General features: G+C 68.9%; 69 protein-coding genes and 2 pseudogenes. 42 read left to right on the top strand and 29 right to left on the bottom strand.

Annotation, left to right across the window (positions count from 1 at the left end):
• The first annotated feature begins 302 nt into the window (after positions 1-302).
• The 9 genes from ftsZ (at position 303) to ABD209_RS02890 (ending at position 7,228) form a co-directional block, all read left to right on the top strand.
• On the top strand, positions 303-1,538 hold the full coding sequence (gene ftsZ, locus ABD209_RS02930) for a cell division protein FtsZ (RefSeq protein ID WP_344061857.1): 1,236 nt from the start codon (positions 303-305) through the stop codon (positions 1,536-1,538).
• Positions 1,539-1,545: 7 nt separating this feature from the next.
• Positions 1,546-2,265, top strand: coding sequence for a peptidoglycan editing factor PgeF (gene pgeF / locus ABD209_RS02925; protein ID WP_344061854.1), 720 nt, complete (start codon positions 1,546-1,548; stop codon positions 2,263-2,265).
• Positions 2,262-2,987, top strand: a complete 726-nt coding sequence (locus tag ABD209_RS02920; RefSeq protein WP_344061851.1) for a YggS family pyridoxal phosphate-dependent enzyme — start codon at positions 2,262-2,264, stop codon at positions 2,985-2,987. Before pgeF ends, ABD209_RS02920 begins: the two co-directional genes overlap by 4 nt.
• A 69-nt stretch (positions 2,988-3,056) precedes the next feature.
• The gene (locus ABD209_RS02915) at positions 3,057-3,566 is read left to right on the top strand and encodes a cell division protein SepF (protein WP_324388117.1); all 510 of its coding nucleotides are present in this window, start codon (positions 3,057-3,059) and stop codon (positions 3,564-3,566) included.
• A gap of 80 nt (positions 3,567-3,646) precedes the next feature.
• Positions 3,647-3,922 (top strand): YggT family protein, encoded by a 276-nt coding sequence (locus tag ABD209_RS02910; protein WP_324388115.1) that lies wholly within the window; start codon positions 3,647-3,649, stop codon positions 3,920-3,922.
• A gap of 63 nt (positions 3,923-3,985) precedes the next feature.
• Entirely contained in the window at positions 3,986-5,065 is a 1,080-nt protein-coding gene (locus ABD209_RS02905; protein ID WP_344061848.1) for a DivIVA domain-containing protein, read from the top strand.
• Between the two features lie 110 nt (positions 5,066-5,175).
• Positions 5,176-5,712, top strand: coding sequence for a TraR/DksA family transcriptional regulator (locus ABD209_RS02900; protein ID WP_344061845.1), 537 nt, complete (start codon positions 5,176-5,178; stop codon positions 5,710-5,712).
• Entirely contained in the window at positions 5,685-6,314 is a 630-nt protein-coding gene (lspA, locus tag ABD209_RS02895; protein WP_344061843.1) for a signal peptidase II, read from the top strand. The genes ABD209_RS02900 and lspA overlap by 28 nt, the downstream gene beginning before the upstream one ends.
• Positions 6,311-7,228, top strand: coding sequence for an RluA family pseudouridine synthase (locus ABD209_RS02890; RefSeq protein ID WP_344061841.1), 918 nt, complete (start codon positions 6,311-6,313; stop codon positions 7,226-7,228). The genes lspA and ABD209_RS02890 overlap by 4 nt, the downstream gene beginning before the upstream one ends.
• A gap of 58 nt (positions 7,229-7,286) precedes the next feature.
• Here the strand turns inward: ABD209_RS02890 and ABD209_RS02885 are convergent, their stop codons facing one another.
• Complete coding sequence (locus ABD209_RS02885; RefSeq protein ID WP_344061838.1) at positions 7,287-7,598, bottom strand: Uma2 family endonuclease; 312 nt, start codon at positions 7,596-7,598, stop codon at positions 7,287-7,289.
• 157 nt (positions 7,599-7,755) lie between these two features.
• On the opposite strand from ABD209_RS02885, the gene ABD209_RS02880 reads away from it, so the two are divergent.
• The 4 genes from ABD209_RS02880 (at position 7,756) to ABD209_RS02865 (ending at position 16,111) form a co-directional block, all read left to right on the top strand.
• Positions 7,756-8,304 (top strand): PspC domain-containing protein, encoded by a 549-nt coding sequence (locus tag ABD209_RS02880; protein ID WP_344061835.1) that lies wholly within the window; start codon positions 7,756-7,758, stop codon positions 8,302-8,304.
• Between the two features lie 152 nt (positions 8,305-8,456).
• Positions 8,457-12,032, top strand: coding sequence for a DNA polymerase III subunit alpha (gene dnaE, locus ABD209_RS02875; RefSeq protein WP_344061832.1), 3,576 nt, complete (start codon positions 8,457-8,459; stop codon positions 12,030-12,032).
• Between the two features lie 116 nt (positions 12,033-12,148).
• Positions 12,149-14,275: a S9 family peptidase gene (locus ABD209_RS02870; RefSeq protein WP_344061829.1), complete on the top strand. Its 2,127-nt coding sequence runs from the start codon at positions 12,149-12,151 to the stop codon at positions 14,273-14,275.
• 114 nt (positions 14,276-14,389) lie between these two features.
• Positions 14,390-16,111 carry a bifunctional metallophosphatase/5'-nucleotidase gene (locus ABD209_RS02865; protein WP_344061826.1) on the top strand — a complete coding sequence of 574 codons (1,722 nt, stop codon included), beginning with the start codon at positions 14,390-14,392 and terminating at the stop codon, positions 16,109-16,111.
• Between the two features lie 207 nt (positions 16,112-16,318).
• Here the strand turns inward: ABD209_RS02865 and ABD209_RS02860 are convergent, their stop codons facing one another.
• Positions 16,319-17,047, bottom strand: a complete 729-nt coding sequence (locus ABD209_RS02860; RefSeq protein ID WP_344061823.1) for a 4'-phosphopantetheinyl transferase family protein — start codon at positions 17,045-17,047, stop codon at positions 16,319-16,321.
• 20 nt (positions 17,048-17,067) lie between these two features.
• On the bottom strand, positions 17,068-18,093 hold the full coding sequence (locus ABD209_RS02855) for a zinc-dependent alcohol dehydrogenase family protein (RefSeq protein ID WP_344061820.1): 1,026 nt from the start codon (positions 18,091-18,093) through the stop codon (positions 17,068-17,070).
• Positions 18,094-18,203: 110 nt separating this feature from the next.
• Between ABD209_RS02855 and ABD209_RS02850 the strand changes: the two genes are divergently transcribed.
• Entirely contained in the window at positions 18,204-18,989 is a 786-nt protein-coding gene (locus ABD209_RS02850) for a 4'-phosphopantetheinyl transferase family protein (RefSeq protein WP_344061817.1), read from the top strand.
• 125 nt (positions 18,990-19,114) lie between these two features.
• Here ABD209_RS02850 and ABD209_RS02845 read toward each other — a convergent pair whose 3' ends face one another.
• From ABD209_RS02845 to ABD209_RS19725, 6 genes are all read right to left on the bottom strand, one after another.
• Entirely contained in the window at positions 19,115-24,433 is a 5,319-nt protein-coding gene (locus ABD209_RS02845; RefSeq protein WP_344061813.1) for a carboxyl transferase domain-containing protein, read from the bottom strand.
• 70 nt (positions 24,434-24,503) lie between these two features.
• Positions 24,504-33,890, bottom strand: a complete 9,387-nt coding sequence (locus ABD209_RS02840; protein WP_344061811.1) for an SDR family NAD(P)-dependent oxidoreductase — start codon at positions 33,888-33,890, stop codon at positions 24,504-24,506.
• 38 nt (positions 33,891-33,928) lie between these two features.
• On the bottom strand, positions 33,929-35,635 hold the full coding sequence (locus tag ABD209_RS02835) for an acyl-CoA dehydrogenase family protein (protein WP_344061808.1): 1,707 nt from the start codon (positions 35,633-35,635) through the stop codon (positions 33,929-33,931).
• A gap of 116 nt (positions 35,636-35,751) precedes the next feature.
• Entirely contained in the window at positions 35,752-36,714 is a 963-nt protein-coding gene (locus tag ABD209_RS02830; RefSeq protein WP_344061805.1) for an electron transfer flavoprotein subunit alpha/FixB family protein, read from the bottom strand.
• A gap of 44 nt (positions 36,715-36,758) precedes the next feature.
• Positions 36,759-37,538: an electron transfer flavoprotein subunit beta/FixA family protein gene (locus ABD209_RS02825; protein ID WP_344061802.1), complete on the bottom strand. Its 780-nt coding sequence runs from the start codon at positions 37,536-37,538 to the stop codon at positions 36,759-36,761.
• 237 nt (positions 37,539-37,775) lie between these two features.
• Positions 37,776-38,468 carry a nucleotidyl transferase AbiEii/AbiGii toxin family protein gene (locus ABD209_RS19725; protein ID WP_425564546.1) on the bottom strand — a complete coding sequence of 231 codons (693 nt, stop codon included), beginning with the start codon at positions 38,466-38,468 and terminating at the stop codon, positions 37,776-37,778.
• Positions 38,469-38,514: 46 nt separating this feature from the next.
• Between ABD209_RS19725 and ABD209_RS02820 the strand changes: the two genes are divergently transcribed.
• Positions 38,515-38,697: a hypothetical protein gene (locus ABD209_RS02820; RefSeq protein ID WP_344061799.1), complete on the top strand. Its 183-nt coding sequence runs from the start codon at positions 38,515-38,517 to the stop codon at positions 38,695-38,697.
• Between the two features lie 475 nt (positions 38,698-39,172).
• On the opposite strand, the gene ABD209_RS02815 is transcribed toward ABD209_RS02820, so the two are convergent.
• From ABD209_RS02815 to lipB, 5 genes are all read right to left on the bottom strand, one after another.
• A complete protein-coding gene (locus ABD209_RS02815; RefSeq protein ID WP_344061796.1) occupies positions 39,173-39,445 on the bottom strand; it encodes a hypothetical protein in 273 nt (90 codons plus the stop codon).
• Between the two features lie 104 nt (positions 39,446-39,549).
• Positions 39,550-40,974, bottom strand: coding sequence for a type I glutamate--ammonia ligase (glnA, locus tag ABD209_RS02810; RefSeq protein ID WP_344061793.1), 1,425 nt, complete (start codon positions 40,972-40,974; stop codon positions 39,550-39,552).
• 214 nt (positions 40,975-41,188) lie between these two features.
• Positions 41,189-41,914, bottom strand: coding sequence for a DUF4191 domain-containing protein (locus tag ABD209_RS02805; protein ID WP_344061790.1), 726 nt, complete (start codon positions 41,912-41,914; stop codon positions 41,189-41,191).
• Positions 41,915-41,924: 10 nt separating this feature from the next.
• Complete coding sequence (gene lipA, locus ABD209_RS02800; RefSeq protein WP_344061787.1) at positions 41,925-42,956, bottom strand: lipoyl synthase; 1,032 nt, start codon at positions 42,954-42,956, stop codon at positions 41,925-41,927.
• Between the two features lie 64 nt (positions 42,957-43,020).
• A complete protein-coding gene (lipB, locus tag ABD209_RS02795) occupies positions 43,021-43,761 on the bottom strand; it encodes a lipoyl(octanoyl) transferase LipB (RefSeq protein WP_344061784.1) in 741 nt (246 codons plus the stop codon).
• A 104-nt stretch (positions 43,762-43,865) separates the two neighbouring features.
• Between lipB and ABD209_RS02790 the strand changes: the two genes are divergently transcribed.
• The 5 genes from ABD209_RS02790 (at position 43,866) to ABD209_RS02770 (ending at position 52,113) form a co-directional block, all read left to right on the top strand.
• Complete coding sequence (locus tag ABD209_RS02790; protein WP_344061781.1) at positions 43,866-44,624, top strand: alpha/beta hydrolase; 759 nt, start codon at positions 43,866-43,868, stop codon at positions 44,622-44,624.
• Positions 44,621-46,822 carry an MMPL family transporter gene (locus ABD209_RS02785; protein ID WP_344061778.1) on the top strand — a complete coding sequence of 734 codons (2,202 nt, stop codon included), beginning with the start codon at positions 44,621-44,623 and terminating at the stop codon, positions 46,820-46,822. Before ABD209_RS02790 ends, ABD209_RS02785 begins: the two co-directional genes overlap by 4 nt.
• Positions 46,815-47,693, top strand: coding sequence for an LLM class flavin-dependent oxidoreductase (locus tag ABD209_RS02780; RefSeq protein WP_344061775.1), 879 nt, complete (start codon positions 46,815-46,817; stop codon positions 47,691-47,693). The genes ABD209_RS02785 and ABD209_RS02780 overlap by 8 nt, the downstream gene beginning before the upstream one ends.
• 61 nt (positions 47,694-47,754) lie before the next feature.
• Complete coding sequence (locus ABD209_RS02775) at positions 47,755-49,767, top strand: acyltransferase family protein (RefSeq protein WP_344061772.1); 2,013 nt, start codon at positions 47,755-47,757, stop codon at positions 49,765-49,767.
• A 102-nt stretch (positions 49,768-49,869) separates the two neighbouring features.
• Positions 49,870-52,113, top strand: a complete 2,244-nt coding sequence (locus tag ABD209_RS02770) for a hypothetical protein (protein WP_344061769.1) — start codon at positions 49,870-49,872, stop codon at positions 52,111-52,113.
• A gap of 90 nt (positions 52,114-52,203) precedes the next feature.
• Here the strand turns inward: ABD209_RS02770 and ABD209_RS02765 are convergent, their stop codons facing one another.
• Together ABD209_RS02765 and ABD209_RS02760 are read right to left on the bottom strand one after the other, a co-directional pair.
• Positions 52,204-52,554: a VOC family protein gene (locus ABD209_RS02765; RefSeq protein ID WP_344061766.1), complete on the bottom strand. Its 351-nt coding sequence runs from the start codon at positions 52,552-52,554 to the stop codon at positions 52,204-52,206.
• A 48-nt stretch (positions 52,555-52,602) separates the two neighbouring features.
• A complete protein-coding gene (locus ABD209_RS02760) occupies positions 52,603-53,784 on the bottom strand; it encodes a trans-sulfuration enzyme family protein (RefSeq protein WP_344061866.1) in 1,182 nt (393 codons plus the stop codon).
• Positions 53,785-53,914: 130 nt separating this feature from the next.
• Here ABD209_RS02760 and ABD209_RS02755 point away from each other — a divergent pair, with 130 nt between their 5' ends.
• Positions 53,915-54,379 carry an Lrp/AsnC family transcriptional regulator gene (locus tag ABD209_RS02755; RefSeq protein WP_344061763.1) on the top strand — a complete coding sequence of 155 codons (465 nt, stop codon included), beginning with the start codon at positions 53,915-53,917 and terminating at the stop codon, positions 54,377-54,379.
• Positions 54,380-54,452: 73 nt separating this feature from the next.
• Here the strand turns inward: ABD209_RS02755 and pgm are convergent, their stop codons facing one another.
• From pgm to glgX, 5 genes are all read right to left on the bottom strand, one after another.
• Positions 54,453-56,114 carry a phosphoglucomutase (alpha-D-glucose-1,6-bisphosphate-dependent) gene (pgm, locus tag ABD209_RS02750; RefSeq protein ID WP_344061760.1) on the bottom strand — a complete coding sequence of 554 codons (1,662 nt, stop codon included), beginning with the start codon at positions 56,112-56,114 and terminating at the stop codon, positions 54,453-54,455.
• Positions 56,111-58,330: a 1,4-alpha-glucan branching protein GlgB gene (gene glgB, locus ABD209_RS02745; RefSeq protein WP_344061757.1), complete on the bottom strand. Its 2,220-nt coding sequence runs from the start codon at positions 58,328-58,330 to the stop codon at positions 56,111-56,113. Before glgB ends, pgm begins: the two co-directional genes overlap by 4 nt.
• Positions 58,327-59,790 carry a maltokinase N-terminal cap-like domain-containing protein gene (locus ABD209_RS02740; RefSeq protein WP_344061754.1) on the bottom strand — a complete coding sequence of 488 codons (1,464 nt, stop codon included), beginning with the start codon at positions 59,788-59,790 and terminating at the stop codon, positions 58,327-58,329. The genes glgB and ABD209_RS02740 overlap by 4 nt, the downstream gene beginning before the upstream one ends.
• On the bottom strand, positions 59,790-61,886 hold the full coding sequence (locus ABD209_RS02735; protein WP_425564547.1) for an alpha-1,4-glucan--maltose-1-phosphate maltosyltransferase: 2,097 nt from the start codon (positions 61,884-61,886) through the stop codon (positions 59,790-59,792). The genes ABD209_RS02740 and ABD209_RS02735 overlap by 1 nt, the downstream gene beginning before the upstream one ends.
• A gap of 77 nt (positions 61,887-61,963) precedes the next feature.
• On the bottom strand, positions 61,964-63,961 hold the full coding sequence (gene glgX, locus ABD209_RS02730) for a glycogen debranching protein GlgX (protein WP_344061751.1): 1,998 nt from the start codon (positions 63,959-63,961) through the stop codon (positions 61,964-61,966).
• Between the two features lie 72 nt (positions 63,962-64,033).
• On the opposite strand from glgX, the gene ABD209_RS02725 reads away from it, so the two are divergent.
• The 15 genes and pseudogenes from ABD209_RS02725 (at position 64,034) to ABD209_RS02655 (ending at position 75,760) form a co-directional block, all read left to right on the top strand.
• Positions 64,034-64,609 (top strand): YbjN domain-containing protein, encoded by a 576-nt coding sequence (locus ABD209_RS02725; protein WP_324386242.1) that lies wholly within the window; start codon positions 64,034-64,036, stop codon positions 64,607-64,609.
• 7 nt (positions 64,610-64,616) lie between these two features.
• Positions 64,617-65,396, top strand: coding sequence for an enoyl-CoA hydratase/isomerase family protein (locus ABD209_RS02720; protein WP_324386243.1), 780 nt, complete (start codon positions 64,617-64,619; stop codon positions 65,394-65,396).
• A 200-nt stretch (positions 65,397-65,596) separates the two neighbouring features.
• Positions 65,597-66,379 carry an electron transfer flavoprotein subunit beta/FixA family protein gene (locus ABD209_RS02715; RefSeq protein ID WP_324386244.1) on the top strand — a complete coding sequence of 261 codons (783 nt, stop codon included), beginning with the start codon at positions 65,597-65,599 and terminating at the stop codon, positions 66,377-66,379.
• Positions 66,380-66,413: 34 nt separating this feature from the next.
• Positions 66,414-67,373, top strand: a complete 960-nt coding sequence (locus ABD209_RS02710; protein WP_344061746.1) for an electron transfer flavoprotein subunit alpha/FixB family protein — start codon at positions 66,414-66,416, stop codon at positions 67,371-67,373.
• Positions 67,370-67,555 (top strand): annotated as a pseudogene (locus tag ABD209_RS02705) (PadR family transcriptional regulator); the annotation flags it as partial. The gene ABD209_RS02710 and the pseudogene ABD209_RS02705, both read left to right, overlap by 4 nt.
• A 103-nt stretch (positions 67,556-67,658) precedes the next feature.
• Positions 67,659-67,970, top strand: coding sequence for a hypothetical protein (locus tag ABD209_RS02700; protein ID WP_344061743.1), 312 nt, complete (start codon positions 67,659-67,661; stop codon positions 67,968-67,970).
• Between the two features lie 79 nt (positions 67,971-68,049).
• Positions 68,050-69,234, top strand: coding sequence for a cysteine desulfurase family protein (locus tag ABD209_RS02695; RefSeq protein ID WP_344061740.1), 1,185 nt, complete (start codon positions 68,050-68,052; stop codon positions 69,232-69,234).
• A complete protein-coding gene (mnmA, locus tag ABD209_RS02690; RefSeq protein WP_324386973.1) occupies positions 69,234-70,340 on the top strand; it encodes a tRNA 2-thiouridine(34) synthase MnmA in 1,107 nt (368 codons plus the stop codon). Before ABD209_RS02695 ends, mnmA begins: the two co-directional genes overlap by 1 nt.
• A gap of 69 nt (positions 70,341-70,409) precedes the next feature.
• A pseudogene (locus ABD209_RS02685) lies at positions 70,410-70,565 on the top strand (DUF1272 domain-containing protein); the annotation flags it as partial.
• A gap of 81 nt (positions 70,566-70,646) precedes the next feature.
• Positions 70,647-71,261 carry a pyridoxamine 5'-phosphate oxidase family protein gene (locus ABD209_RS02680; RefSeq protein ID WP_344061861.1) on the top strand — a complete coding sequence of 205 codons (615 nt, stop codon included), beginning with the start codon at positions 70,647-70,649 and terminating at the stop codon, positions 71,259-71,261.
• Positions 71,258-72,271, top strand: coding sequence for a uroporphyrinogen decarboxylase/cobalamine-independent methonine synthase family protein (locus ABD209_RS02675; RefSeq protein ID WP_344061738.1), 1,014 nt, complete (start codon positions 71,258-71,260; stop codon positions 72,269-72,271). The genes ABD209_RS02680 and ABD209_RS02675 overlap by 4 nt, the downstream gene beginning before the upstream one ends.
• Positions 72,268-73,260 carry a DMT family transporter gene (locus tag ABD209_RS02670; protein WP_344061735.1) on the top strand — a complete coding sequence of 331 codons (993 nt, stop codon included), beginning with the start codon at positions 72,268-72,270 and terminating at the stop codon, positions 73,258-73,260. The genes ABD209_RS02675 and ABD209_RS02670 overlap by 4 nt, the downstream gene beginning before the upstream one ends.
• Before the next feature lie 84 nt (positions 73,261-73,344).
• A complete protein-coding gene (locus tag ABD209_RS02665) occupies positions 73,345-73,833 on the top strand; it encodes an SRPBCC family protein (RefSeq protein ID WP_324386968.1) in 489 nt (162 codons plus the stop codon).
• A complete protein-coding gene (locus tag ABD209_RS02660) occupies positions 73,830-75,212 on the top strand; it encodes an MFS transporter (RefSeq protein WP_344061732.1) in 1,383 nt (460 codons plus the stop codon). Before ABD209_RS02665 ends, ABD209_RS02660 begins: the two co-directional genes overlap by 4 nt.
• Before the next feature lie 14 nt (positions 75,213-75,226).
• Entirely contained in the window at positions 75,227-75,760 is a 534-nt protein-coding gene (locus ABD209_RS02655; protein ID WP_324386966.1) for a universal stress protein, read from the top strand.
• A 73-nt stretch (positions 75,761-75,833) separates the two neighbouring features.
• Here ABD209_RS02655 and ABD209_RS02650 read toward each other — a convergent pair whose 3' ends face one another.
• The gene (locus tag ABD209_RS02650) at positions 75,834-77,330 is read right to left on the bottom strand and encodes a long-chain-fatty-acid--CoA ligase (RefSeq protein ID WP_324386965.1); all 1,497 of its coding nucleotides are present in this window, start codon (positions 77,328-77,330) and stop codon (positions 75,834-75,836) included.
• Positions 77,331-77,809: 479 nt separating this feature from the next.
• Between ABD209_RS02650 and ligA the strand changes: the two genes are divergently transcribed.
• Entirely contained in the window at positions 77,810-79,882 is a 2,073-nt protein-coding gene (gene ligA / locus ABD209_RS02645) for an NAD-dependent DNA ligase LigA (protein ID WP_344061859.1), read from the top strand.
• Positions 79,883-80,504: 622 nt separating this feature from the next.
• On the opposite strand, the gene ABD209_RS02640 is transcribed toward ligA, so the two are convergent.
• The 5 genes from ABD209_RS02640 to ABD209_RS02620 form a co-directional block, all read right to left on the bottom strand.
• Positions 80,505-81,563 (bottom strand): glycosyltransferase, encoded by a 1,059-nt coding sequence (locus tag ABD209_RS02640; protein WP_344061727.1) that lies wholly within the window; start codon positions 81,561-81,563, stop codon positions 80,505-80,507.
• A gap of 7 nt (positions 81,564-81,570) precedes the next feature.
• Positions 81,571-82,392: a phosphodiester glycosidase family protein gene (locus tag ABD209_RS02635; protein ID WP_425564542.1), complete on the bottom strand. Its 822-nt coding sequence runs from the start codon at positions 82,390-82,392 to the stop codon at positions 81,571-81,573.
• Between the two features lie 158 nt (positions 82,393-82,550).
• Positions 82,551-84,125: a carbohydrate-binding domain-containing protein gene (locus ABD209_RS02630; RefSeq protein WP_344061721.1), complete on the bottom strand. Its 1,575-nt coding sequence runs from the start codon at positions 84,123-84,125 to the stop codon at positions 82,551-82,553.
• Between the two features lie 111 nt (positions 84,126-84,236).
• On the bottom strand, positions 84,237-85,055 hold the full coding sequence (locus tag ABD209_RS02625) for a polyphosphate polymerase domain-containing protein (protein WP_344061718.1): 819 nt from the start codon (positions 85,053-85,055) through the stop codon (positions 84,237-84,239).
• Positions 85,052-85,627, bottom strand: coding sequence for a DUF4956 domain-containing protein (locus ABD209_RS02620; protein WP_344061715.1), 576 nt, complete (start codon positions 85,625-85,627; stop codon positions 85,052-85,054). Before ABD209_RS02620 ends, ABD209_RS02625 begins: the two co-directional genes overlap by 4 nt.
• A gap of 157 nt (positions 85,628-85,784) precedes the next feature.
• Between ABD209_RS02620 and gatC the strand changes: the two genes are divergently transcribed.
• The 3 genes from gatC to gatB are packed head-to-tail and all read left to right on the top strand — an operon-like array spanning position 85,785 to position 89,145.
• Entirely contained in the window at positions 85,785-86,081 is a 297-nt protein-coding gene (gatC, locus tag ABD209_RS02615) for an Asp-tRNA(Asn)/Glu-tRNA(Gln) amidotransferase subunit GatC (RefSeq protein ID WP_344061712.1), read from the top strand.
• 10 nt (positions 86,082-86,091) lie between these two features.
• Positions 86,092-87,618, top strand: a complete 1,527-nt coding sequence (gene gatA, locus ABD209_RS02610) for an Asp-tRNA(Asn)/Glu-tRNA(Gln) amidotransferase subunit GatA (protein ID WP_344061709.1) — start codon at positions 86,092-86,094, stop codon at positions 87,616-87,618.
• Positions 87,619-87,621: 3 nt separating this feature from the next.
• Positions 87,622-89,145 (top strand): Asp-tRNA(Asn)/Glu-tRNA(Gln) amidotransferase subunit GatB, encoded by a 1,524-nt coding sequence (gene gatB / locus ABD209_RS02605; protein WP_344061706.1) that lies wholly within the window; start codon positions 87,622-87,624, stop codon positions 89,143-89,145.
• Between the two features lie 22 nt (positions 89,146-89,167).
• Here gatB and ABD209_RS02600 read toward each other — a convergent pair whose 3' ends face one another.
• Both ABD209_RS02600 and ABD209_RS02595 read right to left on the bottom strand, forming a co-directional pair.
• Positions 89,168-91,669 carry a hypothetical protein gene (locus tag ABD209_RS02600; RefSeq protein WP_344061703.1) on the bottom strand — a complete coding sequence of 834 codons (2,502 nt, stop codon included), beginning with the start codon at positions 91,667-91,669 and terminating at the stop codon, positions 89,168-89,170.
• Positions 91,670-91,823: 154 nt separating this feature from the next.
• Entirely contained in the window at positions 91,824-92,552 is a 729-nt protein-coding gene (locus ABD209_RS02595) for a DUF937 domain-containing protein (RefSeq protein WP_344061701.1), read from the bottom strand.
• 164 nt (positions 92,553-92,716) lie between these two features.
• Here ABD209_RS02595 and ABD209_RS02590 point away from each other — a divergent pair, with 164 nt between their 5' ends.
• Entirely contained in the window at positions 92,717-93,241 is a 525-nt protein-coding gene (locus tag ABD209_RS02590; protein WP_344061698.1) for a SixA phosphatase family protein, read from the top strand.
• A 209-nt stretch (positions 93,242-93,450) separates the two neighbouring features.
• Positions 93,451-96,363 (top strand): S8 family peptidase, encoded by a 2,913-nt coding sequence (locus tag ABD209_RS02585; protein ID WP_344061696.1) that lies wholly within the window; start codon positions 93,451-93,453, stop codon positions 96,361-96,363.
• The last annotated feature ends 130 nt before the right edge of the window (positions 96,364-96,493 follow it).

The following is a 96,493-nucleotide window of genomic DNA, read 5'->3' as shown; positions in this document are numbered from 1 at the left end:
CGATTGGCTTTGACACCTCCTCTCCTACTCGCGTCCGTGCCTGCACCCCTTCAGCAACACGCACCCCAAACGCAACATCCGCACCTATCCGTGCAACCTCTAAGTGAATTCCTGCGCGACACGCCCGCGCGGTCATTTGCATGGGCTGGCGCCGCAGCATAGTTTCGACATCGAGCAGGTCACTCGGAATGTCTTAACCTCACCTTTACGGTGAAACTTTCCGCCAGGGCCACCCGGAAGTACCGGACTTCACGGGGCGATCGGATATCCGTCACATACGCAAGTCAAGGAAGGCCCGCACAGTGGCTGCACCCCAGAATTACCTGGCCGTCATCAAGGTCGTCGGCATCGGTGGCGGTGGCGTCAATGCCATCAACCGGATGATCGAGGCCGGCCTCAAGGGCGTCGAGTTCATCGCCATCAACACCGACGCGCAAGCGCTGCTGATGAGCGACGCCGACGTCAAGCTCGACGTGGGCCGGGAGTTGACGCGCGGCCTCGGTGCCGGCGCTGACCCGGAGGTCGGGCGCCGTGCGGCTGAGGACCACGCCGAGGAGATCGAAGAAGTCCTCAAGGGTGCCGACATGGTCTTCGTGACCGCCGGTGAAGGCGGCGGCACCGGCACGGGCGGTGCGCCGGTCGTCGCCAAGATCGCCAAGGGCCTCGGCGCCTTGACCATCGGTGTCGTGACGCGTCCGTTCACCTTCGAGGGCCGCCGTCGTGCGAACCAGGCCGAGACGGGCATCGGATCGCTGCGCGAAGAAGTCGACACGGTGATCGTCATCCCCAACGATCGGCTGCTGTCGATCAGCGGCCGGTCGGTCTCGATGCTCGATGCCTTCCGCAGCGCCGACCAGGTGCTCCTCTCCGGTGTCCAGGGCATCACCGACCTCATCACCACCCCCGGTCTGATCAACCTCGACTTCGCCGACGTCAAGTCCGTGATGTCCGGCGCGGGATCGGCGCTCATGGGCATCGGTTCCTCGCGCGGCGAGGAGCGCGCGGTCCAGGCCGCCGAGTCCGCGATCTCCTCGCCCTTGCTCGAGGCGAGCATCGACGGTGCGCACGGCGTGCTGCTCTCCATTCAAGGTGGCAGCGACCTGGGCCTCTTCGAGATCAACGAGGCCGCGCGCCTGGTCCAGGAGGCCGCACACCCCGACGCCAACATCATCTTCGGTGCGGTCATCGACGACGCGCTCGGCGACGAGGTGCGGGTGACCGTCATCGCCGCCGGCTTCGACGGGGGCGTGCCCAACAAGCGCACCGACGAGCGTGCCCTGGGCACGATCGTTTCTCGCAGCACCGCTCCGGCGGCCGCCCGGCCCGCTACCACGGCGACTGCCGCGCCTGCGGCGCGCGTGAGTCCAGCTCCGGTAAACACTCCGCCCGTTGTCATCCCCGCACCCGCCGCCACGCCGGCCCCGGCCGCCGAGCCCGCGGCAGCGACGCCGAGCGTGCCCGTCGGGCCGGTGCGCCCGCCCAAGCAGGTCGTTTTCGACGAGAGTGACGACCTCGACGTCCCGGAGTGGCTGAAGTAGTCGGATCGTGTTCGGCTGGCAGTCCACTCGTGACGGGATCACCCGGGCACTCACCGACCGCCACGGCGGCTACAGCACCGGCGACTTCGACGCACTCAACCTCGGCAGCCGGGTCGGCGACGACCCGGCTGCCGTTGTCGTCAACCGGGCCACGCTGGCCGCGGCCGTGGGGGTCGAGACAGACCGGCTGATCTTCCTGCATCAGGTGCACGGTGCCGAGGTGGTCACGGTTACCGCTCCCCTCGAGGCGGAGCCGCAGGCCGATGGCATCGTGACCGCGGAGCCGGACTTGGCGCTCGCGGTGCTGGCCGCGGACTGCGTCCCCGTGCTCCTCGCCGATGCGCAGGCCGCCCTGATCGGCGCCGCACACGTGGGCCGTCCAGGGCTGACTGCCGGAACCGTCGCCGCCGTCGTGGAGCGCCTGCGCGCCCTCGGCGCCGAACGACTCGACGCGGTCGTCGGCCCCGCGGTCTGTGGCGCGTGCTACGAAGTGCCGGCCGATCTGGCGGCGGAAGTGACGGCATACGTCCCGCAAGCGGCAGCGGTCAGTCGAGACGGGACACCCGCCCTCGACATCGCCGCTGGGGTGCTCGCCCAGCTGGCGGCACTGGGCATACCGGCCCTGCGGGCCGGTGGATGTACCCGCGAATCGGCGGACCACTATTCCTATCGCCGCGACGGCCGCACCGGCCGCCATGCGGGCGTCATCGTCCGGAGGACGGTATGACCGATCGGGCCGACCGGCGGACGGCACTCGCGGCGGGGCTGGCCGAGGTCGAGGCCCGGATCGACGCAGCGTGCGCGAGCGCCGGGCGCGCCCGGCAGGACGTTGCCCTCGTCGTCGTGACCAAGACTTTCCCCGCATCGGACGTGATCCTCCTGCGCGACCTCGGCGTCACCGATGTCGGCGAGAACAAGGTTCAGGAGGCCGCCGCAAAATCGGGTGCCGAGGCCTTCGCCGGCCTGCGCCTGCATCTGATCGGCCGCCTTCAATCCAACAAGGCCCTCGCCGCGGGAGCACTCGCCGACGTCGTGCACTCGCTGGATCGCGAGCGCTTGATCGGCCCGCTCGCACGGGGCCGGGCGGGCCGTGCGGTGCAGCTCGGCGCGACCGAGGCAGGCACGCTACCGGTGCTCCTGCAGATCAGCCTGGACGGTGATCCGAGCCGGGGCGGCGTGACAGCCGAGAACCTCGAACGGCTGGCCGAGGCAGTACTGGCCTCGCCCTTGCGGCTTGCCGGGGTGATGGCGGTCCCGCCGCCCGGAGCGGAGGCGGGGGCGGCTTTCGCCACCTTGGCCGAGCTCGCCGGCCGCGTCCGTCGGCTGGCGCCCGAGGCGACGTGGATCTCGGCGGGGATGAGTGGTGATCTGGAGACCGCTGTGGCCAATGGGGCGACACACCTGCGTGTCGGGTCCGCAATCCTGGGTTCTCGCAGTCCCTTTCGTTAACTTGCTTCAAGACAACCGAAACGCGCACCGCCTCCGCGGGTCGGGACGCAATCAGGAGTGAGGGTAGGCATGGCCGGAGCGCTGAAAAAAACCATGGTCTACCTCGGGTTCGCCGAGGACGACCGCTACGACGACTACTACGACTCCGAGTCGTATGACGATGCCGAGGCCACCCCGGCGCCGGTCGCGGCCCGCGCCGTCCCCGAGCCGCGCGTCGAGCAGCGCACCAGCGCCGAAGTCACCCCGATGCCGCGGCGCGCGGCCCTGACCCGAGTCGTGCGTGAGGAGACCCCGTCCACCTTGAGCCGGATCACCACCATCCACCCGCGCACCTACAACGAAGCCAAGAACATCGGCGAGGCCTTCCGCGACGGTGTTCCCGTCATCATGAATCTCACCGACATGGGTGACGCCGACGCCAAGCGGCTGGTCGACTTCGCCGCCGGCCTCGTCTTCGGCCTGCACGGCTCCATCGAGCGGGTGACGGCCAAGGTCTTTTTGCTCTCGCCCGAGCATGTGGAGGTCGCGACCGAGGAGCCCGGTGTCGAGGCTCCGCGCGGATTGTTCAACCAGAGTTGAGCTGGGCGGAACAGCAGGCCCGGGCGGCACGTTGACCCCTCGACCGCTCCCGAGAGAAATGTGAAGCCCTAGGTTCCCGCGTGGCCATCATCACCGACGTCCTCCGCACCCTGCTGTTCCTCTATTTCGTCCTGCTGATCGGGCGCCTGATCTTCGACTGGGTGCAGGTTTTTGCCCGCGATTGGCGACCCCGGGGGGTGGTCTTGATCCTCGCGGAGGCGATCTACACCGCCACCGATCCACCGCTGAAGGCCCTGCGCAAAGTGCTCCCGGTGATCCGCATTGGTGGGGTCGGTCTGGACCTGTCATTTCTTGTGCTGATGATTGTTATTTCCATGGCGATGTCCATCCTCTAAACTGCTATCCGGTACCCCGCGTCTGAGGTAACTCATGCGCACGCAGAAGTATCAGGAGCAGACATGGCGCTCACCCCCGAGGATGTCCTCAACAAGACGTTCGGGACGACACAGTTTCGCCGCGGGTACGACGAGCGCGAGGTCGACGACTTCCTCGACGAGATCGTGGCGACGCTGCGCCGGCTGAACAAAGAGCTCGAGGACTGCCGCGCCGGATCGAGCGTGGCGACTTCCGCTCCCAAGGATGCCGCGGCCGCCGTGCCGATGCTCGACACCAACCTCCAGGGGCGCTTTGACCGCGAGATCGCCCAGCGTCAGGAGGCAGAGCGCGCCCTCGCCGAGTTGCAGGAGCGCGTCCGCCGCGAAGACGAGGAGCGGATCGCCGCGGCCGCCGCGTCGGGCGATGAGGACCAGGCCCGCGCCGCCAACCTGATCGCCGACGTCAACGCCCGCGCGGACGAGGCCGAGCAGGCTGCGCGCACCCGCATCGACACCGCGAACTCCCGCGCGGATGAGGCCGAGCAGTTGGCCAACGAGCGGATCACCCGGATCAACCAGGAGGCCGACCGGGTCGAGGCCGCGGCCCAGGAGCGCATCGCCACCGTCAACTCCCGGGCCAACGAGGCCGAGGCCGCCCCCGCGCCCGCCCGCTCTGGCGATGCCTCCGGGCTGATCGCCTTGGCCCAGCGCGTTCACGATGAGCACGTTGCCGAGGGTGAAAGCACCCGGTCCCGGCTGATCAGCGAGGGGCAGTCGCGGCACGACGAGTTGCTGCGCGTCGCCCAGGTCCACCACGACGAGGTCGTAGGCAGCGCGCAGTCCCGCCATGACGAACTGCTCTCCAGCGCCCAGGAGCAGCACGATGTCCTGCTCGCCGAGGCTGTCGAGCAGCGCGACTCGATGCTCATCGATGCCCGGGAGCGGGCCGCCGGGATGGTCTCGGATGCCAACGATCGCCGCGCCGACATCCTGACCGACCTGGAGAGCAAGCGCGCCGACCTCGAGGGCCTGATCGGTGAGCTGCAGAGCTACGAGCAGACCTACCGCAACCGGCTGCGTGCCTACCTGCAGGACCAGCTCGCCGGCCTGGTGGCCGAGACACCGATCTCGCAGTCACTGACCGAGCCTGCCGCCTTGTCCTGACGGGCATTTCGCGCCGGTCCACCAAGGTCGGACCGGCGCGCATGCCCTATCCTCATCCGCGTGCCCCCGTCGCCGACGGGGGCACGACGACGGGTCGAAGGAGGCTGGCAATGACGTCCAGCAGGAGCACGACCGGCAGCAGTTCACCGGCGAAGAAGGCGACCGCACGGGCGGCCTCACCCACCTCTGCGCCGCGCTCGCTGGCGCGCAAGGCGAGCGTCGCCGAGGTCGGCGACGCACCCGGGGCGGCCACGCCTGCCTACGTCGTCAAGGAGGGCGAGGACCCCTGGACGACGGCGGAGATCGACGCGATCCGCACCCGCATCGAGTCGGATATGGCGAGCCTGCGCGCCGAGGTGAGCGACGCCGAGCGCGAGGTGGCCGCGCTGATGCGCCAGTCCGGTGACGGGGCCGGCGACGACCAGGCCGACGCGGGCAGTATGACGCTCGAGCGCGAGCAGGAGATGAGCCTGGCCAACAATGCGCGCGAGATGCTCGATCAGGGGCAGCACGCCCTGGACCGGCTGGCGAATGGCAGCTACGGAACCTGCGAATCGTGTGGGCAGGCGATCGGCAAACTTCGCCTCGAGGCTGCTCCCCGTGCGACCCTATGCGTGCCATGCAAGAGCAAACAGGAACGCCGCTGACCGCTGACCCGATCGGCCACGCCCAGCGCCTCGTCGAGATCACCCGCTTCTGGTGCCTGGCGCTGGGGGTCGTGGTGATCGACCAGGTGTCCAAATGGGTCGCGCTGCGCGAACTGACCCCGGGGGTCGAGCACCCCCTGATCGGCGACCTGCTCTCCTTCCGGTTGACCCGCAACTCCGGTGCCGCGTTCTCGGCCTTCGACGGCATGACCTATGTGGTGACGGCGCTGGCGGTCGTCATCGTTCTCGGGATCGTGCACCGTATCCACACCAAGCCGGTCACCCGCTGGCTCGCCGTCGTGCTCGGCTTCATCGTCGGTGGGGCGCTGGGCAATCTGATCGACCGCTTCGTGCGTGAGCCGGGGATCGGACGGGGTCACGTCATCGACTTCATCGACTACGGCGGCCTGTTCGTCGGCAATGTCGCGGACATCGCCATCGTGCTCGCGGCGATCGCCTATGTGGTGCACAGCTTCGTGCGCCCCGGGACGCCCGGCTCCGTCGCCGACGTCGCGGACCGGGACGCGCCAGGGCTTCGTGACACCACGGGCGCGAGCGACGCTGACGGGGCGAGCCGCCACGAAGGGCAGGGGCGCGCGTGACCCAGTCGCGGACGGTCCTGGTGCCCGAGGGGCTCGCCGGGGAGCGGGTGGACGCGGCCCTCGCGCGACTGCTGGGCTTGAGCCGGACGGCAGCGGCCGACCTCGCGGCTGCCGGCGAGGTGTCGGTCAATGGCACGGTGGTCGGCAAGTCCGCCCGCGTCGCCGACGGCGACCTGCTCGATGTGACCATCCCGGCGCCGGCGGTGGGCCCGAGCATTGAGCCGACCCCCATACCGGACCTGCAGATCGTCCACGACGACGACGACATCGTCGTGGTCGACAAGCCACCGGGGGTGGCCGCGCACCCGAGCGTCGGCTGGTCGGGCCCGGATGTGTTGGGGGGGCTGCTGGCAGCGGGCTACCAGATCACCACGTCCGGGGCGAGCGAGCGGCAAGGAATCGTCTCCCGGCTGGACGTCGGGACCTCGGGGCTGATGGTGGTTGCCAAGAGCGAGTATGGCTACAGCCGCCTCAAGCAGGCTTTCCGGTCGCGCTCGGTCGACAAGACCTACCACACGCTCGTGCAGGGCCTGCCTGATCCCCTCTCGGGCACCATCGACGCGCCCATCGGGCGGCACCCCGGCCACGACTACAAGTTCGCGGTCATGGACTCCGGTCGGCACAGCGTGACCCACTACGAGTTGGTCGAGGCCTTCCGCGCGGCGTCCCTGCTAGAGATCAAACTGGAGACCGGCCGGACGCATCAGATCCGCGTTCACTTCAGCGCCCTGCGCCACCCGTGCGTCGGCGACCTGACGTATGGCGCGGACCCCGTTCTTGCGCGCCGGCTGCGGTTGGAACGGCAATGGCTCCACGCCGTCGGGCTCGGATTCGAACACCCCGGCACCGGGGAGTGGGTCACCTTCGCCAGCGACTACAGCGCCGATCTTGGGCGGGCGCTCGACCTGCTGTGAGGCCCCGCCGGCCTCTGGGTAAGCGGCTCAGGTGTGGACTGTCCCGCCAGTGGGCCGGCTAGTCGAGGAGCCGGGCCGGGACGATCGTGACGGCGAAGGGTAGCACAGCCGCCCACGGCTGCTCGCCGGTGACGTGCGCGATCTGGCAGTAGGTGTCGCCGTCCAGCGCGTATGCCGTGACCGCCAGCATCTCGAGGTCGACCAGCCAGAAGCTCGGGCAGCCGGCGCGGGCGAAGCGAGGCATCGTGAGAAAGATATCGACCAGACGGGTACTGGGCGACAGGGTCTCAATGACCAACTCCGGCACGCCGTCGGCAACCATGCCGAGCGTCCACTCGCGTTGGTCCAGCACCAGCGTCCTAGCGGTCATGGTGCTCCTGTCGGGTCATGGACTCCGCGCCGACCCGTGGACTACGCCCCTGAGGCGGTCACCAGGGTCGGTCCCGGAGGTGATCGGGGTGGGTAGGGGGTCGGGTCAGGGCGGCACCGCGATGTGCGCGGGCCTAGGCCGGCGCACAGTTGAGGACATGACCACCACAGCCAGCACCCACACCGGACTCGACCGCTTCTTCGAGGTTCTCCACCGCAGCCCGATCGTCCGCAGCGACGACCGCGTCATCGCCGGCGTCTGTGGCAGCGTCGCTGCCCGCCTCGGCGTCTCCGCCAAGGCCGTCCGGATCGCCGCCGTCGTCCTCGCCTTCTTCGGACCCGCCTTCGGTCTCTATCTGGCCGCCTGGCTGCTCATCCCAGACACCCGCGGCCGAGTCACCTTCGAGCGTGCGGTGCGCGGCGGGGAGGGCAAGGCCATCGCCCTGACCGTCGTCGCCGGCCTGGTCCTGCTCAGCGACATCGGCGTGCATCACCCCTTCGGCTGGTTCGCGCTCGCGGTTACCGCGATCGTCCTCGGATCCTTCGTCGTCGGTCGTGGCCCCGCAGGGGGGCGCCGCGGCCGGCGGCCGGTGACCGAGCCGTATGCCGGTGCCACGGCATACGTCCCGCCCACCTATGCGCCGACCTACCCGGACGCGCCGGCCCCGCAGGGCCACGTGCCCCCGCAGGACGCGCCGCGCTATTGATCGTCAGCGGCTCAACCCCACCCGCGCCCGCCGTCACCCCCGACGGCGGGCGCGGTCCCTTTGCGCCACGCGCCGTGTCGCGTGAGCGAAACGCCGAGCGGCATGCGGACACGCCGAGGGCTGTCGGTGGGGCGTCTTAGACTCCAAGTCCCATGTCTGATTCCCCGCTCTCGCCCACCGCGCCGGACAACTTCGTCCATCTGCATGTCCACACCGAGTACTCCATGCTCGACGGGGCCGCGCGGATCGACGAGCTGCTCAAGGCGGCGGCCGATCAGGGGATGCCGGCGATCGCAACGACCGACCACGGCTACATCTACGGTGCCTACGAGTTCTGGTCCAAGGCCCGCAAGTACGACATCAAGCCGATCATCGGGGTCGAGGCCTATGTCACGCCCGGCACCGCGCGCCGCGACAAAACGCGCGTCAAATGGGGTGACGGCGGGCGCGACGACATCGGCGGCAATGGCGCCTACACCCACATGACCTTGCTCTCGCGCACCACCGAGGGCATGCACAACCTTTTCCGGATGAGCTCGCTGGCCTCGCTCGAGGGGCACTATTACAAGCCCCGCATGGACCGCGATCTCCTCAGCCGCTATGCCGGCGGCCTGATCGGCACGACCGGCTGTGTCGGCGGCGAAATCCAGACGCGCCTGCGTTTCGGGCAGTATGCCGAGGCGCGCCAGACGGCGAGCGAACTGCAGGACATCTTCGGCAAGGAGCACTTCTACGCCGAGATCATGGATCACGGGCTCGGCATCGAGCGCCAGACCCGAGCGGAGTTGCTGCGGCTGGCCAAGGAGTTGCAGTTGCCGCTGCTGGCGACCAACGACCTGCACTACACCAATGCCGAGGACGCGAAGGCGCATGCGGCCCTGCTGTGCGTGCAGTCCGCGTCGACGTTGATGGACCCGGGCCGGTTCAAGTTCGATGCGGACTCCTTCTATCTGCGCAGCGCCGCCGAGATGCGGGCGCTGTTCCGAGAGTTGCCGCAGGCGTGCGACAACACCTTGCGCATCGCCGAGCAGTGCGAGGTCTCCTTCGTGGAGAAGGAGGGGCAGTACATGCCCCGTTTTCCCTGCCCGCCGGGGGAGGACGAGACGTCGTGGTTCATCAAGGAGGTCGAGACCGGCCTGCAGGCGCGCTATCCGGGCGGGGTGCCCGACGCCTCCCGCACGCAGGCGGCATACGAGATCGACATCATCGTCGGCAAGGGCTACGCCGGCTACTTCCTCGTCGTCGCCGACTTCATCAACTGGGCCAAGGACCATGGCATCCGGGTCGGCCCCGGCCGCGGGTCGGGTGCCGGGTCCATGTGCGCGTATGCCATGCGGATCACCGATCTCGACCCGCTGCGGCACGGTCTGATCTTCGAACGCTTCCTCAACCCCGAGCGCCCCTCGATGCCCGACTTCGACGTCGACTTCGACGAGCGGCGCCGCGGTGAAGTCATCCGTTATGTGACCGAGAAGTACGGCGACGACCGGGTCGCGCAGATCGTCACCTACGGCACGATCAAGGCCAAGCAGGCGGTCAAGGATGCCGCGCGGGTGCTCGGGCACCCGTTCGCCATGGGGGATCGGCTGACCAAGGCGATGCCGGCCGATGTGATGGGCAAGGGCGTGCCCTTGAAGGGCATCTTCGATGCCGAGCACCCGCGGTATGCCGATGGCGCCGATTTCCGCGCCATCCACGCCGAGGAGCAGCCGGTCCAGGAGATCGTCGCGACCGCGATTGGCCTCGAGGGCCTCAAGCGGCAGGCCGGAGTGCACGCCGCGGGCGTCATCATGTCCAGCGAGCCGCTGACCGACTTAATCCCGATCATGAAGCGGGAGCAAGACGGGCAGATCATCACCCAGTTCGACTATCCGAGTTGCGAGCAACTCGGGCTGGTCAAGATGGACTTCCTGGGTCTGCGCAACCTGACGGTCCTCGATGACGCGATCGACAATATCCGCGACAATCGCGGCGAGGAGATCGATCTGGACGCCCTCTCGGAAACTCTCGACGATCCGGCCACCTATCAGCTATTGGCCCGCGGCGACACGCTGGGCGTCTTCCAGCTCGACGGCGGCGGCATGCGCACCCTGCTCAAGTTGATGCAGCCGGACAATTTCGAGGATATTTCCGCGGCGCTCGCGCTGTATCGCCCAGGCCCGATGGGCGTGGACGCGCACACCAACTTTGCCTTGCGCAAGAACGGCAAGCAGGAGGTCGTCCCGCTCGACCCCAAGCTGGCCGGGAAGCTCGAACCAGCGATGGTCGCGGCCCTTGAGCCCATCTTGGGAAATACGCATATGTTGTGCATTTATCAAGAGCAAGTAATGGAATTGGCGCAGAAATTGGCCGGCTACTCGCTCGGCACGGCCGATCTATTGCGGCGGGCAATGGGTAAGAAGAAGAAGGAGGTCATCGACGCCGAGTTCGAGAACTTCTCGGCGGGAATGCAGGCCAACGGCTTTTCGCTCGCCTCGGTCACGGCGCTGTGGGATGTGCTGGTGCCCTTCTCGGACTATGCGTTCAACAAGGCGCACACTGCGGCATACGGGCTGGTCTCCTATTGGACCGGCTATCTCAAGGCGAACTATCCCGCCGAATATATGGCGGCCCTGCTGACCAGCGTCCGCGACGACAAGGACAAGTCGGCGCTCTATCTGAATGAGTCGCGGCGCATGCACATCACCGTGCTTCCGCCGTCGGTCAATGAGTCGCGGGCGAGCTTCGCGGCGGTGGGCGGCGACATCCGCTTCGGGCTGGAGGCCATCCGCAATGTCGGGCGCAATGTGGTCGATGCGATCGTGGCGGCCCGGGAGGCCAAGGGCAAGTTCACCTCCTTCGGTGACTTCCTGGACAAGGTGCCGGTGGCGGTCTGCAACAAGCGAACCATCGAGTCGCTGATCAAGGCCGGTGCCTTCGACGATCTCAGTCATCCACGAGCCGGCCTGGTGCGCGTGCACGAGGACTATGTCGATGCCTATGTCGAGGCCAAACGTGCCGAGGCGATGGGGCAGGACAGCCTCTTCGGCAGTTTCGAGGACGAGGTCAGCATGGACTTCTCGGGGCTGCCGCCGATCCCGGCAGCGCAATGGGACAAGCGCACTCAGCTCGCGCACGAGCGCGACATGCTCGGGCTCTATGTCAGCGATCACCCGCTCTTTGGCATCGAGCATGTGCTGGCGCGCAATAGCGACACCGGCATCGCCGCTCTGCTGGAAGAGGATTCGTCCTATGAGGACAATGCGCAGGTCACCATCTCGGGCTTGGTCACCTCGATGGCGGTCAAGCGCAACAAGCGCGGCGACCCGTATGCCCAGGTGACGATCGAGGACCTCGGCGGCGCGGTCGAGGTCATGTTCTTCACCAAGACCTACCTCGCCTGCCAGCATCTGCTCGCGATGGATGCTGTCTGCTCGGTCAAGGGCCGGGTGCGTCGGCGCGAGGACGGCGTGCAGTTGACCGCCGCCGATTTTTCCCTGCCCGATGTCACCGAGGGCCCGCGGGGGCCGGTGGTCATCTCGATGGACGCGACCCGCGCAACCACCCCGGCCGTGGAGAAGCTGAAGACCGTGCTGGTCTCCTATCCGGGCGCGACCGAGGTCCACCTGAAGCTCGTCCAACCGGGCCGGACGGTCCTGCTGCGCTTGGACGACCAGTTCCGCGTGAACGCCACCGAAGCCCTGATCGGGGACCTCAAGGTCCTCCTCGGCGCCCGCTCGGTGAGTTGACGGGCTCGCGTTCCTATTCCTACTCCGGGTAGAGGTGTCAAAGCGGGCGCTCTGCCGCCCGCCTTGACACACCTACCCGCGGGTAGCACAGGAGGGTGGGCGCGTAGGGTGCCCTGGTGAGCCACGCCGACCTCCCGCAGCCCCCCGTCGCGCCGCAACGGCCGAGCACGCGGACGCACCACGGGCATACGGTCGAGGACCCGTATGCCTGGATGGCCGATCGCGAGGACCCCGAGTTCATCGCCTATCTGACCGCCGAGAACGCCTACGCCGACGCGCGCACCGCGCACCTGGACCCCTTGCGGGAGAGCATCTTTCGCGAAATCAAGTCGCGTGTGCAGGAGAGCGACCTCAGCGTCCCGGTCGGTGACGGCAACTGGTGGTACTACACGCGAACCATCGAGGGCGAGCAGTATGCCGTGCACGCCCGCTGCCCGCGCCCCACACGGGACGCATCGCGTCCGGAGTTGGTGGCGGGCGGCATACCGGCAGGGGAGCAGGTGCTGCTGGACGGCAATGCGGCGGCGAGCGGGCACGACTTCTTCGCCGTGGGCGCATTGAGCGTCAGTCATGACGAGCGACTGGTGGTCGCCGGTGTCGACCTCGAAGGCGACGAGCGGTTTGCGCTCACGGTGCGCGAGATCGCCACCGGCGAGGTGATCGACGACGCGATCACCGGGGCGGGCTATGGCGCGGAGTTCGACCGCTCGGGGCGTTACCTCTTCTATGTCGTTGTCGACGAGGCGTGGCGGCCCTTTCAGGTGTGGCGGCACGAGATCGGTACCCCGCGCGCGCAGGACGTCTTGATCCGGCAGGAGGACGACGAGCGCTTCTGGATGGGCCTGGGCAGCTCGCGCGAGGACCGCTTCCTGATGATCGGCCTCGGCACCAAGACCACGAGCGAGACCTGGCTGCTGCCGGCCGACGACCCGACCGGTGAGTGGCGGTGCGTGCGCGAGCGGGTCGAGGGCCTCGACTATGACGTCGAGGTCGACGGCGACCGACTGCTGATCGTCCACAACGAACGCAGCCGCGAGAGCGACTTGGCGTGGGCGAGCCTGGACGAGCCGGGCGTCTGGCACCCGATTCTCGAACACGGCGCGGGCGAGCGCTTCCTCGGGGTCGATGCCTTCGCGGATTTCGTGGTGCTGAGCCTGCGCGCCGGCGGGCTGCCGGCGCTTCGGGTTCTCCCGCGCGACCCGAGCGGTCCGTCGCGTCTGGGTGCCGCGCGACCGTGGCCGGTCGATGGCGAGTTGACCGCGCTCTCCTTGGGCGACAACCCCGAGTTCGCCTCGACGGCGCTCTTGGTGACCCAGGAGAGTTTTGTCCAGCCCCGCGCCACGTATGCCGTTGACCCCCTCTCGGGCGCGCGCACCCTCCTCAAGCGCCAGCCGGTGCTCGGCGATTTCGACCCCGACCGGTATCGCGAGTCGCGCGAATGGGTGGGCGCCGCAGACGGAACCCAGGTGCCCATCTCGATTGTCCGCCGGGCCGGCGTGGCCCCGGACGGCACGGCCCCCGGCTTCCTGACGGGCTACGGCGCCTACGAGATCCCCAACGACCCCTACTTCTCGGTCGCCCGCCTCAGCCTCCTCGACCGGGGGCTGGTCTATGTCGTCGCGCATGTCCGTGGGGGCGGCGAGATGGGCCGGGGCTGGTATGAGGACGGCAAGTTTGCGGCCAAGACCAACACCTTCGACGACTTCGTCGCGGTCGCCGACCACCTGCGCGGGGGCTGGGTCGACCCCACCCGCCTGGCCTGCGAGGGGGGCTCGGCGGGTGGGCTGCTCATCGGCGCGGTCCTGAACCGGGCGCCGGACCGCTTCCGGGTCGCGCACGCCGCCGTCCCCTTCGTCGACGCCCTGACCTCGATGCTCGACCCCGACCTCCCGCTCACCGCGGGGGAGTGGGAGGAGTGGGGCAACCCGCTGGCGGAGGCCGCGGCATACGGCTGGATGGCGGGATACGCGCCGTATGACAATGTGCGCGAGCAGGCCTACCCGGCGATCCTGGCGACGACGTCGCTGCACGACACGCGTGTCCTGGTCACCGAGCCGGCGAAGTGGGTAGCGCGACTGCGCGAGCGCGCGACCAATGATCCGGCGACGGCGCCGATCCTGCTGCACACGCAGATGTCGGCCGGCCATGGTGGGCGCAGCGGCCGGTATGACGCGTGGCGCGAGGTCGCGTGCGAGTGGGCCTTCGTGCTCGACCAGCTCGGCGCCATGCAGGTGGTCACCTGATCGTTCACCGTGGATTCGGCCAATTGGCTCCGGCCTATGGGTAGCCGTTGTCAGTGGTGCGCGGTAGCGTCCCTCCCGTGCGGCCGGGGTGGTCGCGCCCTAGGGAGGTTTTGAATGCGTAAGAGCACGACCCTGCTGGCTGCGGGCGCGGCCGCGGCATTGGCTTCGGCGATGGCCGGGGCGAGCGGCGCCAGCGCCGCCGACTCCAGCGCGCGGGCGATCCCCGTGCAGCTGCTGTCCTTCAACGACTACCACGGCCACCTCGAGGCCACCGATCGGCCGTTGGCGAGCGACCCGGCCGCGACGCCCGCGGGAGGCGTGGAGTACCTGTCCGCAAAGCTGACCCAGTTGCGGGCCAAGGTCGGCGACAAGAACTCGCTGACCGTCGCTGCCGGCGACACCATCGGCGGCTCGACCTTCCTCTCGGGAATGTTCCACGACGAGCCGAGCGTCGAATCGCTCAACACCCTCGGTCTCGATGTCACCAGTGTCGGCAACCACGAGTTCGACGAGGGCACCGCCGAGCTGTTGCGCATGCAGAATGGTGGCTGTCACCCGGTCGACGGCTGCTACTTCCCGTCCGAGCCGTATGCCGGGGCCAAGTACCCCTATCTCGCGGCGAATGTCGTCAAGAAGTCGGATAACAAGCTGCTCCTGCCCGGCACCACGATCCGCTATGTCGGTGGCGTCCCGGTCGGTTTCATCGGCCTGACGCTCAAGGGCACGCCGAGCCTCGTCGACCCCGCTGGTGTCGCCAGCGTGCGTTTCACGGACGAGATCCAGACGGTCAACCAGCAGGCGGGCGCCTTGAACCGCAAGGGGGTCAAGGCGATCGTCGTGCTGATCCACCAGGGCGGCCAGCAGGATCCCACCACCTCGAACTATGACGGGTGCGTCGGCTTCAACGGCCCGATCGCCGATATGGCGCCGAAGTTCAGCGCCCTGGTCGACGTCGTGGTCTCCGGCCACACCCACCAGCCGTATGTCTGCACCCAGAGCGACCCGCAGGGCCGGCCGCGCCTGGTCACCAGCGCCGCGTCCTATGGCCAGATGGTCACCGAGACCTACTTCACGATCAACTCAGTCAGCAAGGACGTCAACCGCAACTCCTTCGTCTCGCACAATGTCATCGTCGACCGGGCCAACACGCCGGACCCGGCGGAGACCGCGGTCATCGGCAAGTGGCAGTCGCTCGCCGGCCCGATCGCGGGCAAGGTCGTCGGCACCGTCGCGCAGGATGTCACGGGCGACTCCAGCGGCAACCGAGGCATCGAGACCCCGATGGGTGACCTGATCGCCGACGCCATCCTCTGGGGCACCCAGTCCGGCAACACCCAGTTGGCGTTCATGAACATCGGTGGGGTCCGGGCCAGTTTCCTGACCAACCAGATCAGCAATGGCGAGCAGCCGGGGGAGATCACCTACACCGAGGCCTACAACGTCGCACCCTTCGGCAACCTGCTGGTCTCGCTGGACATGACCGGTCAGCAGATCAAGGACACCCTGGAGCAGCAGTACGTCGCCGGTCGCCCGGGCGGTCGCGATGCGCTCGGACTCGGGGTCTCCGAGGGCTTCTCCTACACCTGGGACGCCACCCAGCCGCAGGGCAGCCGGGTCGTCCCGGGGACGATGGCCCTGAACGGCGTGCCGATGGACATGGCGGCGACCTACCGGGTCGGCACGATCAACTTCCTGGCTAATGGCGGCGACTCCTTCACCGGCTTCATGGCCGGGACCAACCTGCTCGGCGGCAAGGAAGACCTGGCCAACCTGGTCGACTACCTGGGCACCCACCCCGGCATCACTCCGCCGCCGGACCGGGTCGCCGGCCTCTGATCCGAGCCTCCGGCCACGCAACGCAAGCGCGGACTGCGGCCGGCGCGTACGCGCCGGCCCCAGTCCGCGCTTGTGTTGCGCTCCCGCTCCAGCGCGTGACGGTTCCTGCAGCCGTCGCCGGTTCGCGCGGGGATCGGCGGCTCCGAACCGCCGACGCGTGCCCGGACCGTCGACCTCTGCACGAGGCCGAGCTCGGACACCTAGCGATCAATGCGGCAGCGCCGACGCCCCGTCCTGGTGGTCCAGGAGCACCACCTCAGCGCCCAGCGCGGCCACCGAGCCGACGAGTTGGGCAGGCGTCAGCATCGACGCGGGGATCGCAGCGAGCGACATCGGCTCCACGCCCAGCCCGTCGGGGTAGCCCGCCAACCGCCACCTGCCCGGATCCGTCGCGCTGAAGATGACCTCGGGCAGCGCCGCGCGTAGTCCGTCGCCGGTCGCCTTGACGGCCGCCTCCTTCAGCGTCCACAGCCTGGTGAAGCGTTGCTCGGGGCTGCTATCGCCATCGACTCCGCCGGCTGCGACCCACTGCTGCTCGCCCAGATCGAGAGCCAGATCGATCACCCCTGCCTCGATGCGCGCCGGGACCTGCTCGATATCGACGCCGACAGCCACCGCGTCGGTGCTCGCGGCCACCACGACCATCGCACCAGCGTGGGAAACGGACAGCGCCAGGCCGGAGGCCGTCGCGGTCGGTCGCCCATATGGGCGGCCGCACTCGAGACAGGTGCGGTCGATGACCGCCCCACGCGGATCACCACCGGTATGCCGGGCCACCGCCAGCCGCAACAACGCGGCCCCGACGATGAACCGGTCGCAATCGACCGCCCGCCGATAGCTCGCGGCCCGGGCGCGTTCGGACTCGGACAACCACGGCGTCGCCGACCCGGCCACCGCGGTCGATGCCGTCCAGAGGGTGACGTGGGCGGGCGGCATACGGCAATCCTCTCGTGGTCCTAGGGGACGAGCATCACCTTGTGCGCCGTGGGGTCGGTGCGCACCGCGTCGAGGGCCTCGCCATAGCGCTCGAGCGGGAAGCGGTGGGTGATCAGGCCGTCGGTGCGAATGCGGCCCGCCCGCAGCATCGCCAGCGCCGCGGGCACGGTGTCGATCTCGGAGAACGACCCAGTGATGGTCAGCTCGCGGCGGAAGACGTCATAGGGCGAGACCGAGACGCGGTCGCGCTCGTTGGCAACGCCGTACCAGAGAATCGTCGCTCCCGGTTGCGCCAAGGCGATGGTCGCCTCCTGCACGCGGGCCACCCCCGTGGCATCGACGACATAGTCGAATCCGTTGCCGGACAACGCCTTCAGCGCAGTGATGTCATCGGCCAGGCGATCGCGATCCATCAGGTAGGTGGCATCGAGCCCAAGCGCAGTGGCGGTCGCCAACTGGTCGGCAGCGATCGACGCCACCGTGACGCGGGCCGCCCCCGCGTGGGCGATCAGTTGCGCGAGGAGCAGGCCAGTGGCGCCGGTGCCGACGACAAGCGCGCTGGTGCCGGGGCGCGGCTTCAACACCTCGATGCCATGCACGGCGCACGCGGCCGGTTCGGCGAAGACGGCGACATCGGGCGAGAGTCCCTCGGCGGAGAAGACCTGCGCCTGGGGCGCGACCAGGTATTCCGCGAAGCCACCCGGCAATAGCGTGCCGAGCCCGCCGAAGGACGGGCAGAAGCGGGGCTGCCCGGCGCGGCAGTGCTCGCAGCGGCCGCAGGTCAAGTTGGGGTTGATGACCACGTGCTCACCGACCGACAACCCATCGATAGCGGCACCCACCGCGTCGACGATGCCGACGGTTTCGTGCCCAGGAGTCAGGGGATAGTCGGCGATGAAGCCGCCCTCGTGGATGTGCAGATCGGTGCCGCAGACGCCGCTCTGCAACACCCTGATCCGCACCTCGCCGGCACCGGGATCGCGCACGGGCACCTCACGAATGGCGAACTCCTGCGGCCGGTCGTAGACGACAGCACGCATGGACATCTGAATCCTTCCGTCGATGACGACTGTGGCTCGTCCAAGCATGCCGCCTCGCGAGGGCACGTGTGACGCGGGGACATAACCTGGAGGCAGAAGCGCGATCGGAGGTGCTCATGTCAGGTCCCGGCCTGCAGTGGTACGCCTGCGGCGAGGACGCCATCCCGGGCGAAACCGATTGGCTCGTGCCCCGCGAACGCGAGCGGCTAGCTGGGATGCGGTTCACCAAACGCCGCACCGAGTACCTCCTGCGCAGGTGCGCGGGCAAGCGGGCGGTAGCCACGGCATACGGGCTGGGGGAGGCGCCGGCGACCTTGGCGCGGATCGCGATGCTCAACGCGCCCGGCGGTGCGCCCTATGTCGAGATCGATGGTGTGCGAACGGATTTCGACATTTCGTTGACCGATCGCGCCGGTCACGCGGTGGCGCTTCTCGGGCCACCGGGATCGATGGCCGCGGGAACGCTGGGGATCGATCTGGAGATCGTCGAGCCGCGGTCCGAGGGTTTCGTCGCCGACTTCCTCACACCGCCGGAGCAGGACTGGGTCGGCAGCGAGCGGGATCGAGGGGCCGCCGACGGCTGGGATGCCGCGGCAAACCTGATCTGGTCGGCCAAGGAGGCGGCCCTGAAGGTTCAGCGCGTCGGGCTGCGTGCAGACACCCGCAGTGTCCTCGTCACGGTGCACCCGCTGACGCGGTCGGATGGCTGGGGTGAACTGGCTATCGCGAGCACCTCGGGGGATCGGTTCGTCGGCTGGTGGCGCCGCGACGGGGCTTTCGTGCTGACCCTCGCCACCCGCGCGGCGGGCGAGCCGCCTTCGCGCCTGCCCGGCGGCGCGGATTTAGCCGCGTCGACCCCGGTGCACAGCTGGCTTGCGAACCCGCTTGCGCCGCAGGCGTGACGCGTGCGGCGCCAACGCGTGCTCCGGATGCCGCAATCGTCCGGGTGCGGACGTCGACAGGGGGAGAGACGTCCCGTTGTGCGGCATCCGGAGCAAGAGGTGGGGTGACGGCTGGTGCGCTCGTTTCAGGTGAAGCGGCGCATGCCGCGGGCGAGGGCATCGATGACATAGGGCCGTAGGTCGGCGGCCCGGATGATCCGGTCCACCGAGCCGACCCGCTGAGCGCGTTCGATCGTGTGAATGCCGTCGAACTCGTCCGCGACCTCGCGCAGCTTCTCGGAACGCACCTGGGCGCTGACCCTGGCCAACTCCGCTCGCGCGACGGCGGCATCGGCGCCAGACGCGCTCGCCGCGGCCCCGCGCGCCGTCTTGACCCGCTCGTCGCTCTCGGTGCGGACCTTGACCTCGCGTGCGAAAACCGTTGCGGCAGCGGGTGCACCGCCGATGACCGAGGCGAAGGAGCCCTCGACGGCCGCGATCTCCATGCTCTCGGTGAGCGCCTTGGAGAAGACCACGAAGGCGCCACCGTGATAGCGCGACACGACGACGAAGACGATCGGGCCGTCGAAGTTCGTGACCGCGCGGCCGATCTCGGCGCCATACTCCAACTGCCAGTTGCGCATCGACTCCGGTGAACCGTCGAAGCCGGAGAGGTTCGCCAGGACGACCAGTGGCCGGTTGCCGCTCGCGGCGTTGACCGCGCGTGCCGTCTTGCGCGAGCTCTGCGGGAACAGCGTTCCCGAGGTCCACGCCGGCGGACCGTAGGACGGCACGAAGCCCCGCCGAGGCACCGTGTGCGATTCGAGGCCCAGCAGGCAGACCGGCACGCCGCCGATCGTCGCGTCCCAGACGATCGAGGTGTCCGCGTCCTGCCACGCCTGCCAGCGCTCCAATGGTTCGCAGTCCGCGTCGGCCACCGCCCGCATCACCGAGCGCATGTCGAAGGGCAGCTTGCGCTCGGGATTGCTCGCGGCATCGAAGACGTCACCGACCACCGTGAAACTCGATCCCGTCAGGGCCGCGTGCGGTGCCGAACGGACATCGCGATCGACCGGGTCGGACGACGCGTGGCGACGTGGGAAGCGTTCTCCCGGAACGACATACGTGAAGCTGTAGTGCTGCAACAGCAAAGCGCACGCTTCCGGGAAGCTCGGGGCCCAATATTGCGCCTGCCCGTTGGGGCCCATCACCCGGTCGAAGCCGCCGATCCCGGAGTTGTCGTCCGCCGACACCGCGCCGGAGAAGTCGAGCGCCTGTTTGCCGGTCAGCACCATCGCCGATGCCGGGGTCATCACCAGGATCCCCTTGGTATGCATGAGCATCGTCGCCTCGGCATTCCAGTAGGGCTGGCCGCCGACATTGATGCCGGTCACGATGATGTTGACCTCGCCGCCGGCCTGCGTGAACTCGATCAGCCGGCGCAGGGTCAGCGCGATCCAGTCCATATTCTCGGTGCCCGAGTCCATGGCGATGAGCGCGCCGGAAGACACGGCATACCACTCGACCGGAATCTGGTGTTCGAGTGCATAGGCGAGCGCGGCATTGATCCGCCGGCACTCCGGCTCCGCGAGGTTGCCGAGGCCCTGCGTGGGGTCGGACAACAAGGCGATGCGCGTCATGCCCTCGGGGTGCACGCTCGTGTAGCTGGTCAGCAGCCCCACGACCAGGTGCGCGGTGTTGTTTCCCGGCTCGCGATCAACCGGCACAAGCGCGTCGTCCGCACCGAGGTCGAGCTCGACGAAGCTTCCCGGCGGGAACATCGACGCGTCCCCGGGATTCGGGGTGAGCATCCGCACGACCTCGTACGGATAGGGCGACTTGAACCGTGCCGCGGTGAGCACCTTCTGCGCGTATTTCGTCAGCGGCCGAACGGGATTCGGCCCCGGCTCGTCCATCCGGATGGTCAAGCCGCCCGCGCCTAGGCCATCGAGCAGCAGGATCCGGTCGTGGAGGAGCCGCTTACCGACGGCGTCGGTCTCGGGCACCGAGATGTGCAGGACGATCTTCTCCAGACCCGCCCCGCGGGCCAGGCCTTCGTAGGTCCGTGCCAGCGGATACCAGTCTTTGGCGGGGATGGTCCACGTCGGCCGGATCGAGAGCACGAGCCGGTTGGCGACCGGCCGCTCACGCACCGGATACGTCGAGAGCGCGGAGCGCATCGCGGCGAGCGCTGCTAAGCCCATCCGGCCCAGCAGGGGATAACCGACCTCACCGGTTTCCTCGTCGGTCACCTCGGTCAGGTCGCGGACCTCGGCGAGGGCGAAGAGCCGGTGGTCCTTGGGGTTGTCCTTGGCGATGCCGTCGAAAAGATAGACGTCCTCGGGCGACGGCAGTCGGGTCAGGGTGAAGTTCGATAGGCGCCACAGGTCGAGACGCTTGCCGAGCATCGGGTGCAGGTTGCGATAGATCGGCTCCTCGACAAAACCGCCCTCGTCGGTCTGCCGGAAGGTCAGGTGCTGGGTGCGGGAGCGGCTGGCCCGTTCGCCGCCCAGCGTCGTGACCGTCAGGTCGAGCCGGTGCAAGGGCCGTCCGAAGTCGCAATCGACCAGGTCGTCGGCGACCTGCTCGGCGAGCGCACCGATCTCCTGCCAGGCGCTGTCGCGCCAGGTCACCAGGTCGACGACTGCCTCGCGCTGGAAGGCGTGCGTGGCAAGGTGGGTGGCCACGGCACGCGATGCGCGAACGAGATCGGCATACGGGAGGTAGCCGGCGACCACGTGCAGATCGCGGCCGTCGTGCACATAGTGGGCGTATGCCAGCTCGATCCCGTCGACGACGTCGACATCGAGCCCGCGCAGGTCCCGGATGCGATAGAAGCGCCGGACATAGATCTCCAGCACCGCGGCCCGAAAGTCGCGTCCCGTAGCTGAGTCGGGCTCCTCGGTCACGCTGGCCCGCCACGCGTCGAGCAGCACCGAGCGCAGCGGTTGCGGCGACCAGACGAGCCGATTGATCCGGTCCGAGCGATCGGCCGTGTGGGGATCGCGCGCGAGGACGGCCAGGTGCGCTGCCATCTCCTCGGCGTTGACAGCGACGATCTGCTCGATCGCGGGTTGTTCGAAGGCCCGGAAGTGCACATCCCGAGCCAGATCGGTGACCTGCGGGTGGCGGCCTTCGGTTGCCGCGACGAGGCGCTCCAGCCGCTCGCGCCAGGACTTGTCGGCCCCAGGGCGGCCCATCCGGCGCTCAAGGATCGCGACGACAACGGGCACCAGTTCCGGCACCCGGCTAAAGGATCGGAACATCCACAAGGTGGCAGCGACCAGGCCGTCGTGATCGTGCAGTGAGGTCACGCCATAGCGCGCGAGGGCGTGCTCCAGGCGGGCGCGGTAGCCGGCGGGCAGGCCCGCCCGGTCCGGATCGAGCCACTGGAGGAAGGCGAGGAAGAACTCTTGGGTGTTGTCACTAGCCACATCGTCGTCGGCGCCGGAGTCCGCCTCGACCCGGGGCCGCGAGAGCGACCCGATCTCAGCGAACAGATCGAGGAAGGCGTCCTCGTGCCCAGCCAGGCCCGGCGCATCGCTTACCGCGAGCTTGCCGTATGCCGTGGTGAACGCGCGCACGGCCGCGGGGTCGAGGTCATAGCCGAGGAGGTAGTTCGTCAGTTCGGAGAAGACCGCCGCCGCGGTCGACGAGGCCGAATTGTCCGGTGCCGCCGCGAGATGGGCGAGTGATACCGCCCCTCCACCCGAGGACGACGACGCGGGATCGGAGGTGCGGATCCGCAGCAGCGGCTCGCCCTTTTCGACCTGGGCGTTGGGTAGCACGCATACGGCGGTGACCTGTCCCGAGAGCGGCGCGGTCACGGTCGTGACCATTTTCATCGACTCGAGCACGGCGATCGGCTGACCGGCGACGACCTGATCGCCCTCGGCAACGAGCAGCGAGCCGATCAGTGCCGGCCACCCCGTGCGGACCACCACGCCGTCGTCGCGACGCACGACATGAGCGACACCGTCGATTTCGAGGTGCACCGACTCGGGCTGCGGCATCGCGATGACCCGGGCCTTGCGCTCGCCGGCGACCACACGCCGCTCGTTGGCGCTCAGCCGGTCGACGTGGACGTCCACGCCGACTCCGTCGTGCACGCGATAGCGGTCGGCGGCCACCTTGTCGACCCGATAGCGATGTGCCCCACCGAGATACGAGAGCATGACTGTTCCGCCAACGGCTTCGATGTGTTCCGGGCGGCCACGCGCCGCGCTGGCCCGGAAGCGGTCTTGGGCCATCGCCAGATCCGCCTCGTAGAACTCGATGGCGCCGACGAGCAGGGCCAGCGGGTCGGGTGCGCCGCCACTGGACCCGTCCGCTACGCGTTCCGCGAGCCAGCGGGCGGGCACCGGGCCGGCCTGCAGATCGGGCGACCCCAGCGCATTGATGAGCAAGGACCTGTTGGTCGGACCACCGTCGAGGACGACCGCCGTCCGGTCGAGGGCACGCCGGAGCCGGGCAAGGGCGTGACCCCGGTCACGGCCCCAGGCCGTGATCGTCGCCAGCACCGGATCCAGTTCCGCCGCAACGACATCGCCGGTCCGCAAACTGGCATCGACGCGCACACCGGTGCCGATCGGCAGATCGAGCAGGGCGATGCGGCCACCCGTCAGGGCGTCGCCGGCTAAGGGGTCGCGCGCGAGAATGCGGGCTTCGAGCGTGACCCCGTCCCCCTCGGGCGGGGTCGCCTCCAACGGCTCTCCGCGCGCGATGCGCCATTGCAGCCCGACGAAGCTGCTGCCGGTGGTCTCCTCGACGCCGGCATGCTCCGGCCGGCCGGAGGGCGACGCGCCCCGCACCGTGAAGGTTCCGGAGCCGCTGATCGCGACGGTAAAGGTGACGGCGCCCTGCACACCACTGGCGGCCACCAGGGCGCGCACACCGGCGGTGATTGATTCGGCGAGGTCGGCAGGCACGTCCGACGCCGGGAACTCGGCGATCAGCGGCTCTCCGTCCAGGGCGAGCGAGACATCGCGAATCGGCAGCACCCAAATGGTGCCGCCCGCATCGCGCAAGGTGTCCACCTCGAGCAGGCGGTCGGCCAGGGCACTCTCGTCGACCGGCACGCCGGTCGATGCGCCGAGCCCCGAGAGTCCGCCCGGTCCGGTGAGCCGGCGGATGGCATCGGCGTCCGGGCCGATCACGGCCAGGCCAGCCGCCGAGGCCGCTGCGACCACCTCCAGAAGCGTGCCGTATGGAGCCGGGTCACCCGGCCAGATCGCGGCGACATCGTTCTCGCGCAGCGCGATCGCCAAACCTTCGGGGCCGGCCTCAGCGGGCACCGCGAGCGCGGCGTCGGCCTCGCGGGCATACCACGGTGCGGTGTCACCGGGGTGGACGACGACGGCCGTGATAGCAGCCCCCGCGTCGCGGTTGAGGTTGCCGATCGCCGCCAGCAGGCGGACGACGGATTCGCCGTGGTCGATGATGGCCAGCCGGGTTGACGTTGTCACGAAGTGCCCCTTGTCAAAGTGTGTGGTCGAGACCGGCCGGGCCCCGCGGGGAGCGGGCCCGGCCGGCAGATCAGGCAAAGACCCGGCTCAGCGCCGCGGCGACATCCTCGCTGAGGTCGCCAGGCAACTGCACCGTCTGGTAGCCGTCGAGCCGCACGACCACCGAACCGGTGGCGTCCGTGACGAGCACATCGAAGCCGCCCGCGCGCGGGGTGGCGCGGGCATACAGCGGGCCGTCGACGGTCGACGGGTCCCGCAGCACGCTGGTGCGGCCGACGCGCATCGGCAGCGCGAGCCGGCCGGCGGTCCCGGCCTCCCACAGGCCCGCGGTCTGGAAGGACAACTCGACCAGCCGCGGCGCCGTGATGAGCGGTGCGTCCGCGGGGGCGTGGTTGTCCGGCAGGTGTGCCGACATCCGCGCGGTCGCCCCGTCGCCGTCCCGCCACGCCTCGTCCACGACCTGGTAGGCCGGGCCGTGGAAGTAGAAGGTGTAGACGAGCCCCTGGTCGAGCGCGCCGCCCGCGGTTGCCTCCGTCGTCACCTCGGCCTGCCCCGGCTCGGGATCGGCCTGCGTGAGCCGGACCGTCCCCGTGAAGTGCGTCGAGATCGTCGGTGCGGCCTGTCCGGGCAACTGGCGGCTGGCGGTCAGGGTGCACCGGGCGAGCAGATCGCCTCCCTCCGGCGTCGGCGAAACGACGGCGCTGATCGTCAGCGTGCGCGGCTCGTCGCGGAAGAACTTCACGGGCGCAGCGAACGAGACGTCCTCGACGCCCGCCACCCGATAGCCCTGCGGCGTAACCAGACTCGCCACCTCCGCGAAAGACTCCATGCCCATGACCCCGGGCAGGACGGGCGTGCCGTCGATGCGGTGGTCATTGAGGAAGGCCTGCTGGGCAGGATCGAGGGTGGTCGTCGACGTGATGCCCGTATGCACGCTGGCCGCCACCTCGCCGACCATCGGACCACACGCGCCGAGTCGATCCGTCGCCAGCCCACCGGTCGGGTGGTACTCGGCCGCCATCGCTCCGAGCACGCCGGCGACGATGACCTCACCGCTGAAGGTCGAGGACTCCAGCTCACGGCGCACCCAGGCGACGCCTGCCTCGGGCGGGAGCATCTGGACACCGGCCATCTCCATGATCTTGGGGATGGATCCGCGCGTCGCCATGCCGATGCCGCCCCAGGCCGTCCAATCCGTCGCCAGCCCGCGGGTCTGCGGGCGGGTGCGGCGCAGGTTGGAGACGACCTTGCAGAGCAGGTCGTTCGCCGCGGAGTAGTCGGTCTGGCCCTGGTTGCCGAAGCGCCCGGCGACCGAGGAGAAGACGACCACCGCACCGACTTCGAGGTCTTTGGCGGCGTGCCAGATGTTGAACCAGCCCGTGGTCTTGACGTCGAAGACGAGGTTGTATTCGCGCGGCTCCTTCTCGGGCAGGTTGCGGCTGATCTCCAGCCCGGCGGCGTGAAGCAGGACGTCGATTTTGCCCGAGCGCTCGCGCACCTCCTCCATGACCACGGCCACGGCGTCGGGATCGGTCAGATCGACGCTGTAGTAGTGCGCCGTGCCGCCGGCATCCTGGACCGTCTCGATCGCGGTGAGGGCGGCCTCCAGACGTTCGAGGCGCGCGATCTCGCGGTCGATGGCGACCGGGGTGGCCTTCTGGCCGGCCTCCTTCAAGCGGGTGGCGATCGTGGCCTTGAGCGCATTGCGGTCGGCGCGGAAGGTCGCCAGATCGGCATCTTCGGGGTCGGGCGTCGGCGTCAGGTCGAGCAGATGGAAGGTCCCGCCGCTCGCCTGGGCCAGGTCGGCCGTGATCGCCGAGACGATGCTGCCCGCGGCGCCCGTGACGACGAAGACGGAGTCGGAGGTCAACGGCATACCGCCGTCGTGCAGCGGGGAACCGTCGTCGTGCAGCGCGGGGAAGGGCTGCTCGACGAAGGCGACGCCGAAGCGCTGTCCCTCCACTCGGCCGACCTCGACGCAGCCGGGGTCACGCAGCGTCTCCTCGATCAGTTGCTCGGCGATCGCGGCGGTCTTGCGGCTCGGCGGGATGTCGACCGCCTTGACGAGGGCGTCGGGGCGTTCCTTCTTGTAGGACTTGGTGAACCCGGTCACCGCGCCGCCCAGCACGCTCGCCGCGCCCGCGGCGTCATAGCCGTGGTAGCCGCCCAGTCGCGTGGCGGTCACGAGGAAGGGGCTGGCATCCCACAGAGCGCGCATCGTGGCGTAGAGGCCCTTGACGCGGCGCTGGAGCGCGCCTTGCCATTCACCGAGCCCGTATGCCGTGACGTCACCTTCGTCGTCGAGTGCCGGCAGCCAGTAGACGCCTGCGATCGGGCCTTCCTCCTGCCACTCGGCGAGGCGGCCGGCGAACTCGTTATCGCTGACTTCCGCGGGTCCGAACAGGACTGTGGCACCGGCCTTTTCGAGGCGCTTGACGAGGGCGTCCGCAACACCCGCGCCATCACCGCGGACGATGACGCGGGCGCCGTCGAGGACGACGCCGGTGTCGACGCAGTTGTCCAAGGCCGGGCGCAGGGACGGGACCGGGATGCGGCGAGGGAGGGCATCGATCGCGCGCAGATCGCCCGAGATGGTCTGGCCGTGCGGATGGACCGCGACCGGGCTTGCAGCCGCGGCCGGGGCAGCGGCCGCTGTTGCGCCGGGGGCCGCGCCACCGAGGCGTTCGCGGACCCAGCCGGCGACGTGGTTCATCGTCGGGAAGTCGCGCAACTTCAGGTTCTCGTCGCGTTCGAGGTCCCAGGCGCCGCGGACGGCGGCGAAGACTTCGGCTTGCTTGACGGTGTCGACGCCGAGGTCGGCTTCGAGGTCGAGGTAGGGGTCGAGCAGGTCGGCGGGGTAGCCGGTCATGTCGGCGACGATCTGGGTGACCTTCGCCAGGACCGAATCCGTCACCCCACGAAGTTCTCCGCTCGTCCCTCGCTCCGATACTTCGCGGGGACCCCGGCCCGTGGCGTCGGGTGCTGCACCCTCCGCCGCACCCGTTGCGGCGGGTGCCGGGCTCTTGGCAGCGGCCGCCGAAGGCTCGGGGATGCCGAGCTTGCCGCGGACCCAGCCGGCGACGTGGTTCATCGTCGGGAAGTCGCGCAGCTTCAGGTTCTCGTCGCGTTCGAGGTCCCAGGCGCCGCGGACGGCGGCGAAGACTTCGGCTTGCTTGACGGTGTCGACGCCGAGGTCGGCTTCGAGGTCGAGGTCGGGGTCGAGCAGGTCGGCCGGGTAGCCGGTTATGTCGGCGACGATCTCGGTGACCTTCGCGAGAACTTCGTCGCCGATCGGTGCCGTTGTGGCGGCGGACGGGGTCTCCGGTGCCGCGGGGCGGGCGGCCGAGGTTACGGGTGTCGTTCCCGCAGAACCCGCCTCGGGCAGGCCGAGCTTGGTGCGGACCCAGCCGGCGACGTGGTTCATCGTCGGGAAGTCGCGCAACTTCAGGTTCTCGTCGCGTTCGAGGTCCCAGGCGCCGCGGACGGCGGCGAAGACTTCGGCTTGCTTGACGGTGTCGACGCCGAGGTCGGCTTCGAGGTCGAGGTCGGGGTCGAGCAGGTCGGCCGGGTAGCCGGTCATGTCGGCGACGATCTCGGTGACCTTCGCGAGGATCTGGTCATCGGCCGCACCCGCCGGAGTTGCGATTGGGGGAGCAGCGACGGGCGATGGTCCAGAGGCGGGTGCGACCGCTGCCGGAGCGTCCGCGGACGGCTCTTGCAGACCGAGCTTGCCGCGGACCCAGCCAGCGACATGGCGCAGGGTGGGGAAGTCGCGCAGCTTGAGGTCCTCGTCGCGTTCGAGATCCCACGAGGAGCGGACCGCGGCGAAGACTTCGGCTTGCTTGACGGTGTCGACGCCGAGGTCGGCTTCGAGGTCGAGGTCGGGGTCGAGCAGGTCGGCCGGGTAGCCGGTCATCTCGGCGACGATTCCCGTGACCCGGTCCAGGATTTCGTCGGTGACCGCGTGGGTGCCCACGAGCCCACCGGTGGACACCATGGCCGCACCCGCCGCGACATCGACGGTCCCGCCCGTGGACAGGGCGCTGCCGGATGCGGCCACGCCTGCCTCGGGCAAGCCCAGCTTGCCGCGGACCCAGCCGGCGACATGGCGCAGGGTGGGGAAGTCGCGCAGCTTAAGGTTCTCGTCGCGCTCCAACTCCCATGCCGAACGGACCGCGGCGAAAACTTCGGCCTGCTTGACGGTGTCGACGCCGAGGTCGGCTTCGAGGTCGAGGTCGGGGTCGAGCAGATCGGCCGGGTAGCCGGTCATCTCGGCGACGATCCCCGTGACCCGGTCCAGGATCGGATCGCCCGCCGGGGCCGCTGGCTCGGGCGGAGTTGCGGGGGCGGCCGGGGCCGCGAGGGCAGATGGCGGCACCGGTGCCGACGGGGTGAGCGGTGCGACCGAAGTGGGTGCACCCGCTGCAGCCGGCTGCGCGACCGGCGACGGCGGGGCCGCCACCGAGGACGCGAACGGCGTTGTCGCGGAAGCGTTTGCGGTGCCAGCGGCGGGTGAGCCGGCAGCGGCGCGCAGGGCCGCGGCATACGGGACGGGGACGTGCGTGGTGAGCGCCACCGGCGTCTTCGGCGCGCCGAGGTCGACGACGCGCAGGCGCCGGTGGTCAACCTCGAGCGTGCTGCCGCTGTGCCCGGAGAGGGTGTCGAGCCAGCGCTGCCAGGCGGCGTTGTCGGCGACCCGGTAGGCATACCCGAGCTCCTGTGGTCCGCGACGCCGGCCGTCGGGTGCCGGGATGCGGCGGGTCAGCGACATCGAGACCTGCGAGCCGAAGCCGGCGGCGAGCCGGAGCGCGTACTCCACTGGGTAGCTCCCGCCACGCGACAAGGTGAGATTGCCGAGGTCGGGGTCGGGCTCCTTGTAGTTCGGGACGGGCGGCACGATGCCGGTCTCCAGGGCCTTGATCGCGACGACATCCTCGATGCCGGCACCCATGGCGTGCCCGGTGAAGCCCTTGGTGTTGGTGATGACGACCTTGTCCGCATCAGGGCCGAAAACCCTTCGCAGAGCGTTGATCTCGGCCGCGGCGGAGCCACCACGGGCCGGCGTGTAGGTCTCGTGCGAGACGAACATCGTCGCGGGCGCGATGAGGTGCCGGTCGTAGCCGCGAGCCTCGGCCTCGGCCACGAGCGACTCCATGACGCCGCCGATGTGCTCGACGTCGAGGCGGGTGCCGTGGAAGGCGCTGTTCGCCGTGATGGTGGCAAGAACCTCGGCAATGGGTGCCAGGCCGCGCTCGCGGGCGGACACCGACGACTCGACGACCAAGGCCGCCGCACCGGTGCCGACGATCATGCCGTGGCGGCGCCGGTCGAAGGGCGTGGCCGCGTCCTCGACCCGCTCGTCGGTGGCAGCGGCGCCGGTTGCGAGGAAGCCGGTCGTGACCCAGGGAAGCAGGTGCTCGCCGGAGGCGTCGTCGGCGGAGACAACGATGACGCGGGCGCAGCGGCCGGCGCGGATCCAGTCCTCGGCCAGCGAGATCGCTTGGGTGGTGCTGGCGCACGCGGAGTTGACCTGCGTGTTCGGGCCGCGGGCGCCGATGATCTCGGCGAACTGCGAGTGGCCCATCGAGAGCACGCGGAAGAGGAAGCGCCGGTCGAAGGCATAGGGCTCCTTCTCCATGGCCGCCCGCAGCTCGGCGATCAGCCGGTCGACCTCGGCGCGCGCCGGGTCATCGGCGGCCATGAGCGCCCGAACTCCTTCCAGCGCAAGGAGGTTGTCGCGCTGGCCGCGGAAGACGACGTACTTCTCGATCTCGTCGGCGAAGCGGTCGTAGCCGGGGAATGCGGACGCGAAGATCACGCCGGTGTCGTCGCGCAGGGCCTCCGGGAGCAGCCACTTGTCGGGCAACTGAGTGCCCAGCGTTGTGGTCTTGTAGCGCATCACCAGCGGTATGCCGGCGTCGCGCATCGCATCGAAGCCCGCCCCGAGCGCGAGCCGGGTCGTGATGTCGAGGGCCTCATCGCGGGCCTTGTCGATGCCGAACTCGGCGACGACATCGAGGGGGGCGTGCACGCCGGCGAGCTTGATGACGTCGGCGGCATTGTCGATGGTCTGGAAGCTACCGCTGCCAGACGCGTCCTTGACGATACGGGTGACGCGCTTGTCGACCATCATCTGGCGCAACTGCGGCGAGAGCACGCTGATGAAGTTCTGGCCGGCGAGGATCCGCGCGATATTGGCATCGTCGAAGACCCGGTCGACACCCGGCAGGCCGAGGGCCGCACCGGTGACGACGACCGGCTCGGTGGCGCCAGGCACGGCTGCCGGAGCCACGGGTGCGGGCAGGCCGGCGAGCGCGGCCGCGCCCGCGCTGTATCCCAGGTCCGCGGCATACAAGCGCAAGCCCTCGTCGAGGACGGAGGCGAAGAGTTTGCCGAGCTCGGCGATGGTCTGATCGGACACAGCGGATCCTTGGCTGGCGGGGCGGATGGCGGCGGGGGCCGCCGGGACCGGCGTGGGCGCCGGGGAGGTCGTCGCGAGGGGGGCCGCGACCGGAACGGTCGAGACGGCCGCCGGTGCAGCGGCGGGTGACGGGGCGGCGTCGGTGAAACCCAGCCCGGCGGCATACAGCCCGCAGAGGGCCTGGTTCACGGCGACCTCGTCGGCGACCTTCGGGTGGTTGGTGTAGAGCGCGACGACATCGTCATGTTGGGAGCCGAGGACGTCCTCGACGAAACCGTGCAGGGCCTTCTTGGGCCCGACCTCGACGAAGACCCGGGCACCCGCGGCATACAGAGTTTCCAGGCCGGCGACGAACTGGACCGGCGATGCGATCTGGCGGCCGGTGTAGTCGAGCATCGTCTCGGTCGTTGCGTCCGCGGGATAGAACTCCCCGGTGACATTGGCGACGATCGGCAGCGTCGGGGGCTTGAGGTCGAGGCGGCGAAGCGCGTCGACGAAGGGCACCGACGCCGGCGCGACGATCTGGGTGTGGAAGGCGTGGCTGACCGGAATACGGGTGGCGTTGATCCCGGCGGCGGCGAAGCGCTCGATGATGCGCTCGACGGCATCGGTCGCGCCGCCGACGACGGCCTGCGAGAAGGAGTTGATATTGGCGACCACGACATAGCCGTCGGCCTCGGCGACGATGCGCCTGATCTCCTCCAACGGCCCGAAGACCGCGGCCATGGCCCCGTTGTCGGCCATCGAGACCTTGGTCATCTCGCGGCCGCGCGCGCTCACCGCTTCGAGGGCGCTCGGCAGCGTCAGGGAGTGGGCGGCAACGAGGGCACCGTATTCACCCAGACTGTGGCCCATCACCATGTCAGGCGCAATCCCGTAGGCCGCGAAGAGCCGCGTCAGCGCGAGATCCGTTGCCAGCACGGCCGGTTGGGTGATCTCGGTCTGCATTAGCTGCTTGTTGAGCGTCTTGACCGCGGCCTCGTCGCTGCTGTCGATGAAGATGAAGGACGTCAGCGGGCGACCCAGCAAGGGGGTCATCACCCGGTCGGCCTCGGCGAACGTCTGGGCGACGATCGGCTCGCGGGCGGCGAGCCCCTTGAGCATGTTGACGTATTGAGAGCCCTGCCCCGTGTAGAGGAAGGCGACCTTCGGCGCCGGGCCGCGCCCGACATAGACGCCCTGCTGGCGCAGCAGCCGGAACGCTGCCGCGTTGCCGCTGGCAAAAGCCTTGAGCAGCTTGTCCACCTTGGCGGCGAGCTCCGCCGCGTCGGCGTAATCAACGGCGACCCGGATCAAGGCGGCACCGATCGCGGGGTCCGGTGCCGTCGGAGCCGGCGCTGTCCCAGCCTTCGCGGCCGCCAGGGCCGCGGTGAGTTGGTCAACGATCTCGCCGTCGGAGCGCCCGCCGATGACGTATGCCCCGCGTAGCGGCACCTTCCGTGGTGCCGCGGGCGCAACCGGTGCCGCGGGGCCGGCCGGCACATTAGGGCTGGCGGGAACGGCCGGGCTGGCGGGTCCGGCGGGCACGGCCGGGCCAGGGGTGCTGACGACGGCGCTGCTGACCGAGGTGGCCGGCACCTCGGCAGCCGCGAAGACCCGCGCCTTCGGCCGGTAGCGCCCGGGCACGTGCTCCTCGAGCACGACATGGAAGTTCGTGCCGCCGAAGCCGAACGCACTGACGGCGCCGCGACGCGCGCCATACGGGCTCTCGGGCCATGCGCGCAGGCCGGTGTTGACCGCGAACGGGGTGGCGCCCCAGTCGACATTCTCGTTGGGGTTGACGAAGTTCAGGCTCGGTGCGAGCACCTTCTCGTGCAACGACATCGTCATCTTGAACAGGCCGGCGGTGCCGGCGGCCGCCTTGAGGTGGCCGATATTGGACTTGACCGAGCCGAGCGCGATCGAGCCGACCGCGGACGTGGATTCACCGAATACGGTTGTCAGAGATGAGAGCTCGGCGGCGTCACCGACGCGGGTCGACGTGCCGTGGGCCTCGACCGCCATCGCGGTGCCCGGGTCGGCGCCGGCGCGCAGCCACGCGCGGCGAACGGCGAGTTGCTGGCCGACGGGGTTGGGCGCGGTGATGCCCTTGCCCTTGCCGTCGGAGCTGCCGCCGACGCCGAGGATCACGGCATAGACGCGGTCTCCGTCGCGTTCGGCGTCCTCGAGGCGCTTGAGGACGACGAGCGCCGCACCCTCGCCCATGACGAATCCGTCGGCGCCGGCGTCGAAGGGCCGAGTCCCGGTAGCCGAGAGCGCGCCGATCTTGCAGAACTTCACGAAGGCATCGATGCCCATATTGCGATCGACGCCACCGGTGACGACCGCGTCGTACTGGTGGTCGACGAGGCCGTCGATGGCCGCGTTGAGGGCGGCGAGTCCGGAGGCGCAGGCCGCGTCGGTGGTGAAGTTGGGGCCGCGCAGGTTGAGCAGATTGCAGACCCGGCCGGCGATGACATTCGCGAGTTCACCGGGCATGGTGTCCTCGGTGATCTCGAAGGTGTTGTCGAGATAGCCCGCCCGGGTTTCCTCCACGATGGCCCGCTGCACGTCGGCGGGCAGGCCCTTGAGGGTGGGGGAGGACTCGAGGCGGCTGAGCACCTCGGGGAGTCGGATGCGCATCGAGGAGCTGTAGTGCTTCTCACCGCCGAGGGCATTGCCCAGAATGACGGCGACATTGTCGGAGTCCACCGACCAATTGGGCCAGCCGGCGTCGATCAGGGCCGCCCGCGCGGCGCTGACCGCCCATCGCTGGCCTTCGTCCATCTGGGCCGCGACGGTCGGGGGGATCGGCAACCGCCACTGGATCGGGTTCCAGTCGAACTCCCGGACCCAGCCGCCGATTTTGGAGTAGGTCTTGTCCCGGGCACTGTGGTCGGGGTCGAAGTAGAGCGCCGGGTCCCAGCGCTCCGGCGGCACGTCGGTGACGCTGTAGCGGCCACCTTTGATGTTGTCCCAGAAGGCCGCTGCCGACGGCGCTTGCGGCATGATGGCCGCCACTCCGACGATGGCTACCGGTCGTGGTGCTGTGGTCATTTCCGTTTCGCTCCCCGCGTTCCGTGCTCGGTCGTTCGTCACTCGCCCACGCGCCCGTAGAGGACGTCGGCGATGTAGTCCATGTCGGACAGGGCACCCGCCTGGGCGGCCCGGATGGCATCGGCCGGTATGCCGGCGAGCGTGGCCAACGCCGGTGACCCCGCGTCCGCCGCGCCCGCGACCCACCGCGGGCCGTCGAGCGCGACGCGCTGCGCGGCTTCCCGGGCATACACCCGGGACATAGCGCTGGTCGCGGCCCCGTCGAACCGGCCGGGGTTCTTCGCGTGGCGCGTGCCGTCCTGCGCGGCGGCGGCGGCCTGGGCGAAGACGGCCGCGCCCTCGGTGTAGGCGATCAGTTCGCCGAGCCGGAAGAGCACGTGCTGGCTGCGCGTCAGCCGCCCCACCTTGCACGCCTCGAGCACCGCGGCCATCGAGCGTGCGGCGAGCGCCGCGATGCCGGCTCCGACGTCGCTCTTCTGGGCGTGCAGGGCGTCGAGTTGGGACGCGAGATCCGTGTAACGGCGGCCGAGGCTCTTGAGGTGCAACTGCCACCGGTCACGCGCGATGGTCATCTCCATGATCTCGGAGGTGCCCTCATAGATCGTGGTGATGCGCACATCGCGGCGGATCTTCTCCACGACATACGGCCGGGTGTAGCCGTAGCCGCCGTGGGCCTGGATGGCGGCGTCGGCGGCGGCGTTACCCGCTTCTGTCGCAAGGTATTTCGCGATCGCGCCCTCGGTGTTCATGGCGCCGTTCTCGCCGAGCCCGCGGTCGATCTTGTCAGCCGTGTCCTCCATGAATGCGCGCGCCGCTTCGAGGCGAACAGCGTGCGGGACGATCAGCTTGTGGGTGAAGCCCTGCTTCTCCGCAAGCGGGCCGCCGCCCTGGATGCGCTCCTTGGAGTAGGCGATTGCGCGATCCAGTGCCTCCCAGCCGCCACCGAGCCCGAAGGCGGCAACCATCAACCGGGTGTAACCAAAGACCTGCTGCGCCTGGATCAGGCCCTTGCCCGGCTCGGTACCGATCAGATTGTGGGCCGGGACGACGACGTCGTCGAGGAAGAGGGGCGCGGTGTTGGACAGGCGCAGCCCGTGCTTGTCCTCCGGCGGCCCGGCGCTGAAGCCGGGGGTGTCCTTCGAGACGACGAACCAGGTCGGGCCCTCCGGCGTCGCCGCAAGGATCGTGGAGAAGTCCGCGATCGAGCCGTTGGAGATCCACTGCTTGCGACCATTGATCCGGTATGCCGTGATCTCACCGTCGTCACCGAAGATCGGTTCCGCGGTGGTGGTCATCGCCCCGAGGTCGGAGCCGGCTTCCGGCTCGGTGGCGCCATAGGCGAAGACGACGCCCTGCTCGGCGATCGCGCCGAGCCACTCCTGCTTCTGCTCCTCGGTCGCCCCCACGACGATCGGGTCGGAGCCGAGGAAGGTGGCGAAGACGGCAGTGGCGAGGCCAATGTCCTTGCGCCCCATGGCTTCACAGACGCGGTAGCTGTCGAAGGCGCCGCCGTCCATGCCGCCATACGTCTCGGGAATGAAGACGAGCTGGACGCCGAGGGTGTCGGGGTCCGACATAGCCCGGACGATATCCTCGGGGCAGGTGTCCTCATGATCCAGATCGAGGACGAGCTGTGGCGGCAGGGCCTCGTCGACGAAGTCGCCGAGCGCCTCGATCATCATCTTCAGCGTTGGCAGGTCGAGTCCGGCGCCGCCGACGTGGCCAGTGGTGGGGGTGTCAGTCATGGGTATTCCTCGGGTCGGGGCGTCGGGGTGGTGTGGTCTGGGTGCCGCTGCCGGTCGTGGAGCGGTGCCGCCCGGGGCCGGCCGGCTCCGGCCGGGCCACGGTGCGGTAGTGGGCGTCAGCCGCGTCGCTTGCCGATCTCGTCGACAAGTGCGGGGAGGATCTGGTGCAGGTCGCCCACGACACCGAAGTCGGCGATGGCGAAGATCGGGGCGTTGGCGTCCTTGTTGACGGTGACGATGGTCTTGCTCGACTGCATCCCTGCACGGTGCTGGATGGCGCCGCTGACGCCCGCCGCGACATACAGAGCGGGGGCAACGGTCTTGCCGGTCTGGCCGACCTGGATGTCGTGCCCGGCCCAGCCGAGGTCGGTGATCGCGCGGGTGGCCCCGACCGCGCCGCCGAGGGCGTCGGCGAGTTGATCGATGACGGCGAAACCCTCCGGTGAGCCCACGCCGCGACCACCGGCGACGACGGTCGCGGCATCGGTCAGGTCGGGTCGGCCGGTGCTGCCTTTGGGGTTGCGGGCGGTGATCGCCGCGCCCTTGGCGGTCGCGCTGAGGTCGACGGCCACGGCCTCGACCGCGGTGGCCGAGGGTGCTTCGGTGGCCGCAATTGTGTTGGGGCGCATGGTGATCACGGCCGGTCCGCGGGTCACGACACTGGTGGCGTGGTAGGCGCCGGAGACGATCGACTGGGTCGCGACGACCTGGCCGGCCTCGAGGGCGACCGAGGTGGCGTCGCTGACCAGGCCCGAGTCGAGGCGCACGGCGAGGCGAGCCGCGATGTCCTTGCCCTCAGGGCCGGAGGTGATCAGGACGGCGGTTGGGCTGGTCTGCGCGGCCACGACCCCGAGGGCGTCGACCTTGGGCACGGCGAGGAAGTCGTCGATGCCGTCGGCAGTGATGCTGTAGACCGTGGCGGCACCATGAGCGCCGAGAGCGGCGGTGACGTCATCGGCGACCGGACCGCAGACCACCGCGGCGGGCTCACCGAGCGCTCGCGCGGCGGTGAGCAGTTCGAGGGTGGCCTTGCGGACACCGGTGGGGGTGACGTCGGCGAGGACGAGAACGGTGGACACGTGGGGTTTCCTTTGCAGCTTGAGCGGCGGTCGCCGAGAGTCGGTCAGAGGAGGCCGCGAGCGGCGAGGAAGTCGGCGAGTTGGGCGGCTCCGGTGCCGTCGTCGGTGATGACGGTGCCGGCGGCGCGCGGCGGGGCCGGGGCGATCGCGCGGACCTGCACGGCGGCAGCGCCCGCGCCGACGAGGGCCGGCTCGATGCCGAGGTCGGCGAGGGAGAGCGTCTCGAAGGGCTTCTTCTTGGCCATCATGATCTGCCGGAAGGCCGGGTAGCGGGCTTCACCGCTCTGGTCGGTGATGGAGACGACGGCCGGCAAGGCGGTGGTCACCTCGAGGCTGGCCGTGTCGCCGTCGCGGGTGGTCTTGACGTTTTCGCCTTCCAGCGCAATGGTTTTGGCGAAGGTGGCTTGGTTCGCGCCCAGGCGTTCGGCGACCATCGACGGCATGGCCGACATTTCGGCGTCGGTGGAGGCCATGCCGGTCAGGACCAGGTCGTAGCCGATCTTCTCCAGGGCCTTGGCCAGCACGAGCGAGGTGCCGAGAGCGTCGCTCCCGTGGATGCCGTCGTCGATGACGTGGACGGCCTGGCCGGCGCCCATGGCGAGCGCCTTCATCAGGGCCTCGCGGGCTTGAGCTGGCCCGACGCTCAGGACGGTGACCTCGGCTGAGGCGCCGCCTTCGACGAGGCGCACGGCTTGCTCCACGGCATACTCGTCGAGCTCGGAGAGGTGCCCTTCGATGCCCGCACGATCGAGGGTCAGGTCGGGTCCGAACTTCCAGACAGCGGTGGATTCTGGCACGTACTTCACGAGCACGACGATCTTCATCTAGGCCCCTTGTATTCGGCTGTCCTGCTGGTTGAGCGCCCTCGGCTTCGTCGCCGGTTGCGTTGCAATCGACGCTACTCGCGTGCCGGAAGTGCGTCCTGCCGTCTGGACACCTGCGGGGCTGTACAGTGCGTCACTCAGCAAGCGCTTGCTTAGAGCGTGTCAGTCGCGGGGTGGCGCCCTTTTGGCATGAAAGTGGTTGCGCGGCAATGCATTCGGGCGCAATCGAGTTGATGGTCAACCCGACGAGCCGCCCGTATGCCGTGGCCTGCCGCCCCGGCCCGCCGCGCGTTGGCGTGTGCTCGGGGAGTACAGCACCGTTATCGGTGACCACATGCCGGACGCGCTTGATTTCGGCCCCGGGCCTACCTCGTGCGGGCGGTGCTTGCCATGCGTGCGCACCTGGTCGAGTGGTGTCAACACGCCGCTCGAGCGCCTCGGCTGTCGGCGTGTTGCCGACTCTCGACTCAGATTCGCGTCGGACCGGACTCCCAGGCCAGAGCCACTGGGTTCCAGATGGCCGACGGCGCGTCGCTGTCGAGTGCGGGATCGATGAACGCCGCAGTCAAGGCGGCCGCGCTCTCGGCGGTGTGGCGCTCTGCGGTCGGGACGGCCCGTGGCTGTGGCAGCGTAAGTGCCGTGCCAGGCGGGAGGAATGTCGAGGTGGCCGAAGGCCGCGATCCCACTCATGCGCCTCTTGGCATGAATCGCGACGCGCAACACGTCGAGGTCCACGCGTTGGGTGTGGGCGAAGACGACCAAATCGACCAGGTCCTTGACTCGGCTCCTACGTCGTCGGTCTGGGTAGTTGGTTTCCATCGTGGCGCAGACCTTGTCGGCGATCTGATCGACCATCGGGTAGAGCCGATAGGGATGAGTGGTGAGCGGTCGGCGCGGGTAGAGCCGGTTGGCTGGTTCCACGACCTCCACCGCGCCGATCGGGGGCCGGGCCGATGACGACGTCGACAGTCTCCACGTGCATATCGGTGTCGGCGTCCATGCAAGTAAATACGTAGCGACGCATGGCCACGCCGGGTTGATTTTGACCCCTGCCAATGGGGATGGAACGGATCAAGCGGAAGGTGATCTGGTCGCCCGGATCGACGGATACAAGCTCGGTATGCGCGCGTTCGGCCCCATCAAGATGGACAGCCTTTAGCGCCGCGAGGTCGACATCTCTGGTGGTGCGCGACCGAGGCACCCGCGCCAGCACGCTTATCCCACCCTTGAGCATCCGGAGGCTTCACCATTGGCGAAGACGCGTGAGAGGAATCTGTCGAATCGCGCTTGGCGAATCTCGCGTCGACGGTCGCGGCGCTCACTCCTGGGCCGGCCTTCGCAGCGGACTTGCGCGCGGCAGCTTTGATCGCGAGTTCAAGAGATGGCCAATCGTGATAGGGCTCAAGCGGTTCGGCCATCGCGCCACGCCTCGGGATGGATCCCGGCGCGTTCGAGTAGGGTGGCCGAGAACTCGCGCCCATCGAGCTTTCGACGGCGTGCGACCGAAATCGGCGACTCGTCCAGCCGTTGGCGCGAACGTACTTTGTTGCTCCGCACAGCGTCGCCCAGTGCGTCGACGACCAGTGACTCGTCAATGCGGAGGTCGACCAGGTCGGCGACGGTCCTTTCGACGGTCAGGCAAGGTAGCCCGTCAACGGAATCACGTCCTCGCGGGTCAGTGTGCGAATGCGCAGTCTGACGCCAGGGATACGCGTGGTCTTGCGCTCTGACACGATGACGTCGTATGTGGCAGGAATGAAGTCCCCGATTCCATGGGCGACTGCCGCAGTCTCGCCGGCCTCGACCACCGCGGCCACCCCATTAGCCGTGCGTGGTTTGGTCGCACCACCGAGCGTAAGCCACGTCGCGTAGATCGCTTCGTGGGCTTGGGGCGGTGCGCCGGTCATGCGATAGCAGTTGGACAGGTGTCTGCCGCTACCAATGCACGACGCACAGCAAGGGCCGGGGGAGCGGTTGCTCCCCCAGCCCTTGCCGGACATCGCAGGCGCGATCAGATGTCGTAGTACATCTCGAACTCGTGCGGGTGCGGGCGGAAACGGATCGGGTCGATCTCGTTCTTGCGCTTGTACTCGATCCAGGTGTCGATGACGTCCTGGGTGAAGACGTCGCCTTCGAGCAGGAACTCGTGGTCGGCCTCAAGCGCGTCGAGCACCTCACCGAGCGAGCCGGGGACCTGCTTGATCTCCGCGTGCTCCTCCGGCGGCAGCTCGTAGAGATCCTTGTCCACCGGCTCCGGGGGCTCGATGCGGTTCTTGATCCCGTCGAGTCCGGCCATCAGCTGGGCGGCGAAGGCGAGGTAGGGGTTGCACGAGGGGTCCGGAATACGGAACTCGATGCGCTTGGCCTTCGGCGACGCGCCCGCGATCGGGATGCGGATGCAGGCCGATCGGTTGCGGGCGGAGTAGACCAGGTTGACGGGCGCCTCATACCCCGGCACGAGGCGGTGGTAGGAGTTGACGGTCGGATTGGTGAAGGCGAGGACCGCGGGGGCGTGCTTCAGCAGGCCGCCGATGTACCAGCGCGCGATGTCGGACAGGCCGCCATACCCGCGCTCGTCGTAGAAGAGCGGCTCGCCGTTCTTCCACAGCGACTGGTGGGTGTGCATGCCCGAGCCGTTGTCGCCGAACACCGGCTTCGGCATGAAGGTGGCCGACTTGCCGTTGTGCCACGCGGTGTTCTTGACGACGTACTTGAACTTCATCATGTCGTCGCCGGAGTGCAGCAGCGTGTTGAAGCGGTAGTTGATCTCCTGCTGCCCACCCGAGGCGACCTCGTGGTGCGAGCGCTCGACCGTCAGGCCGACGTCCTTGAGCTTGAGGCAGATTTCGTCGCGGATGTCGGCGAAGTGATCGACGGGGGAGACGGGGAAGTAGCCGCCCTTCATCCGCGGCTTGTAGCCGAGGTTGCCGCCCTCCTCGACCTTTCCGGTGTTCCACACGGCGGCCTTGGAGTCGAGGTAGTAGAAGGACTCGTTCGCCGACGTCTTGAAACGCACGTCGTCGAAGAGGAAGAACTCGGCCTCGGCGCCGAAGTAGGCGGTGTCGGCGATGCCGGTGAACTTCAGGTAGGCCTCGGCCTTCGCGGCAATATTGCGCGGGTCGCGGCTGTAAGGCTCGTCGGTGAAGGGGTCCACGATCGAGAAGTTCATGACCAGCGTCTTCTCGACCCGGAAGGGGTCGATGAAGGCGGTCGCGACGTCGGGGAGCAGCTTCATGTCGGACTCGTGGATGGCCTGGAAGCCACGGATCGAGGAGCCGTCGAAGGCCTGTCCCACGGTGAAGAAGTCTTCGTCGAGGCTCTCGGCGGGCACGTTGAAGTGCTGCATGATGCCGGGCAGGTCGCAGAAGCGAATGTCGACGAACTTGACGTCGTTCTCCTTGATGTAGGAGAGCACGTCGTCAGCGGTGCTGAACAAGAAAACCTCCTGTGCGGGGTGAGTGGGCGCGTACGCTCGCCCATGCGTTGGGCCCAACATACGAGTGCCGGATTAATCGATAGTCACCCGTCTGTTTCGCGCGTGTTACGTGATCCCGCTCGTCTCGCCGTCCGAGACAGCCCGCCCGTATGCCGGATGCTCGCCCGCGGGCGCGTGTCACCGGCCGCTGGCGACGGGCGGCGCTCTGGCGCCCTTAGCGGCCGCGCAGGGAGCGACGGTCCATGCGGACCTTGGTGGGGTCGATGCCGGCGGGGATGCCCTGGCGGATGCTCGGGATCGACTTCAGGCGGCGGTTGACCGTGGCCATCTCGTCATTGGTCAGCACGGGCTTGAGCTTGGCCAAGGTCCGGGTGATCTTGCGCGCGCCGATCTGGCCCTCGCCGTCGCCGACATACAAGGTGTGCACGGGCACACCGGGGGCGACCCGGTTGACCTTCTTGACTTCCTTCTCGACCAGCTTCTTGGCGCGCGGCAACGGGCCCTCGCCGAGGAGCACAACGCCCGGGCGGCCAAGGGCACGGAAGACGACCGCGGCGTTGGCGATTTCCTGCGGGCGAGCGACGTCCGCCGCCACCGGCTCCTGGTCGTAATACCAGCCCTTGCGCAGCGTCGACAGGGCGCCGGCGCTCTGACCGACCTTGCCCTCCATCTGCCCGAAGGCCGCCCGCTCACCCCGTCGCGAGAGCACGATCATCGCGGCGAGCGCGGCCAGCGGCAAGCCGATGATCGTGAAGTAGATCCAGTGGTTGAGCAGCAGCCCGATCAGGAGGAAGACCCCCAGGACGCCGAGGAAGACCCCCATCACCCACCAGGTGATGGTCGGGTCGATGGCCTTGACCGCCTTGAAGACCGTCGCGATCTGCTTGAACGGGTTGTTGCGCTTCTTCTTCGGCGCCTCGGCGGCGTCCTTGGTGGCCATGCGACGCAGTTTACGTCGTGGCGGTCCCGCTCAGCCCACGCGCGAGAAGCGCCGACGCCTCCTGGCGTGCCGGCGCGTCCAGCCCTTCGGCCAGGTGCGTCAGATGAGCCGGTATGACGCGTCCCCACTTGGTCATCGCGCTCGCCCACAGCCGCCCCGCCCGGTAGGAACTACGCACCAGCGGCCCGGCCATGACCCCCTTGAAGCCCATGTCCTCGGCCACCGAGCTCCAGTGCACGAACTCCTCCGGCTTGACCCACCGGTCGATCGGGTGGTGGTTCGGTGACGGCCGCAAATACTGGGTGACGGTCAGGATGTCGCACCCCGCGTCATACAGATCGGCGATCGCCTGGGCGATCTCGTCCTCACGCTCGCCCATCCCGAGGATGAGATTGGACTTGGTGACCAGCCCGTCCGTGCGCGCCATCGACAACACCCGCAGCGACTTGTCATAGGTGAAGGCGGGACGGATGCGCTTGAAGATCCGGGGCACCGTCTCCAGGTTGTGGGCGAAGACCTCAGGCCGGGCGTCGAAGACCTGCCCGACCAACTCCGGGCGGGCACCGAAGTCCGGCGGCAGGATCTCGACCCCGGTGTTGGGGTTGAGCTCGTGGATGGCGCGGATCGTTGCGGCAAACAGGCTGGCGGCGCCGTCGGGCTGGTCGTCGCGCGCCACGCCCGTGACGGTCGAATAGCGCAGCCCCATCGACTTCACGGACTCCGCGACCCGGCGCGGCTCATCGGGGTCGAGCGGCTGCGGGCGACCGGTCGCGATATCGCAGAAGTCGCAGCGCCGCGTGCAGGTGTCGCCACCGATGAGGAAGGTCGCCTCGCGATCCTCCCAGCACTCAAAGATGTTGGGACAGCCGGCTTCCTGGCAGACGGTGTGCAGGCCTTCGCCCTTGACCATCTTGTCGATCTCGGTGAATCGCGGCCCCATCTTGACGGTGGTGCGGATCCACGCAGGCTTGCGCTCGATGGGCGTCTCGGCATTGCGTGCCTCGACCCGCAGCAGCTTGCGTCCTTCGGGGGCGATCGTCACGGGCCCCAGCCTACGTCCGTATGCCGGCGCCCCCGGCCGTGCGTGGCTCCCGGTACACCTCGGCTCAGGCGACTGAGACGGGCCTGGGGACGAGCGGGGTGGCGGGGGCCGGGCCGTCCTCAGATCCATCCGTCCCGGCGGACGACGCGGGTGCGAAGGCCGCCGAGAGCGGTACGAGGGCGAGCATCTCGGTGAGGTGGGCCTCGGCATACGGCAGGATGTCGGCGACCGTGATCGGGCGACCGGCTTCGATGGTGAGCGAGGAGACGCCGGCATCGGCGATCCCGCAGGCGACGATATTGTCCGCCCACGCCAGGTCGGCATCGGCGTTCAGCGCAAAACCGTGCATCGTCACTCGCTGGCTCACGCGCACCCCGATGGCCCCGAGTTTGCGGTCCGGGCCGCGCTCGTCGGCGCGCACCCACACGCCGCTTCGGCCCGCGACGCGCTCGACCGCGACGCCGAAGTCGGCGCACGTGCGGATCATGACCTCTTCGAGCCGGCGCACGTGGGCGACCACGTCGATCGGGTCCGGGAGCGTGACGATCGGGTAGCCGACCAACTGCCCCGGCCCGTGCCAGGTGATCTTGCCGCCCCGGTCGACGTCGATGACCCGCGTTCCGTCGAACGGCCGCTCGTGGGGCTCGGTGCGTTTGCCCGCCGTATAGACGGCCGCATGCTCGAGCAGCAGAACGGTGTCAGGGAGCGTGCCCGCGACGACCTGCGCGTGAACCGCGCGCTGGTGTTCCCACGCCTGCTCGTAATCGACGAAGTCGGGCGCAAAGCCGAGGTGTTCGAAACGCATGCACCGACGGTATGCCGTTCCCGCCCGGTGCGCACCGCCCGCTCCTTATCGGCCGCTGTCGGTGGCTGCCCGTAGGGTGGGCGCAGTCGAGAAAGGGGCTGCGTGTGGCGCTGTTGACGGTGGACTTCTTCGCCGAGACCTTGGAAGTGGGCACGTCCATGATGATCGTGCTCCCGCAGGTGACGGCAGAACAGGTTGGGGTCGAGGCCGCGGGGGTCGTTACCGATTTCCCGGTGCTCTACCTCCTGCACGGGATGTCCGACGACCACACGGCCTGGCTGCGCTACACCAGCGTCGAGCGGTATGCCGCGGAGCGTGGGCTGGCTGTCGTCATGCCTGCCGTGCACCGCAGTTTCTATGCCAACGAACGGCACGGCCACGCCTATTGGGATTTCGTCTCCGACGAGTTGCCGCGGATCGTCGGCAACTTCGTCAAGGTCACTGCCGACCCCGCGCGCACCTATGTTGCTGGGCTGTCGATGGGCGGGTATGGCGCGCTCAAGCTCGCGCTGAACTTCCCCGACCGCTTCGCCGCGGCCGCATCGCTGTCCGGGGCGCTCGACCTGCGCTGGCTGATGGAGCGACCCGAGCGACGGGAAGAGGTGTCCGGGCGCATCTTCGGCGGCGACCTCGACGCGACCGAGGACCTGATGGCGCTGGTCGAGCGCGGCCAGGCGCCGCCGCTGCTGATCGGCTGCGGCACCGAGGATCGCCTGTATGACGGCAATGTCGCCTTTGCCGAGCGCGCGAGAGCCGTGGGCCTTGACGTCACGACCGACTTCCGGATTGGAGATCACGAGTGGTCGCTGTGGGACGCCCAGCTGCCGAGGGTGATGGACTTCGTGATGGGAGCGGGGCAATGAGCACGAATCCGACCCCAAGGATCACGACGGGGACCGCCGGGCGGAAGGGGGGGTCGCGGCGTCCTCGGCTGCTCGCCGCATTGGTCGCGCTGGCGTGGTTGTTGCTCGCCGGCGTCGGCGGACCCCTCGTCGGGAAGCTCGCGGAGGTGCAGAAGAACGACAACGCCTCCTTCCTGCCGGCCAGTGCCGAATCCACTGAGGTCACCAATCTGGTCGCGAAGTTCTCCGACTCGACGTCGCTGCCCTTTCTGATCGTCACCGAGAGTTCCGGTGCCTTGACCGAGACCGACATGGGTGCCATGTCCGGCTTTGCCAAGGCGGTGCCTGAGCTGCCGTTGCCGAAACTCGGGGCGGGGCGCACCCTGGGCGAGTTTCTCTCTGGGCCGGTCGTCGGACCGGTCCCGAGCGCGGACACCAAGGCGACCTTGACCATCGTCAACCTCGACGCCGACAAGGCCTCGGAGACGATCAACTCCACCTCACCGCTCTTCGAGGCCGCCAAAGCCCTGCGTGCCGAGTTGGCGAAGGACACGACCGGTACGACCACGTCGGGTTATGTCACCGGTCCGGGCGGTTTGCTCGCCGACTTCATCACCATCTTCGAAGGGATCGACGGCGTTCTGCTCGGGGTTGCGCTGGTCGTGGTCCTGGTGATCCTGCTGATCGTCTATCGCAGCCCGATCCTGCCCATTGCGGTGTTGCTGAGCGCCATCTTCGGGCTGGCGTTGGCCGCGCTCGCCGTGTACCCGCTGGCGAAGGCAGGACATATCGCGTTGTCGGGGCAGTCGCAGGGGATCATGTTCATCCTGGTCGTGGGCGCGGCGACGGACTACGCCCTGTTGTTGGTCAGCCGCTTCCGCGAGGCCCTGCATGACACGAGCGACACCTGGGTTGCGATGAAGTCCGCTTGGCGCGGCTCGGTCGAGCCGATTCTGGCCAGCGGGGCCACAGTCATCCTCGGCCTGCTGTGCCTGATGCTCTCGAAGCTGGGTAGCACCGCGGGTCTGGGACCGGTGGGTGCGCTCGGGATCGCCGGGGCCATGATCGCCTCGCTGACCTTCCTGCCGGCGGTACTCCTGGTGATCGGGCGGCGCGCGTTCTGGCCGATGGTGCCCAAGGTCGACCACCGCCATCTCGAGGACGCCTTGGAGACCCGGGGCATCTGGGGGCGGGTGGCCAAACTCGTGGGCGCCCACCCGCGGCGGACGTGGGTGTTGACCCTCGCCGGGTTGCTCGCGCTGGCCGCATTCCTGCCGACCTTCAAGGCCGAGGGCGTCTCCACCTCCGAGTTGTTCCTCAACAAGACCGACTCGGTGACCGGCAGTGAAGTCTTGGCCCGCCACTTCCCGGCCGGCGCCGGTCAACCGGTGCAGATCATCGCCCCCCAGGCCGTCGCCCAAGGGGTTGTCGACCGGCTCGGCAGCGAGAAGGGTGTCTCCGATCCCGTCATCGGGCTCGGGGGCGGAGCCCCGCCGCCGGCCGCTATCGACGGCCTGGTGCCCATCACCGCCGTGCTGACCGTGCCCGCCGACTCGCCCGAGGCTACCGAGATCGTCAAGCGGCTGAGGGCCGACCTCGATGCCGTCTCGCCGGATGCTCTCGTCGGCGGCACGACGGCCATCAACCTCGATGTCCTCGATGCCACCAATCGCGACCTCAAGGTGATCATCCCGGCCACCTTGCTGGTGATCTTCGTGGTGCTGGCCCTGTTGCTGCGATCCCTGGTCGCCCCCGTGATCTTGGTCGTCGCCAACCTGGTCTCCTTCGGCGCCACCATCGGAGCATCAGCGCTGGCCTTCAACCACCTCTTCGACTTCCCCGGCTCGGACCCGGCGACGCCGCTCTACGGCTTCGTCTTCCTCGTGGCCCTCGGCATCGACTATTCGATCTTCTTGATGACCAGGGTGCGAGAGGAGTCGCAACGCCGCGGCACCAGGCCAGGGATCCTCGTGGCGCTCGCAGTCACCGGCGGGGTGATCACGTCGGCGGGCATCGTGCTCGCGGCGACCTTCTCCTCGCTCGCGGTGCTGCCGCTGATTTTCCTCGCCCAGATCGGTTTCATCGTTGCTCTGGGCGTGCTGATCGACACCTTGATCGTCCGGTCGCTGCTGGTCCCCGCCTTCTCGTATGACGTGGGCTCGCGCATCTGGGCACCCTCGGTCCTGGCGCGCGCCGACCGCGCGGGGGCCGATGCCTGACCACATCCGGGTCGGTGTGACGATCCTGCCCGACCGGCCGTGGGCGCAGGCCGAGCGGGACTGGCGGTTGGCCGAGGATCTCGGCTTCGACCACGCCTGGACCTACGACCACATGAGCTGGGAGCCGATGCGCGGCTCGCCGTGGTTCGCGGCCATCCCGACGCTGGTGGCAGCGGCCCTGAACACAACGCGCATCGGGCTGGGCACTCTGGTGTCCTCGCCCAACAATCATCACCCGGCGCAGTTCATCCGCGAAATCCTTGCGCTGCACGACATCTCGGCGGGACGCTTCCTGCTCGGAGTCGGCGCCGGGGGCAACCTGGACGCCGAACTGACGCACGCCGGCATACGGCTGGGGGAGCGGACGCGCCGGTTCGGTGAGTTCGTCGATTTCCTCGATCGGCTGCTGCGCGAGAACCCGGTCACCGTCGACGGCGACTGGTATGCCAGTGCGGGTGCCGGCAGCCTGCCGGGCCCGGTCAATGCCGGCGGGGCGCTCGGGGTGCCGCTCATCGTGGCGGCCAACGGCCCGCGGGCCATCCGCCTGGCCGTCGAACGTGGCGACGGCTGGCTGACCTATGCCGGACGAGCGGACGACGGCCCGGCGTGGTGGCGCCTGGTCGCCGAGGTCGTTGCGCGCGCCGAGGAGGAGATCGAGCGGCAGGGTCGCACACGAGCGCTGGCGCGCTATCTGTCCCTGGACTCCTGCCCCGACTACGCCTTCGCGGGCGTCGACGCCTTCGAGCACGCCGTCGGCCGGGCCGCCGACCTCGGCTTCACCGATGTCGTCTGCCCCTGGCCGCGTTCCTCGAAGCCGTATGCCGGCGACGAGGCCATTGTCGGCTCAATCATGGGCCGTTTGTCCGCTTGACCCGACGTGCCGCTGCGTCGAGTAGGTCCTCGCTCACGACCCGTTTGCTAAGGTCACTCACGTGCACTTTCGGCCGGATATCCAAGGCATGCGCGCAACCGCCGTCATCCTCGTCGTCCTCTTTCATGCCGGCCTTCCCGTTCGCGGTGGATTTGTTGGCGTGGACGTCTTCTTCGTCATCTCTGGTTTCGTTATCACTGGGATGCTCGCCCGGGAACTCAACGCCGCCGGGTGCATCGACATGCGACGCTTTTATGCCCGTCGCGTGCGCCGGATTCTCCCGGCACTGGCGCTAGTCGTCGTCGTTGTCGTTGTTTGTGCCGCACTGATCTTGTCCCCCATCGGGGCGCAGCAACAAGTGGCGCAAACGGGCACGCTTGCGATGCCAATGCTTGCAAACGTCGGGATGATCAATGCTGACGACGGTTATTTCGCCCGCAGCGCCGAGGGCAACGCTCTCCTTCATATCTGGTCTCTCGGGGTCGAGGAGCAGTTCTACCTCGCCTTCCCCGCGATCCTTGCCATGGGGGTGTGGGTGGGCGCACGCGCCCTCAGGCTGACCCGCACCAGCTCGATGGTCGGCGCTGTCACTCTCGTCCTTCTCGGCTCATTGGCGTTGTGCATTGCTCTGACTCAGGGACTGCGCATCATCCGTGCCATCCCAGCACCTGATGCGACGGCGTTCTATAGCTCACCCGCCCGGGCATGGGAGTTCGCCGCTGGTGCATTGGTCGCGCTCCTCGACGAACGGATCGGCAGACTGCCGGCAAGATTGCTCGCCACCCTTGGCTGGTGCGGTGTTGCCGTCCTTGTGTGGTCGAGTGTCGTACTTACAGGTGATGGGTTCCCTGGCTATCGGGCCTTGCCCCCCGTTCTCGCCGCTGCGGCGCTGATTGTCGCCGGCACGGATCCACGCCGGTCGGGCCTGGTGGTCCGGGGATTGGCCGCCCGGTGGATGACGTGGATTGGCGATCGGTCGTACTCGTGGTATTTGTGGCACTGGCCATGCATTGTCATTGCCGCAGCCCTGTGGCCCGGGCTCCCACTAGCTGCCTTTTTGGCTGCCGGTTTATCTTTGATAATGGCATCGCTGTCCTTCACCTTTATCGAGGAGCCCATTCGGAACAATCGGGAACTCGGCGGGCGACGCTTGGTCGCCTTCACTCTCGCGCTGCTTGTCGTCCCGACGGGCCTCGCCTTAGTCCTACGGCAGGGGGCGAGAGTGCAATGGAATGACACCGCCAAGCAGCAGATGGCTGCACAACTTGCAGCAGACCACGTCGATCATGTGCGCGGGTGCGACGCGAATCCGTGGCCCAAGAACGCGTGCACCTGGGACGAATTCCCCGGGAACTCGCCGATTTACTTGGTGGGCGACTCTCTGGCAGGTGCCCTGAGCGAGGGCATGATCGGTGCCGCCGCGGAGCAGAACAGGCCACTCGCGATCCGGACCTCCTCGGGGTGTTTTTTCGCTGGTCGCGATCACCAACCCACCCAGCGCATCACGAAATGCGGCGCGCGATTTGCCGCGACGCTGACTTGGCTCGCCGACGTTCCTCTCGGGGACGTCGTCATCAGCACGTCGGATACTTACGTCTTCCGAACCGATTTGCCGATGGGGCTCGCAGGTCTGACGAGTCCGGAGGACAAGCGGAGATTATACCTCGACGGCTTGGACAAATCCATAGCGGGCATCACTGATCTTGGACACCACGTCGTGGTCATTGGCACCACCCCAGGTCGCTACCCGACCGAATCCGGCGAGATGGCGGGATTCGAGCCGGCGCGATGTGCCGGGGGGCTGTTGTTCTCTGTGGATCGCTGCGCCCACGCAATTCGACTTACGCGAATCAAACGCGCCATCCAGGCCGCATCTCGAGAGGTCGTTCTTAAGAATGGGGCCCAATTTCTCGACCTGACGGACAAGGTCTGCGATGGGGACTCCTGTCCTGTGCGTCGGGGCGAGGTGTGGATCTACCGCGATTCGGTGCACCTGACGACGGCAGCAAGCAGCACCTTGACACCACTGCTCGCCCGGGCGATTGCGGGCGGATCGCAAAAGGCTGGAGGGTAGCCGACTTCGGCGTCGCTGTGGATAACTATTAGTCGCGAGCGGGCGGGTGCGGGAGGGTTGAAGGTGTGAAGCGCGCACAACTCTCGGCATGAGGAGCAAGCGATGGGTCAGTTGGTGATTCCCGGTTTCCGCCTGCGGCCGGCGGATCCGAGCCGCGAAACCGGCGGCGCCACCTCCACCTGGGTGGGCACTCGGGAGAGTGACGGCGCCCGCGTGCTCGTCGTCCGCGATCCGGTGGGCTGCGCACGCGACTACGCTCGGTATCTCGAGCTCGTGATCGACGGCATGGTGCCGGTGGCCGATGCGTTCGACCTGGACATGGGGGTCGCGGTGGTCTATGCCGACCCGCCGCGACATCGGCTTGCCGAGGTCGTCGATGAGCTGGGCGATCTCCCTCGCGGCCAGGTGCTGGGCATCCTGAGGCACGTGTGCGCGGTCGTCGGGGCCATGACGAGTGCCGGCCTGCCGGCTCCGCAACTCACGCTCGAGCACATCGGTGTCGGCCCGGATGGGTCGATCTGGTTGTGCGAGAGCGCGATTGGATCGGCTCCCGACGGGGCAACCGGACGCGACCTAGCCTCAGCCGCAGCCGTGAGCGCTCGTGAGGCGGATGTGCCGACGCGGGACGCTCGCGGCGAGCTCGAGTCATCGGCGATTGCCGGGCTGTTGAGCCTGGCCGCTGACCTTCTGCCGCCGGATGCCCTCGCGGCGCTGGGACTCGATGACGTCGGTGCCGAGTGGTCGGGGCTCGGGGCGTTGATTGCAACCCTCGACCAGGCGCACCGCGCCGGTGCCAGCCTGACTCTCGATGATGTCGACGCCGGCCTTCGCTCCATCGGGTCGCCCGAACCACTGGCGGTGCCGGACGGCTGGGATCGGCCTGGGATGGACGAGCTGGTCAGGATGATGCGCGCCCGGGCCGGCGAACTCGACGATGCGCCCGCGAGACGTGGCGGGCGACTGCGCCTGAGCCGGGCACGGTTCGCCGCCCCGACCGGCTCGCCGGTTCCGCGCGGGCGAGGACAGACCGCCCGATCCGCCGCTGGCCACGTCGCACCCGACGTGGCGGGCTCGGCATCCGCGGAAGCCGCGCGGTTGCGCGACGCGGTCCGCGTCGTTCTGCCGCCCGCAGGTCAGGCGGCGCCCGGCCCCTCGGCTCCCGGTTCGGTGGGCTCGGCATCCGCGGAAGCCGCGCGGTTGCGCGACGCGGTCCGCGTCGTTCTGCCGCCCGCAGGTCAGGCGGCGGCCGGTCCGGCTCCCGAGTCGAGGGCCGGCATCGGCGTTGACCGGTCGGCCGGCATTCCACTACCGGTCGAGGCCGGCCCGGCCCGCCGGTCGCTTACGGACGGGTGTGCCAGCGCAGGCCACGCCGCCAGTTCGACGGTCCCCGGGCAGCGTCGCGAGCCGGCATCGACGTCTGGGCGCGGTTTGCCGAGCAGGCGATCCGGCCGACGGCCCGTCGGGATGATCCGGCGATCCCGGGGCGGCGTGCGCCCTCGGCGCAGCATTGCGGTGGGTGGCGTCGGGCGTGCTCGCTCACCCCTGGCCGGCGTGGCGCCCGCCTGGGAGTGGTTGGCGCAGGCGCCCGTCCGCTACCTCCCGGTGATGGGCCTGGCCCTGGTGCTGTCGGCCCTGGTCTTCGTCCGGCTCGCAGGCGGCCCTAAGCCGATGGCATCCGGCCCGGCCACCCAACCGCCGGCGGGCACCACGACCGCGACGTCGCGCACGCTGCCCATCTCGGCCAAGCCGGTGCCGAGTTCTGCGGGACCGTCGGCCGCCACCCCCCTTCCGACGTCCCGCAGCGCAGCCGTCCCGACCGCGACGACCCCCAGCACGACCGCGACGGCCCCGAGCCCGGGCGCACGACCGTCGGCCGCTGGCACTCCTTCAAAGTCCCAGAGTTCGCCCACCTCGTCCGCGACGGCTCCGACGCTGGCAGATCCGCTGGCCGATCTCACCGGCCCGTTGACCAATCCCGTGGTTGTCGCGCAGGCACTGGCCGACCTACGCGCCGAGGCCTGGGCCACGCTCGATCTCGGTATCGTCCGCGAGCTCAACGCGCCCGAGTCCGAGGCGTTCAAGGCCGATAGTGCGGCGGTGTCGAAGGCCGCAGAGCGCGGCTTGCGTTATACGGGCCTGGAGTTCGTCGTCCTCAAGGCCACGGCGCGGCCTGCGCCGGGGCCGGACGCCGAACGGATCGTGCTCGATGCCGAAGTCGACTCGAGTGCCTTCACCATCCGCGGCCCGGACGGCCGCACGACGACGACGCCGGGACGGGATGCTGCCCTGGTGCATCTGGAGCTTCTCTGGTCGGGGGAGCGCTGGCAGGTCGCGACAACCGCGTGAGTGCCGCGCTACCTAGGCCAGTGCCAGATCTCGCCCGCACCGATGCCCACCGATCGCCCGCCCACCGATCGCCCGCCCACCGGGCACCGCTCACACGCGGTGGTGCGCGACGTTGACGACCTGACCGTCGGGGGAGCGGACGAAGAAGCGGCGGATGCCCCACGGCTCGTCCGTCAGCGGATGCACGATCTCGTATCCCCGCTCCTGCATCACGGCATACGCTCCGTCGACGTCATCGACCTTGATCGTCAACTGCGAGTCCGCGGGCGCGCTCGCATCCGCCGTGACCACCTGCACGCTGGCACCGGTTTCGGGCGAGCTGAAGCGCGTCACCCAACCCAGGTCGAGCGTGGTCTGGCTCAGGCCGAGCACACCGAAGAAGTCCCGCGCCTTCTCGACGTCCTTGGTGTGGAGATTGGTGATGACTTCTTCGGCCTTCATCGCTTCAGTATGTCGGCGCGAGCGGCGCCGGTCCGGGCAGAGCGTCGATCAGGCCAGCGCCTGGTCGAGATCGGCGAGCAGGTCCCCGGGCGATTCCAGACCCACCGACAGGCGCAGCACGCCGGCATTCGGCTTCGCCTCGGCAGCCACCGGCCGATGTGTGAGCCCGGCGGGATGTTGGATGAGCGAGTCGACGCCGCCGAGCGAGACGGCGTGCGTGATCAGCCGAACGCGTTTGGCGACCGCGGCCGCCGCCTCGTAGCCGTCGACGAGCTCGAAGGCCAGCAACGACCCCGGCCCGGCCATCTGCCGCCCCGGCCCCACCAGCCCGAGCGGGTCGCACTCCTCGAGCGACGGGTGGAAGACGCGCCGGATGGCGGGGTGACCGGCCAACTGCCCGGCGATGATGCGCGCGCTCTCCTGCTGGGCGCGCACCCGGATCGGCATTGTCGGCAGTCCCCGGTGCAGCAGATAGGCGGTGAAGGGGCTGAGCACGCCGCCGGTGATGGCGCGCACCGGCCGGATGCGCCCTGCCGTCGCCTCGTCGGTGACCACGACGCCGCCGAGCGCATCGCCGTGCCCGCCGAGGAATTTCGTCGCCGAGTGCAGGACGATACGTGCGCCAAGGGCGAGCGGGCGCTGCAGCACCGGCGTGGCGAAGGTGTTGTCGACCAGCACGGGCACCTCACCGGCTGCCGCCGCGACAGCCCGCAGATCAAGCAACTCCAGCGTGGGATTGGCCGGCGTCTCGACGACGACGAGCCCGGTCTGCGGGGTGATGGCGGCGCCGATGGCGTCGGGATCGGCATAGGTGATCGTGGTGCCGAGCAGTCCAGTCGCGAGCAGGTGATCGGTCCCGCCGTAGAGCGGCCGGACGGCCACGACGTGATTGCGCCCGTCGGCGGTCATCGCCAGCAGGGTGGCGCTCATGGCGGCCATTCCAGAGGCGAAGGCTACGCCGGCAGCACCGCCCTCCAACTCGGCGACCGCGGCCTCGAACCGTGCCACGGTCGGATTCCACAGCCGCGCATAGACATTCGAGTCGCCCGGGTGCGGCGGATCGCCGCCGGCGAGGTGCTCGTATGCCGCTCCTCCCGCCTCGACGTCACCGAGCGGATTCGTCGTGGACAGGTCGATCGGCGGGGCGTGCACGCCCAGATCGGTGAGGTCTTGGCGGCCGGCGTGGACCGCTCGGGTGTCGAGGGTGGCGGAAGGTGACGACGCTGTCATCCCGCAACCGTCGCAGATGCTGCGGTGCACGTGGCGATAGATCGAACAACTCACGCTAATTCGCCCATTAGGTCGCCTATCGTTGCAGCGATCGGGCTTGATGAGCCACCGGGACCGAAGGATCTTCGCCATGTCGGACGAACTCGACGACGTCGACCAGGCCCTGTTGGCCGCCCTTATCGCCGATGCCCGGCTCGCCAACAACCGGCTGGCCGCCCGGGCCGGCGTCGCGGCATCGACGGCCCTCCTGCGGGTGCGCGCACTGATCGACCGCGGTGTCATTCGCGGCTTCCACGCCGACGTCGACCCCGAGCGGGTCGGCCGTCCGGTCCAGGCCATCGTGGCGGTTAGGCTCCGCGCGCACGATCGTCGTCATATCGACGCCTTCACCTCGACCGTGCCCCGGCTGCCCGAGGTCATGCAGAGCTTCCACGTCGCCGGCGACGACGACTATCTCCTGCACGTCGCGCTCCCCTCGGCGAGCGCCCTGCGGGAGTGGATCCTCGATCGCGTCACCACCCACCCAGCGGTGGCGCACAGCCGGACCACGTTGATCTTCGGCCACGACACGGGTCACACCGGACCGCTGACCTGAGCACCTTCGGCGCCAGAACGCGGCGAGGGCCCGGGCGCCGATGCGCCCAGGCCCTCAACCATGGCAGAACTCGTCAGCCCAGGGCGGCCGAGACCACCTCGCGGGCCGAAGCCTGGACCTCGGCCAGGTGTTCGGCACCCTTGAAGGATTCGGCATAGATCTTGTAGACGTCCTCGGTCCCGCTCGGCCGGGCGGCGAACCACGCCGACTCGGTGACGACCTTGAGCCCGCCGATGGGCGCGTCATTGCCCGGGGCCCGGGTCAGTTTGGCGGTGATCGGCTCGCCCGCAAGAGTTTCCGCGGTCACGTCCGAGGGGGACAGGGCCGCCAGCTTGGCCTTCTGCTCCCGGTTCGCGGGGGCGTCGATGCGGGCATACGCCGGCGATCCGTGCCGGGCGGTCAGCTCGACGTAGAGCGCGCTCGGGCTCTTGCCGGTCTTGGCAAGGATCTCCGAGCCGAGTAGGGCCAGCAGGATGCCGTCCTTGTCGGTGGTCCACACCGTGCCATCCATCCGCAGGAAGGACGCACCGGCCGACTCCTCGCCGCCGAACGGGCCCGACCCGTCGAGCAACCCGGGCACGAACCATTTGAAGCCCACAGGCACCTCGACCAGTCGCCGCCCGAGGTCGGCCGCGACCCGGTCGATCATCGAGCTCGACACCAGCGTCTTGCCGACGAAGCCGTCGGCCCGCCAGCCGGGCCGCGACCCGCCGAAGAGGTACTGGATGGCCACCGAGAGGTAGTGGTTCGGGTTCATCAGCCCGGCGTCCGGGGTGACGATGCCGTGGCGGTCGGAGTCCGCGTCATTGCCCGTCGCGATGTCGTAGCGGTCGCGCTGGGCGATCAGCGAGGCCATCGCCGAGGGAGAGGAGCAGTCCATGCGGATCTTGCCGTCCCAGTCGAGGGTCATAAAGCGCCACGTCGCATCGACCAGCGGGTTGACGACCGTCAGGTCGAGCCCGTGCCGCTCGGCGATCGCGCCCCAGTAGTCGACCGCTGCCCCACCGAGCGGGTCGGCGCCGATGCGCACCCCCGCCCCCTTGATGGCGGCGAGATCGACGACATTGGGCAGATCGTCTACATAGGTGCCCAGATAGTCGTATGCCGTGCACGCGGCCCGCGCCCGCGCGAACGGGATGCGCTTGACGCCGGCCAGACCGGCCCGGATGTAGTCGTTGGCCTTGTTGGCGATCCACTTGGTGGCGTCGGTGTCGGCCGGCCCGCCGTGCGGCGGGTTGTATTTGAAGCCGCCATCGCTCGGGGGGTTGTGCGACGGCGTCACGACGATGCCGTCGGCGAGCCCGGTGTGCGCCGGCAGGTCGTCGACGCCGCCGATCTTGCCGCGGTTGGCGGTCAGGATCGCGTGCGAGACCGCGGGCGTCGGCGTATAGCGGTCCGCCGCGTCGACCAACACCGTCACGTCATTGGCGACGAGCACCTCGAGCGCCGACGCCCACGCCGGCTCCGAGAGACCATGCGTGTCGCGCCCGATGAAGAGCGGGCCGTCGAAGCCCTGCTCACGCCGGTAGTCGACGATCGCCTGGGTGGTCGCCAGGATGTGATCTTCGTTGAAGGCGGTCTTGAGCGAGGACCCGCGGTGGCCGGAGGTGCCGAAGGCGACCTGCTGATCGATATTCTCCGGGTCCGGCTTGCCGGTGTAGTAGAGCGTGACCAGGTGGGCAACGTCGACGAGGTCCTCGGGGAGGGCGACCTGACCGGCGCGGGGATGGGTCACCTCTCCGTTCCTTCCGCTGTGTGGGCCTTGGGGGCGAGGTAGAGCGCCGAGAGCTTCGGCACCGAGATGACCGCGGAGTGGGGCTGGTTCTCCCACGGCTGCTCTTCGGCGGTCAGGACAACGCCCGCCTGCGAGGGTGAGCCGTATTCATCGAAGCCGGAGGTGTCGAGCACAACCTCCCACTCGCCGGCATACGGCAAGCCGAAGCGCATGCCGTCGCGAGCGTTGCCACCGAAGTTGATGATCGCGACGACGGCGCTGTTGCCGCCACGGTCGCCCTCGCCGAAGCGGACATAGGACAAGGTGTTACCCGCATTGTCGTGCGGGTTGAGCCACTCGAAGCCGGCGGGCGAGGAATCCTGGCCCCAGAGCGCCTTGTGTCCGCGGTAAAGCTTGTTCAGTTCCTTGACCAAGTTGTGCACCCGGTAGTGCGCGGCGTGATCGAGCAGCCACCAGTCCAGGGACCGGCCGTCGGCCCATTCGGAGGGTTGCGCGAACTCGCAGCCCATGAAGAGCAACTGCTTGCCGGGGTGGCTCCAGATGTAGGCGAGGTAGGCGCGCAGGGTGGCCAACTGGTCATACCGGTGGCCAGGGATCTTGCCCAGCAGCGAGCCCTTGCCGTGGACGACCTCGTCGTGGCTGATCGGCAGCACGTAGTTCTCGCTGTAGGCGTACATCAGCGAGAAGGTGAGCAGGTTGTGGTGGTACTGGCGGTGCACGGGGTCGCGCTGCAGGTAGCGCAGCGAGTCGTTCATCCAGCCCATATTCCACTTCAGACCGAAGCCGAGGCCGCCGGAGTCGGTCGAGCGGGTGACGCCCGGCCAGGAGGTCGACTCCTCGGCGACGGTGACCACACCGGGCGCCGACTTGTAGGCCGTGGCGTTGGTCTCCTGCAACAGCCCGATCGCCTCGAGGTTCTCGCGCCCGCCGTACTGGTTCGGCAGCCACTCGCCGCTGCGCCGGGAATAGTCGAGGTAGAGCATCGAGGCGACTGCGTCGACCCGGATGCCGTCGACGTGGAAGACCTCCATCCAGTAGAGGGCGTTGGCGACGAGGAAGTTGCGCACCTCCTTGCGGCCGAAGTCGAAGATGTGGGTGCCCCAGTCCGGCTGGTCGCCGCGACGCGGGTCGGCGTGCTCGTAGAGCGCGAGCCCGTCGAAGCGGGCCAGCGCCCATTCGTCGCGAGGGAAGTGCGCCGGCACCCAGTCGAGGATGACGCCGATGCCCGCCTGGTGCAGCTTGTCGACGAGAAACTTGAAATCGTCGGGCGTGCCGAAGCGTGCCGTCGGCGCGTAGTACCCGGTCACCTGATAGCCCCACGACGGGCCGTATGGGTGCTCCATCACCGGCAGGAACTCCACGTGCGTGAAGCCGAGGTCGGAGACATAGTTGACGAGGTGTTCGGCCAGCTCGACATAGCTCAGCCCGGCCCGCCAGGAGCCGAGGTGCACCTCGTAGATGCTCATCGGCCCGTTGTGCGGGTTGGTCGCGGCCTTGGTGTCTTGCCACGTCGCGTCGCCCCAGGGGTAGGCCGAGTCGTGGACGACCGAGCCGGTCCGGGGCGGGGTCTCGGTGCGCTGGGCCATCGGGTCGGCCTTGTCGCGCTCGACATCGTCTGCGCCGCGGATGCGGTACTTGTAGGTGGTGCCGGCCCCGACGCCGGGGATGAAGATCTCCCAGATGCCGGAGTTGCCGAGCAGGCGCATCGGGTGGCTCCGGTTGTCCCAGCCGTTGAAGTCGCCGACGACATAGACCGACTTCGCCCGCGGTGCCCACACCGCGAAGGAGGCGCCGGTCACCGAGCCCATCGGGCCGTCATACGTCTTGACGTGGGAGCCGAGGATGTCCCACAGCTTCTCGTGCCGGCCCTCGTTGATGAGGAAACGGTCGATGTCGCCCACGGTGGGGGCGAAGCGGTAGGGGTCGTCCTGCTCGTGCTCGATCCCGTCGCCCCAGGTGGTCAGGATGCGGTAGTCGAGAGTTTTGTCCAGGCCCGGACGCACGCCGCTCCAGACGCCGTCGGATTCATGCGCGAGATCGATGATCTCCTCGTCCTCGAAACGGACGCGAACGTGCTGTGCCAGCGGGCGGAGCACGCGGATCCGCAGACCATCGGCCTCCACGTGCTGGCCGAGCAGGTCGTGCGGTTGCTGGTGACGGCCATTGGCCAACGACCAGCGCGCTCCGGGGAGTGCGCTCGGGGGCGTGGGGGTCACGGTTGGTCCTCCTTTGTCTGTCCTGCGTCGGGCAGGAGCCGGTCCAGTGCAGTGAGCGGTATGCCGATCCAGTCCGGCCGATTGCGTACTTCGTAGACGACCTCGTACAAAGCCTTGTCCACCAAGTAGGCGAAGAGCAAGGCCTGCGCGTCGCGCGGATCGTGCCCCGCGCGCGCGGCGTAGCCATCCATGAAGGCCTGTTGCGCGTTCTCGACCCAGTCGCGGGCCGAGTGCCCGCGCGTGCTCTGCTCGACGGAGCCACCGGCGTAGTCGAACGACCGAAGCATGCCCGCGACATCGCGCAACGGCTGATCCGTGCGCGTGCGCTCGGCGAGGGGACGCAACGGCTCGCCTTCGAAGTCGAGCAGGACCCACCCGCGCTCGGGGACGTGGAGGACCTGGCCGAGGTGATAGTCGCCGTGGATCCGTTGGAAAGCTGGCCAATCCGCCTGTGCCGCAGCGTCATACACCGCATCGATGGCGTCGGCGCGCGAGGCGAGCTGCGGAGCCTCGGCCACCGCGGCGGCGGCGCGCGACCGCATTTCGGCGATGGTCTCGGCGACGCGGTCGGGGTCGGCGGGCTCGGTCGGCAGGCGCTCCGCGAGTAGCGAATGGACCTCGGCCGTGGCGTCCCCGAGGGTGCGGGCCCCGGCGGCGAAGTCCGTTCCGTGGCCGGCCGCGACCAGGGCCTCGCGCCACGCATCCTGCGCGCCGGGGAGGAACTCCTGGGCGAAGGCCAGATGCCCGGTTGCGACCCCGGCATCCGGGGCGGCCTTACGGCCCGGCTTGCCGGCTTCGGGCCAGCTCCCGGCGACCGCGCCGAGGCTGGCCGGGACCCGGGTGCTCCCGGCAGCGGCGAGGACGCCTTGCAGTTCGACATCGGGGTTGCGTCCGTCCGCGAGCGCCCGGAAGACCTTGATGATAACCGGCTGCGGCTCACCGTCTGCGTCAACCGCCATACCGATGATCGAGGTGTTCGACTGCTCGCCGGACAGGACGCGCGACTCGGTCAGCCGCCAGCCCCGAGTCCCCATGCCGATGCCGTTCACCGCCGGCTCGACGGCGTCGGTGATGCTGCTCGACGCGGCCTCGACCTCGCCGATGGCGAGCGCGAACAACTGGGCGGCATACACCGGGTCGTGGGGGGCGTCATAGACATAGCGCGTGCCCAGCACCGAATGCTCGACCACGCCGACGAGCGCGGCGTCGGCGCCGCCGAGGGGCGCCCCGCGATAGGTCAGCGGCACCTGGTAGACGATCGGCGGCGACGTCGCGTCGTCGGCGATGACGAAGGTCTCGATGCCGACCTCGCCCTCCGGGTCGTCCAGACGCCACGCGAAAAGGGGCCGCAGCGCCGGGGTGCGGCCCTTGGCGGCATACCAGCGTTGGCTGCCGATCCAGGCGGCAATGGCGTCCTTCTTGGCGGGCGAGATGGAGGCGCCCTTGTGCAGCAGGGCCATCAGTCGCGCCGGACCTTGATGATGTGAACGGGCTCCCACTCAGGGCCGAGGCGGACGAAGTTCCGCTCCCACCAACGCCATTCGGCGCCAGTGAGGAGGTCTTCGGCGATGAAGCTGTCGCCATAACCCATCCCGAGCTCGGGCATGTCGAGGTGGACGACCGACGAACGGGTCGAGTGCGGGTCGAGATTCGCGACGACGATGATCGTGTCCTCCTCGCCATTACGCAGGATGCGTCGCTTGGAGAAGCAGAGCAGATTCTCATCCTCCACGTGGTGGAAGCGGACATTACGCAGCCAGTGCAGGGCGGGGTGCTCGCGACGGATCTCATTGAGCCGCGTCAGGTAGCCCGCCAGCGACTGCCCTTCCTTGGGACCGCCCTTGTCGTAGTCGGCCCAGCGCCGGTCCTTGTATTGGTACTTCTCGTTATCGATCTGCTCCTCGGCGCCGGGGCGGGCCACGTGCTCCATCAGCTCGTAGCCGGTGTAGATCCCATAGGTGGGCGAGAGCATCGCCGCGAGCGCGGCGCGGACCTTCCAGGCCGCGAGCCCGCCGAACTGCATATAAGGGGTGAGGATGTCGTGCGTCGTCGGCCAGAACGACGGGCGCATGTAGGACGCCGCGTCACCCGCGAGCTCCTCGACGTATTCGCGCAGATCCCACGCCTGGTTGCGCCAGGCGTAGTAGGTGTAGCTCTGCTGGAAGCCGACCTTACCCAGCGTGTGCATCATCGCCGGCTTGGTGAACGCCTCGGCCAGCCAGATCACGTCCGGGTGGTCCTTGGCGACATCGGCGATCAGCCACTGCCAAAACTCCACCGGCTTGGTGTGCGGATTGTCGACGCGGAAGATCTTGACCCCGTGGTCGATCCAGACCTGGATGACGCGGCGCACCTCGGCATACGCCTCGGCGGGCGTGTTGTCGAAGTTGAGGGGGTAGATGTCTTGGTACTTCTTCGGGGGGTTCTCGGCAAACGCGATGGTGCCGTCGGCGCGGGTGGTGAAGAACTCGGGGTGGGTCTGCACCCACGGGTGGTCGGGGGAGGCCTGAAGGGCAATGTCCATGGCCACCTCGAGGTCATTGCGCGCAGCCTCGGCGACGAAGGCATCGAAGTCGTCGAAGGTGCCTAGGTCGGGGTGGAGGGCGTCGTGACCGCCGGCGGGTGACCCGATGGCATACGGGCTGCCGGGGTCCTTGGGGCCGGCGTTCAGGGTGTTGTTCGGGCCCTTGCGCGCCGCCGTGCCGATCGGGTGGATCGGCGTGAGATAGACGACGTCGAAGCCCATCTTCGCGATCGCCGGCAGGCGCTTGGCTGCCGTAGCGAACGTGCCGGAGACCCACTCGCCGGTGGTCTCGTCGTAGTAGCAACCCTCGGACCGCGGGAAGATCTCGTACCACGCGCCGTAGAGCGCGCGTTCACGTTCGACGAGGAGCGGGAAATCCGCTGTGGGAGAGATGTATTGGCGCATCGGGAGCGCGGCCATCTCGGCGTGGATGTCACGGTTGACGCCGGCATGCAGGCGTGCCATGGCAGTTTGGGAGGTGTTTTGGAGTCCGGAGACCGCCTCGTCGAGCAGGAGCCGGCCCTGGCCGCTGCGGCCCTCCTGGGCGGCGGCCTTCTGCAGGAGCAGCACTCCCTCGGTGAGCATGAGTTCGGTGTCAACCCCTGCAGCGACCTTGATCGTCGCGTCGTGCTCCCAGGTGCCGAAGAGGTCCGACCAGCCCTCGACGCGATAGGTCCAGTAGCCCGGCTCGTCCGGGGTGACTTCGGCGACCCAGAGATTGAGTCCGGGGTTGATGCAGTCCATCGGCAGGTAGATCTCGCTGCCATCGGGACGGGTCAGGACCAGATTCGCATTGACCGCGTCATGCCCCTCGCGAAAGACCGTCGCGTTGACGGTGAAGGTCTCGCCGACGACCGCCTTCGCCGGGCGCGCACCGCCGTCGACGAGGGGGGAGACATCCTGGACCGGGATGCGCCCGATCGGGTTTTGTGGGGCGCCGGTCCTGGGGGCGGCATGGCCGTTGGTCGACGGCGCGGAGTCCGTGGCGGACTGCGCGGAGGTCGGTGCGGACGAGGTCGAGGATGCGGGCATCATCGCAGCCGCAGGCGTATCGGGCGTCACACGACAACGCTATCTGGTGGCCGCCTCGTCGTGCAGGGGGAGCGGGCTCAGTCGGTGACCGTCTCGCTGGCCCAGACCTGAAGGCTGGTCGGTCCGGCGCAAACCTGGGTGCCGGGGAAGCGGACCTGGGGTTCGCCGGGATCCTGCTCCCACGTGGAGTCCCACAGCAGGCGCATCGTGCGGCGGCCCGAGACATCAGGAAGGGTGACCTGGGCATCGTGAATCGCGCCATTGACGACCACGAGAATGTCGCTGTCCTGCGGTCGGTGCGCGCCGATCAGCATCGACAGGGTCCGCAGGCCGCGCCCCTCCCACTGCTCCGGAGTCAGCGGGCGGGCGTCCTGGCCGAGCCAGCTGACGTCGGCGGGGCCGCCGTCATACGCCGGGGTGCCGAGGAAGAATCGATCGCGCTGGAGCACCGGGTGCGCGCGGCGGATGGCGGCGAGCGCGGCGATGCTCTGGACGAGCTGGTCCTGCCACGGTTGCCAGTCCCAGTCCATCCACCCGATCTCGTTGTCCTGGCAAAAGGCATTGTTGTTGCCGTGCTGCGTGCGCCCGAACTCATCGCCCGCGTTGATCATCGGCACTCCGGCCGAGACCAGCAAGGTGGCCAGCAGATTGCGCAGGCTCCGTCGCCGCCAGGCGAGTGTGTCGGCGTTGTCGGTGGCACCCTCGTGACCGTGGTTCCACGAGCGATTGTGCGGTGAGCCGTCGCGATTGCCTTCGAGATTGCCCTCATTGCGCTTCTCGTTGTAGGCCGTCAGGTCGGCGGCCGTGAACCCGTCGTGAGCCGCGACGAAGTTGATCGACGCGGTCGGGTTGCGCTCGTGGGTCCAGAAGAGGTCCTGGCTGCCGGCGAGGCGGGTGGCCAGCTCGCGGGCCCCGTGGCCGGGCTGGCCGGCGAAGGTTGCAGCGAGATCGGTGAGCCAGAAGGTGCGCACGTCGTCGCGGTAGCGGTCGTTCCACTCGCTGAACGGGCGCGGGAACTGGCCGGTGCGCCACCCGCCCATGCCGCAGTCCCAGGGTTCGGCGATGAGCTTGGTCGCGCCGAGCACGGGGTCGCTGCGGACGGCGGCGAAGAAGGCGTGGTCCGGGTCGAAGTCGTGATTGCGACCGCGGGCCAAGGTGACGGCCAGATCGAAACGGAAGCCGTCGACGTGCATCTCGGTGACCCAGTAGCGCATCGAGTCCAGGACCTGGCGGCGGGAGACCTCGTGATGGGTGTTGAGGCTGTTGCCGCAGCCGGTGAGATTGAGGTCCGCGCCATAGGGGTCGAGGCGGTAGTAGGCGCGGTTGTCCAGACCGCGCCAGCTGAGGATCTGGCCGTCGTCATTGCCCTGCTCGGCGGTGTGGTTGTAGACCACGTCGAGGATGACCTCGATGCCGGCGGCGTGCAGCGCCTTGACCATCGACTTGAACTCATCGACCACGCCTTGCGGGTGGGTGGCCGCGGCATAGCGGTTGTTGGGGGCGAAGAAGCCCAGGGTGTTGTAGCCCCAGTAGTTGACCAGGCCGCGGGCCTGGATCGCCGGCTCGGTGATCGATGCGTGCACGGGAAGGAGCTCGATGGCGGTGACGCCGATGCGCTGGAGGTGGGCGATGATCGCGGGGTGGGCCACGCCGGCATACGTGCCCCGGTGCTGGACCGGGACGGCCGGATGGGTCATGGTCAGGCCGCGGACGTGGGCCTCGTAGATGACGGTCTGAGTCCACGGGGTGCGCGGTGGCGCATCGTCGCCCCAGTCGAAGGTGTCCTCGACAAGCACGGCGCGGCCACCGTGGTCGATGGCGCGGGCATACGGATCGAGGAGCAGCACGGAATCGTCGTACCAGTGCCCCTGTTCGGCGCGGCGGGGTCCGCGGGCCCGGACGCCATAGCGAGCGCCCGGCGCGAGGCCGTCGGCGTGCCCCAACCACCAGCCGTCGGGGGAACCGGCCAGGGGGATGCGGTCCTCGCCGCGGTGGTCATCGAGAACGGCGAGCGCGACCTCGTCGGCGTGTCCGGCATAGACCGCGAAGTGCGCACCGTGGGGGGTCAGAGTCATTCCGGGGGCAAACGACGGACCCCCGTCACGAGGCGGCATGGCCCCTAGCCTAAGGACTAGTACGTTGGTGCAATGACCGATCCCACCGCCCTGCCCAATCTGCCCGGCTTCGGAGCGCCCGCTGCATCCGACGCCCCGCCGGCCGAGGCCTCCTTGCGCGACCGCCTGATCGAGGCCCTGACCAGCCTGGAGTTGCAGCCCACAGTCGATGACGACGGGGACATCACCTTCCTCTTCCAGGACCAGCAACTCTTCATCCGCGCCTCCGACGAGGACGCCCAGGTCGTGCGGCTCTTCGGCCAGTGGCGCCTCGCCGAGCCGGTCCCGGAGGACCGCGGCGAGCGCCTGGAGGCGTGCAATGACGTCAACATCGCCTTCAACATGATCAAGACCGCGATCGCCGAGGACACCCTCCTGGTGACCTCCGAGCACCTGCTGCCGCAGGGAGCGGACCTGCGCAGCCTGTTGATGGTGACCATCCCGCTCGTGCTCCACGGAGTCAGCCTGTGGCACCAGCGCGCCATCGGCGAGGAAGGGATGGACGACATCATGCAGCAGGCGCAGGCCCAGGCCGCTGCTCAGTCGGACGCCGATGCTGCGCGGGCTGACGGCGCGCCTGGCGCCGCCTTCGGCCTGAACGGCAACTGAGCCCGCCATGAGTGAGTTCCTCAGCGTCGACGTCGACTCGGGCATCGCCACCATCCGTCTCGACCGGCCCCCGATGAATGCCCTCAACCTGCAGGTGCAGGGAGAGTTCATCGACGCCTCCCGGGCGGTGAGTGTCGACCCGACGGTGGCCGCTGTCATCGTCTATGGCGGCGAGAAGGTCTTCGCCGCCGGGGCCGACATCAAGCAGATGGCGACCATGACGTATGGCGACATGGTCACCGCCTCCGCCGGCCTGCAGGACTTCACGCGCGCGCTGGCGGCGATCCCTAAGCCGACCGTCGCGGCCATCACCGGCTACGCGCTCGGTGGCGGTTGTGAGGTCGCGCTCGCGTGCGACTTCCGGATCGCCGCGGACAACGCGACCCTCGGGCAGCCCGAGATCGGGCTCGGGATCATCCCGGGGGCCGGTGGCACCCAGCGCCTGGCCCGCCTGGTCGGTCCCGCGCGGGCGAAGGAGCTGATCTTCACCGGCCGATTCGTCAAGGCGGCCGAGGCGTTGGCGATCGGTCTGGTGGACGAGCTCGCTCCCGCGGACCAGGTGTATGCCGTTGCGCGCGAACGGATGTCGCGTTTCGTCGGCGGCCCCGCGCTGGCGATCAAGGCGGCCAAGGAAGCGATCGACAAGGGTCTCGACGTCGACCTGCAGACCGGGCTGGAGATCGAACGGATGGCCTTCTCGGCCCTGTTCGCCACCGACGACCGGCTGGCCGGCATGACCTCCTTCGTCGAGAACGGCCCCGGCAAGGCGACCTTCACCGGGTCGTGAGCGGAAGCGCCAGACGTAGGGGCGGAAAAACTGAGACGCGGGAACGCGGCTCGGTGCAGGACCGGGGCGTGGGGCGAAGCCGCCATGGGTGAGGGCAATCACGCCGAATCTCGCGCGTCCGGTTCCGATGGGGCTGAGAGACTGAGCGGACGTACCAGCGCCTGTCAGAGGCGCCCACCAACGAACAGGACTAGCCAACGATGAACATCGTCGTTTGTGTGAAGCACGTGCCTGACGCTCAGGCCGACCGCGGCTTCAACGAATCGGATCTGACGACGGATCGCCAAAGCGTCGACGGGCTGCTCTCGGAGCTCGATGAGTATGCCGTCGAAGAGGCCCTGAAGATCGCCGAGGCGGCTGGCGGCGAGGTGACCGTCTTGACGATCGGCCCCGCGCAGGCGGCGGACGCGGTCAAGAAGGCCCTGCAGATGGGTGCCGACAAGGGCGTGCACGTCAGCGACGACGCGATCAAGGGCTCGGATGCGTGGGGGACCTCGCTGATCCTGGCCGAGGCGATCACCAAGATCGGCGAGACCGACATCGTCTTGACGGGAATGTCCTCAACGGATGGCTCGATGGGCGTCGTCCCCGCCATGGTTGCCGAGCGACTTTCGTTGCCGCAAATCACCTTTTCTGCCGCGGTGTCGATCGACGGCAAGACCGTCACTGCCCGCCGCGACGGCGACGCCGCCAGCGAGACCATCGTCGGCACGCTGCCGGCGCTGGTCTCGGTGACCGACCAGATCAACGAGCCCCGCTATCCCTCCTTCAAAGGAATCATGGCCGCGAAGAAGAAGCCGGTCGAGACGTGGAGTCTGGCCGATCTCGGCATCGACGCCTCCCAGGTCGGCCTCGCCAACGCCTATACCGAGGTGATCTCGGTGACCAAGCGCCCGCCGCGGGCGCAGGGACAGATCGTCACCGACGAGGGTGACGGTGGCGAGCAGCTCGCCGCCTTCCTGGCCGCCGGCAAGTTCATCTGACCCACGACACGAGAAGGATTAGGAACACACACTCATGGCCGAGATCTTCGTGCTCGTGGACCACGCCAATGGGCAGGTCCGCAAGACCACCAATGAACTGCTGACGATCGCCGCCCGGCTCGGCGAGCCATCCGCGATCTACCTCGGACCGGGCGCCGCCGACGCCCAGGCAACGCTGGCGAAGTACGGCGCCAAGCGCGTCTACGCCCTCGACAGCGCCGATGTCACGGGCTATCTCGTTGCGCCGCAAGCGGAATTCATCGCCGCGTTGGCCAAGAAGCTCAAGCCCGCCGCGATCTTGATCCCGGCGAACCCGGCCGGCAAGGAGATCGGCGCCCGCGTGGCGATCAAGACCGACTCCGGCCTGATCACCGACGCCATCGACGTCCAGCCGGCCGATGGCGGCGCCATCGAGACCACGCAGTCGGTCTTCGCCGGCTCCTACACGGTCAAGGCGAAGGTGACCAAGGGGACCCCGATCATCTGCGTCAAGCCCAACTCCGCTGCGCCGCAGGAGAACGCGGCTGCCGGCCAGGTCGTCCCCGTCAACCTCACGATCCCCGAGTCCGCGAAGGGCGCGCAGATCACCGAGGCCAAGGAGAAGCAGTCGACGGGTCGTCCCGAGTTGACCGAGGCCGCCATCGTCGTCGCCGGTGGTCGCGGCACCGGCGGTGACTTCTCGGCCGTCGAGGCCTTCGCCGACTCGCTCGGCGCTGCGGTCGGTGCATCGCGTGCCGCCGTGGACGCGGGTTGGTACCCGCACACCTCGCAGATCGGCCAGACGGGCAAGCAGGTCAGCCCGCAGCTCTATGTTGCGGCTGGCATCTCCGGCGCCATCCAGCACCGTGCCGGCATGCAGACCTCGAAGACCATCGTCGCGGTCAACAAGGACCCAGAGGCCCCGATCTTCGAACTCGTCGACTTCGGCGTGGTCGGTGACCTGTTCACCGTGCTCCCCGCCGCGACCGAGAAGATCCAGGCCAGCAAGGCCTGACCCGACCGGCGCTCCGCAGCCCCCGCCGTCCGTACCGGACGGCGGGGGCTGCGTCGTGTCGCAAGGCGACGCTCTATCCCATCCTCGGCCGTCTCGAAGCCGCCCAGATGGTCACCACGCACTGGACGCCTGGCGACGGCGGACCGGGGCGCAAGTTCTACGAACTCAGTGCGGAAGGCCGCAGTCACTTGCGACCCGTAGCGCCGACCGGCAGCAGTTCACCGACCTCACCACCCGGCTGTTCTCCCATGACAGCTCGGGCGCACACGAAGGAGCCAGGTCATAATGGGCTTGTCGCAGTTGGCCGCCGTCATTCTCGTGCTTCCCGGACTGCGTCGTCGTGGCCTGTCCGGCCGGGCCGCCGTGTGGGCGCTCGGTCCTACGATCCTGCTCACCCTCGTCCTCGCCTGGGCCTTCCCATCCCCGCTGTTCCCCACACCCCGGCCCGCGACGATCCTTGCCTTCATCGCGGTCCAGCTTCTGGGCCCGGGTCTGCTCGCGCACACCAGTTGGCGATCCCTTCCTCGCGAACCGGTCAGCGGCCGAGTCCAGGGACGTGATCGCGCCGTTGCCCCCTGTTCCCCCTCATCGTCCTGATGCCCATCGCCACTGCGCTGGGCCGCCTGGGCAACTGAGGTCGGACGCCGGCCCCGGCGCAACGAAATAGAATCCGTCGGTGACTGTCTACCTCGACCACGCGGCGACCACGCCGATGCTGCCCGCCGCGCGGGCCGCGATGATCGAGCAGTTGGAGCACACCGGCAACGCCTCCGCCATCCACTCGCTGGGGCGGGAGGCGCGCCGGGTCGTCGAGGAATCCCGTGAGCGGATCGCCGCGGCGGTCGGCGCGCTGCCCAGCGAAGTCATCTTCACCTCCGGCGGCACCGAGGCCGACAATCTCGCCGTCAAGGGCACGTATGCCGCCCGCCACGCGGCATTGCCCGCTCGCCGCCGGCTCGTGGTCGGCGGTATCGAGCACCACGCCGTGCTCGACCCGGTCGAGTACCTCCTGGGCCAGGAGGGCGCCGAAGTCACCTTCGTCGAGCCGGCGCCCGACGGGCTGATCACACCCGATGCCCTGGCCGAGGCGCTCGGCCCCGACCCCGGCGATGTCGCCCTCATCAGCATCATGTGGGCCAACAACGAGATCGGGACGATCGCCCCGATCCCAGCGCTGGCCGCGATCGCGCGCGAGCACGGCATCCCGATGCACAGCGACGCCGTCCAGGCCGTGGGCCACATCCGCGTCGACTTCGCTGCCAGCGGCCTCGACCTGCTCACGCTCACCGGCCACAAGCTCGGCGGCCCGGTCGGGATCGGTGCCCTGCTCGCCCGTCGCGACGCGCGGCTGGTGCCGTTGCTGCACGGCGGCGGCCAGGAGCGGCAGGTGCGTTCGGGCACCCTGGATGTGCCGGCCATCGCCGCCCTCGCCGTGGCGATCGACGAATCCGTGGCCGGGCTCGCCCAGGAGTCCCAGCGCCAGATCGCGTTGCGGGACAACCTGATCGAGCGTGCCCTGGCGCTCGGACTCGATCTGCATCTCACCGGTGCGTGGACCCCGGGGAACGCCGATGACCGGCTGCCCGGCAATGTGCACCTGCGCGTGCCGGGCGCCGATGGGGACTCGCTGCTCTTTCTGCTCGACGCCGCCGACATCGCCTGCGCGACCGGCTCGGCCTGCTCCGCCGGAGTTCCGCGGGCGAGCCATGTCGTGCTCGCGCTCGGGATCCCCGACGAGGAGGCGCGCGGAGCGCTGCGGCTCAGCCTCGGGCATACGTCCACGCAATCCGACGTGGATGCGGTTATCGCGGCGCTCCCCGCCGCGGTGGAGCGCGCCCGCCGCGCGCGGGGTGCGGCGTGATGCGCGTCGTCGCGGCGATGAGCGGCGGCGTGGATTCAGCGGTCGCTGCGGCCCGAATGATCGATGCCGGCCATGATGTCGTCGGCGTCCATCTCGCGCTGTCGCGCAGCGCCGCGACCCTGCGTGAGTCGGCACGTGGCTGTTGCACCCTGGAGGATGCGGGTGATGCCCGCCGCGTGGCCGACCGGCTCGGCATACCGTTCTATGTCTGGGATCTGGCGGATCGCTTCCAGCACGATGTCGTGGACGACTTCGTCGCCGAGTACGCGGCCGGCCGCACCCCCAACCCCTGCCTGCGGTGCAACGAGAAGATCAAATTCTCGGCGCTCTTGGACAAGGCGCTCGCTCTCGGCTTCGACGCCGTCGCGACCGGTCACTACGCGCGCATCGTCGACGGACCGGGCGGAAGCGCGCTGCATCGTGCGGTCGATGCGGCCAAAGACCAGTCGTATGTCCTTGGGGTGCTGACCTCGGATCAGCTCGCTCGCGCCTTCTTCCCGCTCGGCGACACCACCAAAGCGCAGGTGCGCGAGGAGGCGGCTCGCCGCGGCTTCTTCATCGCCAAGAAGCCCGACTCCTATGACATCTGCTTCATCCCCGACGGTGACACCCGCGGCTTCCTCGGCAAGAAACTGGGCGCTCGGCCCGGGTCCATCGTCGACACGGACGGCCGGGTGGTCGGTGGGCACGAGGGCACTTTCGGGTTCACCATCGGCCAACGCAAGGGCATCGGGCTCGACCGAGGCACCATGGACGGGCAGCCGCGCTATGTCGTCGGGATCGACGCCGAGACCAAGACGGTCACTATCGGGACGGCGGATCTGTTGGGGGTCAACGAGATTCACGCGATACGCACGATCTGGTGCGGTCCGCCGCCAGGACCCCACGACCGGTGCTCGATCCAGGTCCGGGCCCACGGCGAGCCGTATGCCGCTCTCGTCGAGACCGCGGGCGAGGACCTCATCGCGCGGACGGAGGAGGCGATCCGCGGTGTCGCCCCCGGCCAGTCGGTCGTCGTCTACGACGGGGACCGGGTGCTCGGGTCGGCCACGATCACCCGCACGGCGCGGACGCGAAAGACCTCGCCGGCGTCCGCGCGCCTGTGATGGGATGACGCTCATGGCGCCCACCGACTGTGCCCGGTCCCCGCACACACGCGAGGGAGACGGCTTGTGATGCTGGACCTGCGCGCCCAGTGCGAACGCTGCGGGACGGCCCTTCCGCCGGATGCCGAGAACGCCCGGATCTGCTCCTTCGAGTGCACCTTTTGTGCCGTCTGCGCGGCCGAGTCGGAGCACGCCTGTCCCAACTGCGGGGGGCAACTTCAGCCTCGGCCTACTCGGGTCGGCGAGGCCTTGCGCCGCAACCCTCCGGAACATGAACGGGCTTCGCGGACAACCAGATTGACGCGGATGGCGGAGCGGCAGGCCACGGAGCGGGCCGAGCTCTATGACTTCCTCGACAGTCAACTCGTCGGTACGCTCGCCACGGTCGACGGCACGGATCCCTGGACCGTGCCCCTGCTCTATGCCCGCGACGGCGACCGCATCCTCCTGCACGGCTCGACAGGTGCTGGCACGCTTCGCCAGGTCGCCGCCGGCGCCGCGGCTGCCTTCTGCGTCACCGCCATGGACGGACTGGTCGTTGCCGAGTCGACCTTCGAGTCGTCGGCCAACTATCGCTCGGCCGTCGTCCGTGGCCGGCTCACCACGATCGCCATGGACGATCGGCGAACCACTCTGGACATCCTCTCCGAACGGTTGTTGCCAGGGAGAAATGCCGAGGTCGGGGGGTCGACCCGCAAGCAGGTCGCGGCGACGGTCGCGCTGGCGCTCGAGATCACCGACGACAACTGGCTGATGAAGACCCGGACCGGTGAGCCGGGCCAGCCTGCGGAACCGGTTGATGTCTGGTGCGGCGTGGTTCCCCTGACCATCACTGCCGGCGCACCCGTGGAAGCGCCGTGGTCGGTCGGGCCGGTCCCGGCCTCGGTGCGCGCGTTCGTCGCCGCCCGGCGGCCGGAGTGAGCCCGGCCACCACGCCCGCCGTCACGCAGGCGACCGGCGTCGGATCGTGGCCCGGAACCGACGTCCGGGAAGCCATCGTCACCGTCCGGGATCTGCTCATCGACGGTGACGGCATCGGCCTGCCCTATCTGCCGGAGACTCCCCACCGCGGTCCTGGCGCCGACATCATCGGACGCGCCGCCGGCCTGCTCGTCGACCTCCCCGTCGACCTGCAACCAGCCGGCTGGCGGCTGGTGGACCGACCGGGTCGCGACGCACAGCGCACGGCCGCCCTGCACCGTGCGGACCTGGACGAACTTGCCGAGGCCTACGACGGTTTTGCCGGCAGTCTGAAGGTGCAGGTCTGCGGGCCGTGGACCCTGCTCGCTTCGCTCGAGTTGACCCGAGGCGAGCGCTCGCTCGTCGATGAGGGTGCGCGCCGCGACGTGCTCGCCTCACTGGCAGAGGGGATTTCGCGCTATGTCGCCGATGTCCGGCGCCTCGTGCCCGGTGCCGACGTGGTGCTGCAACTCGACGAGCCCTCGCTGCCCGCGGTGCTTGCGGGCAACCTCCCAACGGCATCGGGGTATGGCCGCATCCGCGCCATCGACCCGCAGGTCGCCGCGCGCGGCCTGCAGGAGGTGCTCGCGAAGCACGACGGTCTCACCGTCGTGCATTGCTGCGCGCCAGGTGCGCCGATGCCCTTGCTTCGGGCCGCAGGAGCCGGTGCGATTTCGCTGGATCTGAACGACGCCAGCGCGACGCGGTGGGAGTCGGTTGCCGCCACCATCGAGTCCGGGGTTCGGGTCTTCGCCGGCGTGCTGACCGGCGACAGTGCAACGAGCGCCGATGCGGCCCGCGGCGTGATCCTCGGGGCGTTCGAACGCGTGGGACTGGAGGCTGCCGCCCTCGCGTCCGTCACCGTCACGCCGGCCTGCGGTCTGGCGGGCACCACGCTGGCCATCGCTCGCCGGATCACGCGGGACGCCGTCGCCGTCGGTCGGCAACTGACCGAGGAGGGCAATCGATGAGCGAGGCCGCCGCACCGAGGCGACGAGTGCCGTGGCAAGCGAAGTTCCTGGCGTTGGCGTTGATCTGGGGTTCGAGCTTCCTGTTCATGAAGGTCGGGCTGGCCGCGCTCCATCCCGTGCAGATCGCGACCGCACGCATCTGGGCCGGGGCGGCCATCTTGCTGATCCTCTTGCGGATCAGCGGGACTCGCCTCCCGCGCGATCGCCGCATCTGGGCCCACCTGCTCGTGTGCTCGGTCTTTCTCTCGGCCCTGCCCTTCCTCGGTTTCGTCATCGGCGAGACGCGAGTCTCCTCGGCGCTCGCCGGCATCGGCAATGCCACGACGCCGATCGCCACCGTCCTGTTCGCCCTGGCGCTGCTGCCGAGCGAGCGTCTGACCGGCACGAAGCTGGCTGCCGTGCTCGTCGGATTCGTCGGCGTTGCCATCATCGCCGAGCCCTGGAATGCCGAGGGGCGACCCGACCCCGTCGGCTTCCTGATCGTCGTGCTGTCGGGCGCGTGCTACGGGCTGGGCTGGACCTACAACCGGCGCTACCTCGGGAGCGCCGACCTCGGTGGCCTCTCCCAACCGACCGCCCTGCTGATGTGTGGTTCGGTGCTCATGGTGCCGATCCTGCTCGGCTGGTGGCTGATGGATCGCGACGAGGTCGCGGCCCCCTGGTCGCTGACCAGCGGCGGTGACCACGCGGACTACCCGGTCTGGTTGGCGATCGCCTGCATCGCCGTGTTGGGTTTCGTCGGCACCGGTCTGGCCTACATGCTCCAGTACGACGTCGTCCGCGAAGCCGGGACGATCGTCTCGACGACCGTTACCTATCTCATCCCCGTGGTCTCGGTCCTGCTCGGCGTCCTCGTCCTCGGCGAACACCTCGGTGCCGCGCAGATCGCGGGCTTCGTCATCGTCCTGGCAGCAGCCGCAATCATCAACACGCCCAACCGAGACCGGCGCAATCGGGCTGCCCGAATGTGCCCGTTCGTCTCAACTTGACACGAACAGTAGACGAACGAAAAGCGCAGTGCCAGGCTGTCTTTCGCTTCAAATTCTGGACGCAATGAGAGAGAGGGGAAGAGCGTGACGGCGAACGTCATGGTTGTCGTGGAGCGGCAATTCGATTTCCCCCGGCCCCGCGTTTTCCGGGCCTGGGTCGAGCCGCACGAGTTGAAGCAGTGGCGTGGATCTCCCGGTTGGCATGTCGAAGAGGACACCCTCGAGGGCGACCACAAGCTCGGCGGGCGCCACACCCACGTGAAGGTTCGAGACAACGACCCGACCACTCGAGTCGTCACCAATGGCGTCTACTCCGAGTTTTTCGAACCGGATGTCTTCGTCTCCAGGGAACAGATCACCGGCGATCCGGGCATCGACCCGACCAAGCCGTTGGAGTTGCGCGTCGAATTCACCAAGATGGGCCGTGACGGCACCCTGGTCCGCATCATCCAGGGACCCTACGACCCCGACGTCGCCGGCTGGCACGGTGAGGGCTGGGAGAAGGAACTGACCCGACTGGCGAACTTCTTGGCCGGCACCGGCGAGTACGCGACGGGTGGTGACGGACGATGACCACGCAGGGCGAGCTGACGCATACGACCATCGTTCGGCAGAAGCCGCTGATGGACATGAAGCAGATCATGCTCATGAACTTCGGCTTCTTCGGCATCCAATACAGCTTCGGAATGCAGCAAACCGCCGTCAACCCGATCTTCCAGTTCCTCAACGCCAAGCCCGAGGAACTCCCGATCCTCAACCTCGCCGGACCCATCACCGGCCTGTTGATCCAGCCGATGATCGGCGCCTTGTCCGACCGGACGTGGAGCCCGCGGTGGGGACGCCGCAAGCCCTTCTTCCTCATCGGAGCGATCGGCTGCGCGCTCTGCCTCTTCCTCTTCCCCTTCGTCGCGGCCGTCTGGATGGCCGTCCTGCTGCTGTGGTTGCTGGACGCCAGCAACAACACGGCGATGGAGCCCTACCGCGCGTTCATCGCCGACAAGCTGCCCCCCAGCCAGTTGGGCAAGGGCTTCCTCGCCCAGTCCTTCTTCACCGGCTTCGGCATCACACTGGCCAACCTTTCGCTCTTCGTCTTCCAGAAGATCCTCGACGGCACCACGGAAGCGGGAATCCCGTATTGGGTTTTCGGCGCCTTCATGCTGGGGTCCGTATGCTCGGTCGGCTCGGTCCTCGTCTCCATCCTCACCACCCCGGAGATACCGCCGACGCCCGAGGAACTCGCGGCGCTGAAGGCCAAGAAGGAGGCCGGCGGCGGCTTCGGCGCGGCGATCGCGGAGATCAAGGAAGCCGTGATCGAGATGCCCACGGAGCTTCGCAAGCTCGCCTTGGTCTATCTCTTCCAGTGGTACGGCATGGTCTGCTATTGGCAGTTCGTGACCGCATCGATGGCCAAATCGGTCTGGGGCACAACTGATTCGAAGTCGAAAGGGTTCGAGGAGGCAGTGGGCTGGACCGGCCTGGTCAACGGCTGGTACAACATCGTCACCTTCACCGTCGCCTTCTCATTGGTCGCGCTGGCCAAACGCCGAGGCGCGAAAGTCGTCCACATGTCGTGCCTGCTGCTGGCAGCCGTCGGGCTGGTCATCTTCCCGCACCTGACCAACAAATACGCGCTCTTCGTCCCGATCATCGGTCTCGGCATCGCCTGGGCCTCGATCATGGGCGTGCCCTACATCATGGCCGTGCGCATGATCCCCTCGACCCGCTACGGCGTCTACATGGGCATCATCAACATGATGATCGTCATCCCGATGCTCATCCAGTCGCTGACCTTCGGCAAGATCTATGCTTCGCTGCTCGGCGACAACCCCAACAACGCGATCATGGCGGCCGGCGTCCTGCTGGCGTGCGCCGCGGTGGCGATGGCCTGGATCAAGGAACCCCCGATCGTCCGCGATGTCGACGACGTCGCCTACCTGCCCAGCGGGCACTGAGCGGAGGAGAACAGATGAGCAAGATCGACTACGGCACGATCGTCGCCGGCACCGACGGCTCGGCGCTCGCGATCCCGACGATTGCGCGGGCCGCCTGGCTGGCCCGGCACGACGATGCCGACCTGGTCATCGTGTGTGCCTATTCGGAGTTGTCCCGGCGTGTCGACGCCAAGAATGTCGCCACGCTCGGCGGTGACCCGCGCAGCGGTCAGGTCCTTGGCCGTGCGGCCGCCAATGAAGCCCTGGCGGCAGCGGTGGCCCTCGCCCGCGACGAGGGGGCCGTCGTGGTCGCCGCCCTGCTGATGGAGGGCGAGCCTGACAAGGCCCTGCTCGCCACGGCTGAAGACCGCAGCGCCGACCTGATCGTCCTGGGCGCCGTCGCCGACCGGACCATCACCGACCGGTTGCTGGGCACCGTCGCCGAAGAGGTCACCAAGCGGGCGCGCTGCGATGTCCTCATCGTTCGACCGATCGGCGATCCCGCGGCCGATCAGGTCGTCCCCGAGGACGGCCCCGAAATCGTCGTGGCCGAGAGCGCCGAAGAGTAGGCGCGTCAACGGCATACGGCAAGCGAAGCGGCCCGGCACCTGCAGCAGGTGTCGGGCCGCGTCACGTCTGCCGTCACGCGCTGGGCGCGTGCACCTCGCGACGCAGGATCTTGCCGGTCGGGCCCTTGGGGAGTTCGTCGACCAGCCAGACGGCGCGGGGGTATTTGTAGGCGGCGATCCGTTCCTTGGTCCACGCCTGGATGTCTTCCGGAGTCGCGCTCGAGCCGGGCCGCAGGACGACGGCGGCGCCGACATTCTCGCCGAGCAGCTCGTCAGGGACGGCGACGACCGCGACTTCGAGCACATCGGGGTGGGTGTAGAGCAACTCCTCGACCTCACGCGGATAGACGTTCATGCCGCCGCGCAGGATCATGTCCTTCTTGCGGTCGACGATGGTGAAGTAGCCGTCCTCATCCACGGTCGCGAGGTCGCCGGTGCGGAACCAGCCATCAGGGATGGAGGTCGCGGTGGCCTCCGGGTTGCGCCAGTAGCCCTTCATCAGGTTGTCGCCGCGGATGGCGATCTCGCCGACCTCACCCTGAGCGACCTCGGTGCCGGAGTCGTCAAGCAGCGTCATCTCGCAGCCTTCGATCGGGATCCCGATGGTGCCCGGCTTGCGCGGCCGGTCGGGCATATTGAAGGAGGCGACCGGCGAGGTCTCGGACAGCCCGTAGCCCTCGAGGATGACGCAGCCGAACTTCTCTTCGAAGGCGCGTTGCACCTCGGCCGGCATCGCCGAGCCTCCGGAGGCGCACGTGCGCAGGCGCGAGGCGTCGAGCCCGGCACTGTCCGGGTGGTGGAGGATCGCGGCATACATGGTGGGGACGCCGAGCATGATGGTGACCTTCTCGGCCGCGATCGTCGCGATCGCGGCCGCTGGGTCGAAGCGCGGGATGAGCGCCAGCGTCGCCCCGGCCTGGACCGCCGCGAGCAACCCCACGGTCAGGCCGAAGACGTGGAAGAGGGGCAGGCAGCCCATGAGCACGTCGTCGGCGGTGACCTGGATGATGTCGTCGGCGCAGCGCTTGGCATTCAGGCGCAGGTTGGCGTGGGTGAGTTCGGCACCCTTCGGTCGCCCGGTCGTTCCCGAGGTGTAGAGGATCACCGCGGTGTCGTCGTCGGCGCGCTCGACGGGCGTGGTGACCGGCTCGCCGCCGTCGAGTTGGCCGGCCACCGGGCCCATCGGGTCGCAGGTGATGATGCGCGTGCCGGAGTTTTTGGCACCCTTGGTCGCCTCATCGACGAAGTCCGGCCAGACGAAGGCGATCTTGGCGCCCGAGTCGGTGAAGAAGAAGTCGATCTCGCCCGACTTGAGCAGCGGGTTCATCGGCACGACCGTGCCGCCGGCGAGCAGAGTGCCGAAGAAGGCGACCGGGTAGGCGGGGACATTCGGCAGGATCAGGGCGACGCGGTCGCCGGGTTCGATGCCCGCCGCTGTGAGCTCGCCGGCGAGCTTGGCTGCGGCGCCGAAGAGTGCGGCATACGGCAGGTGGTTGCCACCGATCGCGATCGCCGTGCTCCCGGGGGCATTGGCTGCGGTAGTGGTGAGGCTGGACGCGAGATTGGTCATCGGGGAATCGCTCCTGAGGCTGCGCACGGGTGTTTACGTCAGCCAACCACGGAGCGTTGCTCAGGCAGGTGCCCCCACGCTGTCATTCCGGCCACATCGCGTCGCGTGCAGCGCGCTCACGGACCAAGGGCGGGTAGCACGTCGGTATGTCGGAAGTCCTCGCCGTTGAAGAGCAGCGGGTGATTGGTCGCGCGAGCCAATGCGTAGGCGAAGCAGTCGCCGAGGTTGAGTCTCGCGGGTGACCCCGATCCGCGACCGAATCGATCATGCGCGGCACGCCGAACTCGTCGTAGAGGACGTCCTCGGACAAAAATGGTTCCGGGCGATCCGCGCTTCGCCGACCGATCGCGAGCAAGGCTGCTGCCCGGGAGGCACCGCCGTCGAACCGCGCGACTCGACGCGTTGAACGCCGGGTCGGGCAGGATGGGGCAGTGACCGACGCAAGCCCCGATGCCGTGATCGAAGTCGTCCCGGACGACATGCGCCACCAGTGGGTCGCGCTCGCGGAGGAGTTGAGTGCGCACCAATTCGCTTATCACGTCAAGGATTCGCCAACGATCAGCGACGGCGAGTATGACGCCCTCATGCGCCGGCTCGTGGCGATCGAGGAAGCGCATCCCTCGCTGCGCTCCCCCCAGAGCCCCAGCCAGCAGGTCGGCGGCGCGACCTTTTCGACCGACTTCCAGGCGGTCGATCACCTGGAACGGATGCTCAGCCTCGACAACGCCTTCAGCCCCGAGGAACTGCTGGCCTGGTCGGCCCGCGTGGCGCGGGAGGCCGGCGGCTCGCCCTATCACTTCCTGTGCGAGCTCAAGATCGACGGCCTGGCCGTCAACCTGCTGTATGAACGTGGCCGCCTCGTGCGCGCGCTCACTCGCGGCGACGGGCGAACCGGCGAGGACGTCACCCTCAATGTCCGCACCATTGCCGGGGTGCCGCTGCAACTCGCCGGGGCCGACATGCCGGAGCGTGTCGAGATCCGCGGTGAGGTCTTCTTTCCGATCGAGGCCTTCGCCGATCTGAACGCCGGCCTGGTGGCGGCCGGCAAGGCGCCCTTCGCCAATCCGCGTAATGCGGCAGCGGGTTCGTTGCGGCAGAAGGATCCTCGGGTGACGGCGACTCGTCCGCTGCACCTCCTGGTGCACGGGATCGGTGCCCGGGTGGGCTTCGAGATCGAGCGGCAGAGCACGGCATACGGGCTGATGCAGGGGTGGGGGCTGCCTGTCAGTACGCATTTCCGGGTGCTCGACACGATCGAGGACGTGCAGGTGTTCATCGACGATTTCGGGGTGCGCCGACACAGCGTCGAGCATGAGATCGACGGCGTGGTCGTCAAGGTCGACGAGATCGCCGTGCAGCGCCAACTCGGAGCAACCTCGCGCGCGCCGCGGTGGGCGATCGCCTACAAATACCCGCCGGAGGAGGTCAACACCAAACTGCTCGACATCCTGGTCAATGTCGGCCGGACTGGGCGGGTGACGCCCTATGGCGTCATGGAACCGGTGACGGTGGCGGGCTCGACCGTCACCAACGCCACGCTGCACAACGCCTATGAAGTCGAGCGCAAGGGCGTGCTCATCGGCGACACGGTCGTCCTTCGCAAGGCCGGCGACGTCATCCCCGAGATCCTCGGCCCGGTGATTGAGTTGCGCGACGGCAGTGAACGGGCGTTCGTGATGCCGACGACCTGCCCGGCGTGCGGGACGCCGCTCGCGCCCGAGAAGGAGGGCGATAAAGACATTCGCTGCCCGAACGCCCGCACATGTCCTTCGCAGTTGCGGGAGCGGCTCTTCGGGCTCGCCGGACGCGGGGCCTTCGACATCGAAGCGCTCGGTTGGGAGGGGGCCGTTGCGCTCTTGGAGTCCGGCGTGCTCACCGACGAGGGTGGGCTCTTTGCTTTGGGGGAGAAGGAGATCGCGCGCGTGCCGCTGTATACGCGCGCGGCCAAGAAGAGCGATGCTCGCGAGGCGATGGTCGATGGGCGGGTGCTCTCGGCCAATGGTGAGCGACTGGTCGCCAACCTCGCGACCGCGAAAGACCGGCCGCTGTGGCGGGTGCTCGTCGGTCTGTCGATCCGCCATGTGGGTCCGACTGCGGCGCGCGCGCTGGCTCAGCACTTCGGGTCGATGGAGGCGATCCGCGCGGCGAGCGTCGAGCAACTCTCGGCAGTCGAGGGCGTCGGTGGGGTGATCGCGGATTCGGTGCGGGACTGGTTCGACCGGCCCGGATCCGAGTGGCACGGGGCGATCGTCGATGCCTGGGCCGCAGCTGGCGTGCGGATGGCCGATGAGCGGGATGAATCGGTGGCCCAGACGTTGGCCGGGATGACCGTCGTCGTCACCGGATCGCTGGATGGGTTCACGCGGGACGGGGCGAAGGAAGCGATCCTCGCCCGCGGTGGCAAGGCCGCCGGCTCCGTGTCGAAGAACACCGACTTTGTGGTCGTGGGCCCGGGCGCGGGCTCGAAGGAGGCGAAGGCCCGCGAGCTGGGCCTGGTGATTCTCGATGAGGCCGGCTTCGTGCGGCTTCTCGAGTCGGGCTCCCCGGGCTGAGGGCCCCTATCACTGCGGGTTGCCGGACGCCGGGGGTCGGAGCTTGGAAAGGAGGACGTCGGGGGCGGCCACAGACCGAGGTGACCAAACGGCATACGGGAACGTCGAGAGGCCGGTTCAGCCCCGTCGAGAGGCCGGTTCAGCCCCGTCGAGAGCCCTCAGGGGTGCCACTGCGCCCGCGAAGGTGTGCGCATCAAGACCTGTTCGCGGCTCGGGCCCAGCAAGATGAGCGACTATGCGTCCTATCGTCCGCTGCCTCCGGCGCACGGCCATGGTCTAAGCCCCGTGGTTGTTCGGGCGCTCCCGTGGCGGCTGGCGCTTGGAGCCCGAGAGCCTCGGGCACTCGGACGAGCTGGAATTGCACCTTCGATGTCCGTCCTGCCTGGCTGCGGTGGATCGGGCATCGATCAGCCGTGGGCTGCTGGGGTACGACAACGAGCGCCTCATCGCCTGCGGGTACATGCTTGTGGCTACGTCGACGAGGAGGTCCTGGCCTGGCCACCGCCCGAGCCTCGCTCGCGCCCCACAGCAATCACTGAGCGTTCGGTGCCTCGACCGGCCTCTCGACGGGGCTGAACCGGCCTCTCGACGGGGCTGAACCGGCCTCTCGACGGGGCTCGAGTTAGACGCCCGCTGGCTCGCGGTCAGCGGACCGAGGCTTAGGGGTGCGCGCAGGGGCGAACACGCCGGTGCGCTGGATGAGGAAGCTCGCGACGAAGAGGGCGACCTCCGTGCCCAGCTTGGCCAGCAGCAGCGAGCCCAGAAGCCCCGAGAGCGCATGCAGCAGAAGCACATTCGCGGCGAGGATGACGGCAGCAAGAGCGGCATACCGGCGGACCGACCGCCACAGGGGGGCCTGCGTGCCGCCACTGCGGAAGGCCCAGCGGCGATTCATCGTGAAGTTCGCGGTGCCGCTGAGCAACCGCGCCCCGACGGCGCTCGCCGTCACATTGCCCGTCAGTGCAACGCCGGCGAAGAGGAGCGTCGCGTCGAGGGCGAACCCCACCAGCGAGGATGCGACGAAGGCGAAGAGCTGCCGGTAGATCATGACCGAGTCGCGCGCCGGCCTAAAGTGCGAGGACGCGTTCTCGTCCAGGTAGATGGTCGCGATCTCCACTTCGCGGATCGTCAGTCCGTCGGCGACCGCGCGCAACAGCACGCGCAGTTCGTATTCGAAGCGGTCGCCGGGGATCGAGCACAGCCACGCCAGGCTCCGGGCTGGGACCGCACGCAGGCCGGTCTGGGTGTCGATCAGCCGGCGACGCGTCGCAGCGGCGAAGAGCCGGCCGGTGACGGCATTTCCGAACCGACTACGCAACGGCACCTCGCCGGTGAATAGCCGTGCACCGAGCACCAGGTCCGCCTCGCCGTCGGCCAGTTCGTCAGCGACGCGCAGGATGTCGACCGGGGAGTGCTGGCCGTCGCTGTCGGCGCAGACGACCGACTCACCGGGGAAATGCGTTCCCGCATAGGCGAACCCGGTTTTCAGCGCCGCACCCTTGCCGCGGTTCTCCGGATGGGTGACGATCACCGCCCCCCGCCGCGCGCACTCCGCGAAGACCGGCCCGTATGCCGGCCCGCTCCCGTCGTCGACGACGACGACCGGTGCGGTGCCGCCGAGGTCCGCCACCAACTGGGGCAGTCGGCCATCGGGTTCGTAGGACGGGATCAGCACGATCATGGCTCGTTCACCCCGCCACGTAGAGGATGTCGCTGGTGCCCCGCTCCTGGCCCTTGCCGAGAGGGTTGTTGACGAGTCTGCCGTTGAAGATCATGGCGGTCGAGCCGCCGCCGTCGAGGTTGTAGGCCACCTGGGCCCCGAGCCCGACGAGGATCTCGGCGAACTCGGTCATCGTCACGCCGCGGCTGTAGCCGGCGCTGCGGCCGTCCACGGCGACGAAGAGCAGGTGGTTCTCGCCGATCCACCCGATGCCCGTGCGCGGCTGCTGCCCCTGGATCGAGTGATTGCCGAAGTTGGTGTCGACTTCGACATCCTCGATGCCCGAGACCACTTTCCCGCCGTCGACGATGCCCGGGCCGAAGGAAAGCGTCTGCCAGACACCTTGCGCGAGAAGGGTTTTGGCGTTGGTGGCGGTCTCGTCGTAGAGCTTCATCGAGCCGTCCTTGTAGAACGCGAGCCCCTGCCGGGCGCCCGCGTCGCGATAGATCACGCCATTGCGGATCTCGATCCCGGTGTCGCGGAAGCCGTAGTAGTCACCATTGATGGCGAGCACCGCGCTGGCCTGCTCGGCGATCACGGACGGGTAGGCGATGATATTGGTCCCGAACTCGTCATTGGCGAAGGCCGACTTGACGATCGTCGCGTCGCTCACCGTGATATCCGCGACGAAGTAGGTCACCTGGTCGGTGCCGCTGCCGGTCACGACCTTGCTGATGCCGATGGTGGCCGTGTCACTCGAATAGCTCGTCGCCGTGGTGGTTCCGGACGCCGCCGCCTGGACCGCCGCGATGGCGGTGGACTGCTGCGTCGAGGCGTTGGTGACCTCCACGTGGTCAACGAGGTAGCNGCAAGGCGCGCCCCCCGACCGGCCGCTGTCCGCGGCCCTCGGGCACGGGGGCATCCGACTGGACAAGGGTGCCCTTGGGTGAAGTCGTGGTCGTCATCGTAGGTCTCCGGATCTCGTTGTCTCGTATGCTGTTTCGCCGCTCAGTGGCCAGGCCCGCCCATGCCGCCGCTGGTCGCCTGGCCGGCGGTGACGGTGGCGACCTTCGATGCCCTTTCGATCGAACCGCCGGCGGAGTAGGTGCCCACGGTGGCGTCGGCCAGCCGCCCACCGACATACACGTCGTACGAGCTGCCCGACGTGATGCCGTCGGCCGCGACGACGAGGTTCGCGACCTCCTTGACGGTGGTGTAGCTGGCGATGACCTCGTCGCCGGAAACGATGGAAATCGTCTGTCCCGCAGCGATGGTCGAGGAGAAGCCGACCTGCATCCAGTCGCTGGTCGAGTCGGTGCCGGGCGCCTCCGCCATGCCGCTCGATCCCGCAGCGAGCACGGTGCCGCCGGTGACGGTGATGCCGCCGTTCGAGTCGAGCGAGCCGTTGCCGTTCATCGTGGGGCCAGAGACGATCGTCGTGCCGCCCGAGATGGCGATCGTGCCATTGCTATCCAGCCCGTCGCCGTCGGCGTTGACAACGGTGGTCCCGCCGCTGATGACCAACTGCGAGCCGTCGTTCTGCATACCGCCACCGCCCATGCCGCCGTCGGTGCTCGACCCGGAGGTGGCGTTGAGCCCGTCGTCACTGGCGACGACCGAGACCGCGCCGTTCTCGATGACGATATTGGCGCCCTCGAGCCCTTCGTTCGACTTCTGAACGGTCAGCGTGCCGCCCGTGACGCCGAGGTCGCCCTCCGCGTGGACGCCGTCGTCGCCGGCCTCGACGGTGACCGTGCCGCCGGCGATCAGGACGTAACCCACGGTGTCGTCGGTCTCGTTGTCGGACTTCAGGGCGTCGTCATTCGCGCCGACCGTCACGGTCCCGCCCTCGACGATCAGGTAGTCCTTGCCGCGGATTCCGTCGTCCATGGCGGTGACATTGACCGTGCCGTCGAGGATGACCAGGCCGTCCTTGCTCGCGATGCCGTCATTGGTGTTGCCGGTGACATTCACGGTGCCGGTGCCACCGATGGTCAGGTCGGCCATCGAGAAGAGGGCAGCGTTCGGGGCGTCTTCGGCGGAGGTGTCATAGCCCGTGCCGTCCGCGAGCGTGTTGGTCGTGCCGTCCGCGAGGACGACGACGGCTTCGTCGGCCGCCTCGATGTCGATCGCGGCACCGGCCGAGTTGGTGATGCTCGCGTTGTCCAGGACGAGGCGAACCTTGCCCTCCGCGTCGGCGTTCACCACGACCGAGCCGTTGCTGAGCGTGCCCGTCAAGACATAGGTTCCGGGCGCCGAGATGGTGATGGTGTCTGCGTCGATGGTCACTCCCGTGGACGAACTGGACGTGCTCGCGCCGTCGGCCAGAGTGATGGTGATGGCCGATGCCGTGTCGTAGTCGGCGTCCTCGGCCTCGGCGTGGCTCTCCACGTTGTCGGTCAGGAGCGCCGACGTGGCCGTGGACGAGGATGAGTCGGCGGCGTTGGACGCGGTCGCGGCCGATGCGCCGACGGTGGTGGTCGTGCCTGCCGCTGCCTTAGAGGTCGAGGTGGTGCCGCAGGCGGCGAGGCCTAGGCCTGCGACGAGGGCGGCAATGCCGGCGGCGATGCGCTTGGTCTGCATGGGAAGCTCCTTGGTTTCGGGCATGGCGAGCCCGTCGAGTGGGGTGAGTGAGCGAAGGGTGAAGGGGGTGAAATCAGGCGGCGCGCGAGGTGCCGTTCATGCGGTCTCGGGTTATGGCCGCTCACCCCGCTCGATGGTCAGGTGACGGTGAATCACGTTGTGCCACTTCAGGTCGGGCACGTCGTCCCGGAGCAGGGCGAGGCCGGTTCCGTATTTGCTGATCCGCACCGGCCGGTGGCCCAGACGCCACAGCACACGGTCGAAGGGCGAGGGGGTGCTTGCGCCCTTGGTCTCGATGACGGCCATGCCGGCCAGGTTCGCTGTTTCCGCCCCCGCAGGCTCCGGGAGCCGCCAGCTCAGATCGGCGTCGATCGTGGCGCGGACCGGCACTTCGCCGCCCGGGGTGACCAGGGTGGCCCGCCGGTAGGTGGTGACCAGGGCGGGTGTCAGGTTGGCGGGGGCGACGCGGTCGATGGCGGCCGCGCGGAGGCGGTGCGCGACATACGTCGAGGCGACGGTGTCCAGCCGGGGCCCGGTAACGTCCGGATGGAGCACGCGCTCCTTGACCGTCGTGCCGCGCGGCCCGCGCGTCTTGACCTCCAGGAAGGTGCTGCCGGTGTCCAGATAGGTCCGGCCGCGGACCTTGAACCGGCGCCGCCGTCCTTGACCGCTGGTCAGGAAGCTGTCGAGCTGGTCGGTGTCCCAGTAGCAAGACCGGTAAGCGAAGCTGCGGCGTCCGTCGATCTCCAGGATCCGGGTTCCGGCCGCGATGCGCTCGAGCCAGAGGGGGAGGACGGAGGTGGGCACGACATACTTCCGATCCACGCGAGTGAGCAGCTCGGCCTGGGCCGAGAGGTCGGCCAGCGAGATCGGCGCGAGGTCGGTCAGTGAGACGGGCATGGTCGGGCGAGCCAGGGCGAGGGTCGTCATCGGGTCGCCTCGACCGCCGCCGGCGCGGGGAGCGTCGTCGCGGGCGTATGCCGCACGGTCACCAGCGTGGTGTCGTTGACCAGGTCGGTCTTGACGACCGTCACCGCCTGGACTTCGCCGCCGAGCACCCGCTCGACGTGGGCACGCAGGGTTGTCGGGTTGGTGTGTGCGCGATCGAGGAGGAGTGACTGGGTGGTGCTCCGGGCCGAGAGCCGCGGGTGGTCGCCGACAGCGAGCCCGGCGAGGATGAGCGCCATCAAACCCGCTGTCGCGTAGTGGAACTGGCCGAGGCCAGCGATCAGGCCGAGGGCCAGGGCACCGAAGTAGTAGGCGATCTCGGTCTGCGTCAGTTCCTCGCTGCGCAGCCGGATGATCGACAGGACGCCGAAGAGACCCAGGCCCAGGCCGACGCCCGCGGCGGTGGTCGAGGCGAGGACGCTCGCCACGGCATACACGCCGAGGTTGACCCCGAGGTAGGCGACGAGCAGGTCGCGCCGGCCGTGGCGGGTCAGGAAGAGGCTGACGAGGATGACGATGGCGACGACATCGGCGGCGAGCAGGATGGGGGACATCGGGGAACTCCTTGGGTGGCGGTCTGTTGTGGCTCCATTCAGCCGGGGCCGTGTATCCGTGCCCTCTGACGCTCCTATGCGCTTCCTGTGAAGGTGTCGGTGCGGTCCGTTGGGCGGCTGAGGGGGGCTGCCGCGGACGCGCCATAGACTTCTCGGCATGTCCGAACTCACCCGCGATGCCGTCGCGCACCTCGCCGGACTGGCCCGGATCGACCTCTCCGACGCCGAGCTCGACCGGATGGTCGGCGAACTCGGCGTGATCCTGGAGTCCGTCGCCGCCGTTCAGCAGGCCGGAACCGAGGGCGTCGAGCCGATGAGCCACCCATTGCCCCTGATCAACGTCCACCGGCCCGATGTCGCCCGACCCTCGCTGACCCCGCAGGAAGCACTGTCCGGTGCCCCTGCGGTCGACGAACAGCGATTCTCCGTGCCCCGCATCCTCGACGAAGACTGAGATCCCCACTGTGACAACAGAACTGATCACATCGACGGCCGCCGAACTGGCCGGCCTGCTGGCCGCAGGCAGCGTGTCCGCCCGCGAGGTCACCGCCGCGCACCTCGATCGCGCCACTGCGGTGGACGAGGCCGTGCGCGCCTATCTGCACGTCGACGCCGAGGGCGCGCTCGCCGCCGCCGACGAGGTCGACCGCCGCCGCGCAGCGGGGGAGCCGTTGCACGCGCTCGCCGGTGTGCCGGTCGCCGTGAAGGATGTCGTCGTCACGCGGGGCCTGCCCACGACTGCCGGCTCCCGGATTCTGCAGGGATGGGTCCCGCCGTATGACGCGACCATCGTCACCCGGCTGCGCGCTGCCGGTATGCCGATCCTCGGCAAGACCAATATGGACGAGTTCGCGATGGGCTCCTCGACCGAGCACTCGGCCTACGGACCGACGCACAACCCCTGGGATCTCGATCGCATTCCCGGGGGCTCCGGCGGCGGCTCGGCCGCCGCGGTCGCCTCCTTCCAGGCGCCGCTGGCTATCGGCACCGACACCGGCGGCTCCATCCGTCAGCCCGCGTCCGTCACGGGCACCGTGGGCACCAAACCGACCTATGGCGGCGTCAGCCGCTACGGCCTGATCGCCATGGCCTCCTCGCTCGACCAGGCCGGCCCGTGCACCCGCACGGTGCTCGACGCGGCGCTGCTGCACGAGGTCATCGCCGGCCACGACCCGATGGACTCCACCTCCATCGACGCCCCCGTCCCGCCCGTCGTTCAGGCGGCTCGCCGCGCCGACGTGAGCGGAATGCGGATCGGTATCGTGCGCGAATTGACCGGCGAGGGCTACCAGCCGGGCGTCCAGCGCCGCTTCGACGAGGCGGTCCAGCACCTCATCGACGCCGGCGCCGAAGTGGTCGAGGTGTCCTGCCCGAGCTTCACCCACGCGCTCGCCGCCTACTACCTCGTCATGCCGTCGGAGGTCTCGAGCAATCTGGCCAAGTTCGACGCCATGCGCTATGGCCTGCGCGTCCTGCCGGAGGGCATCGACGACCCCTCCGCCGAGCAGGTGATGGCCGCGACCCGCGCCGCCGGCTTCGGCGACGAGGTGAAGCGACGGATCATCCTGGGGACCTATGCCCTCTCCAGCGGCTACTACGACGCCTACTACGGATCGGCCCAGAAGGTGCGCCGGCTGATCGCGGATGACTTCGCCGCCGCCTTCGAACGGGCCGATGTGCTGGTCTCGCCGACCTCGCCGACGACGGCCTTCCCCCTCGGTGCCAAGCTCGCCGATCCGCTGTCGATGTACATGCAGGACATCGCGACGATCCCGGCGAATCTCGCGGGTGTTCCCGGCCTCTCGCTGCCCAGCGGCCTGGCCGACGAGGACGGTCTCCCGGCGGGCTTCCAGATCCTCGCGCCAGCCACGCGCGACGAACGCCTGTATGCCGTTGGCGCGGCCCTCGAAGCCCGGCTCACGGCCGCGTGGGGCGGCCCACTGCTCGCCAAAGCGCCTGCGCTGCAGGCCATATCGACGAAGGAGGCCTGAGTCATGGCGCAGGCGACCACGGCCGAACCGGTGCTGACCTGGGCGGCGACCAATGCGGCATACGACCCGGTGATGGGGCTGGAGGTGCACGTCGAACTCGGCACCACGACCAAGATGTTCTGCGGATGCACGACGACCTTTGGCGCGGAGCCGAACACCCAGGTTTGCCCGGTCTGTCTCGGGCTGCCCGGTGCGTTGCCGGTGGTCAACGAGATCGGCGTGGAGTCGGCGATCCGGATCGGTCTGGCGCTCAATTGCGAGATCGCGACGTGGTGCCGCTTCGCCCGGAAGAACTACTTCTATCCGGACATGCCGAAGAACTTCCAGACCAGTCAGTATGACGAGCCGATCTGCTTCGGGGGATACCTCGACGTCGAACTCGACGACGGCACCGTCTATCGCGTCGAGATCGAGCGCGCGCACATGGAGGAGGACACCGGCAAGTCGACACACGTAGGCGGCGCGACGGGTCGCATCCACGGGGCGACGCACTCGCTCGTCGACTACAACCGCGCCGGCATCCCGCTCATCGAGATCGTCACGAAGCCGATGGTCGGAGCCGGGGAGCGGGCGCCGGAGATCGCCAGGGCGTATGTCGCAACGCTGCGCGACCTGCTCAAGGCGCTCGGTGTGTCGGACGTCCGCATGGAGCAGGGCTCGATGCGCTGTGACGTGAATTTGTCCTTGTCCCCCAAGGGATCCGACGCTTTCGGCACCCGCTCGGAGACCAAGAATGTCAACTCGCTGCGCTCGGTCGAGCGTGCGGTGCGCTATGAGATGACGCGCCACGCGGCGATCCTTTCCAGCGGCGGCCGCGTGGTGCAGGAGACGCGGCACTGGCATGAGGACACCGGCATCACGACCTCCGGCCGCGAGAAGTCGGACGCCGAGGACTACCGCTATTTCCCCGAGCCCGACCTGGTGCCGATCGCCCCGAGCCGGGAATGGGTCGAGGAGCTTCGCGCGGCCCTGCCCGAGCCGCCGGGGCAGCGCCGCAAGCGGCTGCAGGGGGAGTGGGGCTACTCGGACCTAGAGATGCGCGATGTCGTCAATGCCGGCCTGGTGGATCTGATCGGTAAGACCGTCGCCGCGGGGGCCAGCGCGTCCGGAGCCCGCAAGTGGTGGTCCGGCGAGATCGCGCGCCGCGCCAACGCCGACGGCAGCGATGTCGTGACCTATGCCGAGTCCCTGGGTGTCGGGCCGGCCCACGTCGCCGAGTTGGAGAGCCTGGTCTCCGGCGGCCGCCTCAACGACGCGATGGCCCGTCAGGTCTGGGATGGCGTGCTCGCCGGCGAGGGCAGACCGGCGGCGGTCGCCGATGCGCGCGGCTTGGAGTTGGTGCAGGACTCCGGCGCGCTGGAAGCCGCCGTCGACGCGGTGATCGCGGCCAATCCCGATGTGGCCCAAAAGGTTCGCGACGGCAAGGTTCAGGCCGCCGGCGCGCTCATCGGCCAGGTGATGAAGGAGCTCAAAGGCCAAGGTGACGCGGCTGCCGCGCGTGCGCTCATCCTGGCCAAGCTCACCTGAGTCCGGCCCTTTGTGGGGGAGCTCAGCCTGACCGAGTCCCGACCGTGCCGAGGTCAGTCAGGACGGACAGTCCCTGTCCGCCACTGACGAGCAGCATCCGCCCGCTGCCCGGGATCGGGACCAGACCGCGCGTTGTCGCCGCATAGTCGGCGTATGCCGACGGAGTCACGTCCGCCAGGTCGGTCGCCTCAGCGTCGTTCGTGCGGTAGAGCCGCACGAACGACTGGGGCGCGTCCAGCGCATCGGCCGCGACGGTCGCCACGACGACCCGTCCGGCATCGTCGACGGCGAGTGCCGGTGCAACCTGAGCGGGGTCGAAGCCCGGCGCGCCGGCAACGGTCAGCGCGATGCCGAGGCAGGTCTGACACGTCGACGCCTGGTCGATCCGGGTCACGCCCGTCGGGTCGGCGACATACACGCGGTCCCGGGCCGGGTCGAGAGCGACCTCGCCGACGAATTTCGCCACCGGCGTCCCCTCCGGCGGCGCCCAGACCCGGCTGAAGGTCCGCCCCCCGTCGACGGACCGATGCAGTCCCTCGCCCTGGGTGAACGCGAAGAGGGCACCTGGGCCGGCGCTCAGATCGATCGGGCTGGTGCCGGGCGCGCCGACCACCTCGCTCGCAACCAGGCTCCACGTCGCCGTATCCGCTTCGCAGCCGACCGGAGCGTCCAGGCGCCAGAGCCCGACCCCGGGGACGGCCGCCACGACGGCGTCATCGGTCGCCGCGAGATCCGAGATGACGCCAGCTGCCGGGCGGCCCAGGCTGCGCCAGCAGTTTGCCGACGCGGATTCGGACCAGGCGTCGGGATTGGTCCAGACCTCGCCCGTGCCATAGCCGACGCCGATCCGTCCGTCCGGAGCGACAGCGACGGCAGTGGGACCCTGCGCCTGCCCGCTGAAGGTCGCGGGGCGGTGGTTGTGGGGCGCCTGCTCGGCGAGCCCGTCCGACGAGACCAGCACCTGCCGGTCGAGGTCGAGGGCGACGATCCGCTCGGCATCCCGCGCTGCAGCCGCCACCGGGAAGGTTGAGGTCAACCCGGCGCTCACCGGTTGCCACGTCGCCGTGCCGCCCGGATCCGTGCTGCCCCGCCAGACCCCGGCGCGTCCGGCCATCAGCATGGTCAGTGCATCGGGCGTGCTGCCCGGGGCGATCGCGAGGCTGCCAGGCACCCACTCCGAGTAGCCCGGCTCGGCCGCCCGCAGCTTGACCCACGCGGGTGCCGACGGGTCGGCGTCGGACCGCGCGACGACCCACCACGGGCGCCCGTCCGGCAGCACCGTCGACAGTTGGGCGTCGCTCGTCAGCAACGGCGTCACGAGCGCCGCGCCGGTGCGCGGCACGGTCACGCGGGCGATGGCCTGGCAGGGGGCAATGGCTGCGGTGCCGCACCCCTTCGAAATGCCGGCGATCACGATCGTCGTCCCGTCGCCGGGCCCAGGGATCGCATCGAGCGCGGGCCAGGCCGTGATCTTGGCGCCACTGACGCTGAGTGCGGGCGCGCTGCCGCACGTGCTCGGTGTGCGCGCGGCCTTGGCGATCAGCTTCCAGCCCAACTGATTCCGGCTGTCGCGTCCATAGCGGAATAACCCCCGGCTGCCCCAGCTGACGTAGAGCGCGGGCAGGCCGCGTTCGCTCACCGCCACGAGTTCGTCGGGCCGGGCCGTGGCCTGCCCACTCAGACAGCCGGGCCGCAGGCGAGTCACGCGATTCGGCGTCGCCGGCGCGAACTCCAGCAGCCAGTTATCCGTGCCGGTCGAGGTCGTCGTATCGGTGCCCGACCCGTCCGGATCACGCACCAGCGCATAGACGCGCTCAGCCAGACCCGTCCCCACCGACGCCATCGATGTGGCCTGACCATTGCCTGCTCCGACCGACGCGAAGCGCAGCACCTGGGTCGTGGTCGCGCTGTCGGGACGGTGGCGCAGAATGCCGGTGTAGGTCCCGACATAGACCGACGTCGAATCAGGCGAGACAGCAACCAGCCGGCCAGTGGTGCGCGGGTGGGTGTTCGCGCCGGTGGCGACCTGATCGCCCGCGCTCGCCCCGAAAGCCGGCGTCGGGACGGTATGCCAGTGCCCGCCCCGGTCGTCGGAGACCACCAGTCGCGCGTCGGCCGGGCCCTTGCCGGTCACGGCATACACCTGATCGGGGGTTCGCCAGGCGATGGCAGCCACGCCCAAGCGGCGCGGCAGGGCGGCGCCACGCGATCCGGCGGCCAGGTCGCCGCCGGACATCACCCACCGATCGCCCACCCGGCCGGCGCCGGCACTCGACCAGGCGGTCCCTGCGAGATCGGTCCCCGCCAGTGCGCCCGAGCCGTCAGGGGCATAGGCGACGACATTGACGAAGCCACCACCGACGACCGCTGAAGGCGCAATCGTCAGGCCCGCGGAGTCGGCGGACGAGGGGGAGCCGACCGAACTGCATACGGCAAGGGTCAGAGCCGTTACGCCCACCGTCGCGCGGCGCTGCCAGCGCGCGCGGACGCCACGTGCCGGCGGGGACAGTGGTGCGTGCGACAACAGAACTCCTGCGCTGGCTGGGCCGATGGCCCGCACGCTACCGCCAGGCAAGTGGACGGCGTGGCGCATTGGCGAATCCCGTGCAACGACGGCGGCCGGCCACCGCCCAAAAGGGGGTGGCCGCCCGCTATGCAGTCGGCGGTGAGCCGAGAGGTCAGCGGCGACCGCCGCCGAGGATTGAACCGAGGATGTCGATGATCGACCCGCCCGACGGCTGCTGCTCCTGGGTGCGCGTGCGGGTGCTCGTGCTGGAGGCCGCGCCGCCGAGGACATCCTTGAGGATGTCGTCGAGGCTGCCGGCGGACCCGGTCGGGGAGGGTGCCTGCGTGGTGTTGGTCTGCTGGGGCAGGGCACCGGGGTCGAGCTGCGAATCCTGGGGGGCCTGCTGGGCCGAGCCCCCGCCGAGAATCGAGCCCAGGATGTCGCCGAGACCGCCGCCACCGCCGGAGCCGGAAGAGGCACCGCCGCCGGTGCGCTGGGTCATCTGCTTCATCACATAGGACAAGACGATCGGTGCCAGGATCGGCAGAAGGCGGCGGAAGAGGCTGCTGCCGAGGCCGCCGGCCGCGCCATACTGACCGAGCTGGTTGTAGACGGCGTCGGTGTTGTCGCCGAAGATGTGCCCGGCGATCGCCTGGCCGTCGTTCACATCGATCTGCGAGACATCGACCCCGCCATCGAGTAGCGATCCGTCGTGCTGACCGAGGGCCTCGAGCAGCGATGAGGCGCCGCCCGGGTCCTGCGCATTGGCCGAGAGACCACCGAAGAGGGCCGGCAGCGCAGCGGCGGCCGCCTGCTCGACGTCGCCGGGGTCGGCGCCCACCATGTCGGCCAACTGGTTCAGGTCCAGGCTGTTCAGGATGTCGTCAACGGCATTGGACATAGGGGGACTACCTCGTTCTCGTCTGCACCGGGAGCGGCGCGGGGTCGACGGGCTCCGATGCCCGGCGATCACCAGAGCATAGAAAGTACCAACTACGGCATGCGTCTTCCCTCTGTGCGACCGGTCACCGGTCGGGGCGGCCTGCGAAGGAGCATGCTAGGACCATGACCACCGCGGCCATGGACCGGATCCTCATCCTCATGCGGCATGCGGCGGCGGCGTCGCACGATCCCGAGGGCGATCACGAGCGCGATCTGTCCCATCAGGGCAAGCGGGACGCCGAGGCGGTCGGGGCGTGGCTTCGGCAGCACTCGATCGGCATCGACGAGGTCCTGTGTTCGACGGCGGAGCGCACCCGCCAGACGGCCGCGGGCGTGTGGGCGGGCGGCTGCCCCGAGGCCGATGTCCGCTTTGACACCCGCCTCTACAACGCCGGCCCGACCTCCCTCCTCGACGTCATCCGCGAGGCCGACCACGACGCGAACGTCGTGCTGGTCATCGGGCACGCCCCGGGCATTCCGGCACTGGCGAGCTTGCTGGCCGACGGCGACGGGTCGCGCAAGGCGCACGAGGCGCTTGGCGCGGGCTTCCCGACCGGCGGCGTTGCCGTCTTGACGTATGCCGGTGCCTGGTCCGACCTGACGCCCGGCGCGGCGCGCCTGAGCGACTTCGCCGCCCCCCGGGGGTAGGGCACGCGCACACCGGCCACCCGATAGCCGCTCTCGCAGCCAGGAGCGCAGGCACGCTGCTGTCGCGCTGTCCGCGTCCGCGCACTACCGTCAGCCACGGCGCGCTGTTTTGCGCGTCGTTGGATTCGGAAGGAACAACCCGCGTGAAGATTTCGGCTCACCGTCGAGCCTGGACAGCGGTGGCGGCGCTCAGCGTCTTGCCCCTGGCCATGGCTGCGACAACCACCGCCTCGCAAGCCGCACCGGCCGCCGCAAAGAGCGTCTATCTGGTCATGACCGCACCCGCACCGCTCGCCAGCTATGACGGGAGCGATCCGGGCTATTCGCGCACCAAGCCGAACGGGCGCGCCAAGGTCGATGTCCGTTCGGCCAATGCCCGCGCGTATGCGCGTCACCTGATCGCCGGCCACGATGCCGCCCTGCGCTCCATCGGCGCGGATGGGGCCAAGCGTGTCGACTACACCGTCGCCTTCAATGGCTTCAGCGCCAGCCTTACCGACGCCGAAGCAGCGCGCATCGCCAAGGCCCCGGGTGTCGCGCACGTATGGAAGGACGAGCTCCGCTACGCCGAGACCACCACGACACCCGACTTCCTCGGCCTGACGGGATCCACGGGGGCCTGGGCGACACAGTTCGGCGGCGCGAGCAAGGCGGGCGAGGGCGTCATCATCGGCGTTCTCGACTCCGGCATCTGGTCCGACAGCGCGTCTTTCGCGGCGTTGCCGTCGCCGCGGCCGGACCAGGCCGTCATCGACGCCAAGTGGCACGGCGTCTGCGACGCCGGCGAAACCAGCCCGGTCACCTGCAACAACAAGCTCATCGGTGCGCGCTACTACACCAAGGGCAACAAGGTCGAGAGCTTCGAGTTCCTCTCGCCGCGCGACTACAACGGACACGGGACCCACACCGCCAGCACCGCCGGCGGCAACAATGGGGTGCCGGCCACGATCAACGGCGGCTCCGTCGGCTCGATCTCCGGCATGGCGCCGGCCGCGCGCCTGGCGGCCTACAAGGTCTTGTGGGCCACCCCCGACGGCCGCGCAAGCGGCACCACCGAGTCGATCGTCAAGGCGATCAACGACGCCGTCGCCGACGGTGTGGACGTCATCAACTACTCGGTCTCGGGGTCGTCGCAATCTGTCGTCGGGGCTGACGAGATTGCCTTCCTCGGTGCCGCGGACGCCGGCGTATTCGTCTCGGCGAGCGCGGGCAACAGCGGAGACACCATCGGTGTCTCCAGCGTCGCGCACAACGCGCCCTGGACGATGACGGTCGCCGCGAGCACCCACGACCGTGGCGTCTCCAACACCGTCACCCTCGGCAACGGCCAAACGTATGCCGGCGTGGGCGTCAGCCCGACCGGAGTTGGCCCGGCGCCGCTCGTCGACTCCTCGACCGTCGGCCTGCCCGGCGCCGACCCGACCAAGGTGGCCCTGTGCTACTCGGCGGCCAACAATGGCGGGGTCGCCGTCCTGGACCCGGCCAAGATCGCCGGCAAGATCGTTATCTGCCTGCGCGGCACGACCGCGCGGGTGGACAAGAGTGCGGCGGTCAAGGAGGCCGGGGGTGTGGGCATGGTCCTCGCGAACACCTCGGCCGCGCAGTCGCTCAACGCTGACTTCCACGCGGTCCCGACCAGTCACGTCAACGCGGTGAACGGTGCCGCGATCCGCGCGTATGCCGCTTCGGCCGGCGCTGCAGCGACCGCCACGATCGGGCCACGCGACCCCGCGCCGGCCCGCGCGCCGGAGATGGCGGGCTTCTCGTCATACGGGCCTGCGCTCGCCGGTGGCGGTGACCTGCTCAAGCCGGACGTGACCGCGCCTGGTGTCGATGTCATCGCCGCTGTCTCGCCGGCCGGTGATGCTGGGCACAACGACTTCAACTCGCTCTCGGGAACCTCCATGTCGGCGCCGCACGTCGCCGGCCTGGCCGCCCTCCTGAAGCAGGCGCACCCGCAGTGGTCGCCGATGTGGATCAAGTCGGCACTGATGACGACGGCCACGACTCTCGACAACCGCGGGCTGCCGATCCAGCGCACCGGTCACGATGCGACTCCGCTCGACTATGGCAATGGGCACGTCGTCCCACCGAAGTCCTTCGACCCCGGCCTCGTCTACTCCAACTCGGCCGTCGACTGGTTCCGGTATGGCTGCGGCATCGGTCAGTTCCAGCAGGTGACAACATCGCCCGCGTTCTGCCAGAGGTATGGCGGGATGGACCCGAGCGACCTGAACTACCCGAGCATCGCCATCGCCGGGCTGGCCGGAAGCCAGACCATCTCGCGAACGGTCACCAACACCTCGGTCGACCAGGCCTCGCAGTACAAGCCCACGCTGGTGCTGCCGGCCGGCTTCACCGGGTCGGTCAATGTCGACAAGCTCACGGTTCCGCCGCTGCAGTCGCGCACTTTCAAGGTCACGATCACCCGGACGACGGCGCCGCTCGGTGCTTGGGCATTCGGGTCGTTGACCTGGACCGACAAGCGCGGGCACTCGGTGCGCAGTTCGATCGCCCTCAACCCGGTCGCTGCGGCTGCCCCGTCCGAGATCGCGGTTGCGGGTGCCTCGGGCACTTCCGCCGTCACGGTCACGCCGGGGTATACGGGCACGCTGACGGCAGCGGTCGCGGGCCTGGTGCCGGCCCAGGTCGCAACCGTGACGACGCCGAAGCCGACGAACACCACGGCGTCCGTCGTGGTCCCGGCGGGCACGAAGGTGCTCCGTTTCGCGACCTATGACGCCGACTACCCGGCCGGAACCGACCTTGACATCAGTGTCACCAGGGGCGGTGTGCTGGTCGGCTCGTCCGGTGGCGGGTCGTCCGAGGAATCGGTCACCCTCACCGGCGCCGACCTCGGCGGGACGTATGTCGTCACGCTGGACTACTTCGCCGGTGCGAGCGACACCATTGACATCAAGCTGAACAGCTTCGCGGTCGGCTCGAGCGCCACCGGGAATCTCACGGCGACGCCCGCGACGCAATCCGTCACCACCGGTGTGCCCGCGCTGGTCACGCTCAACTGGACGGGCCTGACCCCCGGCGTGCGCCACCTCGGCACCGTCACGTGGTCCGACGGGAGCGCGACGGTGGGCCGGACCCTGGTGTCCGTCCTGCCCTAAGTGCCCGACCCCAGTCCCTAAACCCTGCTAGGCCGTGTTACGAAAGTCGTTTGAGCCAGCGGCTGATGCTGACGACGTGGGTTATTGCGTCGTATCGGACGGCGAGTTTGTCGTAGCGGGTGGCCAAAGC

Source organism: Nostocoides vanveenii (assembly GCF_039531165.1).
GTDB lineage: Bacteria > Actinomycetota > Actinomycetes > Actinomycetales > Dermatophilaceae > Nostocoides_A > Nostocoides_A vanveenii.
This window is presented reverse-complemented; position numbering and strand designations above follow the sequence as displayed.

Coding starts and splice junctions, on each gene's coding strand:
- ABD209_RS02655 (WP_324386966.1), top strand. CDS start 75,227: ATGAGCAAGATCGACTACGGCACGATCGTCGCCGGCACCGACGGCTCG.
- ABD209_RS02585 (WP_344061696.1), top strand. CDS start 93,451: ATGGCTGCGACAACCACCGCCTCGCAAGCCGCACCGGCCGCCGCAAAG.
- ABD209_RS02720 (WP_324386243.1), top strand. CDS start 64,617: ATGAGTGAGTTCCTCAGCGTCGACGTCGACTCGGGCATCGCCACCATC.
- ABD209_RS02710 (WP_344061746.1), top strand. CDS start 66,414: ATGGCCGAGATCTTCGTGCTCGTGGACCACGCCAATGGGCAGGTCCGC.
- ABD209_RS02590 (WP_344061698.1), top strand. CDS start 92,717: ATGACCACCGCGGCCATGGACCGGATCCTCATCCTCATGCGGCATGCG.
- ABD209_RS02640 (WP_344061727.1), bottom strand. CDS start 81,563: ATGATCGTGCTGATCCCGTCCTACGAACCCGATGGCCGACTGCCCCAG.
- mnmA (WP_324386973.1), top strand. CDS start 69,234: ATGCGCGTCGTCGCGGCGATGAGCGGCGGCGTGGATTCAGCGGTCGCT.
- gatB (WP_344061706.1), top strand. CDS start 87,622: ATGGCGCAGGCGACCACGGCCGAACCGGTGCTGACCTGGGCGGCGACC.
- ABD209_RS02840 (WP_344061811.1), bottom strand. CDS start 33,890: ATGACCACAGCACCACGACCGGTAGCCATCGTCGGAGTGGCGGCCATC.
- ABD209_RS02660 (WP_344061732.1), top strand. CDS start 73,830: ATGACCACGCAGGGCGAGCTGACGCATACGACCATCGTTCGGCAGAAG.
- ABD209_RS02860 (WP_344061823.1), bottom strand. CDS start 17,047: ATGCCGCCCGCCCACGTCACCCTCTGGACGGCATCGACCGCGGTGGCC.
- lipB (WP_344061784.1), bottom strand. CDS start 43,761: ATGCGTTTCGAACACCTCGGCTTTGCGCCCGACTTCGTCGATTACGAG.
- ABD209_RS02780 (WP_344061775.1), top strand. CDS start 46,815: ATGCCTGACCACATCCGGGTCGGTGTGACGATCCTGCCCGACCGGCCG.
- ABD209_RS02915 (WP_324388117.1), top strand. CDS start 3,057: ATGGCCGGAGCGCTGAAAAAAACCATGGTCTACCTCGGGTTCGCCGAG.
- ABD209_RS02815 (WP_344061796.1), bottom strand. CDS start 39,445: ATGACCGGCGCACCGCCCCAAGCCCACGAAGCGATCTACGCGACGTGG.
- ABD209_RS02630 (WP_344061721.1), bottom strand. CDS start 84,125: ATGCAGACCAAGCGCATCGCCGCCGGCATTGCCGCCCTCGTCGCAGGC.
- ABD209_RS02740 (WP_344061754.1), bottom strand. CDS start 59,790: ATGGCCCTGCTGCACAAGGGCGCCTCCATCTCGCCCGCCAAGAAGGAC.
- ABD209_RS02900 (WP_344061845.1), top strand. CDS start 5,176: ATGACGTCCAGCAGGAGCACGACCGGCAGCAGTTCACCGGCGAAGAAG.
- ABD209_RS02785 (WP_344061778.1), top strand. CDS start 44,621: ATGAGCACGAATCCGACCCCAAGGATCACGACGGGGACCGCCGGGCGG.
- ABD209_RS02755 (WP_344061763.1), top strand. CDS start 53,915: ATGTCGGACGAACTCGACGACGTCGACCAGGCCCTGTTGGCCGCCCTT.
- ABD209_RS02905 (WP_344061848.1), top strand. CDS start 3,986: ATGGCGCTCACCCCCGAGGATGTCCTCAACAAGACGTTCGGGACGACA.
- ABD209_RS02725 (WP_324386242.1), top strand. CDS start 64,034: ATGACCGATCCCACCGCCCTGCCCAATCTGCCCGGCTTCGGAGCGCCC.
- ABD209_RS02715 (WP_324386244.1), top strand. CDS start 65,597: ATGAACATCGTCGTTTGTGTGAAGCACGTGCCTGACGCTCAGGCCGAC.
- ABD209_RS02920 (WP_344061851.1), top strand. CDS start 2,262: ATGACCGATCGGGCCGACCGGCGGACGGCACTCGCGGCGGGGCTGGCC.
- ABD209_RS02670 (WP_344061735.1), top strand. CDS start 72,268: ATGAGCGAGGCCGCCGCACCGAGGCGACGAGTGCCGTGGCAAGCGAAG.
- ABD209_RS02855 (WP_344061820.1), bottom strand. CDS start 18,093: ATGTCCATGCGTGCTGTCGTCTACGACCGGCCGCAGGAGTTCGCCATT.
- ABD209_RS02760 (WP_344061866.1), bottom strand. CDS start 53,784: ATGACAGCGTCGTCACCTTCCGCCACCCTCGACACCCGAGCGGTCCAC.
- lspA (WP_344061843.1), top strand. CDS start 5,685: ATGCAAGAGCAAACAGGAACGCCGCTGACCGCTGACCCGATCGGCCAC.
- ABD209_RS02700 (WP_344061743.1), top strand. CDS start 67,659: ATGGGCTTGTCGCAGTTGGCCGCCGTCATTCTCGTGCTTCCCGGACTG.
- glgX (WP_344061751.1), bottom strand. CDS start 63,961: ATGACTCTGACCCCCCACGGTGCGCACTTCGCGGTCTATGCCGGACAC.
- ABD209_RS02735 (WP_425564547.1), bottom strand. CDS start 61,886: ATGCCCGCATCCTCGACCTCGTCCGCACCGACCTCCGCGCAGTCCGCC.
- ABD209_RS02595 (WP_344061701.1), bottom strand. CDS start 92,552: ATGTCCAATGCCGTTGACGACATCCTGAACAGCCTGGACCTGAACCAG.
- ABD209_RS02885 (WP_344061838.1), bottom strand. CDS start 7,598: ATGACCGCTAGGACGCTGGTGCTGGACCAACGCGAGTGGACGCTCGGC.
- ABD209_RS02620 (WP_344061715.1), bottom strand. CDS start 85,627: ATGTCCCCCATCCTGCTCGCCGCCGATGTCGTCGCCATCGTCATCCTC.
- ABD209_RS02770 (WP_344061769.1), top strand. CDS start 49,870: ATGGGTCAGTTGGTGATTCCCGGTTTCCGCCTGCGGCCGGCGGATCCG.
- ABD209_RS02825 (WP_344061802.1), bottom strand. CDS start 37,538: ATGAAGATCGTCGTGCTCGTGAAGTACGTGCCAGAATCCACCGCTGTC.
- ABD209_RS02835 (WP_344061808.1), bottom strand. CDS start 35,635: ATGACTGACACCCCCACCACTGGCCACGTCGGCGGCGCCGGACTCGAC.
- gatC (WP_344061712.1), top strand. CDS start 85,785: ATGTCCGAACTCACCCGCGATGCCGTCGCGCACCTCGCCGGACTGGCC.
- ABD209_RS02765 (WP_344061766.1), bottom strand. CDS start 52,554: ATGAAGGCCGAAGAAGTCATCACCAATCTCCACACCAAGGACGTCGAG.
- ABD209_RS02650 (WP_324386965.1), bottom strand. CDS start 77,330: ATGACCAATCTCGCGTCCAGCCTCACCACTACCGCAGCCAATGCCCCC.
- ABD209_RS02880 (WP_344061835.1), top strand. CDS start 7,756: ATGACCACCACAGCCAGCACCCACACCGGACTCGACCGCTTCTTCGAG.
- ligA (WP_344061859.1), top strand. CDS start 77,810: ATGCGCCACCAGTGGGTCGCGCTCGCGGAGGAGTTGAGTGCGCACCAA.
- ABD209_RS02850 (WP_344061817.1), top strand. CDS start 18,204: ATGTCAGGTCCCGGCCTGCAGTGGTACGCCTGCGGCGAGGACGCCATC.
- dnaE (WP_344061832.1), top strand. CDS start 8,457: ATGTCTGATTCCCCGCTCTCGCCCACCGCGCCGGACAACTTCGTCCAT.
- ABD209_RS02680 (WP_344061861.1), top strand. CDS start 70,647: ATGGCGGAGCGGCAGGCCACGGAGCGGGCCGAGCTCTATGACTTCCTC.
- ABD209_RS02865 (WP_344061826.1), top strand. CDS start 14,390: ATGCGTAAGAGCACGACCCTGCTGGCTGCGGGCGCGGCCGCGGCATTG.
- ABD209_RS02625 (WP_344061718.1), bottom strand. CDS start 85,055: ATGACGACCCTCGCCCTGGCTCGCCCGACCATGCCCGTCTCACTGACC.
- ABD209_RS02805 (WP_344061790.1), bottom strand. CDS start 41,914: ATGGCCACCAAGGACGCCGCCGAGGCGCCGAAGAAGAAGCGCAACAAC.